This window comes from Butyrivibrio sp. WCD3002 (genome assembly GCF_000424265.1).
Classification (GTDB): domain Bacteria; phylum Bacillota; class Clostridia; order Lachnospirales; family Lachnospiraceae; genus Butyrivibrio.
This window is the reverse complement of the sequence record NZ_AUJO01000012.1, coordinates 1-115,343: the sequence shown is the minus strand read 5'-3', so window position 1 is coordinate 115,343 and position 115,343 is coordinate 1. Positions and strand designations below refer to the sequence as shown.

The window sequence follows — 115,343 nt, the reverse complement described above, 5'->3', positions numbered from 1 at the left end:
TCCGGTTTCATTGGTTAAATAGGTAAAAGTCTTTTTCCCTGATATGAGATACAAAAAGCCCAGCGTCACCACAGTTATAATAACAAATTCAATAAGCAGGCCCATATCGGTGCTGTCATCAAAAATTCTTCCGCAGCCAATCATAAGCCCTATCATTGTGGCAACAGATGCCAGCCAAATAATAACATTAAGCCATTTCAACTTTTCATTTTTTATCATGATCTTCCCCCCTCGCATATGGTCATAACGACGCACAAAAAACTGTATTGAAAGCAAAACTTTAAATCACAAGAGCAGACTATCATCTAATGTCCAACAAATGTCCACAATAGCAGTGATAGTTATTCAAAGGGATTACAATTGGGAGTATACGATTCATAAATGAATGGTATGCTTCTTTTTTGTTGGCTATAATAAGTAAAGTGAAAAAGTTCAAAACCAAGGTGGCTAAAATGGAATTCTTTGATATTACAGATGAAAATGGAACGCCTACGGGCGAAACAGTAAGCAGAAGTGAGGCCCATGATAAGGGAATTTTACACAGAACTGCTCATATTTGGGTTGTACGAAAAAAGGGAGATTCTTATCAGGTGCTGCTTCAGAAACGCAGTGCTGAAAAGGAATCATTTCCTTTAATGTATGATACATCTTCTGCCGGGCATATTCAGGCCGGGGATGAGCCGCTGGAATCAGCGCAGAGAGAGCTGTTTGAGGAGCTGGGAATTGACGCTAACGAAGAAGATCTCACATTTGCCGGCAAGTTCCACATAAACTATGCAATGGAATTCCATGGAAAGATGTTCAGGGACAACGAGGTTGCCTTCGTATATGCTTATGAAAAGCCGGTGGATGAGACTAAGCTTGTGCTCCAGACTGAGGAAGTGGAAGAAGTAAAATGGTTTGATATTGAGGATGTCCGTAAGGGATGTGAGCATCGTGATGGCACTTTCTGTGTACCGACTGAAGGACTTGAGATAATTACGAAATATCTGGGCAATAAAGAATGAGGAGAAAAGGCTAAAAAAGGAAAGCGATGATAACTATTTCTAAACAACAAGCCAGACAATTTATTCTTTCAAAGCAGGGACTGATTGGGGCATATCGTTTTAAGGGAAAAGACGGAGCCTATGATTATGTCAGGCAGGTCGGATGTATTCAGTACGATCCGGTGGATGTCTGCGGGAAAAATGCCGAGCTCACCTTGCAATCACGAGTGAAGGGCTTTAAAAAATTCATGCTTCAGGAACTTCTATACGAGGACAGAAAACTCATTGACTACCCGGATAAGGAGCTTTCCATATGGCCGGCAGAGGACTGGCCGTATTTTTCTTCCTACAGAGAAAGGAGTCTTGAGCTGGGCCGTACCTTCGATGGGCTAGAGGAACTCAAGGAACAGGCTATTTCATATATTGATGAAAACGGCCCGGTTTCAAGCGACATGCTTCCGATAGAGGGAGAAATATACTGGCATTCATCGATGCATTGGAGCGGTAACTGGGACAAAAAATCAGCTGCTGCAAGATCCGTTCTTGAACAGCTTTATACTGATGGAGAGCTTGTTATTCACCATAAAAATGGAAGCCGCAAGTTCTACGATCTGGCGAGAAAACATTTGCCGGAATCTATTTTGAATGCTGAGAATCCCTGCAAAGATGAGGAGAGCTTTTTATGCTGGCGAGTGCTTAGGAGAAACGGTGCGGTGGGCCTTCTTTGGGACAAGAATAGTACAGCTTTTCTTGGGCTAAACATTAATGCCGAGATGCGGAAAAAGATATTGGCAAGGCTTACGGATGAAGGCAAAATCCGTCCGGTTATGGTGGAAGGAATGAAAACCACATTCTATCATCTTTCTTCCGACGATGCCCTGATGAAAAAAATAATTGAAGGAAGTGCGGATCTAAAACCCAGGATGTCGTTTATAGCACCACTTGATCCTCTTATGTGGGACAAGTCACTAGTCCTTGCGTTGTGGGATTTTCAGTATTCCTGGGAAATATACACACCTGCAGTAAAACGTAAATATGGCTACTACACCTTGCCCATTCTTTTTGGTGAAAAGTTCGTGGGAAGGATAGAGGCTATTCCAGACAGGAAAAATAAGATCCTTTCCGTAAAAGGATTATGGTGGGAGCCGGGAATCCGGAAAACAAAAAAGATGGACGCAGCACTTTTAAGTACACTAAAAGCGTTTAGCAAGTTTAACGACTGTGTATTTGATAAAGGAGTATCATGAGAAAAGCAAGAACAGAAAAAGAAAATGCGATCAGAGAAAAGATAATCTCTGAACTATATGCAAATGAGTATAACAAGTTCATTGGATTTGAAGTGCTGGAGCTTAGCCCGACCTACAGTAAATCCAGGGTTAAGTGTGATGAGAGACTTCACAATACATACGGAAGCATTCATGGCGGCGCGCTGCTTTCTTTTGTTGATGTTATGGCGGGTGCTACAGGAAGCATGAGCGGTTACTATGTGACGACGGTTTCCGCTAATCTGAATTTCCTTTTGCCTGCAGTGAATACAGAGTATATCTATTGTGAATGCATGAAGCTGAAAACAGGAAAACATATCCTGGTATTTGATATCAGAGTGACTGATGATAACGGTAATCTTCTTGATAGTGGCGAGTTTTCATTCTTTGCCAGCAAGGTACAGGTACTTGGGGATAACTTAAAGTTTTAGGGATGATCTTTCCGGCGAAACTGAGATCGTATTTTTGAAAAATAAAAAGGCTTGAACCCGGAAGAATATAGTGTTTGTCTGATGTGATTGGTAGTATAATATTTTTATCGTTATTAAAACATCGTTGGAGGAGGAACAAAAATGGCAGACATAGCAGGAATTCTCAAACAGATTAATGGTAACAAAGAGTTAATGGCACAGATCGCCAAGGCTGATCCGGCTCAGGCCAAGGAGCTTTTCAAGAAAGCGAATATTGATATTGAGGAGTCAGATATCAAGAAGGTGCAGGCTGCAGTAGCAGATGGAAAACTCGATCTTAACGATATCAAGGATCTTGCGGGCGGATTATTTAAGAAATGATTATCATCGGAGCGGTACGAAAATGTACCGCTCTTATTTTTTAAACGAAAATTTTATTGAGTGAAAAAATAACTAAAAATTGTATTGTGGGAGGATTATTGGACTCAATTTCCTGTAACATGGAAAATGAGGGAAAAGCCAATGATCCTCCCTTTTTCTAGTTATCTTTTTTTACAAAAATTCTTATGAAATCGAGGGCAAAATTCTATGTTAATGGATTATATTCACAATTTCATGACCAGCTTCTTGGGGCAGTTCGGCATTAAGTGGGACTTTATTTATTTTATGCTTGTGTACATGAGTATTATGTCACTTTTGGATTATTTCTATGAATTCAGAAAAGAGATGGATGAAGCTGAGGAAGATACCTTTTTCCATAGGCACTAGTCAGAGGTACCGCTGCTCAATGTAAATAGTGGGCTTTATTTTGACGCGCCTAAATACTACAATTACTGATGGAGCAAAAACTTGGTGTTTGGATGGAAATAGGTAAATGAAGACAGTTTACGGAAAAAGTTTTTCAGAGATATACGAAGCTTTCGCAGTCTGGATTAATGAGAAGTAAAGGGAAAAAATATGAAGAAAAAGAAACTTCTGGTGGTATTCCCGGGAATTGGATATCACTGTGATAAGCCGCTTTTGTATTATGGCAGGAAAACAGCCGCTGAAGCCGGTTATGACGAGGTTATAAATATCAGCTACAGTTGCCCTGTTCAGAACATTCGCGGAGATAAGGAAAAAATGAGACAAGCCTTTGATGCGATGTATGCCCAGGCTAAGGAGAGTCTTAGCGGCGTAGCTTTTGATGAATACGCAGATGTTCTTTTTATGTCTAAGAGTATCGGAACTGTAATAGCGGCTGCATATGAAAAAGAGCGTGAGATAAAGGGTGTAAGACATGTGCTTTACACGCCGCTGGCAGAGACTATCGAGGTCCTTAATGGGGAAAAGGATATCGACGCGATAGCATTTATCGGCTCAGACGATCCCTGGAGCGATGTGCCAAAAGTTGTAGAAATGGCAAAGAAACAGGGGATTCCCATGCACCTTTATGAAGGTGTTAATCATTCTCTTGAAGGGAAGGACACTCTTGAAAATATCGAGATACTTGGGAAAGTCATGAAGAAGACAAAGCATTTTATAGAAAAATAATGGCAGGAAAATGATACTTGAGGTGCAAGTATCACAGAGAAATTTGTTGGTATAAAAAAGAAATGGTTATGGCAGGTGCTCATGAAAGGGAATGAGCACCTGCCAATATTTTTCAACAAATATTTTGCTAACGCATATTTTTAATATTCGTATAAAGCAGAATCATCGATGTCTGAAACCTTTGCAAAACCGGTGTTGCTCATGATGTATCGAAGCTCGTTTCCGATTTCCGTAAGGAAATTTGAGACTCCGGGAGCTCCGTCTTTTTCAAGGGATGGCATCATTGATCTTCCAACAGCCGCAGCGTCTGCTCCAAGAGCCAGAGTTTTGTAGACATCGGCGCCGCTTGCAATGCCGCAGTCTACAATGATTGTCATATCTTTATCTTTTAATGCTTCCTTGATGTCGGGCAGGATCATCATCGGAGGAACAGCATAAGGAAGTCGGCCGTGATGGTGACTTACTATAATTCCTTTTGCACCGATCTCTGCGCATTTTCCTTTTTTGATGTTCAATGAAATTTTGATTCATGCGTTAATGTTGAAAAAATATGAAAGATATAATTTGCAAAATACAGTATAATTATGCAGTAGACTAATATTTTTCTTGGAGGGTGAGGTATGAGGTTTCTAGGTAATTTGCTATGGATATTGTTTGGAGGATTTTTCAGTGCACTTGGCTGGTGGCTTGCCGGCATTTTTTGGTGCATTACTGTGATAGGAATTCCGATAGGTTTACAGTGCTTTAAGCTTTCAACGATTTCCCTTTGTCCATTTGGGAAAGAGATAGTTGACGAAGGTGGAGCAGGGTCATTTCTGCTGAATTTAGTGTGGATGCTCGTTTCAGGACTTGAGCTGGCACTTGGAAATGCTTTGATTGGTATTGTCTTATGTATTACGATCGTAGGAATTCCCTTTGGTAAGCAGTATTTCAAGATCGCGAGACTTGCACTGTTTCCCTTTGGCGCTAGAGTGGTGAAGAAGTAAAAATAAACGGTTAGTGATTTGAATGATTTCAGTCACTGACCGTTTTTAATATTATTCTTCTATTCTTCTAAAAATATTAGCTAGTAGTGCACCTGATATATTGTGCCACACTGAGAAGATAGCGCCGGGAACTGTGGCCATTGCAAGGTCAGGGAAGGCTGTGCCTGCAAGGGATGTTGCAAGGCCGGAATTCTGCATGCCGATCTCGATGGCGAGAGCTTTTTTCCTTGTCATGGGAAGACCAAGGATTTTTCCAAGGATAAAGCCAACAGCATAGCCAAGAAGGTTATGAAGGATGACCACAACAAACACGATAGCACCTGTTTCCAAAATTCGTTCTGAGTTATGAGAAACTACCGCAGCTACGATGAGAGTGATGGCTGTAACTGAAATCAGTGGCAGTACTTCGGATACTTTTTCTGTATATTTTCCCCAGAATTTGTTAATGATAAAACCCAGAGCTATGGGAACGATGACCACTTTGATGATTGAGACGAACATGCTTATCATGTCCACAGTTACAGTTGTTTTCAGCAGAAGATAAGTGATGAAAGGCGTAAGGAAAGGAGCAAGCAGCGTATTTACACTTGTCATTCCAACAGAGAGTGCCACATCACCTTTGCTAAGGTATGTCATGACGTTACTGGCTGTTCCGCCGGGACAAGTTCCAACCAGGATTACGCCGGCAAGGAGACCTGCCTCAAGTCCAAATATTTTTCCAAGTGCAAATGCCAAAAGAGGCATGATCGTAAACTGAGCAATGCAGCCGATGATGATGTCTTTTGGGCTTTTAAATACTATTGCGAAGTCTTCAAACTTTAGTGTAAGACCCATTCCAAACATTACTACCATCAGAAGGTAGTTGATCCATGATGTCTGTATCCATAGACATGATCCCGGCACAAATAGTGCAAGTGCAGCAACCACAAGAACAATCACTGCCATATACTTTCCAACAAATTCACTTACTTTTTTCATTTTGAATATCCCCCTAATCCGGCGCCGCTTCGGGAGCCATATTTTGTTTTCTGTAGTATACTGCTTCTTTTTTAAAAGTACAGGGCCCTTTTTTAAGAAATTAAAAAAAGGAAAAATGACTTGAACATCTCTTTGCGGTTTGATGTTATGATAATTGAGACAGATAGTTGATCATGTTTGAGTATATAAATATACGTTTTTTTATGAGGGAACTGAACATGAAGAAAACACTGCTTTTAATCGTGGGGGTCGTTATGGCTTTTGGACTATTTGGCTGCGGTATTAAAAATTTTGGTGGTGATGCCGGCGGGAAAAATGCTGAAGGCACATGCGGCGATAACATAACCTGGAAGTATGATAAAAAAGAAAAGACCATGACTATTTCGGGAACCGGTGAAATGGTGGTTCCTGAGAAATTCATGTGGTCTGATTATAAGATTGAAAAACTTGTGATCGGCGAGGGTATAACGTCGGTTGCAGCTCTCGCTTTTTATTCTAACAGCAGCCTCAAGGGCGAGCTGGTTTTGCCGGAAAGCCTTAAGTCTATAGGTGAGTTTGCTTTTTATGGATGCGATGGACTGACAGGTGAACTGAAGATTCCGGATGGAGTTGAAACTGTCGGGGACTATGCGTTTACAAGGTGTACCGGTTTCTCCGGGCTCAGTATTCCCAAATCATTGAAAAACATAGGCGTAGAGACCTTTGAAGGCATGAGTGGTTTGAACTGTGGTATTGTCTTTCCGGATGGCCTGGAAAGGATTGAGCGCTGCGCCTTCAACAGGTGCGAGAATCTGGTGGGAGATTTGGTAATTCCTGACTCAGTTACTTTTATTGGCGACTATGCTTTTGCTGAGTGCGGATTCGATGGAACCCTTACTCTTTCCAAAAATCTGACAGAAATTCAAACGGCTTCTTTTTCAAGCTGTAAGAATTTTAAGGGTGACCTTGTGATACCTGAGGGAGTGAAAACCATTGCCATGCATGCCTTTGTGGATGATGGTTTCGACGGGACACTGACACTTCCGGAAGGCCTTGAATATATCGGAATTTATGCTCTTACCTGTAAGAATTTAAAAGGTGATCTTGTAATCCCTGACTCCGTGACATTAATTGATTCGTCGGCATTCCAGAGCTGTGAGGGATTTACTTCACTTAAACTTCCGGATAGGCTCGAATATATTAACGACAATGCTTTTATGTATTGCAAAGGAATGACAGGGGAGTTGCATCTTCCATCAGCGCTTGTTGTAATCGGCGATGATGCTTTTACTGCCACAGGATTTACGGGAGAGCTGGTGCTTCCTGCAGGGCTTGAGTCTATCGGCCGCGGAAGCTTTGGAGACTGCAAAGGATTCACTTCTATAAGCGCGTTCCCTGAAAATCTCAAGCATATAAAAAGATATGCTTTCGGCGGCTGTTCTTCTATTGCAGGGGAGCTTGTTTTCCCTGAAAAAATGACCAGCGTAGGAGAGAATGCATTTTTGGACTGCCCTCTTATAACCAAGGTCACTTTCGGAAAAGATATGTGCAGCATAGGAGAAGGAGCATTTAAAAAATGCGAGGGTCTAAAGAATGCTGTATTCACCGGTGATATTCCGGATTATTACGGCCCGGAAGAAAAAGAACCAAGTTTCCCTGAAGGGTGCGTGGTTAGTGCTCCCGCTTCTGCTGTTAAGCTGTCGGACACCTGGACTAAGAAAGTGGCAGAAACTTCTTCAGGTAAAAAAACAGACAATAATCTTGGCGAAGAACGCGACGTGCCCTATTACTGGACCCAGTCCATAACAGGAGAATACTTTACAGGTGCGGGATATTTTGCAGATGTGACAATCCTACTTGATGATGAAATACTTCACGTGTCTGTGAACGGCAGAGAGCTTATGGATGTTCCCTATTATGCAGATCCTAACGCCGATGGTGAGGATCAGGTCGTGGAGACAGAAGGATTTTTCTGCAGAGATGGAATGATTAAGAATCTTAAATTTGAGCAGGGCTTTAATTCTGACAGGATGCTTATAGGAACGCTGACAAGGGACGATGGAACCACGGAGGAAGTGGTGTTCCACACTTTATCTGAAGAATGCCTGTATCTTAGCACGTGGTAAAAGGACAAAACAAAAATGGAAAACTTGAAGATTACTACACTTACGCCGGAATATGACCTGGCTCTTGCAGAGATAATAAGAGATAACTTGAAAAAGCATGCACAATAATCTGACGGTAGCTATTCATCTTTATGAAAAATGCGGCTACAACGAAATCGAGAAACCAGAGGAAGTGGTTCACGCCACAATGAATAGATTTTTCCTGAAAGAGCTTTATTAGAATAAAACAATTTAAAAATGGTTGCCATCCGGCGACCATTTTTCTCTTTACGAATAAAAACCTATGTAGTAGAATTTGCCTTATGGAAAACGTTTTCTTAATCAAATAATTACTACTTGGGAGGTCGAGGTGAAAAGAGCAAAAAGAGGTATCACTTTTGTCATGGCTTTTGTCATGGCAGCAATGCTTTTCCTGTCGGATTTAGGAGTATCCATGCAGGTAAGAGCGGATGAGGGGGTCACACTGAAACTGCATTATCATAGGGAGGATGGGGACTACGAACTATGGGATGTATGGCTTTGGCCTGATGGCGGCGAAGGAGCAGGTTATCCTCTTGAAGAAGAGGACGGAGAAATGGTTGCGACCATGACTGTACCTGCGGGAGCTACGAGAGTCGGTTTTATCGTCAGGACAGAGGACTGGACGAAAGACATCGAGCAGGATCAGTACATTGACATTTCAGAGGTTATATCAGGAACAGTACATGCCTACGTTGAATCAGGCGTAGAAGGCGCAGTTAAAGAATATGGAGATGATGTTGTGACGGGGACAAAATTAAAGAGTGCAAATTATGATGGAAAAAATACGGTTACAGTACTTTTTACAGGAGAGCTTGATGCCGATCAGGAGAAGTCTTTTTATGTGATAGGAAGACAGGGCGAGATTGAAGTTACTGAAGTTGCATTAAAAGAGAAGGCTTCCGAGAGTGAGTTTTACTATGATCTGACTATTTCGGAAGAACTGGATGTTAACAGGAATTATAGAGTTGGTTTTGAGGATGAGGAGTATCAGATCAACATGCCAATCGTTTATTCAACACCTGAGTTTGAGGAAAAGTTCACCTATGAAGGTGATGATCTTGGCGCTGTTTACAGTAAGGACAAGACTGCTTTCAGAGTTTGGGCACCTACAGCTGAGACAGTTTTCCTGAATCTGTATGAGTCCGGAGATCCCTGGGAGGATAATCTCACAGAGAAAATCGAGATGACTTCAGATGCTAATGGCACCTGGGTAGCCGAGGTTTCAGGAGATAAAGCAGGAACTTACTACACCTTTACTGCTGTTATCGATGGGCTTAATGTAGAGGCCTGCGACCCTTATGCAAGGACAACGGGCGTCAACGGCAAAAGAGCAATGGTTGTAGATCTTGAAGCCACAAATCCTGAAGGATGGGATAGCGATAAGAATCCCCACGCAGGAGAGAACATCACAGATGCAGTTATCTATGAGCTTCATGTAAGGGATTTTTCTGTTAACGAGGCCGGCGGAATCGGTGATGCGGGAAAATATACAGCTTTTTCCAAAACAGGAACAAAGACTGCAGGCGGCAGCAGCACAGGAATTGACTATATAAAGGACCTTGGCGTGACACATGTGCACATCCTTCCTTTTTATGATTTTGGTTCTGTTGATGAGAATTCACCTACTTCCGATCAGTTCAACTGGGGCTATGATCCTGTGAATTTCAACGTACCTGAGGGTTCTTATTCAACTGACCCTTATCACGGCGAGGTTCGCGTGGCAGAGGCAAAAGAGATGGTTAAGGCACTCCATGATAACGGCCTCTCCATAGTAATGGACGTTGTTTACAACCATGTTTACAGCGGAAAAGATTTCTGCGTGAACAGACTTGTTCCGGGATATTTTTCCAGAATAAATGATGACGGCACTTATTCAAATGGTTCAGGCTGTGGCAACGACACAGCTTCCGAGCGTTCCATGGTTAGAAAATATATTGTGGATTCTGTTCGCTACTGGGCAGATGAGTACCACATCGACGGCTTCCGATTTGACCTTGTGGGACTTCTTGATGTGGATACGATAAATGAGATCGTGACTGAGGTTCACAAGACACATCCCGATGTGATTTTCTACGGCGAAGGCTGGAGCATGAACACAGATGTAACCAAGGATGATGTGGTTCTTGCTACGCAGCAGGCTTCGGGAAGAACTCCGGGATTTGCATATTTTAATGACAATATTCGTGATGGCTTAAAGGGTAGCGTTTTCAATTCTGCTGAGACAGGCTGGGCTTCCGGTTCAAAGGGAAAAGAGCGCCAGATGACTACTTCCTTTATGGCTGCCGAGAGCTGGAGCAAAGAGCCTACGCAGATTGTGCAGTACACATCCTGCCACGACAACAACACTTTGTTTGACAGAATCGCCGTTGCAAGGAAGGATTTGGACAGAGCTTCATGGATTAAGATGAGCAATCTGGCAGCAGCTTTCTATATGACTGCGGAGGGAATTCCTTTCATGCAGGCAGGTGAAGAGATTCTCAGAACGAAAGTGAAAGAGGACGGAACCTTTGATGAAAACAGTTACAGCTCCGGAGATGAGATAAACTGCATCAAGTGGGAGACCTTGGACGATCCGGAATACAAGGCTAATCTTGATTTTTATAAGGGACTTATTGCCTTTAGAAAAGAGCATGGTCTTTTAAGACTCACAAGCGCTGACGAAGTTGCAAAGCGCGTTGTGCCTGTAGAGGGACTTGATAAAAATGTAGTCGCTTTCTCTATGGATAACGCTGATAAGGGTGTTACAGGTGAGAATGCAGAAGGCATCTTCCTTGTGTTTAATCCCAATCCTGAAGAGACCACAGTAGAGCTTCCCGAGGGTGAATGGGATGTTTGCGTAAAAGACATAAAAGCCGGCGTTGAGTCTCTTGGCAAAGTAAGCGGCAGTGTGAGCGTTGATGGCATTTCCGCCCTGGTGCTTGTTAAGGGAGACGACAGTATTGTTGCTGCTGATAATAGCGATGATAGCACTGTTACAGGTGATAAGGGCAACGACAAGGAGGAAGGAACTACTGCTGGTGAAGCAGGCAGCAGTTCTCAGAGTGATGCCGGTACTAAAGGCGCAGGTTGCCTTAGCGGCGGCGCAGTGGCCGGCATCATAGCAGGCACTGCAGCTCTCGTCGGCCTTGTGGCTTATCTGTTTGGTAAGAAGAAAAAGTGATAATCGTGCTACAATTTTAAAACGAAGTGGCGTTATGCTTATGGCTTCGAAGCATCAAGCTTTTCTACAAAATCTGATATGAGTTTGTTGATTTCATCAGGTGCATCAGTGTTGGAATTATGACCGGCTCCTTCTATCCATGTGATGGGGAGGCCGGTCTTTTTATGCCATGCCTTGTTGTATCTTTTGCAGTAACCTGCCTGGTCCTTGGTGCCGCAGATAAGCTGGGTGGGGCATTTTAGCTCATAGGGCAGATCTGCTGATATAGCCTCAGCCACAATTCTATAGCCCTGGCCCGCCAAAAGAGCATATCTTGGCTGGTCACCGTCATAAGTCATCATCATACTGCGCATTAAAGAGCGTCCGTAATCGGATGTCGCAACACCGTCTGATCCCTGCTTAAGCAGAAGCTTCCAGGGATATTTTAGATAAACTGGCTCCATTCGGAAAAGAACCCACAGTTCCCATGCTCTGTAGTAACCTTTTCCCAAGGGTGCTGAATCTATGGATATGAAGCCTTTCATTTTATCAGGGAAAAGCTGAGCATACGCCTGGCTGAGATATCCGCCCATGGATTGCCCGATGAAAACAGGTTCTTTGAAGTTTTCCAGTTCCAGAATTTCATCCAGCCATTTTGCTTTGTCCTCGAGGTTAAAGGTCATCTCGAAAGGATATGATGACGCATGTCCCGGCGCATCCCAAACAAATATCCGATACTTTCCGGCAAAATGCTCAAGCTGTTTTTCATAAAGCCTATGGTCAGCTGTAAGACCCGGAAGAAAAACCAGTTCAGGCTTGTCTTTTTCAGGTGTTTCGCAGGTCCAGTAATGGATTGTGCCTTTGTCGGTGATGTAAGTTTTTTCTGTCATGTTCATAGATGTCTTGTTCCTCCTGCGCTGTTTTCGAAAAATGTCTTATTTCTTTTACGAAATTATCGAAAAAAAACATGCTACCATCATATCACAAAGATAGTAATTATGCTGAAGAAGGCTCTTATTTTACCTAATTTATGAAAATATGATTATCGGAATTGCAACAACCGGCATGTAACTGAGCATGAAATCAAAATATACTTAAGACATAACAAAGAAAACGGTTTGCTACTGACGGAAAAAGGGCTATCATATATGATGGTTCTCACCGCTTGGGAGAAACCAAAAAGAGTTACATTGGAGGGAAAAGGTATGTTTATTCTTGTTGTTATGACTTTGTTTTTGAGTTTGCTTTGGGGAATGCTTGCAGGTTTTATCGCCAGCAAGATCATGGGCGAGAAGTCAGGAATGCTGAAAAACATGATTTTTGGTGTGATCGGAAGTATCGTAGGATATAACCTGTTTAAGCTTATTGGTTTTACTGCAACAGGCATCATCGGAAGCATGATCGTTCCTGTAGTTGGCGCATGCATCTGTATTTGGATCGGCAGAAAGCTATTTTGATTTAGGATGAGGATTAAATAATGAAATCGATTTTAATTAAGGACACCACAAAGGAAGAACGTGAGCAGATAGTTGCAGAGTCCATCGGAAACATAAGCGGCTCCTGCGATGGCTGCATGGGAGGCTTGGCGGAAATGTACCAGCCTTACATCGATGGACTTAAGGAAATCCGTGAGATAAACATGGAATTCAGGGCACACTACGAGTCCGGTGTTGATGGCCCTGAGAAATCAGAATGCGGATACAAAGCATACTAAAAACAACAATTTTTTGACAAATCAGTGTAAAGCAGGTCCTTATGAGTGTATCATAGGGCCTGTTTTTTCTTGCGTGTTATATATAGTATCAGAAACAGACAACAAACCACGTGGCACAATGAAAAACTTATGAAAGGGGGATCCATTATGAGATTTCACGACGTACAGGATTTGACAAAGATGACAAAGAGCGAACATAGAGATGCAACATATAACAAAATGCATGATGAGTTCCTCGAGAAGCTTTCACCTTTTTACAGTAACAGAAAAATAACTGTGTTCGGTGCAACTTTCACATACTAATAGAATCAGAAGTCGAATACTTGTATGAAGAGCGTCAGAATCTTTAATCGAAGGTTTTGGCGCTTTCATTTTGTTTCAAAATTTTGAATATAAATAGCATTGTGATTGAAGTGTACACGCTGTTTTTGATAAGATGGATAAATAGATTACAAAATAACGATAATAGTGAAAAAGAAAGGATCGGGGAAGTATGGGAGTATTTTCAAAGCTACACAGATTCAGAGAAGCCGGTGAGGCTGCAAATATCAACAATGTGGATCGTTTCGGCGAGCCTGCAAAATCACTTTTTACAACATCAAAGGTTTTTACACTTCATCACAAAATCGATATAACCGATGCCAGCGAAAATGTGGTATATCATTCCGAGACGAAATTTCCTTCTATTCACGATAAGACAGATATAACCGATGCGTCAGGAAATCAGGTTGCTCACATTGAAAGGAAATTCTTTACTCTCCACGAAAGACATTTTGTGACAATGGCAGATGGGACTTCTTTTCAGGTTTCAAACGAGTTCTTCCATATCATAAAGGACATAACGAATATTGAGGGACTTGGCTGGCAGCTCAAGGGCAACATCATCGGACTTAATTTTGAACTGTATGATCATAACGGTGATATCATTGCAGTAATATCTCAGAAGCTGCTTTCAATCCATGATAAGTACTGCATCGATATCTATAGACCTGAGCATGAAAAGATTGTAGTTGCCATTCTTATCACATTGCAGCACATGATCAAGGATAGGGAAAATGCAGCAAGCTCTTCTTCATCCTCATCATCTTCAGACTGATTCAAAAGCAATTGCCGGCGAAAAAGTCATAGAGGCAACAGTCAGAAAATAAAAGTTTAGGAGTTTACTAAATGGGACAGATATGGGAAATACTACATAAGCCTGAGACGGTGGTGTTCTTTGATATAGATGGGACGCTTACAAGCTACAATTATGGTGATCATCATGCTCACCACGAGCTTGACTTCACACCTGAATTCAGGGACGTCAATATCTACGCAGATTGCAAACGTCTTAAGCCGATATACGAATACATCAAGGGGCACGATGTAAGAAGGCTTTATTGTATTTCCAGGGAACCTCATGGCCATGAGGCATGGAAATCAGAGATGGTTGAGCGCCTTTACGGCATTCCTGCATCCCACTGCTTCTATACTTTGGATGCTTCTAAAAAGCCACAGATAGTCAAGGACAAGGTAAAAGAGCTGTTCCCGGACATCGATCCTATGTCTGTAGTTCTCATGGATGACAACGATGAAACCTTAGGACTATACATGAAGGAAACACCGTTTTGCACCGCACATCCCATGATTTTTATGGAGAATTTGTGAGCGGGATTTATCAGCGATTTTTGTGAGATGATGATATAATTAATCTAGATTAGTTTTGTTCGATGAGGTGCAAACATGTGTAAGGTAGTCAGTGTACAAATTGGTAACCGCAATATAAAAGTTGCAGATATAAAAAGAAAATACCTTGAGAATATCGTGGCTTCGGCAGAAGAATGCACTTTTATTGATAAGATTGTTTTATTTGGATCGAGTATAGAGGATAGATGTACAGCGGATTCAGATATAGATATTGCGGTATTTGGCGCACACCCCAAAGGAAAGGCTTTGACATCTAAACAGTTCAGGCGTTTTGCTGATAGATTGGCAGAATTTGATGATTTTTTACAGAGCTATGACATCCTATATTTCAAGACAGGTAAGAAAGATGATTCTGCAATCTTAGCGGAAATAGACAAGGGAGAGGTTTTGTATGTCAGGGAATAATTATCCTTTAAACATGGAACAGATAAAAGCTGATTTATTTGTCGCAAAGGCAACTATCGATGAGGCAAAGAGGCGAACACCTAAAGCAGCGAAGTATTTAAAAGGACAAGCGGGTTATCATCTTCAACAAGCAGCGGAAAAGTTAATAAAAATACAGATTTATTATTTGGAACAGCAGCCGGATCTTAAAAGGATGTATAAACATTCATTGAACGAGCTAATTCAATATGCTAAATCACTAGGAATAAGTATCGTTGTTCCGCAGTATATTGATGAGAAAAGTCTTCTGATTACTTCTTGGGAGGCAGAAGGCCGATATGATGTGCATATGATTGTAAAGATAACACAGCTTGAAAAAACTTTCTCAGAAATAGAGCAATGGTATGAAATCCTAAAAAAGAATGGATATAAGTGAACGTTGATTTTGATTTGAAGGGCTGATCAATATGATCAGCTCTTCATTTTTTAATAAATTAAGCGAGACATGGAAGTTACTACAAGAGTTCTTAATAAAATGACATCATTATATTGATGATAATGAATGGATGGACCAAAACTTGTCCATCCATTTGTTGTTCTACGAAACAAACATAAGCACTTATGGTGCAATGTTAATCTCTAATTTGTAAATCATCTTTTGAAAGGGCAGTACCTAGTTCTTCCTGCGGAATGCCAATGACAGGGCTCGATGTAAAATCTTTCCTGCGGAACGCCAATGGCAAGGGCGAAATGTGTGGTTCTGTGAGGTGGCTTTTGAGCGCGTCGTTACTTAGGCGCCGTATTTTGGCGTCTTAGTAACGTGACGACGCGAAACAGAGCGAAAGCGTCCGCCGAACAGAATTACACATTGAGCCCGTCCCCATGGCGTCCGCCGAACAGAACTACACATTGAGCCCGTCCCCATGGCGTCCGCAGGACAGAATTTCATGTTGAGCCCGTAGAGCAAAGTGGCTATAATAGTGAGCGGAACTTTGTTTAGAAGGAAGAGGAATATTAAGTAAATGGCGAATTCACCAAAGACAATAATAGTGATGCCGGTAGCGAATGAGGCGGATACCATGGCACAGGTAATAGATCAGATCATGGCCCTGCCCTATGACAACCTGTATTACTATCCGGTGATAGATGATTTTTCAAAGGACGATACCGAGAAAATTATCAGAGAAAAAGCAGAAAACAACGATAAGATAAAGCTTATATACTATAAGGAATCACGAGGCGTTATCAGCTGCTATCTTGAAGGCTACAGACAGGCCCTTGAAGATGGCGCTGACAGAATTATTGAGATGGATGGCGGACTTAGCCATGATCCAAAGCAGCTCCCCATGTTCATTGAAAAACTCGATGAAGGCTATGACTGCGTATGGGGCTCCAGATTCATGAAGGGTGGCGGAGTCAGCGACCTGCCGCTTTACAGAAGAATCTTAAGCGGCGGCGGAACCTTTCTTTCAAACCTCGTACTTGGCACTAAGCTAAAGGACATGACCAGCGGCTATGAGGCATTCCAGAGAAAAGTTTTAGAGAACATAAAGCTCGATCAGATAATGTCCACAGGCCACATGTATCAGACAGAAATGCGTTTTTATTGCAGAAATCTTAACACTGTAGAAGTGCCGATCCACTATGTGGGTTCATCCACGGGCCTTAAGGCCAGCACAGTAATGGAGGCACTTTCAATACTGTTCAAGTTAAAAGATCACGAGAAATACGTTTGGAAAAACATTATATGAAAAAATTAAAATACCTCATTCTGGGAGCGGGCCCCTCAGGCCTGACTCTTGGAAGGTGCCTTGCTGATAAAGGCGAAAATGACTTTCTTATTATAGAAAAAGAAGATGAAGCCGGCGGACTTTGCAGATCCAAGGATGTAGACGGTAAGCCCCTGGACATCGGTGGCGGCCATTTCCTTGATGTCAGAAGGCCTGCGGTCTGCGACTTTGTGTTCAGATTTCTTCCGGAAAATGAGTGGAACAGCTTTGATCGCGATTCGAGGATCCGCATTCACACAGCCGAGATAAATCATCCCTTTGAAGCGAATATCTGGCAGCTTTCCGAGGAATATCAGGAAAAATATCTTGAGTCTATAAAAAATGCAGGCTGCAACACAGGAAAAGAAAAGCCTGCAAAATTCAAGGAATGGATCAGATGGAAGCTGGGAGATGAGATCGCTGAAAACTACATGCTTCCTTATAATAACAAAATGTTTGGCGGCGCTTTGGACGAGCTTGGAACCTACTGGCTCGAGAAGCTTCCGAATGTAAGCTATGAAGAAACCTTAGAATCCTGCAAAATGCATCAGAGCTTTGGAACCCAGCCGGGACATGCTAAATTCTACTATCCAAAGGAATACGGCTACGGCGAAGCATTCCTTAGAATCGCAGACAGCATGCATGAAAACATAAGATGCGGCGTATCCGTAACAGAGCTTGACCTTGCTGCAAAAACAGTGAAATGCTCCGACGGTGAAGAATACTGCGCAGAGACTATAATCACCACAATTCCATGGAACAGCATGAAAATCACAGGTTGCTCCGAGCAGTTTACAAATGCTTTATCAGAGCTTAAGCATTCATCGGTTGAGATAAGATATGTGGCAGAAGACCCGGAGTCACCTGCTCACTGGGTATATGTTCCCGATGAAAACACGCCCTACCACAGGATTCTTTGCAGATGTAATTTCTGTCCTGACAGCGAAGGCTACTGGGTTGAAACAGTAGAAGGCAGAACAGGAGCCTATGAAAACAGCGACTGGAAGGACAACTACGCATACATGAACGAGTATGCTTATCCTTTAAATACAGTAAATAAGCCTGAAAAAATAAATCTCATCATGACAGAAGCAAGAGAAAATGGCATTATTCCTCTTGGCCGCTGGGGTGAGCACGAGCACTACAATTCAGACGTTGTTATGGAGAGAGCCATGAATTTGGCGAAAACATTATGAAAACAAAATCAAAGATAGCAAAGGCACTTCTGTGTGTGCTGATAATTCTTCTCACATGCGGAGTGCAGCTTGCACTTACAAAACAGACAGGAATTCAGAATAAGTCGGAGGACATGCGCCCTCCGCTTTTTGATACCCCTTCTTATGTGGAGATAAAAAACGGAGGCACTCTCACTGCGAAGCTTACAGCAGACAGAAGCTGCAATATCGGAAGCCTTTCCGTAGTTATGGTAAATACCGACTCTGAAGGAAAAGGCGAGATAGAATTTGTCCTTACAAACAATGAAGGCGGCGAAGAGTGGACAACTACAGTTCCGGAAGCATCCATAACCGTTGGAGAATGGTACGAGATAGGTAGCCCTGCTACCTACGTCGAAGAGGGAAAAGAGTACACGCTTGCAATCACGGCAAATAATTGCAATCCATACTTTATAAAGACACAGATTGATGCCACAAACAGATCCCTGCCCTTTGAAGAGCAGATTTTTGCGGCAGATGAAGCCTCCGGCGCCGATGGAAATGTTAATGCCGATAGTATCAGCCGGAATTCAGATAGTGGCGCACTACTTTCCACAGGCATATCCCTTGGAACCTCTGTGATTTCGGATAAGCCCCTGACCTACGGGGATGTATTTTATTATTCACATATAATTACGATTCTTATTGCGGCAGCAGCCATTCTTTTCATAATCTTTGGATATGAGAAGTGCACCAACGCCATAAAAACAATTCATGCATCAGACCTTATCATGAAGGCTGGAAATGATATCTTCCTTGTGGTTCTCTTTATCGTGCTGTGCCTCTCAATCTACATTAACGGATATCTTGAAGGCATCAACATAAGCGCCGATTCTGCAGGTTACCTGAGGGAAGCAGCCAACATGGCAGCAGGCTATGGCTTTAACTATGACGGCCTTGCAGGATACAAAGGTGCATGGTTTGCCAACTGGCCAATCCTTTATCCTGCAATGATAGCAGCGGTGATGAAAATCACAGGCCTTGAAGTCTACGCAGCATCCAAGATTCTTTCCATGATCTTTGTGGGGATTCTGATACTGATACTTCGCATAGCCTATAATAAAGAAGCCTGGTTCTATGCACTTTTCATGACGAACCTTGGACTTATGTACCTCTATTGGTATTCCTGGAGCGAGCTTCCATTCATTCTTTTCATGGTGCTGTTCGCCTTCAGTCTTGCGGATGTTCTTGCTGATGGGAAGAACTACATCCTCCTTGGCGCATCGGCATTTCTCTGCTTCCTTACAAGATACTTTGGAATGTTTACCTATTTTGTAATAGGCTTCTATATCCTGGCTCTTGCAATAACCGCCATCAGAGATGAAAAGACCATCAAGGCTATCTTCAATAAAAAAATAATTTCACTTGTCATAACCGCAGGTGTTTCCGGAATCCTCTGCGTAGCATACCTTTTTAATAACAAGCTTCAAAACGGTATGCCCTCAGGTGTCAGCAGATCCATGTGGTGGGACGATTATCAGAGTCTTACAAACGACCTTGTTAAATCACTCTTTGCGGAAGTATTTAACCTTTTCCACCTAGAGGTGCCCCAGTACATAATGAATCTTTCATATGGAAAAAGCGTCCTCATTCTTTTCCTTTTGGGAATTTTGATTGCTGCTTTCATAGCTAAGAATTGCAAACACTTTACCAGGGAATCGGTACTTATAACCACAGCTGTGATCTACTATGTTATGTTTACGGTGATAAGGTATTTTTCATCGATGGATACCTTCTACTACAGATTTTTCGCCCCTGCCACATTCCTGTTTACTTTAGGAATTGCGGGACTTTTGATAAAATATATCAGAGATACGAAAATATATATTTACCTGCTCTCAGCTATGATTCTGTACCTGCTGATTTTTGCGGCTTCTGATTACACGGAGCATGTTGCAAAAAATACGCTTCCCTACTACGACATCGTGAAAATGTCCTGGGATGAGGATTATGCGGAGATTCCTGAAAACAGCGTTGTGATCTTCAGCACGCTGGATTACAGATCGCTGTATTACAGAAGCGACGTGGTGGAGGGAACAATCGATCCTTCCGATACAATGGACTCTATTAAAAGTAGATACTACGGCAGCAGTCAGATGTGTATACTATCTTCAGATGCTGCGGCCATGAGAGAAGCGGACATTTATGATGACAGCATAAACGACGCCATAGATGAAAACCTTGATTTAACTAAAAAGTACCTCGTAATCAACTTCTGATTGGCTGATATAACCATTTACGAATTACTGTGTGATCAGTTTTTGAAACAATGAAAGGATGAGCCATGGAACTTAAAAGAATAGATACCAACTTCACTGTATGTAAAGTAGCTGATTTATCTCAGGTGAACATGGAGGATGAATTTGTTTTTGTAAGTAAAACAGATGAGGAGATATCTCTTGTATGCGCTACTTCCAAGACACCTTCAAACACCTCGGAGAGAAGCGATGGCTGGAAGGCTGTAAGGATTGAAGGAAAGCTGGATTTTTCACTCATAGGAATCCTTTCAAAAATCTCCACAGTCCTTGCAAAAAACAACATCGGAATCTTTGCAATTTCCACCTACAACACAGACTACATTCTGGTAAAAGAGGCGGACTTTGACTATGCCCTGAAGGTACTTGAAGAGAAAGGCTATCGAATAGTCTAAACCGAACCCGGGCCGCAAAATCAATTAAGCAATAACCTCATCATATATTTTCTCAAGCTTGTCGATATGTGCATCAAAGCTGTATTTTTCGTCCGCAATCTCCAAGCTCTTCCTGGCTGCTGCAGCATAAGCCTCATAATCTGAAAGATAATCCATTATTCCCTGTGCCATGCCGGATGCATTCTGGGGAGCGTAGAGCTTTCCGTTTACGTCCTTTGCTACGACCTGAGGAATGCCACCGACTTCTGTTGATACGATGGGAAGGGCATAGCCCATGGCTTCAAGGATGGACATGGGCATCGCCTCCATGTGGGAGGGCAGAAGGAAAATCGCGCTTTCTCTAAGAAGCTTTTCCTTTTCATCTCCTGTAATCCAGCCCGGAAGAATTACGGTATCCTGCAGACCAAGCCTCTCGATCTCGGAGATAACAGGTTCTGTTTCACCGGTTCCTCCAAGAACGAAACGCACATCACTGAATTTCTTTTTTACTATATCCGCGATAGCAGGGATGTCCACAACACCCTTCAAATTATCAAATCGTCCAAGGTACAGAATCTGCCTTTTTTCAAAGCGCTGCGACAGCGACTTATCATCAGCCATTTCGGGATAAAGCTTACAATAATTGGAAACCACGGTAATCCTGTCAGAGGGCACGATCACTGAGAGCTTCTCCTTCCATTCCTCGGAGAGCACCACAACCCTTGTGCAGTAGCCGTAGATTTTTCTGACAAGATATTTCTTAAAGCTTCCGGCATTGGTATAAAGCTCATCAAGGGCAGAACCGTGGATATGATTGATGATGGGAATCTTTTTGTTATGAGCCATTATAATTATGGGCATTTTTCTAAAAAAGCTGGGGCCAAAGGATGAATGAACATGAACCGCATCCGGCCTGTTTGTCCTTAATACATGCCTGAATTCCTTATAAGCTGAAAGTGCCTTAAAGAGCTTTTTCCATTTAGAACCGTCACAGTAGGATTCAACGTAAGTTATATCAAAATCCTTTTCAAGCCTGCTACCGTAGTAATTTTCAATAACTGCGGCAATTCCGCCCTTTACTGTGCGCTCCTGCACGATCATGCATATCTTTTTTCTGCTATTTTCAGTACCCACAAAACGACCTCACTGTCATAAATGATAGGCTAATCTTACCATCATAAAGAGCATTTGTAAAAATATGATACTTACACAAACAGTAGATTTTATATAGGAAACTAGCGTAAAATGGAATATATAAATTCTGAAAGTTGTTTTATGGAGACAGGGTATGAAATTAAATCTTAAGTGGATGCGGGATATTGAACAGCTCCGCAAGGAGAAGGAGAAAGCAGAGCTCGAGGCAGAGCGTAAAATGGAATATTTTGCCAATGTTGCCCACGAGATCAGAACGCCCATAAATGCCATCATGGGCTATGATGAGCTTATCCTCAGGGAGTACAACGATCCTGCACTTCGTCAGTACGCAAGCAGCATCAGGTCTGCGGCCAACACCCTTTTGTCCATAATAAATGATTCCCTTGATTACTCCAGAATAGAAGCCGGAAAAATGCGTCTTTTCCCGGAAGAATATGATCTTGGTGCCGTGATTGAAGAGCTGGCTGAGATGATAAGGCCAAGGGCTGCTACAAAAGGCCTTGAGCTTAAAAACTATGTCAACGAACAGACACCCAGATTTCTCTACGGCGACAGTGACAGACTTAAGCAGTGCATAATAAATCTTCTTACCAATGCCGTAAAGTATACGGAGGAGGGCGAGATCGCTTTTTCTGTGGATTATGAGCTTTTAGATGAAATCAGCGAAAGGGGTAACACAGAGATACTTTTGAAAATATCCGTAAGAGATACGGGTATCGGTATCAAGAAAGAGGATTTAAGCCGTCTCTACAGCCCCTTTGAGAGAATAGAGGAAGAGAAAAACAGATACGTTGAGGGTACAGGCCTCGGAATTTCCATAGTAAAGGAAATCCTTGGACTTATGGGCTCTAAGCTGGAGCTGGAAAGTGTTTACGGTGAGGGCAGTAACTTCCATTTTGAGGTAAAACAGGAAGTTATGAAAATGAATCCCATCGGTGATTTCGAGCAGCTGTATGCTGAAAACCTTGTAAGTAAGGATAAATTCTACACAAAGCTTCTCGCACCGGATGTGAAAATTCTGGTTGTTGACGACGCAGAGCTTAACCTTTCCGTTATGGAAGAGCTCCTAAAGGATACGAGAATGCAGGTGGATTCTGCCATGAGTTCCACCACCGGACTTGAGCTGGCATCCAAGAGAAAATATGACCTTATTTTCATAGATCTTCGAATGCCCGGCATGAACGGCGAAGAGATGGTGAGCCTTATAAGGGGCAGGGAAAACGACAGCAAGGGACTTAAGCTCAGCAGATGGAGAAGGAGCAGGCTGAATGACTCGGATGATGGCTATGATGACGAGCATCCCCATGTGAATAAAAATACGCCCTGTATCGCACTTTCTTCAGGAACTCTTCAGGAAATGCAGGGTAATCACGGCTTTGCCGACTATCTGCTAAAGCCTGTTGTTTACAAAGAGCTTGAGGAGGTGCTTCTAAAGTACCTTCCCAAAGAGAAGGTAAAGTCCATTGACAGTTCAAAGAAAGACAAGTCGGCAAGAGAAGCTGATTCAAGAGTCGAGAAGGCAGCAGAGATACTAAGGCGCAGGCAGAATAAGGAGCTGTAAGCGAGGGATTTAAATAAAAGATGAAGTATAACATTTTTCTGGAATTGTCATCGATACCCTTCGATGTCATTCTATGTATATTTTTCTGGTACAAATATAGAGATAAAACCAAGATAAACAGGGAGTTCCGTGCCCTCTCGTTGCTGGTACTTATAGGAACTATAGTGGACGTTATAGACGGTGTGTGCATCAGCTATGACGGCATGATTCATCCATGGATCATGTATGTTGTAAACACCATGGATTACGTTTTCGCGACCTGGGGATCCTATCAGTTTGTAAAATATGTGACGGCCTATGCCAGAAATGAATGGCGCAATACCGCTGGAGCAGTAATTAACAAAACTGCTTTTTTCATATATTTTGCACTCCTCATACAGAATTTCTTTACGGGAACCGTATATCGTTACAACGCAGCAGGACATTTTGTTCCGGGAGATTTTTTCAATATTGTTGTATATATCTATCCTCTTTATTTCATTGTTTTCGGAGGAATTTACATCCTTAGTCACAGTGAAAAGTACGCCTTTGGCATGAAAGTTTCGCTGTTTGTCACGTTTGTTTTTATGGTGGGTCTGTACGCCTATCAGATGCTTGTGGATAAGTATCTTCTGGTTACATTTTTTGCAGCATCGGCAGCGCTGTTTACCATGTTCCTCACATTGGAAACTCCTGACTATTCAAAGCTCATGAGGACCATGGAGGAACTGTCGATTTCAAAGAGAGAGCTGGAAGCATCCGGAATAAGAGCTGCGGAAATGAGCCGTGCAAAGAGCAGATTCCTTGCTCAGATGTCCAATGAAATAAGAACCCCTGTTAATGCAATAATGGGCTACAGCAATCTGATACTGGCAGACACCGGTGAGGACAGCACACGAGAGTACACCCAGAGAGTAAAGATCTCTGCAAAAAGACTGCTGCTTTTCTTTGAGAATGTCCTTAATTTCGTATCAGAGGAAGATAATAATTCCGCAAGACGCCTTCCGTCTATGGCTGAGCTTATAGAAAAAACAGATGAGCAGTCATTCCTTGATGATGTGGGAACCTCTGCCCACAAAGCCGTAAGCGGTGCATCCAAGATCAGAATCCTTGTAGTTGACGATGCAGAGATGAACATTGACCTTATGGTGAGAATGCTAAGACCCATGGGCTTTACCGTAGATACAGCCACTAACGGAAAACAGGCGATCCTTCAGATAAGGAAATTCCACTATGATCTTATTTTCATGGATCATCTTATGCCTGTTATGGACGGCGTTACAGCCCTTTCACAGCTTCGTGAGGAGAAGCTCTGCGAAGATACACCGGTCATCATGCTGACAGCAAATGCCATCACCGGTGAGGAGGAAAAATACCTGAAAAAAGGCTTTGCGGCCTATCTCACAAAGCCTTTTACCGAGAGCAGTATCAGGGATATTCTTAAGAGATTTCTGCCAATTCCCGAGAGTGGATGGAACGAGGAAGCAGACATCACTGAGTGGGAGGCTCTTCAGGAAAAACTTCCCACCGTCAGAGTTGCGGATGCGAGAAAACATCTGCTTCACGATATAGCACTTTACAGACAGCTCCTTTTTGCCTTTGCTGAAAATGATGTGAGCACGGAACTTTCCGCTGCCATCAGAAAAGGCGACTATGTAGTTTGCAAGGCGCTTATAAGGGAGCAGAGAGACTGTGCGGTTTTCCTTGGCGCGGAGAGTCTTGTAAAAAAGGCAGATAGGTTAGAAGCTCTTCTTAAAAAGAGCGAATTTGAACTTATGAGAGAGAGGATCGGATCCTTTGTTGCAGAGAAAAATCTACTGGCAGATCAGATCCGTATGATAGGTGAAGACGGTGAGTAAGAAAATCCTTGTGGTAGATGATTCTGCGGTAGAGACCATGTATTTTAAAGGTTTCGCCGGGAAAATAGATGATGTGACATTTGAATATGCAGGCAGCCACGAAGCTGCCATAAGGCTTTGCGGTCAGGAGAAATTTGATCTTATTCTGATAGATGAGTGTATGCCTGAAGGGGATGCCTTCGGACTTCTTGCGGCAATAAGGGAGATTGATGATTTAAATAAAAGTACTCCGGCTCTGGTCATGGGAAGCGCTGCCGATTTTTCGGAGGATGAATATCTGGAAAAAACCGGCTTTGTAAACTACCTTGAAAAACCCGTTGATTTTTATATGTTAAAAGCTGCCATATCTATGTATGCATAATATTTTTGGGGGGAAGCTATGATAATCGATCCAAGCTATGAGATTGCTGCGGTATTCTTTGACCTTGTAATATGCGCATTTGTAAATCTTATTTATACGGACTCATCAAGAACAACAAAAGCATTCAGAAAACTCGCTGTGTATCTTACGATCGCGACTATTATTGATGCCCTTACCTGCATTGCTATAGGCATGGGACCGCAGATTTCGGTATTTTCTCATTACCTTTTGCATTCCCTGAATATTTTGTCGTCCTCGCTGGCAGCAGCATCCTATGTTGAATATGTAATCGCCTGCGTGAATATTGACCCAAGCAAGGTTTCCTTTAATAAGATAAACCTGGCAATCTTCGTGGTTCTGGCATTTATGGTGCTTCAAAATGTCATGACGGGAAATGTCTTTTCCTATACAGTCGAAGGCGGATATGTTCACGGAATGTTTTTCTATGTAACATCTGCAATTATCCCACTCTACTATCTTGTTCTGGCATCCGGGTTTGTAGCGGTGAACAGGAAAAGCTATACAGTCATGCAGCTTGTCAGTATGGCTGTATCTACTACTGTGCTTGTAACCCTGTATATGCTGCAGATATTCATATTTAAGGAAGCTTCCCTTGCCTTTTTTGCAGCATCTTTGGCACTGCTTATGTTGTTCTTTACTCTGGAGACCCCGGATTTTCACAGACTTGAAAAGACCATCGATAAGCTTGAAAAGGCGGAAAAAGAGGCCAGTGAAGCAAGGAGAAGAGCTGAGGAAGCCAATGATGTTAAGAGTGAATTCCTGTCCCAGATGTCCCACGAGATAAGAACGCCTATCAATTCAATTCTCGGATTCAATAACTTTATTCTGGAAAATACAAAGGAAAGTCTCACATCAGAGTACGCATCCAAAATAAAGAGCGCAGGGGAAAATCTGTTGGCATTTTTCAATAATCTTCTGAGTCTTATATCAAGAAGCGGTGATGAGGAGATCGATATAAAAAGTCTTTTTGAATACACTTCTCTCATTGACAAGGATACCGACGAAGTGCTGGTACCTATCATGCCTAAGGCCTCCGTTCTGGTGGTTGATGATAATGCCATGAATGTGGATCTGCTTTTGAGGATTCTTAAAAAGACAGAGGTTATAACGGACACGGCAGCAGATGGACAGAAGGCTCTGATGAAGCTGAGAAAGCAAAGCTACGACCTTATCATAATGGACTATATGATGCCTGTTATGGACGGCGTAGAGACCCTCAGTATCATGAGAGAAGAAAGGCTCTGCCCCGGAGCACCTGTTGTAATGCTTACGGCAGGCGGACTTCGCGGTGATGAGGAGCGATTTAAGGAGCTGGGATTTGATGCCTATCTTACAAAGCCTGTGGTTGCAAATACTCTTTACGAGCTGCTTTCAGATATTATGCCGTTAGAGCTCATTAAGCAGAGAGTATCCTTAGAGCATCTTTTCTATATGGAAAAGAAGATAGAATCAGACGGAGCAGAGCCGCCAGTTAAAAAGAGGACTCTTTCCGAGATATTTGACTTTATAGATACCAAGGCTGGCCTTAACTACTGCATGGATGATGAGGAGTTTTATGTCTCGCAGCTTGAGATGTTTGTTGAAAGCAAAAAGGGAGATGAGCTTGAAGGCTTCTGCAATGATAAGGATTACGAGAACTACCTTATCTCTGTTCATTCCCTTAAGAGTACAGCGAAAACCATCGGTGCAGGCGAGCTTTCTGAGGAAGCGCTGACCCTTGAAAACGCCATAAAGGAAGGAAGAACCGAGGCTGTTACTAAGGAACATCCTCTGCTTAAGACCCATTATGATGAGCTTTCGGAAAAACTTAGAAAGGGCCTTGAAGAATATAACAGCATGGAGACAGCATCTGATCAGGCAGTAAACATGGGCGTTCCTGAAATTGCAATGTCCGCTAAAGACCAGGCTGAGCAGAAAAACTTATCACTTCAGATACTTCTTGCTCTGGCAAACACAGTGGATGCCAGAGAGGTAAGCGGAAACGGCCGATCCATGCGAGTTGCCAAGTACGCAACAGAGATAGCGAGGCGCTATGGCAAAAACGACGAGGAGCTGAAGGATATTTATTCCATGGCTCTTGTACACGATATAGGAAAGCTCATTATTCCTGAAAAAATCTTAAGAAAGCCCGACAGCTTAACGGAAGACGAAGCGGATATCGTAAGACAGCACCCTGTTATCGGCTACGAAATCCTAAGAAATGTGTCAGAGCTTCCGGGACTTGCAACAGGAGCAAGATGGCACCATGAGAGGTATGACGGATCAGGCTATCCGGACGGCCTTGTTGGAGATGAGATTCCAATTGAAGCCCGTATTATCGGAATAGCGGATGCTTACGATGCCATGACCAGTGAAAGACCCTATGCTCCCGTAATGCCTCCTACCCGCATAATAAAAGAGCTGGATCGAAACAAAGGAATTCAGTTCGACCCTGCTCTTGTAGATATTCTTATTCAGATGATCAATGAAAGCATGTGAGTATTAAAGGGATGCCATTGTGTATTCCGCCAGCATTCTTGCTGCTTCACGCATGCTTTCGCGGCGGATGTGAACCGTATCGCCGTCCTTCATTACAAACATTTGCAAATCCTTATCCACGCTCTTTACGTGGGCGATATTCACCAGAAAGCTCTTGTGACTTCTCATGAAGGTATCATCCGGAGTCTGAGCCTCGATGTCGTCCAGCTTACCGGTCAGCTGCAGTACTGCTCCGTTGGCCATGTGCAGGTAAAGAGTGTGGGTATTTTGTTCCACATAACAAATCTTTTCATAGGAAAAGTTCATGTCCTTACCGTTTATGCGCACGGTAACACCGCCCTGACCGCCCTTCATCTGTCCCGCCAGAGTCAGAACCTCTGAAATCTCCGTGGGATCAAAGGGCTTCATCAGATATCTTATTACTCTGTTTTTATAGCCCTCCATGGCGTAATCCTTGCTGGAGGTGGCAAATGCAATCGGTACGGAAGCGTCAATACTTCTGATCTTGGTGGTTGCATCGACTCCGCCCATTCCGGGCATCAATATATCCATGAAAATAAGATCGTAAACTCCGGGACGAAATGAATTAAGGAAATCTTCACCTGACTCATAAAGGTCTACCTGGGAACCCGGAAGGATTTTATCTATTAAAAATTGAAGTTGCCTTCTCTGCGCCTGTTCATCATCGCAGACAGCTATTTTTAATGTGCCTGAATCACTCATAAGAAAGTCTCTCTCCTTTAACAGATATATTATATTTCATGCAGTAAATTTGGGCAAGAGCACAAAAATCTGAATTGTCAAGTACGAAATATGAATAAAACTGTTCATTTTCCGTAAACAATCTGTTTTTAAGTCAGATTATAATATAAGAGCAGTATATATGTTTTTTATAGGTGATGGGGAGATGGATAAAAATAGTTTGAAGAACGCAATCACTACCCTTGCACGCATGATTATTACGGCATGTGTAGTTTTTGCGTTCTTCGAGCCAAGTGTAGGTTATACGATGACCGCAAGAGCTGCAGAGAAGCACACGGAGTTGGTCATCTTTACCGCACCGAGCGCAGAAAAATTATATGATGGAAAACCTCTTACAGAACAGATTGATGTGACAGCCCAGGGATTACCCGAGGGTTATACATATAAGGCAGTAGCTGAAGGAAGTGTTACATTTCCCGAAGATAATGCGGAAGATAACAATATAGTTACTGATTATATTATCTACGATCCTAATGGACTCAATGTTACAGATCAGTTCGTAAATGTGGTTACAAGACCGGGGACCCTGAGGGTCAGCTATACCAAGGAGAATGTTCTTGGGGCAAAGCGTGACAGGGATTCAGGCAAAGAAGTGGCGGTTAATACAGAAAGTAGTCAGGAGACAGTTATCGAGGATGAGGCCTCTCCACTGTCGGGTGGTATTGAGGAGACCGGTGTCAATACAACACAGCCGAATGCTTCCGCAGAGATTCTTATCTATGGAATTCTTTTTCTTATAATGATCATAGTTTTTGGATTATTCATAACAGACAGCAGTAAAATGAGGGTGAAATGAAATCTATTCAGCAAAAGATAATGCTGCTCACTACGGTGGCGATAATCATGGTCGCCATTGTTGTGGGTACGTCGGCAGTTTACAATCTGATACAGGTTGGTGAGTATGATTCTGCTCAGATTCTGAATCTGACCTGTGATAAAGAAGCTGCAGCTATAAACAGGAGTCTCTACGATGCTGAAGAAGCTGTAAGCATTCTTGCGGACTATGCCGAGGAGCGTCTTTTTTCAGTAGAAAAGCTGGCAGGAGATGAAGGCTATAGAGATAGCTACACTGTTCAGCTTGGAAATATCTTCGCGAATATCGCGGTCAATGTTCCCGGAACAATTGCATATTTTGTGGTTTACAATCCTGCTATCATCGAATCTGATGGCGGGCTATATTATGTGAGGGATGCTTCTGCCAGAACCTTTGGTTATCAGGAGCCTATTGATATAGCAAAGTATGAAAAGGAAGATAAGGATTTTATAGCCTGGTGGTACGAACCTCTTGAAACAGGGGAACCTACATGGATCGATCCGTTTTATGATCCTGTTTCCGAAAGAGAAATCATTTCCTTTATCATTCCATTGTATGCCGGAGATATTCTGATCGGTGAAGCAGGGGTGGATATTGATTTCTCGGAAATCATAGAGAATGTTAAGAGCGTAACGTGTTATGAAACTGGTTATGTCTGCCTTGCTGACAGTACCGGCAGAGTTTTCTACAATCCTCATTATGAAAAAAACACACCCATGAGTGAGATGGATGTAAGTGAAGGCTTGTCCTTTGAAGCCGAGTCCAACGGCGAAGAGCTTTCAACCTATTATCTTGGGAAAGTGCAGAAACAGATGGCTTATAAGACTCTCGCAAACGGAATGCGACTTATAATCACTGCTCCAACCAGAGAGATAAATGCCGTAAGTAATAACCTGGTAAGACAGGTTATCGTATCTACTATATTAGTTCTTTTCATTTTCTTCTTTGTAACCCTGATGGTATCTAGAAGAATTACGGAGCCTCTTAAGGAGCTTGCAGATGTAGCAAGGAAAATAAATGAAGGTGAGCTTGAGGTAACCTTCCCCAAGGAGACCAAGGATGAAGTCGGGGCTCTTACACATGTCCTTGAAAAGATGGTGCATCACCTAAAGCACCATATAGACGACCTTAACTCGCTGGCCTTCCATGACTCCCTTACCGGTGTCAAGAATAAGACAGCCTATGATGAAGCCATTGCTAAGCTTGATGAGATAGAGGGCGATAAAGAATACGGCATTGTGGTAATGGATGCCAATAACCTCAAGAAGATAAATGATACCTACGGCCATGAGAAAGGCAATATATATCTGAAGAATGCCTGTAAGCTTACCTGTAAGGTATTTAAAGGAAGTCCTGTATTCAGGATAGGCGGTGATGAGTTTGTTGTAATCCTTCAGGGGGCTGATTATGAGAATTGCTACAAGCTGATGCGCGATTTCGATGTGGAAGCAGAAAAACATAATAAAGCTACCGCAAATGATTGGGAAAAAATAAATATTGCCAAGGGTATGGTTAAGTATGATCCCGAAACGGATCAGAACGCAGAAGCGGTATTCAAGAGAGCAGATGCAAGAATGTATGTGGCAAAACAGAAAATGAAGCTGGCAGAAATACAGTAAATTGTGTGCCGGACAATAAAATTACATAGAAAAAATCATGATGGGCCTATCGAAATTAATGGAAATATTAGTTTGGTAGGCCTATTTTCATGGGCAAGCACATTAATGGAATGTTGTCAAGTACGAGTTTTGAATAAAAAAATTCATTTTCAGTACTCCAAATTGTAAATTTTTTTCATATAATATAAGAGTAACATGAGGTTGATAAACCCAATTTTTCTTTTAGAGGGGGAATATCTATGAGAAAGAACATTGCAAGAAAGTTTGCTCTGTTGCTGGCGTTTATGCTTCTTGTGACGACCTTTGGGTCTGATTACAACAGCATAGGTGTACGCGCTACATCCGATGGCGATGTAACGGCAGAGGAAACTGTGACAGAAGAACCAGATTACAGCTCAGTATTCACTGAGCCTATTGGTGCTGAACAGACACCTGGAGAGGAAGATATTCAGGAAGAAGAGCCTGCAGAAGAGCAGGAAGAACCTGAAGAACCTCAACAGGAAGAGATTCAGGAAGAACAGCCTGAAGAAACTCCTGCTCAGAACGAGGCACAGCCCGCAGATGAGCAGCCTGCAGCTGAAGAGGGAGAAACTCCTTCCGAGACACCTGCAGACGAGACACCTGCAGACGAAACACCTGCAGAGGAGACGCCTGCAGCTGAGACTCCGGCTGATGAGACTCCCGCAGAGGGAACACCTGCAGCTGAGACACCTGCAGCTGAAACTCCGGCTGCTGAAACACCTGCAAATTCAGTTACGATCACATACGTAGCTGGTGAAGGCGGAACTGTTTCGAAGGATACTGAGACTGTTGATATAAGCGTAGAAGGCGCTGTATTTGAAGGCGCTATCGCTAAGGCAGACGAAGGCTTCGAATTTGTAAACTGGACAGACGCAAATGGTAATCCTGTAGGCGAGGATGCTGAATTCGTTCCCGCGGACGACAAGATTATTGATGGCGCAGTTTATACAGCTAACTTCGAAGAGGTTAAGAAAGAAGCTGAACCCGAAGTGAATATGCCTGCAGTAGATTTTGAAGAACAGGCAGGAGAAACTACAGTAATAGTAAACGCTCCTGAAGGTGCATTCCCTGAGGGAACAAAGATGTTCGTAACAGAGGTTAAGGATTCAGAGATCATTAATGCTGTTAAGGACGCTGCTGACAGTGAGACAGATAACAGAAAGCAGAAAGCAGTAGCTGTTGATATTACATTTAAGGATGCAGATGGCTTGGATATCGAACCCAAGGCTCCCATCAGCGTTTCAATTAAGAATAAAATCATCGAAGAAGAGAATGCTACTCTTGTACACGTAGATGACAACAACCAGACGGAAGTAATCGATGATGCAAGCTTTGGCGAAGATAAAGCAGAGTTTGTTTCCGATGAGTTCTCTATTTATGCAGTAGTTGTAGGACCTGGCGATGACGCCCGTCTTAAGGTTATTTTCAAGAATGGCGATACAGAAATTGCATCCATGTTCGTTACTAAGAGAGATGTAGATGCAAATAAATTGGATCAGGTTCTCTATGATCCCGGCGTTGGTGAGAAACCGGAAGGTACAGTTTTCAAAGGCTGGACAGATTCAGATGATTATGCTGATGCTACAACCGGAATTACCATTAAGGAAATCAGACAGAAATTTGGTAGCAGTTATGATTGGGACGCTGTAATAGATGCTGAAAGCGAAGGCGGCACTATCATTACTTATCATGCAGTGTTTATCAAGGGCTATACCGTTTCTTACACAGATGGAAAGTCTATCATTGGTGAACATATAGTAGAGCTTCCTTCAGGTGCTACAGATCCTAAGATGTCCTATCAGGTAAATATGGGCTATACACCTGATGATGAAGAGCACAATTTCGAAGGATGGCTTGTTAGCTCAGGCGGCGAGCACATCGTAGGATATGACCCCACAGCTAATAAAAATGCCGGAACAATTTATCAGAATTACTCAACAATCACAATAACAGGTGATGTACTGTTTACAGTCAACTTACCTGAGGGACACTGGCTTATCTTCAGAGAGAATGGTAAGGGTGCGACTTACAATGCTCCTGTATTTGTATATAAAGAAGATAATACACAAGAGCCTACAGTACCTATGACCAGAAAAGGGTATACCTTTGCAAAAACCGAAACCAGCAGTGGATGGTATGAAGCTGTATTAGATTCTAATGGAAATCCTGTTACGGAAGATGGTGAAGTAAAGTTACAGGATACTGCCTTTGTTTTTGGTGCCAAGCTGGAAAAGAAGACTACACTTTATGCAAAGTGGATACCAAATGACGAGGCTGATTTTACCATCCTATTTTGGAGAGAAAAGCTTCCTGATAATGACAACGCAAATACCTCTACGGGTGAGGGCGATTCAACAACAGGAAATAATACTGACACAGGAAAATATGAATTTGCCGGTTCTTATAAAGGACATGGACCTGTAGGAGATAGCATTAAGATTACTGCTATGCCTGAAGGAATTAAAACAAAAGGTAATATGCAGTACATCACGATCAAAGAGGCTGGCAAACCCGACAAGGATTATGGCGGCATTGAGTTTGTAAAGAATGGAACAGATTCTGATCCATATACAGGATATACACTGAATAATATTGTAGATGCTAATATAACACCTGAGGGTGAAGCTGTAGCTAATGTTTACTTTGACCGTATGGAGTATAGTTTCAGGTTCTATTTGACAAGAACTGATTTGAACGGCACCGGATTCAAGGGAGCTACAAAACTTGGAAATGTATTTCAGGGTAACTGGAATACCGCTGATGCAGTTAATCTTGGCGGAGTTACTCAGATAGGAGGAACTGCACCCTCAACTTACGATACATTAGGCGATTATAGATATTACTATTATTCTATAACAGCTAAGTACGGAGACAAAATATCGGACAGATGGCCTCAATACACAGGTGATCTTCAGGTTACACCTGTTCTGAGACAAGGCACAAGTGCAACCTTTGTAAGCTGGCTCCTCATGTCTAATGCAAAAGCATATAGGGGCGATTCTCATGGTTTGGATACTATCAAGGGAGCAGTAGATATTCTTGATGAGCAGATACTCGGTAATCTTACATCTAAAAACGATAACTATTTAACTGCCAGATACGATAAAATCACACCGAATAATTGGACTTATTATATCTGGTTTGCGGATGAGAACGGAAAATATAAAAATGAAACTGACCAGAACGCAAAACCTGATCTGGAAATACAAGCCAAATCCAATCAGGCTGGTAACGGGTCTCAGTCAGACCCTCCGATTGAGGGATATGTTTGCGAAAAAGATAAAACACAATGGTTAGGTAATTGTCAAGTTAACTTCTATTACCAGCCAAAACGGTATTCCATAAACTACATGGATGGTCAGTATTTTGATGGTGATGGAAATCCGGAGAATAACCATAATAATGCCGGTTACCAGATTCATGTAGCGGAGGGCATACCTTATAAAGCAGATATCAGCAGTTATGGAGATTATAAGCCTGCTCCCTTGGAAGCTGGATATGTATTTGAAGGCTGGTATATGGATGAGGGCTGTACTAGCAAGTATGAGTTTGACAAACATACAATGCCTCTTGGCGGCGTAACAGTTTATGCTAAATGGAGGATAATACAGTATCGTGTATTCCTGCATCCTAATGCTACTGAAAATAATGTGAATGATCCAAGTCTTAAGTGGGCTGATACTCCTGAAGAAGAAGAAAAAGTCTCCATGTGCTTCAGAGTTGACTATGGCGAGCAGATCAGTACACCTAATGGTACCAGAGATGGTAAAAAGCTGATTGGATGGTACAGAGATCCTGAGTTTAAGCTTGTATATGACAAGGAGGCATTTGTACTTAATGAAACTAATGTAACCAAGGATTATGATACAACTCAGAGCACAGAGTTAGATAAGTATGGAAATCCTAAGAGTAATTCAAATTCAGATGTTACAAATGACCGTTGGTGGATTACTAAGGAATTCCATCTCTATGCCAAGTGGAAAGACGTTGTTGATGGCTCGGATGGAATAAAGGTTCAGTATAGTGTTGTAGATCCCGGTCAGAATGGAAAATACGACGATCCTGATGATCAGGATTATGATGATATGACAAGTACCGATACGGCACCTGTTGACACCAAGCTCCATGATGATAATAGTAAAGCGGCTGCAGCGGCTGCTGTAAAAGCAAAAGAGCCTGCTAAATATCAGTTCTCACATTGGGTACTGCAGCGCTGGGATCCCCAGGCAAATAATGGTCAGGGCGATTATGTAGACTTAGTAGGTGCAGAAAAAGATATCACTGTTCTTCCCGGAGCAACCTTTGATGTTCACGTAGCAAATGCTAAAAGGGTACCAACAGGGGAAAATGATGCAGAGGGCAACCCCAGGTATAATTACACAATTCAGCTTCGTGCAGCTTACAAGCTTGTAGAAGAGGCTACACCTACATTCATTCCATGGTTCAACAATGATGGTAACGCAGCATTCCATGTTGACAGATATAAGGATGCAAATAATACCATTCCTTTGAACATCAATGATGCAGTAGATATTCAGCCAAATCAGGGATTTGGAAATAGAGAATTTCTTGGCTGGGTAAGAGTGAATATGAGTAATGATCCGGATACATGGATGGGTAATTCCGACAATTATACCCAGAGTGCTTATATTCTCAAAGAAGATGATGCAGTTCCGGAATTATTCCTGTACTACAAGGATGGAAATTATTACACGGATGAAGCTTGTAGTTCTGATAAAAAGGTCTCAAAGGTTGCTGCTGATGAAGTAATGCCATATCAGGCTATCTTCGGTGTATGGAGAGAAACTACACTTGTTATTGAAATTGAAGGTAACCATGAAACCAAGAAGTACAATGGCCAGACGCAGACAGTAAGTGGCTATACAATTACATCCATTCTTCCTTCAGACCTTCCGGCATCGCAGATAAAAACAAAAGCAGATGATCTGGATGTAGCAAGTGGTAAAGAGGTAAACACTACCGAAAATCCTAAGTACGATATGGGTCTTCATGGCTCATTGAAGCCAGACGGTAATGCAGATCCTGATTGTAGCTTTGAATGCACAAGTACAAAATACACAAATGTAGTATTTGTAGTAACGGATGGCTGGCTGAAGATTACTCCTAATACGGATGAAGTAGTAGTTAAGATCAGCGGTAATACAGATACAAAGAAATATACCGGATCTGAGCAGTCAGTAACCGGATATGTAATTGATAAGACATCTTTGCCGAGTGGCCTTACAGAAGCTGACATCAGTTTGAAGTCAGGTAAGACAGCTGAGGCTAAAGGTACAGATGTAAATACTACCGAGAATCCTCAGTATGACATGGGACTCCATGGTTCCAAGAAGTCAGATGGCAATGCAGATCCTGATTGCAGTTTTGAATGCACAAATACAAATTATACCAATGTAACATTTGTAGTAACAGATGGATGGCTGAAGATCATACCTAATGATGAGGAGGTTGTTGTTGAGATATCCGGTGCGACAGGAACAAAGGCTTATACCGGAAAAGAGCAGTATGTAGAAGGCTGGTCGATTACATCTGAACTTCCGGATGGACTTGCAGAATCAGAGATAAGCCTGGCAGAGGGAAAAGTAGCTAAGGCTAAAGGTACAGATGTAAATACTACCGAGAATCCTCAGTATGACATGGGACTCCATGGTTCCAAACTGGAAAATGGCAATGCAGATCCTGATTGCAGCTTTGTATGTGCAAGTACAAATTACACAAATGTAACATTTGTTGTGACAGATGGCTGGCTGAAGATCACTCCTAACAATGACGAGATAGTTGTTAATATAGCAGGTAATACAGCTACTTATAAGTACAATGGTGCAGATCAGACAGTTTACGGTTGGAAGATAACATCAACATTGCCTGAGGGTCTTGGCGGTAAGGATGTTGATATCAAACTGGCTCAGGGTAAAAAAGCAGAGGCTACAGGAAGAGAGATAAACACTACCGAGAATCCTCAGTATGACATGGGACTCCATGGTTCCAAACTGGAAAATGGCAATGCAGATCCTGATTGCAGCTTCGTATGCACAAGTACAAATTATACGAATGTAATATTCGTAGTAGCAGATGGCTGGCTGAAGATTATTCCTAATGAGGAAGAGGTCGTAGTAACAATATCCGGTGCGACAGGAACAAAGTCTTATACCGGATCTGAGCAGTACGTAGAAGGTTACACGATAACATCGACCCTTCCAAACGGACTTGCACCTACGGATATTGGTTTGGCAGAGGGCAAGGAAGCTAAGGCAAAAGGTACGGAAGTAAATACTACAGAAAATCCTCAGTACGACATGGAACTCCATGGCTCTAAACTGGAAAATGGCAGTGCAGATACTGATTGCAGCTTTGTATGCACAAGTACAAAGTATACAAATGTAGTATTTGTAGTAACGGATGGCTGGCTTAAGATTACGCCTAATGATGATGAGGTTGTAATAACAATATCCGGTGCGACAGGAACAAAGTCTTATAACGGATCTGAGCAGTATGTAGAAGGCTGGACAATTACTTCTGAACTTCCTGATGGACTTGCAGAATCTATGATAAGCCTGGCAGAGGGTAAAGAAGCTAAGGCAAAAGGTACAGAGATCAACGATGCAAGTAATCCTCAGTATGACATGGGACTCCATGGTTCCAAACTGGAAAATGGCAATGCAGATCCTGAATGTAGCTTTGTATGCGCAAGCACAGATTATACGAATGTAACTTTCGTAGTAACGGATGGATGGCTTAAGATTACTCCTAATACCAATGAGGTTATTGTAACAATATCCGGTGCGACAGGAACAAAGTCATATACGGGAGAAGAGCAGTATGTAGAAGGCTGGTCAATCACATCTGAACTTCCTAAGGGACTTGCAGCAACTGAGATTAGTCTGGCTGAGGGCAAAGAAGCTAAGGCAAAAGGTACAGAGATCAACGATGCAAGTAATCCTCAGTATGACATGGGACTTCATGGTTCTAAACTGGAAAATGGCAATGCAGATCCTGATTGCAGCTTTGTATGCTCAAGTACAAAGTATACGAATGTAATATTCGTAGTAACAGATGGATGGCTTAAGATTACTCCTAATGAGGACGAGGTTGTAGTAACAATATCAGGTGCGACAGGAACAAAGCCTTATACGGGAGAAGAGCAGTATGTAGAAGGCTGGAAAATTACATCTGAACTTCCCAAGGGACTTGCAACATCTGAGATTGGCCTGATAGAAGGTAAAGAAGCTAAGGCAAAAGGTACAGAAGTAAATACTACAGAGAATCCTCAATATAACATGGGACTTCATGGCTCTAAACTGGATGAAGATACAGCAGATCCTGATTGCAGCTTCGAGTGCACAAGTACAAAGTATCAGAATGTTGTCTTTGTAGTAACAGATGGTTGGCTGAAGATAACGCCTAATACCGACGAAGTTGTTGTTTCCATAAAAGGTGCAACAGGTACAAAGCAATACACCGGAGCAGAGCAGTATGTAGAAGGCTATGAGATTAAATCTCAGCTTCCTAAGGGCCTTGCAGCAGCAGATATAGTACTTGCAGAAGGCAAAGAAGCTAAGGCGAAGGGTACAGAGGTAAATACTACTGAGAAACCAAGATATTATATGGAACTTAAGGGAACCCCTGGTGAGGATGATAATTTCGACTGCAGTTTCGAGTACACAGGAACTAATTACACTAACGTTAAGTTTGAAGTAATAGATGGCTGGATGATAATCACTCCTAACGAGGATGAAGTTACGATAAGTATCAGCGGTAATACAGATACAAAGACATATAACGGTTCTTATCAGTCAGTAACCGGATACTCGATTACATCCAAGCTACCTGTTGGTATCCAGGATACAGAAATATCACTGGTAGAAGGAGCGAAGGCAGAAGCAGGCGGTACAAATGCAAATACAAGTGCATATCCTAAGTATCCTATGAACCTTAAGGGAACCCCGGGTGTAAATGATAATTTCAGTAGCAGCTTCGAATACACAGGAACAAATTATTCTAACGTTAAGTTCGAAGTAACAGACGGATGGCTGATAATCACTCCCATCGAGGATGAAGTTGTCATAAATATCAGCGGTAATACAGGAACAAAGAATTACACCGGAGAAGAGCAGTATGTAGAAGGGTATGAGATTACTTCAAAGCTACCTGTTGGTATCCAGGAAAAAGAGATTTCACTTGCAAGCGGCGTAGAAGCTAAGGCAAAAGGTACTGAAGTAAATACAGCTGAGAAGCCTCAGTATGATATGGGTCTTAAGGGAACACCTGAAAGTGAGAAGGATCCAGCAAGCAGCTTCGAATACACAGGAATTAATTATTCTAACGTCAAGTTCGTAGTAGTGGACGGATGGATGAAGATCATTCCTAATACTGATGAAGTTGTTATCTCCATAGAAGGTGCAACAGGAACAAAGACCTATACAGGACAAGAGCAATATGTAGAAGGCTATGAGATTAAATCTCAGCTTCCTAAGGGTATTGCAGCAACAGATATTAAGCTTGCAGAAGGCAAAGAAGCTAAAGCAAAGGGTACAGATGCAAATACCACTGAGAAGCCTCAATATGATATGGGTCTTAAGGGAACACCTGCAAGTGAGAAGGATTCTGAATGCAGCTTTGAATATACGGGTGTAAATTACTCAAATGTAAAATTTGAAGTAACAGATGGCTGGCTTAAGATAACTCCTATCACTGATGAGGTTGTAATCAGCATTGAGGGTGCAACAGGTACAACGTATTATAATGGAAAGCCTCAGTCTATAGATGGCTACTCAATTACATCCAAGCTGCCTGTTGGAATTACAGAGGATCAGATAACCTATGCTAATGATGATATCAGTGCAGTTGCAAATGGTACGGATGCAAATGCTACCGATGATGAAAACTATGAAATGGGTCTTAAGGGAACCCCTGGAGAAAGTGATAACTTTGAATGCAGCTTCAAATATACTGGCGTAAACTATTCAAATGTTAAGTTTGAGGTTAAGGATGGATGGCTTCATATCTATCCTGCGTTCATCGAAGTAGTCATAGTAGGCCACAATAACGGCGAGGGTGTCCTTTATGACAACAATCCTCACACAGAGATGGGATTTGATATATCTGTAAAAGAAAACAGTGATTTCGCAGATGCAGTAAAGGCATACAATCCTGATGAAGATGTAACTTTTGATGAGGAGAAGGTTGGACAGGTCAAGGATACTAAGCCTGAAGTAACAAGAACTCTTTCCGGCACTACTTACATGGAACTTAACAGGGTGAACGAGAAGCAGGAATTCGAACGTTTCAAGAACACCAATCCTAACTTTGAAGTAACCTTCGAAATTACAGACGGTTATGTAAAAGTTAATCCTCGTGGTCCCGGACAGCAGTATCAGCTTAAGGCAACTACCATCGGCAGAACAGAAATCTTCAGTGGCAAGACCTGGACAGGTCCTGAATTCGACTACAAGATGGAAGGTATGGCACCTAAAGAAGTTCATATTCCTCAGATGGCAGCACTTAACAGCTTCTTTGATGGAGTACTTAACTTCTTCGGAATAAAGGCAGGTGCAACATCAGTGAATGAGCTCCATGCATTTGAAATCGATGGATCTACATATTATGCTAAGGGTCTTGAAGTAGATGTAACTGGAAGAGATGTTGCTACATATCCTCTTGATCTTGTTGGTAAGGTAGTCATCATGGATGGTAATGGTGAGGATGCAAATGATGTAACAGAGAACTTCGATGTAGAGAATATGGAGATAGTAAAGGGTAATCTGATAATTCAGCCTTTACCTATAACCTTCACATCAGGATCGGCCGAGAAGGTTTATGATGGAACACCTCTTAAGTTTGAGTCTGAGACACATACTCCCGAGATTCCTGAAGGCGATGCATTTACATTCACATTTACAAAGAGCCAGACTCTTGTTGGTGAATGTGACAACGAGTTCGATCTTGCACCTGCAAATGCCCAGACCAAGACAGGTAACTATCAGATTACCAAGGTTTATGGAAAACTTAAGGTAACAGATGTAACTGACACTGATGACGATGATGATGACGACGATGATGACGATGATGATAATCGCCGCCGCAATAACAACAACGTCGATAACGATGATGATGACGATGATGACGGAGAGGTTCTCGGAGCAAGGAGACCTACAGATAATCAGGGTGAAGTTCTCGGAGCAAAGAGAGAGCCCGAAGAAGAGCCTGGCGTACTTGGAGCAAGAAGAGGTGGTACAGATGATAACACCAATGCTTCCAGAGTAATCGTTCTTCTCATCGCAGCAGGAGCAGTAGCTACAATTCTTATCACAGGCAAGAGACGCAAGAGTGACGAAGATTAATTCATTCGTTAATCAAAAATAATTAAAAACAGAAAAGGGATCGGCACAATGTGCCGGTCCCTTTTTTATGTCCTAAATATACTATTCATGGTACAATACATATATATAAAATCACGGAGGTAAGCTATGAATAACCGAGTTTTTCATGTTGATCACCAAATTGCAAACAAAAGTGTTGAGGATTCTGTTACTGAGATCACCAGAGTAGTTCAGTATAATCAGATTAACGGATATGAGAGGATGTTTGGCGGCGAGCTCATGCGTTGGATTGATGAGGTTGCAGGTATGGTTGCTTTGAGGCACGCCGGAACTCCTGTTACTACAGCGGCAATTGACAATATGCAGTTTAAACAGCCGGTACTTCTTAATGACATTGTGGTTCTGATTGGCAGGATTACACATGTTGGTAAGACTTCCATGGAGGTAAGAGTGGACACCTATGTGGAGGATCTTCGCACAGGCATGAGACACGTTGTGAACAGAGCTTATCTCACAGAGGTGTGCGTCGATGAAGACGGCAGACCCACCACGGTTCCTTACGGTTTAAATGTCCGCACGGAAGCCGAGAGAGCTGAGTGGCAGGGCGCTGAGAAGAGGATTGAGCTTCGCGTCCAGAGAAGAAAAGAAGGATTTTAAGTTTTAAAGAGTTAGAAGAGGTTTCAGGTGATAGATTACGAGGAAAAATATCACAGAGAGAAAAAACTGGCTGATCAGTTGATGCACGCTTTGGCCAAGGTGGCCGATGAGAATGGACATTATACCCATGATCATTCAGAGCGTGTTGCGTTGTATTCCATGGAAATTGCAAAGCGCATGGGAAAAAGCAGGGCTGAGCAGTACGAGATATATCAGATGGGGCTTATGCATGATATAGGCAAAATCGGAATTCCTAACGAGATTATCAGCAAGGCTGAATGTCTCATAGATGAAGAATATACCCTTATGAAAAAGCACCCCATGTTTGGAGCAAAGATCCTGCAGGATATAAGCGAGATTCCGGGACTTGCAGTGGGAGCCAGATGGCACCATGAGAGGTACGACGGAAACGGATATCCGGATGGATTAAAGGGGGAAGCTATACCTGAAGAAGCCAGGATCATAGCCATAGCCGATGCCTATGATGCCATGAGCTCTGAGAGATGCTATCAGTGTGTCATGACGCAGAAAAAGGTCAGAAGCGAGATAGAGAAGGGCCGCGGTACACAGTTTGACCCTGTGATAGCAGATATTTTTCTGTCTATAATAGATGAAGATACCAAATATGTTTTAAATTCTGAGGTTCCTACGTATATTATCAAAGAATATTTTGGAAAGTTTGATGACTGATAAGCAAAATTGAAAAAGAAGACGCATCGTGGTAAAATTCATACGGTGTTTAAGTAATCGCCGGATATTTTTGTCCGGTGAGCTTCTTATTGATAAGATTCCAATTTTTATTTTTTATCCAGGAGGTATATATAATGAGTAAGAGTTTCGATGATATCCTTGCTAAGCTTAAGACAGCCAGCACAAAGAAGCTTGCTGTTGCATGTGCGCAGGATGAGCCTGTTCTTGAGGCTGTTAAACTTGCTAAGGAGCGTGGAATTGCTGATGCAATCCTTGTAGGTGATAAGGACGAGATTGAGAGAATTGCCGGCGAGATGGGCATGGATCTCTCACAGTTTGAGATCATTGATGTGAAGGATACAGTTGAAGCTGCTACCAAGGCTGTTTCACTTGTTCACGATGGCAAGGCTGATATCTACATGAAGGGTCAGCTTGATTCCAAGACCTTCCTTAAGTCAGTTCTCAACAAGGAAGTTGGTCTTCGTACAGGTCGTCCGTTATCTCATGTTTGCGTATTTGAGATTCCCGGCATCGATCGTCTTCTTTTCCTTACAGACGTTGCATTCATGCCTTATCCCACACTTGAAGATAAAAAGGTTATCATTGAATATACAGTAAACGTAGCAAGAGCATGCGGTGTTGAGTGCCCTAAGGTTGCTCCTCTTGCAGCAGTTGAAGTTGTAAACGATAAGATGCCTGTAACTGTTGAGGCAGCAGAGCTTACACGCCTTAACGAGGCAGGTGAGATCAAGAACTGCATCGTTGACGGACCTCTTTCCATGGACCTTGCAATTGACCCTTCAGCAGCAGAGCACAAGGCCGGCGCTAAGGATCGTAAGATTGTCGGTGATGCTGATATTCTTCTTTTCCCTGACATCCACGCAGGTAACCTCACATACAAGACAATCGTTCGTCTTGCAACAGTTAAGAACGGTAACATCTTAACAGGAACACAGGCTCCCGTTATTCTTACATCCCGTTCAGATTCTGTTGAGGTTAAGCTCAACTCAATCGCACTTGCAGCAGTTGTAGCAGAAGAGAAAAATTTATAATAATGAGGGAGAAGGAGACAATTATGATCAAAAGTTTAATCATCAATCCGGGTTCCACATCTACCAAACTTGGTATTTTCGAGGATGAGACTCTTACAATGGAGGAGACTCTCCGCCATCCCACAGAGGAGATTGCAAAGTACGATCACATCATCGATCAGCTTGGCTGGAGAAAAGAGCTTATTCTTAACTTCCTTAAGAGCGCTGATCAGGATGTGAAGTCCTTCAATGTAATCGTAGGCCGTGGCGGACTTGTTAAGCCTATTCCCGGTGGTACTTATGCAGTTAATGATGCACTTATTAAGGACCTTAAGGCAGGCGTTCAGGGTGAGCATGCAAGTAACCTTGGCGGACTTCTTGCTAAGGAAATCGCAGACGAGATCGGTGTTCCTTCATATATCGTAGATCCCGTTGTAGTTGATGAGCTTTGTGAAGAGGCAAGAGTTACAGGCCTTCCTCAGATCCCCAGAGTATCAATTTTCCACGCACTTAATCAGAAGGCTGTTGCAAGAAGATATGCTAAGGAGATCGGCAAAAAGTACGAGGATATAAATCTTGTAGTAGTTCACCTTGGCGGTGGTGTTTCCGTAGGTGCTCACAAGAATGGTCAGATCATCGACGTATTCAACGCTCTTGATGGTGACGGTGCTATGTCTCCTGAGCGTGCAGGCGGACTTCCTACAGGTGGTCTTATCCGTCTTTGCTTCTCAGGTGAGTATTCAGAGGCTGAGGTTCGCAAGATGGCAGTTGGTAAGGGCGGCTTCAATGCATGGCTTGGCACCAACGACATGAGAGAAGTTGTTAAGATGAGAGATGAAGGCGATGAGAAGGCTAAGCTTGTTATCGATGCATTCATCTTCCAGCTTGCTAAGAACATCGGATCAATGGCAGCAGTCCTTGACGGCAAGGTTGATCAGATCATCATTACAGGCGGTATCGCTTATAACGCACCTATCATGGAGAGATTATCAAATAAGGTTAAGTTTATCGCTCCTGTAACAGTTTATCCCGGCGAGGACGAGCTTCTTGCTCTTGCACAGGGTGCTATCCGTGTTATGAACGGTGAGGAACAGGCTAAGATTTACGAGTAATACTTAGTGTTCCGCTAATTTTACGTAAGGCAGAGCCCTTCCGGGTACTATTCCGGAGGGGCTTTTTGAAAATCACTAAAACTTCCCATACCGGAAAAGGAAAGAATCCCGGGCTCTCCGCGGCTATGAGTATGAAAGTTTCAGCTCCGGCTCATAGGGTCAGGCAGGCTTTTCACTTCCGTGCCTCAGGGCATTCCAAAATCTTCCACTGGTTATAGGCATGTGTGATTTTGCAAAACTCGTTTGTTTTCTTGCGATAGTACGGCCTGCATATAGCCCGGGATTCTTTTAATGCCTGGTATGGGAAGTTTTAGAAATTATAAAAGAGGAATGTATGAAGGTATTTTTGGTTGAAGACGAGTTTGTCGTGAGGGAAGGCATAAAAAACAATGTGGACTGGCAGGCCCATGGATATGAGTTTTGCGGAGAAGCGGGTGATGGGGAGCTTGCTTATTCCATGATCCAGAAGCTTAAGCCCGACATTGTCATAACTGATATTAAGATGCCCTTTATGGACGGACTGACTCTTAGTCGCATGATAAAGGAGGAATTTCCCTGGATAGAGATAATTCTTCTGACAGGCTATGAGGATTTTCAGTATGCCACGGAGGCAATAAGGATTGGCGTATCCTGCTATCTGTCCAAGCCCATCAGCGGCGAGAGTCTCCTAAAGGAGGTTGACTCTGTCGCAAGGAGAATAGAGGAGAGACAGGAAGAACTGGAAGCAAAAAAGCGTTATGAAGAGGACATGGAAGAGCGCATGGAGCTGGAAAAACAGGAATTTTTCAGCGATCTCATAACGGGAAGCAAGGAATTTTCAGAGCTTTTGGAAAACGCCAAGAAGCTTTCGATAGACATCACTGCTATCAGATATAACATTCTGATGCTGAGAGTATGGTCCGGAAAGCATGATGCGAGAGAATATTCAGGGAGCGTCGTTGAAATAGAGCAGGGAATCCGCAGGATTGCTGAAAAGAACGACGCCATCTACTTTAACTTAAATATAGAAGGAATCGCTTTGCTCTTTAAAGGCGATGATGAAGCTGCGTTATCCAGCAGTATTGAAAGGTGCATTCAGGAAATTAAAAGACTTTTGTTTGACTATAAGCATGTGCGCTATTTTGGCGGCGTTGGCAGAAGCGTTGACAGGATTACGGAGATTCCTTTCTGCTTTGGTTGGGCCAGCAGAGCCTTTGCTCACATGTATTTGACGGATGAGAGCGGATTTTTGTTTGGAACGGAAGAGGCTCTTAAAAGCGGCGGAGATAATGTAATCCTCTCCGAGATTGATCCAAGGCATATCGACAGGCGTCTTATAAAGGAGTTTTTAAGGCGCGGCGAGAGGTCTGAGACAGAGTTCTTTGTTGAAGAGTTTATAAACGGAATGGGAAGAAGTGCCATTAAGTCAACACTTATAAGGCAGTATGTGGCAATGGACTTCTATTTCTGCGTATCGGATTTCCTTGAAAACGAGCTTGGTATTTCGAGAAAGGATTTAAGCGAAGAGGTGGAGACGCCAACACCTGAGATTTTAGCTGATGAGGACAAGACCCAGAAATACATGGGAAGGATCATCAATCAGGTTCTGGCTGTGAGAGAAGCTGATTCAAGAGGACGCTACAGCGACGTTGTAAGTGAGGTCATCTCCTACATCGAGAAGAATTACACGGATGATGAGCTGTCGCTTAATACTCTGGCTGCTCACGTGAATTTTTCACCAAATCATTTAAGTGCAATTTTTAAGGCACAGACAGGACAGCCATTTATCAAGTACTTGACTGACTATCGCATGAATGCTGCAAAGGAGCTTCTTGTGACAACCTCCAAAAAGAGCAACGAGATAGGGCTTATGGTTGGTTATAAGGATCCTCACTATTTTTCATACACCTTCAAGAAGACCCAGGGCATGACCCCGACACAGTACAGGAGCGGAAGTTCTCCGGAGGTAAGCTGACATGGAGTTTCTGAAAAGAAGAAACAAATCAAAATCACACCTTGCGGACCAGATCAGACTTTCATATCTGATCCTGCTTTTGCCTAATATTGTGTTCATGTTTTATGCTTTCTTTAATCTGTGGACCATAAACGAGCGCTACAACGACATGCTGAATTCCGTGGTTGCAGCCAGCGAGTTCAGTTTGGACTTCAAGGAAAAATTCGACTACGAGACCTATCTTTTAATAGTAGGAAATGTATCTCCCGAGGAGTCTGTTATACCGCAGCTTATTTCGGATGCAAGGGGTGTTGTTCAAAGGCTTGAGGGTATGACGGATGCTGAGGACAATGTAAAGCGTCTTGAGAGTGCGGGGAAATACCTGGATAACCTTGAGGGGTATATTGCTCACATCGAAGATAACATGAACTACGAGGATAAGTACGATGACAACATGACTATCTGGGAGAACGACGTTCAGATAGTTACTTCACTTATCAAGGAGACCATCAACGAGTATATCTATTATGAAAATAAGCAGCTGCAGACAGCCCAGGAGGAGACCAGCGCCTTTTTCCTGAACACGGCCAAGGTGTCTATAGGTATCTTTATTTTCATAGTAGTAAGTATTGTTTTCGTATCTCTTGTGGGACCTGTCATCATCACAAGGCCCATCGAGGAGCAGGTAAAGGAGGAGCAGAAGCAGCTTAGAAAAGCTGAGTTCGAGCTTTTGCAGGCCCAGATAAATCCTCACTTTTTATATAACACTCTTGATGCCATAGTATGGTCTGCGGAAGCGGGAAACCAGAAGCAGGTAGTTAAGATGGTTGGCAGTCTTTCCGACTTTTTTAGGACTTCATTAAATAAGGGTAAGGAAATTGTCACAATCAAGGAGGAGCTGCAGCACGTAAGGAGCTACCTTGAGATTCAGCAGATAAGGTATCAGGATATTCTCACCTACGAGATTGAAGCAGAGGATGATATCGGTGGCTACAAGATTCCCAAGATCACTATTCAGCCCATAGTTGAGAATGCCCTTTATCATGGCATCAAGAATAAGCGCGGCGGCGGAAAAATCACGGTCAGCGGCAAGTCCGAGGGTGATGATATAGTAATAACGGTTCATGATGACGGACAGGGAATGGATTTTGACAGGCTTATGCAGGTGCAGAATAGCCTACTTTCCAATGACGAAAATGATAAGGCTATCTACGGCCTCTACAATGTAAATGAGAGAATACGTCTCGAGTTTGGCGAAGATTACGGCATAAAAATTGAGAGTACTCATGGCGTTGGAACCACTGTTACGGTTCGTCTTCCGAAAATCTTAACCTGAATCGTAAAAATTTCTACTTTTCATATCAATACGATAAAAATTCCAACTTAATAAAGTTTTTTATTCAATGGCTTTTTCCCTCGAAAAATCTAAAATATTAACTAACAGGGGCGAGTTCCCCACTAGTCAATCATATTTTTTGGAGGGAAAAAGTTATGAGAAGAAAGTTATTGTCAGTAATTATGGCATCCGCTATGACACTTAGCCTTGTTGCATGTGGCGGCGGCGCAGCAGAGAGCACAACTACAGAAGCTCCTGCAGCAACAGAGGAAGCACCTGCTGAAGAAGCAGCAGAGGAGCCCGCAGCAGAAGAGACAGCTGAAGAGCCTGCAGCTGAAGAAGCAGCAGAGGATACAGCAGCTTCAGGTGACCTTATCAAGGTTGGTATCATCAATAACGATCCTAACGAGTCTGGTTATCGTACAGCTAACGATGCTGACCTCAAGGCTACATTCACAAAAGAGAACGGCTATGATGCATCATTTGCATACAGCTTAAAGAACGATGAGCAGATTGCAGCAGCTCAGACATTTATTCAGGACGAAGTAGATTACCTTCTTCTTTCCGCAGCTGATACAGCAGGCTGGGATTCAGTTCTTCAGGATGCTCAGGCAGCAGGAATCAAGGTTATCCTTTTCGATCGTACAATCGATGCAGATCCAAGCCTCTATGAAGCTTCTATCGTTTCAGACATGGCTAAGGAAGGCGAGACAGCAGTTACATGGCTTGCAGGTCAGGGACTTGACGAGTACAACATAATCCACCTTCAGGGTGTTATGGGTTCAGCAGCTCAGCAGGGACGCAGCGGCGCTCTTGATGAGAAGGTTGCAGCAGAAGCTAACTGGAACATCGTTAACCAGCAGACAGCTGAGTGGAACGCAGAGAAGGCTCAGCAGATCGTTCAGTCAGTTATCGATTCCGGCGAGAAGTTTAACGTAATCTATGCAGAGAACGACGATATGGCTAAGGGTGCAGTTGCAGCTCTTGACGCAGCCGGTATCTCACACGGTGTTGGCAAAGACGTTATCGTAATGGGCTTTGACTGCAACAAGTGGGCACTTGAAGAGCTTCTTGCTCAGAACTGGAACTATGATGGACAGTGCAATCCTTTCCAGTCCAGCTACATCGACGAGATCATCAAGACTCTTGAGAGCGGCGGATCACTTTCAGAGAAGACCATCATCATGGACGAGAAGGGCTTCGATGCAAGCACAATCACTCAGGAAGATGTTGATAACTACGGTATCTAATAGTAGTGCTACAAAGTAGCTTGGATATCAATAATAGCTAAAATTTCAGCGCGGTGCGGAGAAGTGTCCGCACCGCGCATTTTTTAAGAAGCGAGGTAGAACCGGTGGAAGAAAACAGAGTGCTCGAAATGCGAGGCATAAATAAATCGTTTCCGGGCGTTAAGGCTTTGCAGAACGTGGATTTTAACCTGGGTAAGGGTGAGATTCATGCTCTCATGGGCGAAAACGGTGCCGGAAAATCCACACTGATCAAGGTACTTACCGGAGTGTATTCCAAGGATTCAGGAACCATCAGCCTTCAGGGGAAGGGCGAGGTTGCAATTCATTCGCCTCAGGATGCACAGAAGAACGGAATTAGTACAGTTTATCAGGAAATAACGCTCTGCCCCAACCTTACTGTTGCTGAGAACATGTTCATCGGCAGAACACAGGGAGCCATCACAAACTGGAAGAAGATAAATGAGGATGCTGACAAGCTCCTTCAGAATCTTGATATCCCGGCAAAAGCTACGCAGCAGCTTTCAAACTGCTCAATTGCCGTTCAGCAGATGGTTGCCATTGCAAGAGCCGTTGATATGGAGTGTGAGGTTCTGATACTGGATGAGCCCACATCATCTCTTGATGAGCAGGAGGTTGAAAAGCTCTTTAACCTGATGAGAAATCTTAAAGAGAGAGGTGTTGGTATTATTTTCGTAACCCACTTCCTTGATCAGGTATATGAGGTATGTGACAAGATCACCGTTTTAAGAGACGGTCAGCTTGTGGGAGAGTATGAAATTAAAGATCTGCCGAGAGTTCAGCTTGTTGCCAAGATGCTTGGTAAGGAGATGGATGATCTGTCAGACATAAAGGGTGAAAGCGGCGGATATGAAGGCGGCGACGCTAATGAGAAAATCTTTGAAGCAAGTGCCCTTCAGAGTGATGCCGGCATTAAGCCATTTGATTTTTATATTAAAAAAGGAGAAGTTAACGGCTTCACAGGACTTCTCGGATCAGGTCGAAGTGAGTGCGTCCGTGCTATTTTCGGTGCTGACAGAGTTTTAGGCGGTACAGTAAAGATGCATGGCAAGGAGGTTAAGATAAATAAACCCCTTGATGCCATGAAGAACGGAATTGCATATCTCCCCGAGGACAGAAAAGTTGATGGTATCATTGGGGATCTTTCAGTAAGAGATAACATCATTCTTGCACTTCAGGTACTTAAGGGATTTTTCAAGCCCTTCTCAAAAGCACAGGCTTATGCTTTTGCAGACGAATATATTAAGAAGTTAAACATTAAGACAGCTTCTGCGGACACACCTATTAAATCTCTTTCAGGTGGTAACCAGCAGAAGGTTATACTTGCAAGATGGCTTCTCATGCATCCTGAATATCTGATCCTTGATGAGCCCACAAGAGGTATCGACGTAGGAACCAAGGTTGATATCCAGAAGCTTGTTCTTGAGCTTGCAAAGGATGGAATGAGCGTAACCTTCATTTCATCAGAGACAGACGAGATGCTCAGAACCTGTTCAAGGCTTGTTGTCATGAGAGACCGCAAGGTAGTTGGCGAGCTGGCGGGTGGTGATCTTACCCAGAACAAGATTATGAGTACGATTGCAGGGGAGAGTAAGGTATGAGTAAGATAGAAAAAAATGAGCAGAGCTTTCTTAAAAGGCTCGTAAGTAATCAGCTCTTTATACCGGTTATAGCGCTTCTTTTGCTGTCGGTTATAAATCTGATAAATGATCCCGGATTTTTCAGAATAACACTGGGAACAAACAATGCAGGTAATCCTGTTCTTTCAGGATATCTGATCACCATCCTGGACTACGGTTCAGAGCTTGGTATTCTTGCAATCGGAATGACACTTGTAACTGCTGCTTCAGGCGGACAGGATATTTCAGTTGGTGCTACTATCGCAATCGCAGGTTCTGCAATGCTTAGAATCCTCTGCGGCGGTGTTTCAAGACCTACTGAGCTGGCAGCGCCTGTAATCGTAGCATTCCTTGTTGCATGTGTAGTAGGAATGCTCTGCGGAGCCTTTAACGGAATGCTGGTTGCGGTGTTCAAGATACAGCCCATGATCGCAACGCTGATACTTTTTACAGCCGGAAGATCAATCGCTGCATGGATAAACAACAACGAGCTGCCTATCGTTCCGGACCCGAAGTTTGGTTACTTTGGCGGATTTATTCCCGGAATTCCGATTCCGACTACGGTTTTCATAGTTATCGCTTGTATTATAGTTATCGCACTTGTTCTTAAGTTTACAAACCTTGGACTTTACACACAGGCAGTTGGTATCAACGAAAGTTCATCAAGACTTAACGGTATCAATCCTACCTTTATAAAGTTCCTGAGCTTTGTAATCCTTGGACTTTGCGTTGCAGTTGCTGCTCTTATCAAGGTCAGCAGACTTTCAACAATCAACTATTCCGTAATCGCAAAGGATATCGAGATGGACGCCATCCTTGCAGTTGCCCTCGGCGGTAACTCACTTTCAGGTGGTAAGTTCAATATGTGGGCTTCAATCCTCGGAGCTTATGTAATTCAGTTTTTGACAACTACTCTTTATAAGTTCAATGTATCCTCCGATGCTCTTGCAGCTTATAAGGCAGTTGTAGTTATCCTCCTTGTTGTTTTCTCTGCTCCCAAGGTAAGAGAGTATATGAGCGGTCTTGCAAAAAAGGCCACAGCTAAGAAGGGGGTGGCTTAAATGAATACATCTAAGGAAAAGAAGGGCTTTTTGTCCGGAATGAATGATACAAACCTCCTCCTTACGATCACTATTGTAATCTTCTTCCTTATGTATATAGGGGCAATAGTGTTCCAGGGAGGCGGCTTCACAAAGCCTCAGATGTTTTTTAACATCCTGAATTCCAATGCGGCTCTTATCATTACAGCCTGCGGAATGAGCGTTGTTATGATATCCGGCGGAATCGATATTTCCGTTGGCGGCGTGGTTGCACTTGTTTCCATGTGCTGCGCCGTGTACCTTGATTATCATGACGGAAGTATCTTCGGATCAATCCTTATCGCTCTTGGAATCGGTGTTGCTTACGGTATCGTGCAGGGCTTCCTGGTTGCTTACCTTGATATCCAGCCCTTCATCGTATCCCTTGCCGGAATGTTCTTTGCAAGAGGTATGACCACCATCGTAAACACAGCGCCCTTTAACGTAGCAGATGAGGAGTTCACAGCCTTAAAGCTTACAAGAATTTATGTGCCCGGAATGGGAACAGTTAATAAAAAAGGCATTTACGTACCTGCTTATGTAGAAATTGGTGTAATCGTAGCGCTGATAATTGTGGTATTATTGTTTGTAGTGCTCAGATGGACCAAGCTTGGAAGAAGCTTCTATGCAGTAGGCGGAAACAAGCAGAGTGCGCTTATGCTTGGAATTAACGTTCAGAGGACCAAATTTATATCACACATGATCTGCTCTGTTCTTGCAGGAATCGGCGGATATGTGTACTTCCTTCACGTTGGATCCGGTTCAGCTTCACATGCCATGGGTATGGAGATGAACGCAATAGCATCCTCCATTATCGGAGGTACGATGCTTACAGGTGGTGTCGGCAATATCGTAGGCACACTTTTCGGTGTTCTGTCACTTAGTACAATTCAGAATATCGTTGCGTCCGCAGGTCTTGATCAGGCTTGGTGGACCGGAATTACCATAGCAGCTATGCTCTGCGTATTCTTGCTGATCCAGAGTGTTGTTATGGCACAGAAAAAGAAGGCAGTTAAAAACTAATGAAAAAAGCCATTTATGTTACCACTATGCTGCTCCTTACGCTGGCACTTCTCGCCGGCTGCGGGAGCAGCAGTGCTAAGGAAGAAAATAAAAATGAGACGGAAGCAGCGCAGGTCAACAGGATTACTGTTGGCTTTTCGCAGCTTGGCGCAGAGTCCGACTGGAGAAATACCAATACGGAGTCAATGCAGAGCGCTTTTACAAAGGAAGCGGGCTACAACCTCATTTACAAAAACGGCCAGCAAAAACAAGCCAATCAGATAACGGACGTAAGAACCTTTATTCAGCAGGATGTTGATTACATTGTTCTTGCCCCTGCCACTGAGACCGGCTGGGATACGGTTTTATCTGAAGCAAAGGAAGCTAACATTCCGGTTATTCTGGTGGACAGAAGAGTTGATACAGCAGATAAAAGCCTTTATTCCTGCTGGGTAGGCTCTGATTTTGAGCTTGAAGCAAAGAAGCTCACGGCTTGGATCAAGAATTACACCATTAAGCGCGGCATAGCGCCGGGAGAGCTTCATATAGTTGATATTCAGGGTACAATGGGCTCAACGGCCCAGATAGGTCGTACCAGAGGACTTGCCAACGCGGCAAGAGAAAATCACTGGGAGATAATCTCAGAGACCAGCGGCGATTTCACGGAAGCCAAGGGCAGAGAGGTCATGGCCGCACTTTTAAAGAGATTTGATAACATCAATGTAGTTTATTGTGAAAACGACAATATGGCTATCGGCGCCATCGATGCTATTGAGAGCGCAGGCGGTCATGTTGGCGGAGATATTTTAAACGGAGACATAATGGTCGTATCCTTTGACGGTGTAAACAAGGAGTCTCTGGAATACTGTAAAGAGGGAAAAATATCCTGCATAGCTGAGTGTAATCCCCTTCACGGGCCAAGGGTTAAGGCGCTTATCGAAGCACTGGAGAGCGGTAACACCCCGGAGAAATTCAACTATGTGGATGAAAAGATATATAGTTCAATAGAAGACGTGATCAGTGTAGTTGTGGACGGCGAGAAATACGAGGTAGAGAAGCCGGAGTAAGCGTTTTTTACCATGGTTGATTAAGTTACTTAAATTTGATACAATGTCATTTGTGATTTTGTCTTTATAGAGCGGGGGCGAATCGGATTTATGTACTGCTTCCCGCTTTTCGTATGTACAAAATATACAGATGTAGAATTTTTATGGAGCGATAAGAAATGAGTATTATTGATAAGATTATCGGTACACACAGTGAGAGAGAGCTTAAGCGTATTCAGGGTACTGTGGATAAGATTGAGAGCCTGCAGCCTGAGATGAAGAAGCTCACTGACGATGAGCTTAGGGCTAAGACCGATGAATTCAAGAAGAGACTTGAAGGCGGCGAGACACTTGATGATATTTTGCCTGAGGCCTATGCAACAGTCCGCGAGGCAGCATGCAGAGTGCTCGGAATGGAACATTTCCGCGTTCAGCTTATTGGTGGTGTTATTCTCCACCAGGGTCGTATAGCCGAGATGCGTACCGGTGAAGGTAAGACACTTGTAGCGACACTTCCTTCATATCTTGATGCACTTGAGGGTAAGGGCGTACATGTAGTTACCGTCAATGATTACCTTGCAAAGCGTGACGCAGAGTGGATGGGTAAGGTTCACGAGTTCCTCGGACTTACCGTTGGTGTTGTTCTCAACAGCATGAACAGTGAGGAGAGACAGGCTGCTTATGGCTGCGATATCACTTATGTAACCAACAACGAGCTTGGTTTCGATTATCTTCGTGATAACATGGCTATCTACAAGGAGCAGTGCGTACTCAGAGGTTTGAACTACGCCATCATCGACGAGATAGACTCAATCCTTATCGATGAAGCCCGAACACCTCTTATCATTTCCGGTCAGAGTGATAAATCCACAAAGCTCTATGAGGCTTGCGATATTCTTGCAAAGCAGATGACTCGTGGTGAGGACCAGGAAGAATTCTCCAAGATGGATGCCATCATGGGTATTGAGCAGGAGGAGACCGGAGACTTCATAGTTAATGAGAAGGACAAGATCGTCAATCTTACAGCACAGGGTGTTGCAAAGGTTGAGAACTTCTTCCGTATAGATAACCTTGCAGATCCTGAGAACCTTGAGATCCAGCACAATATCATTTTGGCTCTCCGTGCTAACAACCTCATGTTTAAGGATCACGATTACATTGTTAAGGACGATGAGGTTCTCATCGTTGATGAGTTCACAGGACGTGTAATGCCCGGACGTCGTTATTCAGACGGTCTTCACCAGGCTATCGAAGCAAAAGAGCATGTTAAGGTTAAGCGTGAGTCCAAGACTCTTGCAACCATCACGTTCCAGAACTTCTTTAATAAATTCGAGAAAAAATGCGGTATGACAGGTACAGCTCTTACAGAGGAGCGTGAGTTCCGTGATATTTACGGTATGGACGTTATCGAGATCCCTACCAACAAGCCTGTTGTACGTATTGACCATCAGGATGCTGTTTACAAGACCAAGAAGGAGAAGCTCAATGCGGTAGCTGATGCTGTTCAGGCAGCTCACGAGAAGGGACAGCCCGTTCTTGTAGGTACTATCACAATCGAGTCTTCAGAGGAAGTAAGTAAGCTTCTTAAAAAGCGCGGCATCGCTCATAACGTATTGAATGCAAAGTTCCATGAGATGGAAGCTCAGATAGTTGCAGAGGCAGGAAAACACGGCGCCGTTACAATCGCAACCAACATGGCAGGTCGTGGTACCGATATTAAGCTTGACGACGAGGCAGTTGCAGCCGGCGGTCTTAAGATCATCGGTACAGAGAGACACGAGAGTAGACGTATTGATAACCAGCTCCGCGGACGTTCAGGACGTCAGGGAGATCCCGGTGAATCAAAGTTCTATCTTTCACTTGAGGATAACCTCCTTAGACTGTTCGGTTCTGAGAGACTTATTTCAATGTTCAACTCTCTTGGAATTCCGGAAGGCCAGGAGATCGAGCACAAGGCTCTTTCAAAGGCTATCGAATCAGCTCAGAAGAAGATCGAGGATAACAACTATGGTATCCGTAAGAACCTTCTTGAGTATGACCAGGTTAATAACGAGCAGCGTGAGATCATCTATGATGAGCGTAGAAGAGTTCTTGATGGCGACAGCATGCGTGATACTGTTTACAAGATGATCACAGATATTGTTGAAGAGTCAGTTGAGACTGTTGTAGGTGAAGTTACAGATGCAGATGAGTGGAATCTTAAAGAGCTCAACGAGCTTCTGCTTCCCACAATCCCGCTTAAAAAGATCAACCGCGGACGTATCACAAAGCTTACCAAGAACGGACTTAAGCAGCAACTTAAGGAAGAGGCAGTTAAGCTTTACGAGGAGAAGGAGGCTGAGTTCCCTGAGCCAGAGACTATCCGAGAGATAGAGCGTGTAATTCTCCTTAAGGTTATAGACAGAAAGTGGATGGACCACATCGACGATATGGATCAGCTCCGTCAGGGCATCGGCCTTCAGGCTTTTGCTCAGCGTGATCCCAAGCTTGAGTACAAGCTTGCCGGCTTCGAGATGTTCGATGAGATGACACGTAACATCAAGGAAGACACAGTACGACTTCTTTTCCACGTACACATCGAGGAGAAGGTAGAGCGTGAGCAGGTTGCCAAGGTAACCGGAACAAATAAGGACGACAGCGCAGTAAAGGAACCCAAGAAGCGTATGGAGGCAAAGGTTTATCCCAATGATCCCTGCCCCTGCGGAAGCGGAAAGAAATATAAGAACTGCCACGGAAGAGCACAGGGTTGACCAATTTAAATATAATTGGTAATATAAGTTGCTTTACTGATGACGATTACTTGAAATGCAGAGTGATGAGCTCTGCATTTCCCATGAGAATTGGAAGGAATAGATATGGTAATACTTGATCAGATGAAGGTTGAGCTCTCCAATCTTAGAGGAACACTTGATGAGATTACAGGCTCACTTGACCTTGATTCAAAGAAGAAAATGATTGAAGAGTTATCCCGTGAGATGGAAGAACCTAATTTCTGGGATGACGCAGAGAAGGCCAATAAGAAGACAAGAAATCTTAAGAACATGCAGGATCTTGTTGAGGAGATAGAGGGTCTTCACAAACAGTATGATGATATGATGGATCTCATCGACCTTCAGAACGAAGAGGGCGTCGATGATGATGACATGGCAGCAGAGATCAGATCAGAGCTTGATCAGTTTGAAGATACTCTTGAGAAGATCCGTATCAGTAATCTTTTGAACGGACCTTATGATAAATATGATGTAATCCTCAGACTTAATGCTGGTGCCGGCGGAACAGAGGCATGCGACTGGGCGTCAATGCTTTACAGAATGTATACCAGATGGGCAGAGAGAAAGGGCTTCTCAACAGAGGTTCTTGACTATCTCGATGGTGATGAAGCCGGAATCAAGTCAGTTACATTCCAGATTTCAGGAACCAATGCTTACGGACTTCTTAAGTCAGAGCACGGAGTTCACAGACTTGTTCGTATCAGTCCCTTCAATGCACAGGCTAAGAGACAGACTTCATTCGTTTCCTGTGATATCATGCCTGATATCGAGGAAGATATAGATATCGATATCAATCCTGATGACCTCAGAATTGATACATATCGTTCAAGTGGTGCCGGTGGACAGCACATCAATAAGACATCATCTGCTGTACGTATTACACATATTCCTACAGGTGTTGTAGTAGCCTGTCAGAATGAGCGCTCTCAGTTCCAGAACAAGGATAAGGCTATGCAGATGCTGAAGGCAAAGCTGTTTATTATGAAGCAGGAAGAGCAGGCAGCAAAGCTTGCAGGCATCCGTGGTGAGGTAATGGATAACGCATGGGGAAGTCAGATTCGCTCCTACGTTCTTCAGCCCTACACAATGGTTAACGACACTCGTACAGGCTTCAAGGCTTCTAACGCAGACGGCGTACTTGACGGAGATCTTGATCCCTTCATCAATGCATATCTTAAATGGCTGGCAACAGGCGGTAAGCCCGTTGGCGATACAGATGCAGAGTAATAGCAATATGGCATAGTGCCTGTTAATGCAGAATATTTAAAGCGACCACGACAGTGGCCGCTTTTTTATCTTCATCGGGGGGATTTGTGGTCGGCGCGAGTTGGGCTTTTTTGACACATTCACGCTTATTTGGTAACATATACTTATAATTTTATCGATATTTCGAGCAGTATAAGCTTTGTTGAATCTTAATGAGGGGCTATTTATGGTTACAGTAAGTTTATGCATGATCGTTAAGGATGAAGAGGATAAACTGGCTACATGTCTTGATTGTGTAAAGGACCTGGTTGATGAGATGATCATCGTGGATACCGGTTCTTCCGATAAGACTGTTGAGATAGCAGAGTCCTACGGCGCGAAGGTCTTCAAATTCGCGTGGACCGGCGATTTTTCTGATGCTAGAAATTTTTCCTTTAAACAGGCTACATGTGAATACATCTATGCCGCCGATGCGGATGAGACAATAGATGAGGAGAACAGAGAGCGCTTTAAGCAGCTGAAAGAGGATATCGACGATCTCGATATCGATGTGGTACAGATGTACTACTGCAATCAGCTGAGCCATAACACTGTTTACAACTATGACAGGGAGCTTAGACCTAAGCTTTTCAGAAGGGTTCGAAGCTTTATTTGGCAGGATCCTATCCATGAGACTATTCAGCTGGATCCCGTTGTCTGCAACAGCGAGGTGGAGATTCAGCACAATCCCACTGAAGACCATGGCCAGAGAGACCTGGCTGCTTTCAGACGTGCAGTAGATATGGGAAGCTATATCTCAAAGAGGCTTCATAATCTCTACGCAAGAGAGCTCTACATGGTTGGTGGGGATGAGGATTTCATTCTTGCGAAGAAGTTTTTCTCGGATTCCATAATCGATACAGGAAGAGACCTTGATCAGATAAAGGAAGCAAGCTGCGTGCTTACTCATATAGCAGTGCTGGAGGACGATGTTCTTGGCGTGCTCAAGTATTCGCTTAAGGATGTTACCACCATCGCATCAAGCGAGATGTGCTATGAGCTTGGAGAATTCTACAGAAAGCGCGGCGATATCGACGAAGCTATCGTATGGTATTTCAATGCAGCCTATGAGACCTCGCCCATTCTGGATATTCACCACGGAGGCGATCTGCCGATGCAGAAGCTTGCTGAGTGCTACAGAGAGCTTGGCAATCTTGAGCAGGCTGAGGACTACGAGAAGGAAGCTGCCCGCTGGGAACCTCCCAAGCCGGAGTGATAGAGCATTCCATTTTCTTATGGATTATTTTGCTATTAAGTCTATGGCGATCGGTAATAAAGATGATCTTATAACCCGCAGATGCTATGGCAACTGCGGGTTTTCTCTTGGGGTAAATATCCTTTAAGCTCTCATTTAGAGAATATCAGTCTCATAATACCGCGAAATGGCTTGAAAAGAAGAATTGCGCTGTATTCTCGTACTTTTCTAGCGCGACACTAATATTCTTGCCGGTTGAAAATCTTACATTTCTCCGATCCAAAACCTCACATTCCCACGACCTAAACCCGCACATTTCTCCGATTAGAGCAGCGACTATAAATGACAGAAGCAGAATACTAGTATATAATTACCATCAAGCAGACTTTGAAAGGACTTTAGTTAAAAGTGACCAGAAAAACTTTAGCTATAATACTTGGCGCCGTGGGAATAGTTATTGCAGGCGCACTGATCTATACATTCACAGGCAATAGACAAATTGAAGAGCAGGTGCAGGAAACACCGGTAGCCCAGTGGCATGCATCGGACGGATATATCAAGGAATCGGAAGATATTGAGAGTACAGAATCCGAACCTGTCGCAAACACAGAGTACTCCTTAAGCGTGCCCACATACATAGGGCAGATAGGCAGTGACTATTTCATAGCTGACTGTTACCACAACCAGATTATCTACAGTGATAGCCTTGGAAGTGACCTTCTTAGCTGGAAAGCCCTGGCAACTGACTTGAGTCAGCCCCATACCATGGCAGGAGATGGGCAGGTCATATTGATAGATGATACAGAGAAAAATGAAGTCCGAGTGTACGAGCCTTCAGAAAACGGCTATAAATATACACAGCGTTTTACCGGAATAGGCAACAGGCCTCACTACACGGTATATGATGAATCGGAAAAAGCCTTCTACACCTGGAGCTCCATGTCAGGAGAGATGTACGTTTTCAGGCACGAAGAGGGCAATACCAAAATGTACCTGACAGAGGTAAGAACGATAGAGACACTTAGCGGAACCTATATCAGGTCCTTTTATATAGAAGGAAATGATATTTATTTTGTATCCGGAATTCGAGGAGACGGCACATCATCAGGAATTATCAGATGTGATAAGAAGACGCTGGAAATAAAAGAAACCTACAACGTCCCTGATTCCCTTGCCGGAATGGCGGCCATGAGATATGATGCGCCATATTACTATATAACGGTATCTACGGATGTGGTGGGAAGTCAGGATGCAGCCACCATGATAAGGACAAAGGATCTTAAGGGACTTGCCGCAGGTGACTATGAAGATATCTATTCTGAATATTTTGTGGGTGGCGGAACACCCTATAATATGTTTAAAATAGGAGATAAGTGGTTTCTGACAGAGCACCGGATTCCCGGCCATGCCATCTGGAGCTACAGTATAGATGAAAACGGAGAAATAACTGATGTTGAAACAGTGTATTGATTATAAAAAGACCACAAGAGCGTCGGTAATAATGATACTTGTAATGGCTCTGATAACAGCCATTTTGCAGGGCAATTACTGGGTTTCGATTGCAGGAGGCCTGGCTGCGAGACAGCCTCAGATAATGATACTTTTTCTTGTGGGATTCTTGAGCCTTACAGCCATTTACTGCGAGGCTACAGGGAAAATCAGATTCAGACGCAAGTCTGAGGAGAAGGAAGGTACCATTTCAAAGACACTGAATCTCACTACAGAGAGAGGTATCCTTTGGACTATCTGGCTCGGAATGCTGATGCGTGTTGGATATGTTCTTTTCTTTGATATCACAACTCTCCAGAACGACGGCGGAACCTTCACCGGCTTTGGGACAGAGCAGATTAACAATGGACATATCGGATACATCGAGTACATCTATAAATTTTTCCATCTGCCAACCATGGATCCTTATGAGTACTTCGGATATTACCATCCGCCGCTTCATCATATAATCGAAGCGCTGTGGCTGACAATTCAGAGATTCCTTGGAGTTGCAGAGGAGCTTGCTTTTGAAAATCTGCAGATTCCCACACTTATCTATTCGGGACTTTGCATGGTTGTAATGCTGCAGATCCTTAAGGAAGCGGATATAAATGAAAAATTCGTCATTCCCGGAATGATGCTTTTTGCGTTTCATCCCAGAATGATGGTGCTTGCAGGCTCAGTAAATAACGACATCTTAGCGCTGCTCCTTCTTCTTTGCACCATCTGGCGCACTCTTGTATGGATCAGGGAAAAGAACATCAAAAACATCATTATGATTGCTCTTTCTCTGGGCTTTGGAATGATAAGCAAACTAAATACCGCAATCTGTGCATTTTCAATTGCAGTTATCTTCCTTATCGTACTTGTTAATGCATTTAAGGATGGAAACCTTTTAGTCAGGAAAAACATCATAACGCAGTTTGTGGTATTCGCAGTAATATGCGTGCCAATCGGACTGTCCTATATAGTACGTAATCTGGTGCTCTTTGGAGAAAAGCCGGGAATACCTTCACCTGCTATCATTCCAAATGAGTCGGTTATGTACACAGGCCCCTATTCCGTATGGTCGATTATCGGAATACCTGCTTTTTCAGACTGGAACGTGGCTTTCCCTTTCCATCCGATCAGCGCTGAGGCAAGCCATAATACCTGGGTAATTCTTTTCCAGACGGGACTTTTTGCTGAGGCTTATCCTGCAGGCATGAACGACTATCTGCTCTCTGTTGCGCAGATAGCTTATGTGGCATCCATTATCGTGGCGGTTGCTACTACGGTAGTTTTCCTGTGGGTTTATCTGAAAAAAATCATAAAGGAAACAAGAAAGATCAGATATTCTCTTCCTTATCCTACAGATGAGGAGCGATCAAAGGGCGTTATCAGTACAGAAGAAGCTTTTAATCACATGGAAAGAAGTATTTTCCTCTGGACAACCTACGTATTTATGCTGCTAAGCTTTTGCTTGTATGTGTTTAAATATCCATACACCTGCAGCAGCGACTTCAGATACATGACCGCATCCCTTGTTTTCACATCAATCGGATTTGTGGATGTACAGACAGTTTGCAAGAAGGGACCACGCAAAGCGGTTAAATTCATCGTAAATACAGCAATGGCGGCGTGCCTTATAGGTTCACTGCTTGTTTATATGTTCTGGGATATCGCGTAACGGTTTGGGAAATCGCCGCATAGATTACAGAAAAAGCGGCGATTTTAGGGAAAAGACCCGTTTTGATACACCGGGCATCACTTAAAGAGGAGATCATTATGAGTTATGAAAAGTTTGTCAGGACGGTAACACCATACGTTCCGGGAGAGCAGCCAAAGGACAGAAACATCATCAAGATCAATACAAATGAATGTCCCTATCCCCCGGCACCAAAAGTAACAGAGCTTATTGAAAACATGAAGTATGAGGATCTGCGTCTCTACCCCGATCCCGAGGCATCATCCCTTGTGGACGCCCTTTCAAAGTACTATAATGTTCCGGCAGACCAGATCTTTGTTGGCGTTGGATCCGATGACGTACTTTCAATGGCTTATCTTACATTTTTTAATTCAGATAAGCCCATACTTTTTCCTGATATAACCTATTCTTTCTATGATGTGTGGGCGGAGCTGTACAGGGTTCCTTATAAAAAGATCCCGCTTCGCGATGACTTCACCATAGATTTTGATGATTACATGCCGGAAAAGAATCCCAACAGCGGTATCATAATTGCAAATCCTAACGCACCTGTCGGAATCTTTGAGCCGGTATCTAAAATCGAGAAGGTAATTGCGGCTAACCCTGATTCTGTAGTAATCGTGGATGAGGCATATATTGATTTTGGCGGTGAGAGTGCACTTCCTCTTATTGAAAAATATGACAACCTTCTGGTGGTTCAGACCTTCTCAAAATCAAGAGCTATGGCAGGAATGCGCATAGGCTTTGCTTTTGGTTCAAAGAAACTCATCGGGTACCTGAGAGATGTAAAGTTCTCCTTCAACTCATACACAATGAATAGGCCCACATTAGAGCTTGGAGTGGCAGCAGTTGAGGATGATAAGTATTTTAAAGATACCTGCGCAAAGATCATAGCCACAAGAGAGCGTGTTAAAAAGCAACTCACAGAGCTGGGCTTCACATTCCCTGACTCCATGAGCAACTTTATCTTCGCAAAACATGGCACCATGTCCGGCAATGATATCTTCGAAGAGCTTAAAAAGAGAGGTATATTTGTCCGCCACTGGAATGCTGACAGAATAAACGATTACCTCAGAATCAGCATCGGCACCGATGAGGAGATGGATAAGCTTATCGAGGCACTGGGTGAAATTGTCAATTAATATGTAAATTCTAAAAAGCCTTGCTGATAAGCTTGCATTCTGTTAGAATTTAGCCTTGGAATGTTTAGACTATCCGGAAAAGAAAATCGGATTCTTGAATTATCAAGTAGACTATCCGGAAACAAAACCGGGTTTTGAATTAACAGAAAGGCTGTTTTGAAATGTTAAAGAAATATCTATACATATTTTTCCTGTCAATGGTTCCCCTTGTAGAGCTCAGAGGAGCTATTCCCGTGGCACACGGTATAAACGCTGCAGATCCAGCTTTTAATCTGCTGCTTGCTTATATAGTTATCGCAATCGGCAATATGATCCCTATGCCCTTTATATTCTTCTTCGCAAGAACCGTACTTGAGTGGGGCAAGGATAAGCCTGTAATCGGAAAGTTCTTCTCCTTCTGTCTCGAGAAGGGTGAAAAGGGCGGAGTTAAGCTTCAGGAGAAGGCAGGAAAGGGACTCTACTGGGCACTCCTTTTATTCGTAGGAATTCCTGTACCGGGAACAGGTGCATGGACAGGCACACTGGCTGCTTCCATCCTTGATATGGATTTTAAGAAGAGCGTTCTTGCAGTAATTGGCGGAATCGCTCTTGCAGGCACTATCATGGGTATCGTAAGCTTCCTTGGCGTAAGCGCCATCACAGGAATTGCCGGCTGATACGGATCACATAGGAGCTGATTATGGAAGCCTATACCGATTTTGCAAAAGTATATGATGAATTTATGGATGAGACCCCATATCACGACTGGGCTGTGTATATATCACAGCTCATTTCGCAATATGGGATTTCTGCGCCTTGTAAGAAAATACAGAAAAGCCAAAGTGAGTCAGAACAGATAAGCACAGACGAAACTAACGGCGTAAACGAATATCAGATTGAAGAGTCTGAAATCGCTGAGGGAGATATCCCCGCAACATACGAATATGAGCAGGAAGAGAATGACGCAGAAAACTCCGAAGAAGACCTCCTTCTTCAGGAGAAGAATCTGGTGGTGGAGCTTGGCTGCGGAACAGGAAGCTTTACCCAGGAGATGGCGAACCTCGGCTATGACATGATGGGCATAGACAACTCGGGGGACATGCTGGGCAAAGCCCGCAGGAAAATGGAAGAAGCAGGTCTTGATATCATGTACCTTGAACAGGACATGTGCGAGCTGGATCTTTTCTGCACCGCTGGCACCATCGTCAGCGTCTGCGACAGCATTAACTATCTAATAGAAGATGAACAGATAAGAAAAGCTTTCACCAAGGTTAACAACTACCTCTATCCAGGCGGACTTTTCCTCTTTGACTTCAACACACTTCACAAGTACAGGGACGTCATAGGCGATGTGACTATAGCCGAGAACCGCGAAGACTGCAGTTTTATCTGGGAAAACTTCTTCGACGTCGACACTAATATCAACGAATATGATCTCACCCTTTTTGTGAGAAAGCGGGCTGACGATATGACGGAATTATTTGAACGTTCAATCGAAACCCACCTTCAAAGAGGTTATACTCTTAATGAAATGAAGGGCTTCATAGAACAGTCAGGAATGGAGTTTATCACAGCCATAGACGCGGAAACTCACTCACAGCCTACGGATGAAAGCGAAAGAATTTACATTCTTGCCAGGGAACACGGGAAAGACATAATATAAAAAGCAGATTTAATTCAATCTTAAAAAAAAATAAAAATTTACACTTGAAATTGAAAAGTGGTTAATGTATACTTTGACTGCTAGGTGTGCATATGGGTAAAGCTAATTAACAGCAAGAGAGAACATGATTGATTTTCACACACATATACTGCCGGGGATTGATGATGGCAGTCGCAACCTTGATATGACAAAAGAATTGATACAGCGGGAGAGGCAACAAGGCATAGACAAAATAGTGTTTACGCCTCATTTTTACGCTCAGAATGAAAATGCGCAGCATTTTCTTGAAAAGCGCGATAAAGCGTACGAGAGCGTGAAGGAGAATTGTGCCGATCTTACAGACGGGCTTGAATTTAAGCTTGGCGCTGAAGTCTACTACTTTCCCGGAATGGGCAAGGCGGATATATTACCGCGTCTGTGTATGGAGGGTACGGACTACATACTGTTGGAGATGCCATTTGCTCAGTGGACAAGTTCCATTTACCGCGACGTGAAGGACATCATAGAGAAGCAGAAGCTCAGAGTCATACTTGCGCACATCGAGAGGTTTTATCAGTTTCAAAAAGATAAAGCTGTTTGGAGTGATATATTGGACCTTCCTGTTATCCCGCAGATCAATACCGGGAGCTTCCTGAGTTGGAAGAGCAGGAGATTTGATATCAGGTTTATCAAAGAGGGGCATGGGATTATACTTGGTACCGATTGTCACAATATCACTAGCAGGGTTCCAAACCTGACGGAAGGACGGGCTGTTATTGAGAAAAAGCTTGGTGCTTCAGTGCTAGAGAACATTGATAAACGTGGAAAGCTAATATGGGAAAATGAAGAGATTTGAGAAAGCAAAAGTTGTCCTTACTCTTATAGGTGCTGCTTTAGCGGTTGCGATTCTTTTCTTCGGAATATCGCTTGTGGAAAAGCGTATGGAGCAAAAAGCCTATGCGGAGCGAGCTGAGGCCGACGATGACTCGGATGATGAGTACGATGAGTATGAACTCGCCGAGGATGAATTGCTTATCGGAGATACAGTATACAGGTATAATACTGATGTTAAAAACTACCTTATAATAGGAACAGATGCAAGTGGCAACTCGGAAGATGACGGAAAATACAGAGGCCAGATGGCTGATTACCTTGTGTTGTTGGTTCTGAACAGACTTGATAATAATTATGCATTTCTTCAGATAGACAGAGACACAGTTACAGACGTTCCCATGATGAATGAGGACGGATCCGCTTACGCATCATCAGAGATGCAGATATGTACAGCTCACTGGTATGGCGGAAATAGCGAGCAGAGTAATGAGAATACAGTTAATACTGTATCGAGCCTCCTTGGAGGAGTTCCAATCGAGGGTTATTACGAGGTTAATATGGATCAGATACCCAGACTCAACCATATAGTTGATGGGGTTACGGTCACCATAGAGGACGACCTGACAGAAGCTGATCCTTCATTAATAAAGGGAGAGACCATCACACTTAGTGATGATCAGGCATACGCCTTTCTGAGAGCCAGAATGAGCGTGGCAGACGGATCAAATGAGAACCGTATGAACAGGCAGAAGCAATATATGGATGCCTATCTTCACAAGATAATTGAGAAGACCAAGGAAAATGCCAACTTTCCCAATACCGCCTATAAGGATATGAAAGAGTATGCAAATACTGACCTTACAGGCAACGATATCTCAAAAATCCTGAACAGAATAAGTCAGGGAGAGAATCTTGGGGTACAGAGATTTGAAGGTGCCCATAAGCTTGGTAAGCTCCTTGATGATAATATTGAACATCAGGAATTTTATATAGATTACAACTCTTTTCTGGAAATTATGACGAAGCTTTATGACATTGAAAAAGTAAAGACGCTTAGTTTGGAGGAAGAGAATGAGGAATAAAACAGAGCACGGGGATTACTATGGATAAGAAACAAACGGCGAAGCAGTTCACCGATACAATATTAAATGACGATCAGAACCAGAACGGTGAAATGGAGATTGATCTTGTAGATCTCTTTTTCTACCTGCAGGCAAAGCTTAGATGGATAGTATTATTCTTCATAGCAGGTGCTATTATATCAGGACTTATAACTGTATTTTTAATCACACCCAAGTATTCAGCATCAGCGAAGCTGTACATGGTATCAGCTTCAAGTGATACACTTGTAAATCTCACAGACCTTAACCTTGGTACCAGCCTGTCGGCGGACTACCAGGAGGTCGTTAAGATAAGACCTATATTCGAGGATGTAATCAAGGAACTGGATCTTCCTTATACTTACGAGCAGCTCCTTGGTATGACATCTATATCAGTAGTAAACAACACTCGTATTCTTACAATTAAGGTTACCAGCACCAGTCCGGAGGAAGCGGCAGAGATAGCCAATGCTCTCGCGAAGGACGCTGAATCACAGGTTCCAAAGCTTATGGATACATCAAAGCCTCATATCATTGAGCCTGCGATTGTGCCGATACACAGAAGTTCACCAAGCTATTCCAAGAACATAATTATTGGTGCGCTTGTGGGACTTGTGGTAATAGTTTCTATTCTTACAGCAATGTTTGTAATGGATGACACCTTCAATTCAGCTGAGGATGTGGAGAAGATGTTCGGAGTAATGCCTCTGACTACTATTCCGGAGAGTGATATAGGAATCCTTTCAGAGTTCTTGGAGCATGACCGTGACAATAAGAAAGGACTTGCTAAAATAATAGACAGAAAATCCAGGAAGAGGCATAAGAAAAAGAAATGAATAAGATCATAATAAAGAATAATCCAGATCTTCCCTATGCTGTTGAAGAGGCTTTTAACAGACTGAGAATTAACATCAGCTTCCTGGGGAAGGATGTTAGAAAAATAATGGTGGTGTCAACAACACCTAATGAAGGTAAAAGTTTTATTGCCATGCAGCTCTGGAGACAGATGGCTGAGACAGGTTATAAGAGTCTTCTGATAGACGTCGACCTCAGAAAATCAATCATGACAGAAAAATATGGCATGAGTTTAGAAAATGGTGGTAAAATTGAAGGAACTAGTTATGTTTTGGCTAACGATGTTCCTATAAAGGATTCAATATTCAATACCGATATAGAAGCTGGGGATATTCTTCCCAATGTGGATAATGTTATTAACCCCTCAATGCTTCTTGAGAATCAGAGATTCGAAGATCTGCTGGACTATGCCGGTGAGAATTACAGATATACCTTTATAGATGCTCCGCCGCTTGATCTGGTATCAGATGGTGAGAGAATTGGTTCACTGTGTGATGGAGCCATCCTTGTAGTTAGAGGTGGTGTTACATCCAAGGGCATGGTAAAGCATTCTGTTATGCAGCTTGAAAGAGCGGGTTGCCCGCTTCTTGGTATCATTCTAAACCGTGTAGAGGGCTCAAAGGGTGGCTACTACTACAAGAAGTACGGCGGAAGATACTATGGTCACTATGGAAAATATTATAGTAGTGATTCCTACTACTATGGTAAGAAAAGCTGATCCGCAGCTTAATTCATTTACGTGGGTTATCCGGAATTCTTCCGGTTACTCAGATATACTATAATGAGTATTGTTTCTTTCGGAGCGATACGAAGAAAGGAGGACACCTAAGATGTTCAAGTTCATGAGGAGAGCTCTTGCTACTGTTATTACAGCTTCTCTCGTTCTTGCAGCTCCTGTTTACGCAGCTGAGACAGCAAGCCCTACAACAGCTAATAAGCCTGTTGCTCAGGAATCTGCTGCAGCTACAACTGGTGAGACTGTTAAGACAACAACTGATGGAACAGCTACACTTACAAGCGTTGCTAAGTCCACAAAGAAGTCTGTAACTATCGCTGATACTGTTGAGGTTAACGGCGTTAAGTACACTGTAACAGAGCTTGGTACAGGGGCACTTAAGAACCTTACTAAGGCTACAACAGTTACTCTTCCTGCATCAATCACAAAGCTTTGCAAGAAGTCTGTAACAGCTAAGAAGCTTAAGACTCTTAAGGTTAATTCTAAGAAGGCTCTTACAGTTGAGAAGAACGCTTTCAAGGGTAAGAATACCAAGAAGATGGTAATCAAGTGCCCTAAGATGAGCAAAAAGGAGCGTAAAGCTTTCGCAAAGGCTCTTAAGAAAGCAGGATTCAAGGGCACAGTTAAGAAGTAATTCTAGCTTTGTCTAAGAACCAAAGATTATCTTAATTAGGACAATCTACCTAAGAATCGCAGGGGCAATTCTGCTCCTGCGATTTTTGAGGAAAAGGGATGAATGTAAAAAAGAAAGCAATGGAAGGAAAGTACTTATACAGAGCTGTGTGCTGCACTATTTTAACTATAATTGATGCAGCTCTTTTTGTGCGTGTATGGTACAACTTCGTTAAAATAAATAATACGACCGGACAGCTGACCGGCCTTGGTAACCTTGGAATGGCACTGGGAATTTACGTGGTGCTTACAATAGTTATGTTTAAGGGTGTGGGCGGCTATAAGATCGGAGTCAACAGGAAGACTAATATTTTGGCATCACAGGTTGTTGCCATTTTTAGCGTGAATTTCCTGGAGGTATTTATCTCCATGGCTATCACAGGACAATTCAGGTTTTTCTTTGACTTTTTACTTGTTTATCTGATGCTTGGCGGAATACAGAGTATAATAGTTTGCTTTGTTTCTGTTCCGATGATCAATTCCTACAGAACGCTTTTCCCACCTATGACACTTTTAGAAATCGGTGGTGAAAATGAGAATGATCTGCTGATGAAGATAGCAGGGAGACCTGATAAGTACGAGATTACCGGTAAGATTCACTATGATATAACAGAAGAAGAGCTTCGTAAAAAGCTTTCAAATTATGATGCTGTTCTTATAAATGATATTCCAAGTAAACCGAAAAACGACATAATAAAGATATGCTTTGATATGGATAAGAGAGTATATTTCACGCCCAAGCTCTCTGATATCATAGTTAAGTCGTCCGATGCGCTTAATCTTTTTGATACGCCACTTTATTTTTGCAGGAATATAGGTATGCCATTATGGCAGAGAATACTTAAGAGAGTGATGGATGTTTTGCTTTCAGCCATTGCACTTATAGTTGCTTCACCTGTAATGCTGGTAGTTGCGCTGCTTATTCACAAAGAGGACGGCGGTCCAGTATTTTTTAAGCAGGAGAGATGTACTCTTGGTGGTGAGAAGTTCATGATTCTAAAATTTAGAAGCATGATAGTCGATGCTGAGAAGGATGGAAAACCAAGACCTGCCGGTGAAGATGATGACCGTATTACAAAGGTTGGACATTTTATCAGAGCGACAAGAATTGATGAGCTTCCTCAGCTTATAAATATTCTTAAGGGAGAGATGTCCATAGTAGGACCAAGACCCGAGAGAGTAGAGCATGTGGAGAAATACTGCGAGGATATTCCTGAGTTTGCGTTCAGACAGAAGGTTAAGGGTGGCCTTACAGGATACGCTCAGGTTTACGGCAAGTATAATACATCAGCTCTTGATAAGCTGAAGCTCGATATGATCTATATAGTAAATTATTCTTTCCTTATGGATGTTCAGATCATATTTGAGACAATTAAGGTAATATTCAGGAAGGAAAGTACAGAAGGCTTTACACAGGAACAGCAAAATGAGATGAGGAGTGCTGTTTCAGGGAAAGAAATACGCTCCCCGGAGAGAATGTAAGTAAGCTTTATGATACAATAGGAGCGTCCGATAGGGTGCTCCTTTTTTGACACTAATAAAATAATCGGAAGACTGACGGTAATAGCAGAGGAGAAACGATGGTAAAAGATAATATACTTGAACTGATTGGCAGAACAGAGCCACTGTTCGATATGGACATTAAGAATAATGAGAAGGAACTTACAGAGATCATAAGCTCATCAAGATTTCTTGTAGTAGGTGGTGCGGGAACCATTGGTTCAGCTATCTGCAGAGAGCTTTTTGCCAGAAATCCCAAGGTTCTTCATGTAGTAGATATCAGTGAGAATAACATGGTTGAGCTTGTAAGAGACATCAGGTCCTCTGTTGGATATGGCACAGGTGAGTTTGCAACCTTTGCAATAGACTGTGGAAGTGAAATTTTCGAGGATTTTATTGAGGCTCAGAAAAAGCGTATCGGAGGCTATGATTATATTTTCAACACCTCTGCTCTTAAGCATGTGCGCTCAGAGAAGGATCCCTATACTCTTATGCGTATGGTCGATACAAATATATTTTATACTGAGAAGCTTATGCGCATGGCTCAGGAGATGGGAACTAAGAAGTATTTCTGTGTTTCAACTGACAAGGCAGCAAATCCGGTTAATATGATGGGAGCATCCAAGCGCATTATGGAGATGTTCTTAAACAGAAGCAGCGAGAATATGCCTCTTTCCATGGCGAGATTTGCCAATGTTGCATTCTCAGATGGAAGTCTTCTTTACGGCTTCAACAGAAGAATAGATAAAAATCAGCCCCTGTCAGCACCCTGTGATGTAAGACGATATTTTGTAACACCCAAGGAGTCAGGTGAGCTGTGTCTGTTGTCATGTCTTACAGGCGGTAACAGAGATATTTATTTTCCTAAGCTCAGCGAAGAGCTCAATCTTATTACCTTTAGCAGCATTGCAGAGAAATACCTGCATAATCTTGGCTATGAGCCTGTTTTGTGTGATACAGAGCAGGAGGCAAGAGACAGGGTAAATGAACTTAAGGCTGTGCACAAGTACCCTGTTTATTTCTTTAATTCTGATACTACAGGTGAGAAGGATTTTGAGGAGTTCTATACTGATAATGAAGTTCTTGATATGAACAGGTTTGAGTCTATTGGTATCATTAAAAATGAACCTGTTTATAACGGTGATAAGCTTGATGAATTCGTAAGAAGGGTTACTGCCATGAAAAAGGCAGGTGCTTGGGAGAGAGCAGATCTTATAGACTTATTTAACGACATGATTCCTAACTTTAATCACAAGGAAACAGGGAAATTCCTTGATGGAAGAATGTAATGGATAGAAGTCTGGACGGCTGGCTTTGGGATAAGGAGCAGGTTTTGTATGGGGAATTTCTATAAAGCGACAAAGCGATACTATGCGCTTGTGCTTTTAATCTTAATTGCTGATATTCTCAGTGTGGTGGTGTCTTATGTATTGGCACTGCTTGTTCGTTTTGATTTCAGATATTTTGATATACCACAGCTGTACAGGGATAATATTCTTATCCTTGTGCCCTGTGCTGCTGTGACAACTATAGCGGTCTATTATGTTTTCAGGCTGTATCACAGTATTTGGCGTTTTGCGTCACTGGCTGAGGTTTACCGCACCATGCTGGCGTATTTTGTGCTGTCACTTATGATGTTTGCAGAGATAAGGATAAGCTTTCTCAATATTCCCAGGAGCTGCCTTTTTATTGCAATTATCCTGAACATGATCTTTTGCCTTGGCATCCGCTTTTCTTACAGGGTGGTAAAGGGCAGTCCCATACATCTTTTTGAAAATAATGATGAAGAAGTAAATGAGCGTGACAATGTCATGATTATCGGTGCAGGGCATGCTGCCAGAGAGCTTTTGACGGATCTTAAGCTGGTTAAGTCATACAGGGTAAGGGTGCTGGTTGATGATAACAGGACCACCTGGGGCAGGTATCTTCAGGGAATAAAGATTGGCGGCGGAAGAGATGATATTGTAGCTCTTTGCAAAAAGTACGATATAGACAGAATCATCTATGCCATTCCATCTGCACCGGTAGAGGACAGACGTGAGATTTTGAATATATGTAAGGAGACTGGCTGTAAACTTCAGACTGTTCCCGGACTTTTACAGATAGTTTCAGGTGAAGTCAGTATATCCAAGCTTCGTGACGTAAATCTTGAGGACCTTCTTGAGAGAGACGAGGTAAAGGTTAACAACAGTGAGATTTTCTCTTCAATAAAGGATAAGGTGTGCATGGTTACAGGCGGTGGCGGATCCATCGGCTCTGAGCTTTGCAGGCAGATTGCGGCCGCAGATCCAAAGCAGCTTATTATATTTGATATTTATGAGAATAATGCCTATCAGATAGAGCAGGAGCTTAAGCGCGCATATCCTCAGTTGGATGTTCAGGCTCTGATCGGTTCTGTGCGAAATACCAGCAGGATCAGAGGCGTCCTTAAGGAATACAGACCGGACATTATTTTCCATGCAGCGGCTCATAAGCATGTACCTCTTATGGAGAAAAGCCCCAACGAGGCCGTGAAAAATAACGTAATGGGAACCTATAAGACAGCCCTTGCGGCAGCAAATTATGGGGTTAAACGCTTTGTTATGATATCTACAGATAAGGCGGTAAATCCTACATCACTTATGGGCGCCACAAAGCGTATCTGCGAGATGATCATTCAGATGATGGACAGAAAATATCCTGATACTGTTTTTTCTGCAGTCAGATTTGGAAATGTGCTTGGATCAAACGGCTCTGTTATTCCGCTTTTTAAGCAGCAGATAGCAGAGGGGGGGCCTGTCACTGTTACGGATAAAAATATGGTCAGATATTTCATGACGGTTCCTGAGGCTGTATCCCTGGTTTTACAGGCAAGCTACTATGCCAAGGGCGGTGAGATATTTGTTCTTGATATGGGTAAGCCTGTGAAGATTGATGATATGGCAAGAAATCTCATCAAGCTTTCAGGACTTAAGCCAGATGAGGATATTAAGATTGTTTATACCGGTCTTCGTCCCGGAGAAAAGATGTATGAAGAAATTCTTATGGACGAGGAGGGTAAGCAGAAAACAGCTAATAACATGATCTATATCGGAAGACCTATCGATATGAATGATGAGCTTTTTGCTGCTCAGCTTGACGAACTCGATGCTGCATCAAAGAAAAACGATGCCAATATAAAACAGCTTGTCGCGAAGGTAGTAGATACCTATCATCCGGAAAAAGAAAGTTCTCCGGCATAAAATATGCCATCTTGAATTTTTGATTCAAGATGGCATTTATTAATAAAAAAATGATAACAGTATTATTCATCCTCATCTTCTGTATCTGTTTCTTCATCGTCTTCGATATCGGCGTCTTCACCTGTAGGAGAAGTCATGATATCCCAGTCTGAAAGATATGCGGTTCCTTCTGTTATTTCATAGCCATAGGACATATAGTCTCCGGAGGGTGTGGATTCAAATTCTGTGGAGGACAGTGTCAGGTAAAGCACCATCTCTTCATCCTCTGACTTGAAGGTTGTGATGGGATAATAGGTCATATCAGTTTCTGAATCATAAGTGATTTCAAGGCCTTTGGAATCCTTTATTTTGGTTGATAAATAATCTGACAGAGTGTTTTTTGCACTGTCATAAGTATTTTTGTCTGAGAAATATATGTTGGCATAAGCTTCGTAGATACTGCCCTCGGAGCAGTAAATCTCAAAGGTGCTGTCATAGTCAAGGAATTTTACGGTGCCTTCACTGAAAATACCTTCATCCTCTTCCTTGTAGCTTATGTTGCTGGCTGAGAGTGCCTTTTTGATCTCGTCATTGGTGGAGTAATCAGCCACCAGAACATCAAGGATTGTTCCGTTTGATTCTATCTTTTTGTCAGTCGATATCTGTGAAAGAGTATCGTTTCGATTGCTGCCGCATGCGCTGATTAACATAGCGGACATAAGCATCATAGCTATTGTTGCTTTTCTTTTCATACTTATATTAGACCTTTCCTTTGATTTTCCTAATGATTATAATGCAACTTCCAGTATATTTAAATATTTATTATTTGTTAATGGTACCCGTTTTTTGGAAATAAAATTTCAAAGTAATATTTATGAAGAATATCTAAAAAAACACGTGACAAAAACTGTCAATGACAGAGCTTTGCTGCGTGTTTTTTTGCGCTTTCGCCGATGCTAGAATTGAAGTATGAAGTGTAGAAAGGGTGTGGGAGCCTGTTCCATTATGTGGTTAAAAAGGAGAGTGCTTATGAGGAGAAGAATTTTATCCATACTACTGATATTTGCAATTATGCTGGCTATGATGCCTGTTTCTGCAAGGGCTGCTGCTACAGATCAGGAGACTGCAAAAGAGACCACTACACATGATATGCTTGCGCAGTCCATTCCGGAATCAGAAGTAGCAGAGCCTATGTTTACCGATGGATTTGAAAAAGTTACGGACAACAAAGCCTATGTAAATGACGATGGCAAGCTTGTTGGAAAAAATATCTGGATTCAGGGAAAGGCCTTTTTTTATGAGGCAAACACCGGAAGCCTTATTGTAACCAATGATACAACTGCCTGGGTTGTAAACTGTGGCGATAAGCCCACAGAGAATTTTATGAAGCTGATGAACAGCATTGTAGATAAGGACATCAGAGTGTTTGGTAAGTTTACCGGATGGACCGATTATGATGCTCCCGGAATATCATTTTTGTATGCTGATGAGTACATGACAACTCCATACAGAATCGAGACCCTTGATAATAAGACCAGAATTTCCTACTGTGATTATGCATTTGAGACACCTAAGTACGATAAAGAGAGGAAGATCGGCAGTTATACATTTAAGGAATCATCAGCCTATGAAGTAGAGGAAGAGCAGCAGATGATCAGCTACAACCTGAGTAAGGATACTTTGGCTTATATGCTGATTCAATGCGAGGACTTAAGCGGTGATGAATACAAAGCTCTTAACCAGGATCAGCTCCATGAACTTTTCGTGGGAATCATGGAAGGAATGTATCCTAATATTGTGTATAAAGAAGATGTGGAGATAGCCGGAAGGAAGTTCCATATCAGTGAGATAACCATGGATGATAATGGCATTACAATAGCTATCTATAGCTATATGACTGTTATAGACGGATATTATTACTTTGTTGCAGTATCACAGCCGTTCTTTGCAACAGAGAGTTATAAAAAGCTTATACCAATGGCATTGGGAATCGATACAGTTAAATAGACCACACCGTTTCATAAACTACACGGTAAAGCGAAGGACCTGCTCTTATCTCCAAAGGGCAGGTCCTTCGAGCGTGCGTCGGAATTAAAAATTCATGTTTTCTTAATGGAATTTTGTCATGCTTTGTGCCAGAATATAAAATATCAAAGATATTTTTATATCTTAAGAGTCTTATGGGGGCAATTGAGTATGAATATTTCAGAAAAGCTTGATTTTCTCATGAATCTTACGAATACCAAGAATGTAGCTTTGGGGAAAGCACTTTCTTTTGATCCGTCGTATATCAGCAGAATCAGATCAGGAAGCCGCGGTACGCCGAAAAATCAGTCCTTTTCTAAGGAGGTTGCCGCTTATTTTTCCAGAAATATAAAAGATGTATACCAGATAGAAGCAGTATCTAAGATGATCTTTGGGGCGGATGCGCTTCCTATCGATAAGGATGAGCTGGAGAGCAGCCTCTATAAATGGCTTGAGCAGGGACCTGATGTAAGTACACAGGCGCCTGTTTTGAACCTTATTTCGGATATTACGAACATGCTTGATGGTGGCAGTATGCCCGGTGGCGACATTTCTTTTGATGAATCCGCAATCACTCCCGCTTCTGACGATAAGATAGTTCCTGTCTATGCGGCCTATGGTAATCAGGGAAAAAGGGAGAGCGTTAAGCGTTTTCTGATGACTCTTGTAATGAAAAAGAAGCCCTTTAAATTGTTCTTATATTCCGATGAGGATATGAGCTGGCTATATGAGAGCCCGGAGTTTTCAAGGCAGTGGGGAATGCTGCTTTTCCAGCTTTTGAAAAACGGATCCCGCATACAGATAGTCCACACCATCAGCAGAGATCTTGTAGAGATGATGGAGGCTATAAGAAAATGGATGCCTCTTTATTCCACAGGGGCAATTGAGCCATATTATTATCCAAAGCTTAGGGATGGTGTGTACAGGAGATCGCTTTTCATAGCCCAGGGTCATTCTGCCCTTGTGTCTACCTCTGTTGAGAATAAGACTGAGGATATGGTGAATCTCCTTATCAGAAATACAGAAGTGGTTTCTGCGTTGGAAAAGGAGTACAGCAACTATTTCGAGCTCTGCAGGCCGCTTATGAAGATGTTCTCGGTAAAGAACAGGGATGCATTTATGGACCTTCTTTTAAATGAAGATGTGTCCGGAGGCAAGTTCTATATGTCCAGTCCGTTGCCATCTATCTGGACCATGCCGGAAGCTCTGGTAAAAAAGCTTGCAGAAAAAGCAGGTGATCCATCTATTATCAAGGTGGCATCACAGATGCGAAAAAACATGATATCCCTTCTCGAAGGTGGCGGAAGAATTACAGAGATAATATCCGGCAGGATGGAGTCCTTAGACTTTAAGAGCGGCGCTGCGATGCCGCTTTCGGATATGATAGGATCGGCGGAGTATGTCTATTTTGCAGATGATTATATTGAGCATCTTAAGGAGACAGAGAGGCTGTGCGAAAAATATGCGGGCTACAGTGTCATCATATCTGACAGCATACCTGCTACCCTCCTTGTGATGTCGCATTCTGAGTCTGATACCATTATTGCGGGCGCAAGCGTGCCGACTGCAGCTTTTTGCATTGCCCACAGACAGTTTTCCTTTGCCTTCTATGAGTACATGGAGCGCATAGAAAAAGACAGCGAACGCCGAAAGGCCGGCAATACGCTGTCTGATTATCTTAAACGTCTCCTTCAAAAACGGTAGTGGCAGGACCTGTCATAAAGACTGTGTTCAGTTCGCGGTCCCATTTACAACGAATCTCACCGCCTCTGACGTGGATAGTAATATCGTCGCAGGTGTGATCATTTAATATGCAGGCCACCACTGTGGCACAGCATCCTGTGCCGCAGGCAAGGGTCTCGCCTGTTCCGCGCTCCCACACTCTCATGTGGACATTTTCTCTGTCATCTATAGTAACGAATTCTGTATTTATTCCCTTAGGGAAAAATGAATGATGTTCAAATCTGGGTCCTATCTTTTCAAGGTCTAGGGAATCTAAATCCATGCCTCTGTTAAGGAAGACAACTGCGTGAGGATTACCCATTGATACGCAGGTGATGTTATATTCCTTATCCATTACAGTGATGGGGTAGTTCACAATCTGACCTGAATTCATGGCCTTCTCATCGGGAAGAGCAAGAGGAATTTCAATAGGTGTCAGTATAGGTGCACCCATATTCACTTTCACGCTTGTAACGATGTTGTCCTCGGTTTTCAGGTCGAGGATTCTGACCCTTCCGCCGCTTACAATCTTAAGCTTTGTCTTATCGGTAAGCCCTTTGTCATAGACGAATTTTGCGACGCATCTGATGCCGTTTCCGCACATCTCTGAGTAGGAACCGTCAGCGTTATACATCTCCATCTCAAAGTCAGCCAGATCCGTCTCAAAGGGATTTATGAAAATAACGCCGTCGCCGCCTATACCAAAGTGTCTGTCGCTAAGGTATCTCACCAGCTCGGGCTTTTCCTCCTGAGAGATTTTCTCCTTGCCGCCGTCTATGTAAATATAATCGTTTCCGCAGCCGTGCATTTTCGTAAAGTGCATATTTTCACCTCTGTAAATGAAAGTTTGTGTCTGATTTAAGTCGCTTAAGAATAAAACTTATTGTGATTATACTCAGTTTTTTTGCGTCATGTCAAAGCTCTGTTAAAAACTTTGATAAAAAACTTTTTTGATTTAATTCATTAAAGTGCTTGCCAAGAAAAATGTTCTGTGATAATATCGTTCAAGGACGCACAAATGTCCGCGATACAAAAACACTCCAAAATTCAGTTTATGCGGGACGGACACGCAGCGCCAATCTTATTATTTCAGAGGAAGTAGTATGAGGGAAGAAACCGGATATTATGTTTTGAAAAAACAGGCGGTGCCGGAGGTTTTGCTGAAGGTTCTGGAGGCTAAAAAGCTTCTTGATACCGGAAAATGTAAGACTGTAAACGAAGCATCCGAGCGCCTTGGTATAAGTCGCAGTTCTTTTTACAAATATAAGGACGACATATATGAATTCCATGACAGCCTGCAGGGAACCACACTTACCCTGAACCTGCAGATGGATGATGAGCTTGGAGTTCTGTCGGATGTCCTTAGGATAATTTCTGAATGCGGCGCAAATATACTGACAATTCATCAGGCGATACCTTATAATGGAGTTGCGGCTCTCTCGGTAGGAATTCAGGTTTTACCTACTACCAGAGATATTGCAGAGCTTCTTATGAAGCTTGAGTCCGCGCCTCGTGTACACAGGGTACAGATTATCGGTAGAAACGCCGAAGTATAAAGCAGCAGACAAAAATTTATCTATACAGGCATAAAGAGGAGGAATTCGTAATGGCAAAGATCGCGGTTTTAGGATATGGCACTGTGGGGAGCGGTGTTGCATATGTTTTGGATACAAACGGTGCGCAGGTCGCAGACAGCGCAGGCGAAGATATTGAGCTTAAATACATCCTTGATCTTCGTGAGTTTCCCGGGGATAAGCATGAATCAATAGTCGTTCATGATATCGATGTGATCTTAAACGATCCTGAGGTAGAGGTTATCTGCGAGACTATGGGAGGAATCGAGCCTGCTTTTACTTTTGAAAAGAGAGCACTTGAAGCAGGTAAGAGCGTATGTACATCTAATAAAGAGCTGGTTGCCGCACACGGACCTGAGCTTGTGGAGCTTGCCAAGAAAAACAATGTAAGCTATCTGTTCGAAGCAAGTGTAGGCGGCGGAATTCCGGTACTTCGTTCCATGAATGATTCAATCAGACATGAGAGACTTGATTCCATAAGAGGTATCTTAAACGGAACAACAAACTACATCCTTACCAAGATGGATAAGGAAAAGGCAGATTTCGATTCTGTTCTCAAGGTTGCTCAGGAAAAGGGTTACGCTGAGAGAAATCCCGAGGCAGATATCGAGGGCCATGATGCCTGCAGAAAAACAGCGATCCTTGCTTCCATTATGAGCGGTCAGTTCGTAAAGCACGAGGATATCTATACAGAGGGTATCACCAAGATCTCTTCAGAGGATTTCGAATATGCAAGAAGTCTTGGAAGAGCCATCAAGCTCCTTGGAAGCTGCGAGAGGAAAAACGGCAAGTTCTTCGCAATGGTAGCACCTTTCATGGTTGGCGCTGACAATCCGCTTGCTACCGTTAACGGAGTTTTCAATGCGATAGATGTTCACGGAAATATGCTGGGCGATGTTATGTACTACGGAAAAGGCGCCGGCAAGGAAGCTACAGCTTCTGCTGTTGTAGCTGACGTGATCGACATAGTAAAGCACAGGGGCAAGCACATCGACTGGAACCTCAGAAATGTTCCGGCGCAGGTTGAGTCCAACGAGCATGCAGAGAGACAGTTCTTTGTAAGAGTGGACGCTGCGGCTAAGGATGCTGCTCTTGTCCAGTTCTCCGGCGCACAGGAGGTTACAGCTTCCGGCGTAAACGGTGAATTTGCATTTGTTACAGAGGTAATTACTGAAAAAGCTTTTGAAGAAAAAATAACAGTACTCGGCAATATCAAGGGCTATATCAGATTACTGTAAAAATGTATTATACCTTCCCGGATCAGGTTGGTTCGGGATGTTATATGATATGAGGATTTTGAGAGGAGATTATGAAAAGTGAGTAAGGTAGTAAAGTTCGGCGGAAGCTCCTGCGCTGATGCCAATCAGTTCAAGAAGGTAGCAGAGATCATTCACTCAGACAGCGAGAGAAAATTCGTAGTAGTATCTGCTCCCGGTAAGCGCAGCGACAGTGACACTAAGGTTACCGATATGTTGTATCAGACCTATGCACTTGCTGAAGAGGGTAAGGATTTTTCCAAGCAGCTCTCAGCAATCGAGGCAAGATATAACGAGATCATCAAGGGACTTAAGCTTAAGCTTTCCCTTAAGGATGAGTTTTCCGAAATCGAGAAACAGTTCAAGGCAAAAGCTGGAAAAGACTACGCTGCTTCAAGAGGTGAGTATCTTAACGGCGTTCTGATGGCAAATTATCTTGGCTTTGAGTTCGTTGATCCCAAGAACGTTGTTCTTTTTGATGATGACGACACATTCGATGCTGAGATCACAAACAGAAGAGTTGCAAAGAGACTCAAGGGCGTTGAGAACGCAGTAATCCCCGGATTTTACGGAGCCTACGAGGATGGAAGAATAAAGACCTTCTCAAGAGGCGGATCTGATATCACAGGTTCCATCATCGCAAGAGCAATTCACGCTGATGTTTATGAGAACTGGACTGATGTATCAGGCTTCCTTGTAGCTGATCCCAGAATCGTTGACAGACCTCAGCCCATTGAGACAATCACTTATACAGAGCTTCGAGAGCTTGCATACATGGGTGCTTCAGTTCTTCACGAGGACGCAATTTTCCCTGTAAGAAAAGAGGGCATTCCGATCAACATCAGAAATACCAACAGACCTGACGATCTGGGAACCTGGATCGTTGAGTCCACAGCAAAGAAATCAAAGTTTACAATCACCGGTATCGCCGGTAAGAAGGGCTTTTGCTGTGTGAATATCAACAAGGATATGATGAATTCAGAGGTTGGATTTGTAAGAAGAGTTCTTCAGGCCTTTGAAGATCAGAACATCTCCATCGAGCATGTTCCTTCTGGAATCGATACCATGACAGTGTTTGTTGCTCAGGAGGATTTCATTGATAAGGAGCAGGCAGTTGTTTCAGAGATTCACCGCCTTGCAAAGCCTGATCTTCTCGAGATCGAATCAGACCTTGCGCTTATCGCGGTAGTTGGCCGCGGAATGAAGAGACAGCGCGGTACTGCAGCAAGAATCTTCTCAGCCCTTGCTCATGTAAACGTAAACTGCCGCATGATCGATCAGGGTTCATCCGAGCTTAACATCATCATCGGTGTGGAGAGTAAGGATTTTGAAAAAGCAATCAAGGCTATTTACGATATCTTCGTAATGACACAGCTTTAATAGCATTAGAGAAAATAAAGAGCTTCGCGTATTCATTTTGGTGAACAGCGCGAAGCTCTTTTTAGTTATTGTGAAATCTATCTAATGTCTTTTATAAGATTTACTTTAAAAGAAAATCAATGAAGGCCTTTGATACTTCCGGGTGATCTGTACTTGCAACGATACCGGCGATTGGTGTAACTCCGATGTAGCATTCATTGTCTGTGAGCTTTTGATTGTCTGCAAGAATGATGCCAACGGGAACAGGCTGATCCATTTCGGAAGGATCTCTTCTTACAAATTCGTAGTTTCCTTCTTCTTCCTCAGTAACCATCTCTCCGCTTTCGAGAGCCTTTGCGGCTTCTTCTTTTGCCTTAAGTACTTCTGTGTAGTCCATGTAGTAGACCTTATCACCAAAAGCTGCAAGCTCATCCTCTGAGTAAACCTCTCTAAGATCAATGAACATCTCGCTTTGGGTGTATTTCTCAAAAAGCTGAGGGTCAGCTGCGAAAACATCAAGTTCTCTTGCAGCTATCATTGCATATATTCTCTCCATGGTGGTGTAATCCATCTGGCCGCCTGCTCCATCAGCTGAGAGAGAAGTTGTTGTGTCGATATATACTTCTTCTTCATCTGTATTAATACCCTGAGCCTCTGCGAACTCTGCTTCCAGGGTGTCAGAGCCGATGAAGGATGCAGCATTTACAAACATGGCATTCAGTGCATAGGGCTTGTTGGAGCTGATATCACGGACCAGCATAACCAGCATTACCACTGTAAAAATCGCTACAAAGGTGTGAATTTTATAATAATCCCAGAAATACTCAAGGTATGCCTTGAAGCCCATGCCCTTCAGCGCTTGCCACTGGTGTCTTTTTTCTTCATTTATATTCATGTTGAAACTCCTTTTTTCTATAATAACTTTATGATTATAAAACAATTTTGTGAATATTATAAGAAATCTTAGTTTTTATTATTAATTTTTTTCTTTTTTCTAGTTATAATTATTATTGCAAGTTATTGTATGTTAATATATCATATCCTTTAAAAAGTCAATCGGAAGGAAATCAATATGATGAACGACAACAGTTACGTAGAAGTTATGGTTGCCAGAAAAGCATCACCTCTAATGCAGATTCTTAAGTATGTGCTTTTCACGCTGGCAGCTCTCGCTTTTATTATGGGATTTTTGGGCGGCATGATCGTGCTCGTAATCGCATGTATTGTTTTTGGTGTAGCGGGTTACTTCGTATCACTCAATGCTTCTATTGAGTATGAGTATCAGTACTGTGAGAGAGAGATCACAGTAGACAAGATTCTAAACAAGAGCAGGAGAAAAAGGGTAGCGGTTTTTGAGACCGATAAAATGGAAGCCCTGGCTCCATCAAGGTCCTATCATCTGGACGATTATCGTAAGAACACAAATTACAGAACACTTGATTTTTCATCTGGAACAAATGAGCAGCCGGATCCTACATATACTATGTACTATGACGGCAGAGAAAAGGTTATTTTTGAACCAAACTCTCAGATGATTGAAGCAGTTAAAAACGTGGCACCACGTAAAGTATTTACAGATTAAGGAAGGAAAGAGGAGTAATAATGGGACAGATTATCGGCGAAGGAATTACATTTGACGACGTACTTTTGGTACCTGCTTATTCACAGGTTGTACCTAATGAGATTGACGTAAGCACACAGCTTACAAAGAAGCTTAGGCTTAATATCCCCATGATGAGTGCAGGTATGGATACAGTAACCGAGCACCGCATGGCTATCGCAATGGCAAGACAGGGTGGTATCGGTATCATCCATAAAAATATGTCAATTGAGGCACAGGCCGACGAAGTTGATAAGGTTAAAAGATCTGAGAATGGTGTTATTACAGATCCTTTTTCACTTTCTCCCGAGCATACACTTGCTGATGCTGATGCGCTTATGGCTAAGTTCAGAATTTCAGGTGTTCCGATCACTGAGGGCAAAAAGCTCGTTGGTATCATCACCAACCGTGATCTTAAATTCGAGAAGAACTTTGATCAGAAGATCAAGGATGTTATGACAAGTGAGAATCTTGTTACTGCTAAGGCAGGCATCACACTTGAGGAAGCTAAGCAGATTCTTGCAAAGTCCAAGAAGGAAAAGCTTCCCATCGTTGATGACGACTACAATCTTGTAGGACTTATTACAATTAAGGATATTGAAAAGACCATCAAGTATCCTCTTTCAGCTAAGGATGACCAGGGACGTCTTCTTTGCGGCGCAGGTGTTGGTATCAGTGCTAACTGCCTTGACCGTGTTGCAGCTCTTGTTGATGCAAAGGTTGACTGTGTTGTTCTTGATTCTGCTCACGGACATTCAGAGAACGTTCTCAGATGCCTCCGTATGATCAAGGAGAAATTCCCGGATCTTCAGGTTATCGCCGGTAACGTAGCTACAGCTGCTGCTACTAAGGCTCTTATCGAAGCAGGCGCTGATGCTGTTAAGGTTGGTATCGGACCCGGATCAATCTGTACAACCCGTGTTGTAGCAGGTATCGGTGTTCCTCAGATCACAGCAATCATGGACTGCTACTCAGTTGCAAAAGAGTATGGTATCCCGATCATCGCTGATGGCGGTATCAAGTACTCAGGAGATATCACAAAGGCAATCGCTGCAGGCGGAAATCTTGTAATGATGGGTTCAATGTTTGCAGGATGCGATGAGGCTCCCGGCGATTTCGAGCTTTTCCAGGGCAGAAAGTATAAGGTTTACCGTGGAATGGGATCAATTGCAGCCATGGAGAACGGTTCTAAGGACAGATACTTCCAGGAAGGTGCCAAGAAGCTGGTTCCCGAGGGTGTTGAAGGCCGTGTGGCATACAAGGGAACTGTAGAGGATACAGTATTCCAGCTTATCGGCGGACTCCGTTCAGGTATGGGCTATTGCGGATGTGATACAATAGATAAGTTAAAAGAAAATGGTCAGTTCATTAAGATGACGAGCGCAGCACTTAAAGAGAGTCATCCTCATGATATTCATATTACAAAAGAAGCGCCAAATTATAGTGTAGACGAATAATACATATTCAAGGAGGCGGGTTTTTTGGAACGAGAAGGCCATAAAAACTCAGCAAATTCAATAAAGGTGCGGGATAAAGAACTCCGGAGATGGCAGGATGCCTTTACATCCATAGCAGGAGTCTATTTATGCTGTTTGGATATGTCAGGAGAGAAGATCTCCGATTTTTCAGGAAGCCCTCTCGAGGTTTCCACAATCAAAAAAGCTGTTGATGATATTCATATCAGAAACATTTTTCAGAGAGTAACCGAAGGTGATTTAGAGGATCAGGCCGTAGAGCGGACGCTGATCCCCAATCTTCGGATTGCTGCTGTCGCTGCCAAGGTCGAAGGCAAGGCAAAGCTCGTATGGATAATATGCGGTGTCATTAAGGATATTGAGTATGAGCCGGATCTGTATGATGTAGAACCTATAACAGATTTTCCCCATATAATAACTGAAAAAGAATTTTATAACATTCTTGACTTTGTCAGGATTACTACTGTTGCCATGGTTCGGGCAAAAAAGACAGAGGATGATGCTGCAGCTTCCACTGCGGAGAACTTTAAGAGATCAGAGGATTTCAAGGTCTCCTTCCATCGCGCTGAGATAATGACGGAGATAGTATCGCTTCTTGACAGCGATGATGAGATTGAAGTCATTATGCTTCAGATTCTCCAGAAAATATGTGATTATCTGGGCATCAGCAATTCATTTATCACAAGGATGCATCAGGAAGACAATCTGATGGATGTGATAGTTCAGTGGAAGTGCGACGGAGCATACAACGTTTTCGAGGAAACAGAGGACCTTGAAAGGTGCTGGTTTATCGGAAGCTCTCAGATGGTTGCCGTATCCGGAAGTACCACTATGAATGCCGGTGAAAGGGAGCAGCTTGAGGACCTTGGAGTTTATGCAGTTGTTGCAGCACCTATCGTTATTGCGGATCAGATACCCTTCTATGCCTGCTTTGCAGAAACAAAAGAGAACCGCGAATGGATCGTCAATGATATAAAATTCATAAACGATTCCATCAAGATCCTTCAGAATATCATTACCAAGAGAATTCAGAGAAATTCCATTGCAAGCTCCTTCAATTCCTTAGAGGCAGTACTTGATAATGTAGGTAGTGCCATCTATGTAAGGTGCATGAAGACCGATGAGCTGCTTTTTGCAAACAGAAGTCTTAAGAAGCACTTTGCAAAGGAGCTTCAGAAGAATACTCTTAAGGATCTTTTTGAGGGAAATATTCCGCCAAGAAGTCACAGCGGAAACTATGAGATATACTACGAAGCAAAGGACAGATGGTTTGATCTGTATTACACCAGGATCAAGTGGGTTGACGGAAGACTTGTATCCCTCTGTGCAATCTATGAGATCACTGAGAAAAAGATATATCAAAAACGCATAGAGCAGCAGGCCTACACTGATTTCCTCACAGGTCTTTACAACAGACTGTGCTGTGAGAGAGATCTTGTGACCTACGTTGAGCAGGCTAAAAAGAACAATACCAAGGGTATGCTCATGTACCTGGATCTGGATGATTTCAAGAAGATCAACGACGGTTTGGGACATCAGTACGGCGACGTACTTTTGCAGGATATCTCTTCGGCCATCAAGTCAATAGACGGCGTACAGAATTCCTGTTACAGAATGGGCGGTGATGAGTTTGTAATTATTGTTCCGCCTGAAAGCTATGACAGAGTTGACAGTATTCTTGAGGAGATAAAGAGAGCCTTTGCGACACCCTGGTACTTGAAGGATGGCGATTACTACTGCACCATGAGTATGGGTATCGTTGAATTTCCTACGGCAGGAGATACGGTTGAGGAGCTTATCCGTAAATCCGATATCGCCATGTACGAGGCCAAGAAGTCAGGTAAAAACAGAATATCACAGTATTCCGAGAGTATAGATGCATCCACTATCCGAAGACTTGATATGGAAAAAGCCATGTACAAGGCTGTAGAGGACAGCTGCAATGAGTTTGAGGTTTACTATCAGCCTATTTTACAGATAGATGATAAGGATCAGCTTGTGGCAGCAGAGGCCTTTGTGAGATGGGACAGCAGGACGCTGGGCATTGTCAGCCCTGCAGAATTTTTGTCACTGGCTGAGTATCTCGGACTTATCAATCCTATCGGAGAGTATGTCCTTAGGAGAGCCACCAAGCAGTGCGGAAGGTGGAGCAAGAAGCTTAAGCGCAAGATGAAGGTTCATGTAAACATGTCTGTTGTACAGCTGATGCAGCCGGATATTTCAGCGAAGATAGGAGAAGCTCTTGAGGAAGCGGGAATAGGGCCCGATCAGCTGATCCTGGATGTGGGCGAAGCTCTTACCATGAACAACACAGAGCGAACAAAGGGTGCCATAGAGAAAATCAGTGAGATGGGCGTAATGCTTTCTCTTGATGATTTCGGAACGGGTTACAGTTCCTTAAGCGGACTGCGTGCATATCCTTTCGCTGTTGTTAAGATAGACAGGACCATAACAAGTGAGCTTGGAAAAGAAAACTATGCGGCATCTCTCGTTCAGTCCCTTATGGATCTCTCCGGCGCCATAAATGCCGAAGTCTGCGTTGAGGGTATCGAGAAAAAGCAGCAGCTTAACGTTTTGAAGGATTTAAATGTTCCTCTGGCGCAGGGCCAGTATTTCTCTGAGCCTCTTAATGCTGCGGATTTTGAAAAGAAATTCGTAAAGTAGCGTAAAACCGCGGTTTTTCCTATGAGATGCAAAGGGCTTGCATTGTGTGGTAGAATAATATAAGCGGTGAAGTCTCGCTTTGAGGCTTCACTGTCACGAATTAAAGTATATTAGATTGGAATTACAGAAAATGTCAGAAGAATCAAGGAATTTTATTGAGCAGGAAATCGACAAGGATTTAAAGGAAGGTGTTTACGACCACGTTGTAACAAGATTTCCTCCTGAGCCGAATGGATTTTTACATATCGGTCACGCTAAGAGCATACTTTTAAACTATGGTCTTGCAAAAGAATATAACGGCAAATTCAACATGAGATTTGACGATACCAACCCCACCAAAGAGAAGTCCGAGTTCATGGACGCTATCATCGAGGATGTGAACTGGCTTGGGGCTGATTATGAGGACAGACTTTTCCATGCATCCGATTATTTCGATAAGATGTATGAGAATGCGGTTAAGCTTATTAAGAAGGGTAAGGCTTATGTTTCAGAGCTCACTGCTGAAGAGATGCGTGAGTACAGAGGAACTCTTACAGAGCCCGGTAAAAACGACCCTAACAGAGACAGAAGCGTAGAAGAGAACCTTCGTCTTTTTGAAGAGATGAAAAACGGCAGCGTTGAAGACGGTGCAATGACTCTCAGAGCAAAGATCGATATGGCATCACCTAATATCAACATGCGTGATCCCATCATCTACAGAGTTGCTCATATGACACATGCCCGCACAGGCGATAAGTGGTGCATCTATCCTATGTATGATTTTGCACATCCTATCGAGGATGCTGAAGAGGGAATCACACATTCCATCTGTACACTGGAGTTTGAGGACCACAGACCGCTCTATGACTGGGTTAAGATCGAGTGCGAATATGAGAATCCGCCACGTCAGATTGAGTTTGCAAAGCTCTATCTCCAGAACGTGGTTACAGGAAAAAGATATATCAAGAAGCTGGTTGAGGACGGCATAGTTGACGGATGGGATGATCCCAGACTTGTATCAATAGCAGCCCTTAGACGTCGCGGCTTCACACCGGAGTCAATTCAGAAATTCGTTGAGCTCTGCGGTGTAAGTAAGGCTAATTCAACAGCTGATTATGCAATGCTTGAGTATTGCATAAGAGAGGATCTTAAGCCTAAGGCTAAGAGAATGATGGCTATCCTTGATCCGGTAAAGCTCATCATCGATAACTATCCCGAGGGACAGATTGAGATGCTTCCTATAGAGAACAACAAGGAAGCTCCCGAGCTTGGAAACAGAGAGATTCCTTTTGGAAAAGAGCTTTGGATTGAGCGTGAGGACTTCATGGAGGAGCCTCCGAAGAAGTACTTCAGACTTTTCCCCGGTAACGAGGTTCGTCTTATGAACGCTTATTTCGTTACCTGCACAGGCTGTGTGAAGGATGCTGATGGCAATGTTACAGAGATTCACTGCACATACGATCCTGAGACCAAGGGCGGTGACAGCCCCGATGGCAGAAAAGTAAAAGGAACAATTCACTGGGTATCAGCTGATAAGTGCGGCGAAGCCACAGTAAGACTTTACGAGAACATTATTGATGAGGAAAAGGGTGTCTATAACGAAGACGGTTCACTTAACTTAAACCCCAATTCCATCACAGTTATTGAGAATGCTAAGCTGGAGCCCGAGCTTATGGAAGCTAAGGCTTATGATAAATTCCAGTTTGTAAGAAATGGATTTTTCTGTGTAGACAGTAAGGACTCCAAGGATGGAGCACCTGTATTTAACCGCATCGTTTCACTTAAGAGTTCATTTGTTTTACCGAAGGCGTAAGTTAGATATCATAGAGGAGACAAAATGGGATTTTTAGACGGACTTAAGAAATTTGGACTTGGAGCACTTGAAGAGGAAGAACTCTACGAGGATCCTAAAAAGAAGGCAGCAAAAAAGGAAGAGCCTAAAAGGCAGGCTCTGCCTCTAAATGAGGAGACTCTTGTTTTTGACAAGAAATACACTTGCCCTATCTGTGACACTGCATTTGATTCTAAGACAGTAAGATCAGGAAAAGTGCGTGTTAAGAGCCAGGATGTGGATCTTCGAAACACATACAATGAGATTGACCCAAGCAAGTACGACATAGTTACCTGTCCTAACTGTGGATATTCCACTCTGGCAAAATACTATGGAAATCTGACCAAGTTCCAGATCGATGAGATCAAGAATAAGATTAGTGCCAACTATAAAAAGCATGAGTTCGGCAAGGTGACCTACACCTACGAAGAAGCCAGAATGAGATACGAACTGGCTATTGCTACAGCAATGGTTAAGAAATCCAAGAACTCAGAGAAGGCATACCTTTGCCTTAAGATGGCATGGCTTATCCGCGGCGAGAACGAGCACATGGACCCTGCGACAGAGGGCTATGAGGATAAGCAGAAGGCCAATAAGGCTGAGGAGCTTGAGCTTCTTAAAAAGGCTCTCGACGGATTTGTAATTGCTAGACAGAGTGAGACACCTCCTATTGCCGGAATGGATGAGCTTACTCTTGACTATCTCATGGCTGCCATCGGTCTCGAGGTTAAGGATTATGATCTTGCCAACAAGATGGTCGGAAATATCATCATGTCAAGAACAGCTAACTCACGTCTTAAGGAGAAGGCAAAAGACCTTAAGGAAAAGATTGCTGAGGATATGAAGAATAATCCTCCTGCACAGGCATAAAACATAGAAAAGACCGGGATTATATCATTAAGTTAACCTTGGCCCGGACAACAAAAAGAATCCAAGAGGATGTCGGAGATGTTACGATATCCTCTTTTTCTTTGCGATTCAGACATTAGTTTAATGCTGTAACCCCAGTCCTGGTAAGCAATAGAGACTTTACATTTTTTACTTTTTTTTAATTTTTATCAATGTAAAATAATGAGATAATTATAGTAGCAGTTGCCGATTTTACCGGTAAAGGGAATGCCATAGGGAGTTAGCAGTCGAGGGTATTTTATGAAGCGGATTTTGAAAAAATACATGAGCCTCAAATACCGCATACCATCTATCATTATATTGAGCCTTCTGATATTAGGCTCATCGATAATCGGTATTTCATATAAGAGATACGAAGAAATTAACGTGGAGAAGCACGTTAAGATGGCACAAGGCATAACTATGCTTATGGCTGAGAACTTTGATGCCCAGAAGATAGATTATTATATGGAGAATAATTATTCCTTAGACGAGTATAAAGATCTTACTGAGCATTATAAGCTCATTATGGATAGCTACCTTGATGTAAAACACATATACATATATAAGTTTTACAAGGATAAAGAAGATGGTCCGTTAAACGGTCGTGTGATCGTGGATATGATTGAGACAGGCGAGGACAGTACGCTCTATGGATCTATCGCCACGGTTGGAAATACTTATTTAGCAGACGAAGAGACCGCCGCTGTCTATGACCGAATGATTTCCGGTCAGGAATGTGTATTTGAAAAAAACCGGATAGGCGAGAGGGAAGTTACGTTCCTTGCGTATATCAAGCCGGTAATGGACAGCGAAGGTAATTATATGTGCAGTATGGGTGTTGATTTCTCTCTCAATGAGCTGTACGGAAAAGGAATCCAGTTTATTATTGAGCTGTTGGTGGTAATAACGGTTGTAATACTTGCTGTTATCATAGGTGTAAATATCCTGCTCTCTGTAATTCTGTTCAGACCCCTTGAAAAGATGACAAGCTGTATCCAGTCCTTTAAGTTTGATACAGACAAAGACAGGTTCGATAACCTAAACGGATTCGAATCACTGAACATTCATCTGAATAATGAGATAGATGAGCTGTATAACGCTTTGCTTCTTTCGCTTAAGGACAGTGCTTATTATGTGTCCAGCTTCAACAGGGCCAAGAATGAGATAGAAGAAATAAGCGAAACGGCCTACAAGGACGCCCTGACTTCCGTTGGCAGTAAAACGGCCTACAATGGCGCTATAGCTAAGTTGCAGGAAGATGTTGATGAGAAAAAGCTGTTTTGTTTTGGCTTCGTGATGATTGACGTGAATAATCTTAAGTATGTGAATGATACTTATGGCCACGAGCTGGGCGATGAATATATAAAGGGGTGTTGTAGTATTATATGCAACGCTTTCAAGAAATCGCCGGTATTTCGAATTGGCGGGGATGAATTTGTGGTCATTCTAAAGGATGCTGATTATGATACCAGGATGGAACTTGTAGATGATATGGAGAATGCTTTCACAGCGGCTTACAACAATATGGAAGTAGAACCGTACTACAGGTACTCGGCTTCTTATGGACATGCAATCTTTGATCCATTGCTTGACAAGTCAGTTGAGGAAGTACTAAAAAGAGCTGACCAGCGGATGTACGAATATAAGAAAGAGTTCAAAAGAGTTAACGGAAGTTACAGATGACTATAAAAAGACCCGCGGGATCAAGATAATCCTGCGGGCCATAAAAATCTCATATTTGGTAAATCAAAGTGCGCCGTCCATCTTCTTGAGATCATTTATATCATCGTCTTCATCATCGAAGAACTCTTCTGTTTTAACGGGCTCGCTATCTTCAGAATCATCATCTTCGTCTGCAAGATCCTCTTCAGCAGCTGAAGAATTGAGGCTTACATAGTGACGTCCGATGGAACTCTTAGGCTCCTCATCATCAAGATCCTCTTCATCAAATTCCTCAAAATCATCGAAGTCATCATCAAAATCTGAATCCTTCTGTGTAAGATAATAATAAACACCTGCAGCGGCAGCGCCTGCAGCAGCTGCAAAAAGAACTATTTTTCCAAAATGCTTAGACATATATTCTCCCTTCATAATGTAGCCCTGCTTGGATTTGTAAAAAATACAACAGAACATAAATTGATTTTAATACAAATTGTCAGATAAGAAAAGCACTTGAGATTAAATCGTTGAAAAAAATGCCAGAAAATGCTATATTTAAATGGACTAAGCCGGTCAATCACAGGAGATCCTTTTTCTATGAATGAGAAGTTTTTTGACTTAAAGAAAGAAAAGCAGGACCGAATAATCAATGCAGCGCTTAAGGCATTCGCACTTGGCGGTTATATGCATGCGAGCACTGATGATATAGTGAGAATGGCCGGAATTAGTAAGGGGTTAATTTTTCATTATTTCGAAACCAAGCTGGGGTTATATCAATTCGTCTACGATTACAGCACCCGTGTTATAAATATTGAGATCAACACGGGTATTTCCAAGGATGAGACAGACTTTTTTACAATTAGGGAGGAAGTTGAGAAGGTGCTTGCAACCTGTATGAAGCAGTATCCTTACATTCGTCTGTTTTTGTACAGTGCAGCCAGAGAAGATACTCCAGAAGCTGCAACTGCCATTCTTCCTGCGAGAGAAGCTTTCGAGGCGAACTTAAAGAGTATCCTGGACAGGGGCGATATAACAAGATTTAAACAGGATGCCAATTATGAGCTGGTTGAGAATATAGTGGAGATGACAAAGGAAGGAGTGCTGCAAGGCAGGTTTAGGGAGGGCGATTTCAGAGCTGATGATTATCTTGCTGAGGTCATCAGATATCTGGAGATGCTAAGAGTTTTGACATACGACTGATTACCGTGAAGTAAAATTGCCGGATTTTTCCGGAGAAATTAAGGAGGCACAAAATGGGTAAATTTGTGGTTGCTGGTATTACGCAGGTTGAAACGATTGTCAGAGTGGACAAGGTTCCGATAACCTATGCTCCCTTAACAACTCAGGTCAATTCGATCTACACCGGTCTTGGCGGGGATGCTTACAATGAATCTCTTGCGCTCAGATGGCTCGGAGATGAGGTTGAATTTATGTCTATAATCGGCCGTGACAGGTCTGTTGATGAGCTTAATCCGCCCGGAAACAAGATTCAGCTGTCCACTAATTATGTGGTTCAGATGATGGAAGAAACCCCGAACTGTGTCATCCTTTATGATAAGGACAGACAGAAGCAGATTTTTGAGGATATCAAGGACCTTCGAGATAAGGTATATGACATGTCCATGTTTGCACCTCTTGCAGGCTGGGCTGACATGATGGTTCTTGCAAATGCTAACTTCTGCAGACCTTTTGCAATAGCAGCTGCCGAGCATGGTAAAAAGCTTGCGGTAAATATCCGTAATTTCTGCAGAGAGAAGGAAAAATATAACAGAGATTTCCTGGATGCTGCATCAATCCTTTATTTCTCGGATGATCAGCTGGAAGAGGATCCCTATGATTTCATAAGGGGAATCAGTAAGACCTACGGAACAGAGATCATCATTATGGGTCGCGGTTCAAAGGGTGTAATCCTCTTTGATAAGAAGGGAGAGTTCATCGCAGATTATAAGACGGTTAAGACAAACGAGATCGTCAATACTGTCGGTGCAGGTAATGCGCTTTTTGCATGCTTCCTTCACTACTATCAGGAGACAGGCGATTCTGTTAATGCTATTAAGAATGCACTGCTGTTCTCATCCTACAAGATTGGTTATATGGGAACATCAAACGGATTCATGACCACAGAGCAGATGGATCAGTGGAGAAATCTTATCTGGGGTATTCGTGATAATGGGCTGTAAAAATTGATGCCTTTGGGTGGTTATCGCGTATTAATTTTAGGTAATACAAATTTTTACATATAAAGAAGGACAAATTGAAATGGCAAAGAAAGTAAAGAATCCAAGAAAATGCGGTGTGCTTATGCCCATTTTCAGCCTTCCGTCTAAATACGGAATCGGCACATTTTCCAAGGAGGCATACGAGTATGTAGATTTCCTTGCAGATGCTGGTCAGAGCTACTGGCAGCTTCTGCCTCTTGGACCCACAAGCTACGGAGACTCTCCGTATCAGTCATTCTCAACCTATGCAGGAAATCCCTATTTTGTGGATCTTGAGAAGCTTATCGAGGAAGGCTATCTTAAGGCTGCAGATCTTGAGAAGGTTAATTTTGGTTCAGATCCTGAGCATGTTGATTATGAGCGTCTTTTCAAGAACCGCTATGTGGTTTTGGAGACAGCTTATGTTAACAGCGGCCTTTCTGCAAATAGCAAGAAAAAGCCTAAGGCTGAGCTCAAGAAAGAATTCGATGCTTTTGTTAAGGAAAACGCAGATTGGGTAGAGGACTATGCTCTTTATATGTCTCTTAAGATGCGCTATGACGGTCTTAGCTGGGTTGAGTGGCCTGAGGGTCTTCGCCTCAGAAAGAAGAAGGATCTTGATGAAGCAAAGAAAAAATATGCTGATAAGATCGGTCTTCATAAGTTCATCCAGTTCCTTTTCATGAAGCAGTGGTTTGAGCTTAAGGCTTATGCTAACAGCAAGGGAATAGATATCATCGGTGATATTCCGATTTACGTGGCTTTCGATTCTGCGGATACATGGGCAAATCCGCAGCTTTTCCAGCTTGATAAGAAGAATCTTCCGATAGCTGTTGCGGGATGTCCGCCAGATGCTTTTTCAAGAACAGGACAGCTTTGGGGTAATCCGCTCTATAAGTGGGATTATCATGAAGAGACAGGCTTTAAGTGGTGGATCGCAAGAATCCGCGGCTGCTACAAGCTTTATGACGTTATCAGAATCGATCACTTCAGAGGTTTTGATGAGTATTATTCAATTCCTTACGGCGATCCCACAGCTGAGAACGGTAAATGGGTAAAGGGCCCCGGCTACAAGCTTTTTGATGTAATGAAGAAGGAGCTTGGCAATATCAGAGTCATCGCTGAGGATCTTGGATACCTCACACCTTCTGTAATTGCCCTTGTTAAAAAGACAGGGTTCCCCGGAATGAAGATTTTGCAGTTTGCATTCGATGCAAGAGAAGAGAGTGATTATCTGCCTCACAACTATGTGAAGAACAGTATCGTTTACACCGGAACCCACGATAACGATACAACCCTTGGATGGTTTAAGACCATTCCGAGAACCGATAAGGCTTTCGCTAAGAAGTATCTGAACCTTAAGTCCAATAAGAATGTGACCTGGGAGTTCATAAGGGCTACCTTCATGAGCGTATCGGATACAGCTATTATTCCTATGCAGGACTATCTGGAGCTTGGAAGCGAAGCCAGAATCAATACACCTTCAACACTTGGTAAGAACTGGACATGGCGTATGAAGAGTGATGCCATCACACCTGAGCTTGCCGAGAGAATGAAGGATATGGCAAAGACCTACGGAAGATGTGCTAATGTCTAAGATTACTATTGTTGATGTGGCAAGACTGTCCGGCGTTGGTGTCAGCACAGTCTCCCGCGTCATCAACGGACATTTGGACGTAAGCGCCAAAACCAGAGAAAAGGTTCTTTCTGTCATAAAGGAAACGGGGTATGTTCCAAATGACAGTGCAAGAAATTTAAAGCGCACCGATGCCAAGTGTATCGGTGTTGTTATAAAGGGAATCACCAATCCTTTTTTCACACCCATGATAGATATTCTGGAGAAGGAGATAGACAGGCAGAATTATGCCCTGGTCCTTCGCCATGCAGGTGCGGAGGAGGATGAAGCGGACGTTGCTCTTGAGCTTGAAAATGAAAAACGCTTAAGGGGAATTATTTTCCTCGGAGGAGGAACGGAGCAGTCAAGACAAAAGCTCCGTGAGCTTAAGATTCCGGCTGTTTTCTCAACTATAGGTGCCACTCTTCTTGATGAAAACACCACTGCGGAGTATTCCACAGTATCGGTTGACGATAGGATTGAAGCAAGACATATAACTCAATATCTTATGAATCTTGGGCACACCAATATAGCCATAATAACCGAGGCTATGGGAAGGCGCTCTGTCGGACACCTTCGTCTGGAAGGATATCGTGATGCTTTTGTCATGAGGAAGATTCCTGTTGATGAAGGGAATATTTTTTATGTAGATCAGACCATGGAGCATTTCTCAGTGGAGAATGGCTATAGAACCACCCAGAGAATTATTGAGTCGGGAAAAGATATATCAGCAATTTTCTGCGTGACAGATCTTTTGGCAATAGGTGCCATGAGAGCTATTGCCGATGCGGGCTTAAGGGTACCTGAGGATATCAGCGTATGCGGCTTTGACGGAATGGAGATTGGGAGATATTCAAATCCCAGACTTACTACAATCAGTCAGCCTTTAGATCAGATTTCAAGGGAAACGGTGAAGCTTCTTTTTGACATCATTGAGTCAAGAAGCAGTCACAGACATATTGTTTTTCCGGGAGAACTTATAATAGGCGAATCGACAATCAAGCATTTCGTAGAATAATGAGGCTTTTATGAGGGGAAGCTACATTAAGAAAATCATCAGTATTTTATTGGCGGCAGTACTTGTAGTGTCGTGCGTGGGCTGCGGCCTTTTTGGCGGCGAAGATACCTTCGATCCCAATGAAGCCAATACTAACTACATTACCTGCATGATCTGGGATCGGGGAGATTTGCCGGATGGCGTTGGCTTTGATGATAACGCTCTTGCCGTATGGATCAGAAATCAGGTGCAAAAAGAGACCGGAGTTGAGGTTCATTTTACTTCTGTAAAAAGAGAGAACACCAATGAAACCGTCCAGAAGATGATCGATGATGGAACTGCACCTGACATAGTTTTTTCTTACTCCAAATCTCTTTTTGGAAAACTGGCAGGCATGGGACAGATATCCGACCTGACAGAGGCTTATAAGAATTATGGCAAGGACATTTCGAAGAACATCGGTGAACTGCAGAAGATGGGACAGTACAATGACCTGCAGGCAGCCATCGTAAAGCACAGAGGCTTTGTGATGCCAAGGCATGTGGCATATGTCAGAAGAGACTGGTGTGAAGCTCTTGGAATGAATGAGCCTACTAATAAGGAAGAGCTTGAGAAATACCTCTACGCCGTGAAAGAAAAGAATCCCGGCGGAGTGGATGACGTTATACCCTGGGCTATGGGCGGTACGATCAACTCTGAGAAGGCCTACAACAGTTTTGTTGGATCATTTATCGAAGAGCTAAGCCCCAGGGACTCATATCTTTACTCGGAAAGATTTTTGGTTCTTACAGATGAAGCAAATATCGGACTTAAGGAGCTTAACAGATACTACAATGACGGACTTATAACGCTGGATTTTGCCGCAGACAAGGATAATACAAAATTTATGGAGGCCATAAAGAGCGGTAAGGTTGGATTTTTCGTGGATGATAACACTGCACCCTTCAGTCTTTTTGCTGAACTGAATAAGAATGAAGGTCATATCTGCTTTGATCCTGTTATGTGTTTTGATCTTCCGAATGGCGGATACAGGAATGTCTGTGAGCCTTCAACCGGACTTTATATCATGGTTCCAAACAGAAGTAAGGACAAGGTAGATGCGGTAATGAAGTACCTCAACTGGCTTGCGGTTACTGAGAACGCTGTGGATGTAGCATATACACCGGATCATAAGCTGACAGACAAGGGTGCGCCAAGGGATCTTACAAGCGATGAGCTTAAGGAAAATAAGTATCCCGGAACACCTCATGACTACTGCATTGTTAATAACCTGTTTTTCGAGAATGACAGAGAAAAGCAGATTTCAACATGGGCTTATGGATCTGACTGGGCAGATCAGGAGTGGTATGAGAAGTTCTATGATGTATGTACCACGGACAACTACTTTTTCTTAACAAGTAATGTATCTCTTGAGCCTGAGGCGAAATATCAGACGAAGCTTGATCAGATGGTGGTTGAATACGCATATAATCTTATTTGCTGTAATCCGGCAGATTTTAATGAGATAAGGCTCGATGAGGAAAACAGGCTTATGAAGAATGGTCTCGGAGAGATACTCGATGAAAGAGCTGCCTATTTTGACAGCGGTGCAATTAAATACTAAATACTTAATGCAATTGGGAGGATGAATTATGGCAAAAATAGCAATTTTTCTTGCAAACGGATTTGAAGAAATAGAGGCTCTTACTGTGGTTGATCTGTGCAGAAGAGCAGGTCTTACAATAGATATGGTGTCTGTAACGGATTCTCTTCAGGTTACAGGCTCCCATGGAATCGAGGTAAAGGCGGATAAGGTTATTGACGAGCTTGACTTTGATGCTATGGATATGCTGGTGCTTCCTGGCGGACTTCCGGGAACCACAAACCTTGAAAACACGGAGAAGCTCATGGATAACATCCGTGCCTTTGACAGCAAGGGTAAATTCATAAGTGCAATCTGCGCTGCCCCCGGAGTATTCGGAAGAGCAGGCCTTCTTCAGGGCAAAAAGGCATGTGTATTCCCGGGACTTGAGGGTGAGCTTAAGGGTGCAGATGTTCAGATGAGCGAGACCACAGTTGACGGACATATTCTTACAAGCAGAGGCATGGGAACAGCTATGGCCTTCGGACTTGCTATAGTAGAGCGCTTCTGCGGCAAGGAAACAGCAGATGAGCTTGGCAAAAAAGTTGTTTACAGGCTCTGATCCCGGAACGAGGATATGTGATGGGCGTTGAGATAGAAAGAAAATTCACGGTAAAAGAGCTTCCGCAAAACCTTGAGCAGTACCCGGTTCATATTATTGAGCAGGGGTACCTTTGCGTAGTTCCCGCCATCAGGGTTAGGCGCGAGGATGATACCTTTTATATGACCTACAAGAGCCATAAGGATTTTGGTAAGCAGGGCGTTTTCTCCGAGGCTGGGGATATTGGCAAGATAGAATACAATCTTCCTCTTGATAAGGATTCCTACGAGCATCTGGTAGTAAAAGCGGATGGGAATGTGATTTCAAAAAAGAGATATATTATTCCTATTAATAGTGATGCTTTTGATTCATCGGACGAAAAGAGTAGGGCTCTTATGGATTCACTAAAGATTGAGCTTGATGTTTTTGAAGGAAAATTCGACGGAAGAATCCTTGCAGAGGTGGAATTTCCGGATGAGGAGACGGCAGCAGCCTACAAGCCGGCATCGTGGTTTGATGAGGATGTGACGGGAGATGTGAGGTACAGCAATGCTCACATGAGTACCGAATAAAACGGGTATAAAATTAGTTGTGGAAATTGACAGCGACCTATGTTATAATCGTTAGGCGATTGTGCCTATAGATTTTGGCATAGGTCGCTTTACATAGATAAAAACAGCACAATATGTGTAATTATTTTTATGTTTTAGTTCAGATATGTATTAATAGGAGGAATTAAACTTAATGAGCGTATCAGTAGAAAAGCTCGAGAAGAGCATGGCTAAGCTTACAATCGAAGTTGCAGCAGATGACTTTGATAAAGCAATCGACAAGGTTTTCAACAAGCAGAAGTCTAAGATCCAGATTCCCGGTTTCCGTAAGGGTAAGGCTCCCCGTCATATGATCGAGCGTATGTACGGTAAGGAGATTTTCTTCGAGGATGCAGCTAACGAGCTGATCAATCAGGAATATCCCAAGGCAGTTGATGAGTGTGGCGAGGACGTAGTTTCCAATCCTGAGATCGATGTTACACAGATCGAGGCAGGCAAGCCTTTCATCTTCACTGCTACTGTAGCACTTAAGCCCGAGGTTAAGCTTGGTAAGTACAAGGGTGTATCTGTTGAGAAGGCAGACCTTGATGTTACCGAGGACGAGATCAATGCTGAGATCGACCAGGAGAGAAGCAGAAATGCAAGAACAGTAGAGGTTACAGATCGTAAGGTTCAGAACGACGATATCGTAACTCTTGATTTCGAGGGATTTGTTGACGGTGTTGCATTTGAAGGCGGTAAGGGCACAGATTATCCTCTTACAATCGGTTCAGGTTCATTCATCCCCGGCTTCGAGGAGCAGCTTGTTGGATTTGAAATCGGTCAGGAAGGCGACGTTAACGTTAAGTTCCCTGAGGACTATCATTCAGAGGATCTTGCAGGTAAGGACGCTACATTCAAGTGCACAGTTAAGGGCATCAAGGTAAGAGAGCTTCCTGAGCTTAATGATGAGTTTGCAAGCGATGTTTCAGAGTTTGAGACAGTTGCTGAATATAAGGAAGACGTTAAGAAGAAGCTTACAGAGCGTAAAGAGGCTGAGGCTAAGGCTAAGAAGGAAGATCAGGCTGTTAAGGCTGTAATCGAGGATTCCGAGATGGAGCTTCCTGAGAAGATGATCGAGACTCAGCAGCGTCAGATCGTTAATGATTTCGCTCAGAGACTTCAGTATCAGGGCATGGATATGAATCAGTATATGCAGTACACAGGCAATACTGTAGACCAGCTCCTTGAGCAGGTTAAGCCTCAGGCTGTAGAGCGCATTCAGTCAAGACTTGTTCTTGAGGCAGTTGCAGCAGCAGAGAAGCTTGAAGCTACTGAGGAAGAAGTTGATGAAGAGCTTAAGAAGATGGCTGATCAGTACAAGATGGAGATTGAGAAGCTTAAGGAGCTCATGGGCGAGCGTGAGATCAAGACTCTTAAGGATGATCTTGCAGTTCAGAAGGCAGCTAAGTTCCTTGTAGACAATGCTAAGGAGACAGCAGCTAAGAAGACAACAAAGAAGGCAGCAGCTAAGAAGGACGAGGATGCAGCTGAGGAGAAGCCGAAGCGCACACGTAAGACTGCAGCTAAGAAGGATGACGAGACAGCAGAGGAGAAGCCGAAGCGTACTCGTAAGACAGCAAAGAAGACAGAAGAGTAATTCTTCTTTATTGAGAATCCCGGTGCTAATCCACCGGGATTTTTTCATTATAATCGGGAAAAATTCCATAAAGTTGCGAAATGGATTCTTTGTGGGTATAATAATGTAGTATATTTATAAATAAAATTAAAAAGGGAGCAATGAATATGAGTTTAATACCTTATGTCATAGAACAGACGAGCCGCGGTGAGCGCTCATACGATATTTATTCAAGACTTTTAAAGGAGAGAATCGTTTTCCTTGGTGAGGAAGTTAATTCTGTTTCAGCAAGCGTTGTTGTAGCACAGCTTCTTTTCCTTGAGGCAGAGGATCCCAGTAAGGATATCCACATGTATATCAACAGCCCCGGTGGTGAGATCACATCCGGTATGGCTATCTACGATACAATGCATTATATCAAGTGCGACGTTAGCACAATCTGTATCGGTATGGCTGCAAGCATGGGGGCATTCCTTCTTGCAGGCGGTGCAAAGGGCAAGCGTATGGCACTTCCCAATGCAGAGATCATGATCCATCAGCCCCTTGGCGGAGCTCAGGGTCAGGCAACTGAGATTGAGATTGCTGCTAAGCATATCATCCGTACAAAAGAAAAATTGAATACATTACTTGCTGAGAACACAGGCAAGCCCTATGAGCAGATTGCTCAGGATACAGAGCGTGACAACTGGCTTTCAGCTCAGGAAGCGCTCGAATATGGTCTTATCGATTCAATCGTAGAGTCAAGACCTAAGGATAAGGAAGAGGATAAGTAATATGGCATCAAAGAACAATGGAGAAATTCGCTGCTCTTTTTGCAATAAGACACAGAATCAGGTAAAGAAGCTTATTGCAGGACCTGCAGGAGTTTATATCTGTGATGAGTGTGTAGATATCTGCGCAGACATCATAGAGGAGGAGTTTGAGGATGAGCCTATAGCTCATGATGATAGTGATATCAACCTGCTCAAACCCGTAGAGATTAAGAACTTTTTGGATGAATATGTAATCGGACAGGACGAAGCAAAGAAGGTTTTATCTGTATCCGTTTACAACCATTACAAGAGAGTACTTGCACCTAAGGCACACAATGTGGATGATGAGGTTGAACTTCAGAAGAGTAACATCATCATGGTAGGCCCCACAGGTTCAGGTAAAACATATCTGGCACAGACACTGGCTAAGATTATAAATGTTCCTTTTGCAATAGCTGATGCTACAACTCTTACAGAGGCCGGCTATGTAGGTGAGGACGTTGAGAATATTCTTCTTAAGCTTATCCAGGCTGCTGACTACGATGTAGAGAGAGCTCAGTACGGTATCGTTTATATCGATGAGATAGATAAGATAACCAAGAAGAGCGAGAACGTATCAATCACAAGAGATGTATCAGGTGAAGGCGTACAGCAGGCATTGCTTAAGATTATCGAGGGTACAACTGCAAGTGTTCCGCCTCAGGGTGGACGTAAGCATCCTCATCAGGAGCTTATTCAGATCGATACATCAAATATTCTTTTCATATGCGGCGGAGCCTTTGATGGTCTTGATAAGATCGTAGAGGCAAGACTTGACCGCAACTCAATCGGATTTAACGCTGAGATCGCTGATAAGAGCGAGCGCGAGATCGGTGAGGTTCTTAAGGAGGTAACACCTCAGGATCTTACCAAGTTTGGTCTTATCCCTGAGTTTGTAGGTCGTGTTCCGATTTGTGTGACACTTGAAGGTCTTAACAAGGAAGCTCTTGTAAGAATCCTCACTGAGCCCAAGAATGCGCTGGTTAAGCAGTATCAGAAGCTGTTTGATTTTGATAATGTAAGACTTACATTCGAAGGCGATGCGGTTGAGAAGATCGCTGAGCTTGCACATGAGAGAAAGACAGGAGCAAGAGGTCTTCGCTCCATCATGGAAAAGGCTATGATGGACGTAATGTATGAGATTCCTTCAGATGACAACATTTCAGAGTGTGTCGTAACAGAGGAATCTGTATCAGGAAATGCACAGCCTCTTATCGTCTATAAGGACGAGGTTAAGAGACTTAAGCCTGCAAAATGAATTTAAAGAACTAAAATTATAGGCAGAGGTGCATAGCATCCCTGCCTTAAGTAATTATTTACTGAGGTATATATGGTAATTAAGAAAGTAAATCTTGAAACAGTAATAGGAGTTACAAGTAAGCTTCCGCAAAATGATAAGCCTGAGTTCGCGTTTGCAGGCAAAAGTAATGTGGGTAAGTCATCACTTATCAATGGGCTGATGAATCGTAAGCATTATGCAAGAGTCAGCCAGGAACCCGGTAAGACTCAGACCATAAACTATTACAACATAAATGAGGAGTTTTATCTTGTGGATCTTCCGGGATATGGCTTTGCCAAGGTGCCGGAATCAGTTAAGAAGCAGTGGGGCAAAATGATAGAGAATTATCTTCATAAGTCCCGCATGCTTAAACAGATTTTCCTGCTTATTGATATACGACACGATCCTTCCGCCAATGATAAGATGATGTATGACTGGATTGTGGATTCAGGTCTTACACCTATCATTATTGCAACTAAATCCGACAAGCTTAAAAAGAGCCAGATAGAAACTCATATAAATGCCATAAAGAATGTACTTGGAATGCCTGAGGACGGACTGGTTCTTCCTTTCTCTGCACAGAGTAAAGCAGGCAGGGAAGAAATATATGAGGTTATGGAAAGCATCCTCGCAAAAGAGGCTGAGGAAGCCGAATAATAAACAGGGAGCAGGGGTATGGAATTTTTTGTAAAGCTTAAAACTAATTTTCTTGTTGATGCAATTGCACTTATAGTGCTTGGGGCAGTTCTTATTTTTCTTCCGGGAGCAAGTCTTACGCTCCTGACCAAGGTTATTGGCGGAGTTGTTACAACAGCGGGTGCACTTTCGATAATCGGAAGCCTTGTGTCAAAACAGCAGAACGTGTTAACCAAAAACAGTTCTATCGGTTTTGGCATAGTAATCGCTGTTGTTGGAATCTGGATTTTCATCAATCCTCACTTTTTCGAGGCAATCATTCCCGTAATCGCAGGCGTTATCATGTTATTCAGCGGACTTATGAATCTTGGTGAGTCCCTTAGTCTTGCGCGAAGCCACTACGGCAATTGGTGGTTTGCGCTTATTCTTGCAGTTCTGACTATTGGCGGCGGAGCATTTCTTTTATTTAATCCCTTAAAATCTATGGCATATATTGTGCAGATTATCGGCGCAGCTTTCCTCTACAACGGAGTTTCCAATCTGTGGATCGTATCAAGGGTCCACAAGGTGGATAAGGTAAACCGCAAGGAAATAGTGGATGTGGAGAGCAAAGAGGTTAATGCTGACAAAAGCAAAGAGGAAGAAAAGTAAGTTTTTGTAAGCAAGTTGACATGATAAAAAATGTGTGTTATACATGATATAGAACAAGTGAAACAAAGCGCTGTTCATGGCGCTTTTTTCTATATTGCCAAGAGGTGATAGTTATGAAGATGGACAGATTTACACAAAAATCAATAGAAGCAATCCAGAATATGGAGAAGGTGGCTCTTGATTACGGTAATCAGGAGATAGAGCAGGAGCATTTGCTATACAGTCTGATGACGATTGAGGACAGTATCATTCCCAAGCTCCTTGAGAAGATGGGAGTTGATAAGGATGTTTTCTTAAGCCGTGTGGATGATGCTCTCAAAAAGCGCACCAAGGTCCAGGGCGGAAGAACCTACGTGGGAGGAGATCTTAATAAGGTTCTTATTAAGAGCGAAGATGAGATGAAGGCTATGGGAGATGAGTATATCTCTGTAGAGCATATCTTTCTTACGATGATCAAGTATCCTAATCGCGAAGTAAAGGCTATCTTTCAGTCCTTTGGAATTGACAGGAACAGATTTCTTCAGGCTCTTTCAGAAGTTAGAGGAAACCAGAAGGTGGTTTCGGATAACCCGGAGGCAACCTATGACACTCTTGAGAAATACGGAACCGAGCTTGTTGCAAAGGCAAGAGATCAGAAGCTTGAGCCTGTAATTGGACGTGATTCCGAGATCAGGAATGTTGTAAGAATTCTTTCCAGAAAAACCAAGAATAACCCTGTTCTTATAGGTGAACCGGGTGTTGGTAAAACGGCGGTTGTAGAGGCCCTTGCACAGAGAATTGCTGCAGGAGATGTTCCACAGGCCCTTGTAGATAAAAAGATTTTTTCTCTTGATATGGGTGCTCTTGTTGCAGGCGCAAAGTACAGAGGTGAATTTGAGGAACGTCTTAAGGCTGTTTTGCAGGATGTAAAAGAGTCTGACGGTGAGATCATTCTTTTCATAGACGAGCTTCATACAATAGTGGGAGCAGGCAAAACTGATGGCGCGCTTGATGCCGGAAATATGCTTAAGCCCATGCTTGCAAGGGGCGAGCTTCACTGCATAGGTGCCACAACTCTCAATGAGTACAGACAGTATATCGAGAAGGATGCTGCCCTTGAGAGACGTTTCCAGCCTGTAATGGTATCAGAGCCTACGGTTGAGGATACAATCAGTATACTTAGAGGACTTAAGGAGAGATATGAGGTTTATCATGGCGTAAAGATCATGGACTCTGCCCTTGTAAGTGCTGCTACTCTCAGTAACAGGTATATTTCAGACAGATTCCTTCCCGATAAGGCAATCGACCTTGTGGATGAGGCATGTGCTCTTGTAAAGACTGAGATGGATTCCATGCCCACAGAGCTGGATGAGCTGAATAGAAAGATCATGCAGATGCAGATTGAGGAGAAGGCTCTTGAGAAGGAGGATGATTCTCTTAGTAAAGAGAGACTTGCGAATCTGCAAAAAGAACTGGCAGAGCTTAAGAGTGATTTCGATAATCAGAAGGCTCGCTGGATGAATGAAAAAGAGACTGTGGACAGACTTGCGGTTATTCGTGAAAAAATCGAGAGCGCTAACAACGAGCTGCAGATTGCAAACAGAAATAATGATTTTGATAAGGCAAGTGAGCTTCAGTACGGAACGATTCCTGCTTTGAAAAAAGAGCTTGAGCTGGAGGAGCAAAAGGCAACATCCAAAGAGCTGTCCCTTGTCCATGAGAATGTATCCGACGAGGAGATCGCAAGTATTATATCAAGGTGGACCGGCATCCCTGTAGCAAAGCTTACAGAGAGTGAAAGAAATAAGACTCTTCATCTTGAGGATGAGCTTCATAAGAGAGTAATAGGACAGGATGAAGCTGTTACCAAGGTTGCAGAAGCTATCATGAGATCCAAGGCAGGTATCAAGGATCCCGGTAAGCCAATTGGTTCCTTTATGTTCCTTGGTCCTACAGGTGTAGGTAAAACAGAGCTTGCAAAGAGCCTTGCTGCGGCACTTTTTGATGATGAAAATAACATTGTCAGAATCGATATGAGTGAGTACATGGAGAAATACAGCGTATCCAGACTGATCGGAGCACCGCCCGGATATGTTGGCTATGAGGAGGGCGGCCAGCTCACAGAGGCTGTTCGCAGAAAGCCTTATGCGGTAGTTTTATTTGATGAGGTTGAAAAGGCACATCCCGATGTTTTCAATGTGCTTCTTCAGATACTTGACGACGGACGTGTTACGGATTCTCAGGGCAGGACTGTTGACTTCAAGAATACAATCCTCATTATGACCTCAAATATCGGAGCCCAGTATCTGCTTGATGGTATAAATGAAGACGGGACTATCAGCGAGGAGGCTGAGAATGAAGTATTTGATGAGCTCCATGATCACTTCAGACCTGAGTTTTTGAATCGTCTTGATGAGATGATTCTGTTTAAGCCTCTTACAAGAGAGAATATTGGCGGAATAGTTAAGCTGATTGTGGCTGATCTTAACAGAAGACTTGAGGATAGGGAAATAGATATAACACTTACTCCCGAGGCTGAGGAGTTTGTTGCGGATAATGCCTATGATGCAAATTATGGTGCAAGACCTGTTAAGAGATTCGTTCAGAAGTATGTGGAGACCTTATCAGCAAAGCTGATTCTGGAAGACAGAGTTGAGCCTCATGATACTATTGAAATCTACGTGGAAGGAGGAAGTCTTGCGGCTCGTCCGGTTAAGGCAAAAGAACAGTGATGATACCTAAGGATCCTGTGATGTTGCTCAGTTACATAAATACTCAGCTAAGAGATAATTACGGAAGTCTTGAGGCTTTGGCTGAAGGTCTTGATATCGGCGAAAGCGGCCTTGAAGAAATAATAAAAAAGCTTGAAGCCATAGGCTATAGCTATGATTCTGAGAGAAATACTTTCAAATGATTTAGGTGAATTATTGCTGTTGATTAACAATTATTGCTATCATTTAAAATTTTCATACAATTAATCGTTTGCGGAAAGAATTTCATGGTATAATCTAATAGGTTAGTTCTAAAAAATATTACGTAAAACCGAAAGGAGATCATCAATGAAGGGGAAGAAACAATTAGGATTAATGCTTATGACTTTTGCTATTGCACTGGTTATGTGCTTTGGTGTAAAGCTGCAGGCAAAAGCTCAGCTCGACAAGGATGCTGAGTTCTACAACACAGGTATCGGCAACGGTGAGGCTGCACAGGCTGTTAAATACATTGTAACAAAGAAGTCATCAGCCAAAAGCTCGGAGGAGGCAGAAAATAAGATTGGTGAGTGCAAGGTTGTAGGTGTTAAGAATAGTGCAAGTACAATCATTATCCAGGCATATCCGAAGGATGAAGATGGCTATGTATACCACACAGTTGGTATTTGCAACGGCGCTTTCAGAGATAACAAGAAGCTTAAGTATGTTCAGATCAATGCAGGTATGGGAACAAAGGAAATCGCTGCTTATGCATTCAGCGGATGCTCAAATCTGAAGAAGGTTGTTATTCAGGATTCAGCAATCAATAAGATTGGTGAGAAGGCATTCTTCAACTGCAAGAAGCTTGCAACATTTGAAATCTATTCAAAGAAGCTCACAAAGAGCAGCGTTAAGGCTAATGCATTCAAGAATGTAAAGAAGGTTAAGGTTCTCGCTCCCAGCAGCAGCGTTGCAAAGAAGTATGCTACATACTTCAAAAAGCGCGGTGCTAAGACTGTAACCTATGGCTCATTAGACTGATAGTTTAGATCAGATTCATATAAGCTAAAGATAACAATCCCCGAAAGAGTCGGAAATCTAAGGATTTTCCTCTTCTTTCGGGGATTGCGTGCGTTTACAACATGATGTATACTAATTATGAGAAAGTACAATCTGTTGTGTTGGGGAGCTTTTTTCGTGGTACCATCAATTGATATACATTGTCATATAATGCCGGGGGTTGATGACGGATCTCCTGATATGGAGACCAGTCTTAAAATGCTTAAGACTGCGCTGTCTGAAGGTACTAAGGGCATGATACTAACGCCCCATTACAAGCCCATGCATCACAACGTAAGTCCTGAGCATCTTTCGGATTATACGGATGAACTTATGCAGGTGGCTCGTGACAATGGCATAAAGGTACAGCTTTTTCCGGGCAACGAGATTTATTTTAATGATAATGCAATAAGGGATCTTGAGAGAGGACGGGCATCCACCTTGGCGGGGTCTGATTATGCTCTCATAGAGTTCCATCCGACGGATATGTATAAGACTATCCGCAATGCATTATACAGCGTAAGATCAGAGGGATTTATTCCGATACTTGCGCATGTTGAGCGATATGCCGACATGGCAAAGCATATAGGATATGTTGATGAACTCCTTGATATAGGAGTTTATATACAGGTGAATGCTAACAGCGTCATGGGAAAATATGGGCTGGGTATAAGGCATTTCACAAGAGAATTATTAAAAAAGCATATGGTGCATTTTGTTGCGACGGATGCACATGATAGCGGATCCAGAGCACCACATCTTCTTGATTGCAGAGATTATGTGGAGGGGAAGCTTGGTGAAAAATATGCGCTTGAGATTTTTCATGATAACGCGATGAAGGTTCTCAGAAATGAGATCATTTAGAGAATAGTTTTTTCTGTTGAGGGGTGTATGGGAAAAGGCGACGTAATCGAAATTAATCTTGGCGAATTATTCGCAGTCTTACTGGGGAGAGCCTGGCTGATCATCAGCTCGGGAGTGTTCTTTGCGCTCCTGTGTCTTTTTATAAGTAAGTTTGTACTTACTCCTTTATATTCTTCCACCACTAAAATTTATATTTTGAATAAAGAAGAAGGCGCTACCGTAACCTATTCGGATGTGCAGATATCAACGCAGCTTACTCAGGATTATGCGCAGCTTATTAAGAGCCGCTATGTTCTTGAAGAGGTTATTCAGACGCTGCATCTTGATATGGATTATGACGAGTTCAGCGACTATGTTTCCATAGGAACACCGGAGGATACTCGTATCGTTGCCATTACTGTCAGGGACTCTGATCCGATGATGGCCATGAAGGAAGCGAACTGCGTAAGGGAGGTGGCCTCAAAGCACATTCAAAATGTTATGGATATTGATGCCATCAATATCGCTGAGCTTGCAAATATGCCTACGGAGAAATATAGTCCAAGCCCGAAGAAATGGGGAATAATGGGCGGGCTGGCAGCAGTTTTAATTGTGTCAGCGATCATTATATTGAATTTTCTTATGGATGATACTATCAAATCCAGTGATGATATTGAAAATTATTTGGGACTTTCAACTCTTGCTATGATACCTGCAATTACAGATGATCAAAACGGCAAGAAGAGAAAGAAGAGAAGCTGAGGGGACAGTTATGCAGCAGACCACATTGCATTTCAGCGAGGCTGAGAACAATTATCAGATAAAAGAAGCATATAAGACACTTAGAAGTAATGTGGAGTTCAGCGGTCAGGACGTGAGAGCTATTTCAGTCACCAGCTGTACTCCGGGAGAAGGTAAGTCCAGTGTGTCCATGGCCCTTGCAAGAGCCTTTGCGGAGGCAGGAAAAAAGACTGTTCTCGTAGATGCTGATATGAGAAAGTCTGTAATGGTTGGCAGATATAAGACGGGCTCTGTGAGACTTGGCTTAACTCACTGTCTTGTGGGACGCGAAAAGCTGTCTAACGTTATTTGCGAAACAGATACACCGAATCTTTATGTTGTTTTTTCAGGACCCATTCCGCCAAACCCAAGTGAGCTTTTGGGCGGTGAGATTTTCAGCAAGATCCTGGACAATATGAAAACTGTTTTTGACTATATCATCGTTGATACGCCGCCTCTTGGAAACGTTATTGATGCTGCCGTTATAGCAAAGCAGTGCGACGGAACCATCATGGTTGTTGAGGATAATGCCATAAGCTATCGCTTTGCGCAGAAGGTAAAAGGGCAGCTTGATAAGGCAGGCGCCAAGGTAATCGGAGCAGTACTTAATAAGGTGGATATGACCGGCGGTGTATATGGCCACTATGGCAAATATTACGGAAAATATTATGGGAAATACTACGGTAAATATTATGGAAAAGACAACGGGGAAGCGTCTGAAAAGGGCGGGAGCGCCAAGAAGGATAAGGCTCAAAGTGGCATGAACAGACCTATGCCCAGGAGAACTCCTGCTAATAATGATCTTGATGAACTTGATTATATAGAAGGTGTCATCAGAAAGGATTAAAGAGCGTTGAAGAGCAATATACTTGCATTCTTTTTGACAATAGGAAGTGTGGGACTGGCCGTACTTATTTTATGGTTTTATAACATGTCGGACAGAACTCCGCCGGAGATGCGTTTCGTGGCGATGGATCTAATTTATAATTCATCCACAAAGGAGTCTGATCTTTTAGGTGGTGTTATGGCCAGGGATGATGTGGATGGTGACCTCACAGAGCGAATAGTAATTGAGAAGACGATTCTTGATGAGGAGCAGGGGACTGCTGTTGTTTACTATGCTGTGAGCGATTTATCGGGTAATGTTACCAAGCAGTCAAGGGTTTTTCCTGCGGCAGTAGATAGGAATCAGACTACGGGGAATTAACTATGAAGGGGCGCTTAAATAAGTTTTTACTTATATGGGCCATACTGGTTACGGTCGTACTCTTTGGAGTGGGTATCTTCGAGGTGGTAAGGCTTTTTGGAAAGACTAATCTGTTTGCCAGGAAAACCAACACCATGCCTGCTGCAGTAAGTACCGAGGCTCCTACACAGGAAGAAGAAACGGCGCTGCAGTGGGAAGATGACTGGGTAAAGCATAAGGGCACCATATATGACTACAATGAAGATATAATGACCTTCCTCATCATGGGAATCGATAAGATGGACGATGAGGTTAAGGAGGTTTACGGTGAGATAAACGGTGGACAGGCAGATGCACTGTTCCTTTTGGTGTTTAATCCGCATGATAAGACCACCAGGGTTATCGGTATCAACAGAAACACCATGGCAGATGTGGATATTTATGATGCCTATGGCAATTATGTAACTACCTATCCTGCGCAGATTGCTGTTCAGCACGGCTTTGGAAACGGCCTTGAGGAGTCCTGCGAGCTTCAGAAAAGGGCAGTGAGCAACCTGTTTTATGAGCTGCCGATACATGGCTATGCTGCCATAAATATGAGTGCCATTACCACAATAAATGATGCTGTTGGCGGCGTTGATATTATCCCTGATGAGGATTTTGAAATAAAGGGTTATGAATTCAAAAAGGGCGAAACGGTCCATCTTGAGGGAGAACAGGCCTTCGCATTTTTACAGGGAAGAGACACCAAGCTGATGGGCTCTGCGGACAAAAGACTGGACAGACAAAAGAAGTATCTCACAGCTTTTATAAATAAGGTTATTGAGGCAACTGAGATCAATCCGACACTGGCTATTGATATTTATAAAGCCATCAGTAAGCAGATGGTAACGGATGTGTCTGTTGATGAGTTGTCATATATCGTTTCTACGGTATCAAAATACAGCTTTAATATGAAAAATTTTTATCTGTTATCGGGTAAGACTGTAATGGGTGAAAAGTTTGAGGAATTCTATCCTGATATGGATGCCATGTATGACATGTTTTTAGAAATTTTTTATGAAAAGGTGCAGTGAAAGGGTTAAGGTTTTAAGGATATGAGCCGATATCATTTACGGAAAGCCTGTAATATGCTTTCCTGCGGGGGACTATTTCTGATAGGTATGAGCATGGCGGTCATTCTGACGTCGTGTAAAGGTCAAATGGGAAAAACAGATTCTGAGCCGGTGGAGGTACTTGGCGAATCGGCAGCAGATGGTGTTGTGGAATTGCAGGATGTGATAGCGCAGAATCCGGATGTGTTTGGATGGATATATATTCCGGGGACTAATATCGATTATCCCGTTGCTCAGAATATGGATGGTGATGACAGTTACTACGAGAATCATGATCCATCCGGATTTAAGGAGAGCAGCAAGGGCGGAATTTATATAAGTGCTGCGAACCTGATGGATATGACGGATTTTAATACCGTTATTCATGGTAAGACCACAGATGATGGAGATATGTTTTCTCAGCTGTGGAGCTTTGAGGATGAGAAGTTTTTTAACGAGCATGACAGGTTTGCAATTTTTATAGACGGAAATGTTCTCGAGTACGAGGTTTGGACGGCATACGAAAGAGAGAATACGAACCTCTTGGAAAAATATGATTTTACTGAATATGATGGTTGCAAACAGTTTCTTACTGAGATGAAAAAAGACTGGACTACAGCCACAAACATCAGAGAAGGCTGGGAGCAGGGAGCCAGCCCTGAGAACTTTTTGGTGACGCTTACAACGGTAAATCCAAAGAATCCATCTAAGCAGCTTGTTGTGGTAGGATGCATGATCGGTGATGCCGCAGGTACCATAAACCGTGAAATGGAGCAGGATTATCAATAAAATGATTAAGTAAATAGCTTGTTTATGCATATTTTATTGTTTTTTAAGTAGTGAATTAATCGTATTTTTGATAAAATATTACTATAGTTATCTTATGAGTATTATGCGCGAAAGCGCAGAAAGGGGTCAGTGTTATGAAAAAGATATTAGCTTTAGTGTTGGTGGGAGCATTTACATTTTCTATGCCGGTGCTTGCTGCTAATTCACCTACAGCATCTGAGGTGACAAATTCTTATAACACGTACAACTATTACACCACTAATAATACGTATAATACTACTACGAACAATTACAATATTCGTATTACAGTTAAGGGAAACGCAAAGAAGACACCCAAGGTTACGATAAATAATTCTTCTTCAGGTACCAGCAGTTCGACAACAGTTGCTGAGCCGCCGTTTATAAACACAGTTATGAAGGCTCCCGGACTTTGTGATGTAATTCCTGTTGGACAGGGTGGTAAGCTGGTTATTTGCGGAGTTAAGACAAGGGCTACCTTCGTAATGAGAGAGACCACAAGTGCCAAGGTTTCATCAGCTAAGATCCTGGCTGCACAGATCGGCGGATCAGTAAAGAACGTGGTTGAGACCTATGCACCCGGTGTTCGTTTTTCAAAGGCTCAGGTAGACTTTAAGGTATACGGCGCTCATAACGGCGATGTTTACAAGGTTTATCAGCTTGGCGCTAATGGCACCTGGAACGAAGTACAGGTTGATGAGATCCGTGAAGGACACATCCTTGTGACTGTTAATAAGGCAGGAACCTTTGCATTCGTTAAAATGAACTGATAAATACTCACGGAAGAGTAGATTAGCTGGTTTTAAGTTTTGTAAGTTATACAATCTTTTTCTTTACAGAGAAAGGTGCCGGACCACCGGCAGATGAGGGGAACAATATGAACGATACCGCTTTAGTAAGGCAGGAGCAGGACATCATTGAGGCGTCCGGTAGAAAGATAATTAATCTTATCTATCAGGAGGTATATGATCACAAGGCAAACATTTACAAAGGGACTAAAAGAGTTTTCGATGTAGTAGCAAGTAGTTTTGCTTTGGTTGTTCTTTCTCCAATATTTCTGATAACTGCCATAGCAATTCTCTTAGAGGACGGAGGACCTGTGTTCTTCACTCAGGAGAGGGCAGGTAAGGATTTAAAACCATTCAAGATCTATAAATTCCGAAGTATGTATAAAAACGCTGAAGCACAGTTCCAGCGTATGCAGGCCAGGAATGAGCAGACAGGACATGCATTTAAGATTAAGGATGATCCAAGAATCACAAACGTAGGAAGGTTCATTCGAAAGTACTCAATAGACGAGCTGCCACAGCTCCTTAATATCATCAAGGGTGATATGAGTATCGTAGGTCCAAGGCCTATTCTGGTAAACCAGATGGAAGAGTGCAATGCTTATGAAAAGCAGCGACTGATTGTTAAGCCGGGTCTCACCTGTTACTGGCAGGTAGGCGGAAGAGCAAATATCAAATGGGACGAATGGGTTGAACTTGATCTTAAGTATATAAGCGATATGAGTATTGCAACCGATATAAAGCTGATCCTTAAAACAATACCTGTAGTATTTAAATCAGATGGTGCATATTAAAAGAGAGAAATAAATATCGGGCAGGAGATGTGATCTCCTGCCCGTATTATATGCTCATTATAAGCTGTAGTATGGTCAATACTGTGTTTAACTGATATGTAATGACCTCCTGTCAAGAGAAAACTTACAGGGAGTCACCACAAACTTATTTAATTGTTACTAAAGACATCCGGAAAGAGCCT

Annotated in this window: 98 protein-coding genes (1 of these 98 running past the window's edge); 88 read left to right on the top strand and 10 right to left on the bottom strand. The window is 42.9% G+C overall.

The genetic code is table 11. The features are described 5' to 3' along the window. Positions 1–219, bottom strand: partial view of a CPBP family intramembrane glutamic endopeptidase gene (locus tag G608_RS0111475; protein ID WP_026496149.1) — the beginning only. It extends 621 nt beyond the left edge of the window; only the first 219 of its 840 coding nucleotides appear in the window; the start codon lies at positions 217–219; the stop codon falls past the left edge of the window. 233 nt (positions 220–452) lie between these two features. Between G608_RS0111475 and G608_RS0111470 the strand changes: the two genes are divergently transcribed. The 6 genes from G608_RS0111470 to G608_RS0111445 all read left to right on the top strand — a co-directional run bounded on the left by G608_RS0111470 (position 453) and on the right by G608_RS0111445 (position 4,194). Then, on the top strand, positions 453–1,007 hold the full coding sequence (locus G608_RS0111470) for an NUDIX domain-containing protein (protein WP_026496148.1): 555 nt from the start codon (positions 453–455) through the stop codon (positions 1,005–1,007). A 26-nt stretch (positions 1,008–1,033) separates the two neighbouring features. Then, on the top strand, positions 1,034–2,233 hold the full coding sequence (locus G608_RS0111465) for a winged helix-turn-helix domain-containing protein (RefSeq protein WP_026496147.1): 1,200 nt from the start codon (positions 1,034–1,036) through the stop codon (positions 2,231–2,233). Beyond that, on the top strand, positions 2,230–2,682 hold the full coding sequence (locus G608_RS0111460) for a PaaI family thioesterase (protein WP_026496146.1): 453 nt from the start codon (positions 2,230–2,232) through the stop codon (positions 2,680–2,682). Before G608_RS0111465 ends, G608_RS0111460 begins: the two co-directional genes overlap by 4 nt. A gap of 141 nt (positions 2,683–2,823) precedes the next feature. Beyond that, positions 2,824–3,042: a hypothetical protein gene (locus G608_RS0111455; RefSeq protein WP_026496145.1), complete on the top strand. Its 219-nt coding sequence runs from the start codon at positions 2,824–2,826 to the stop codon at positions 3,040–3,042. Positions 3,043–3,249: 207 nt separating this feature from the next. Beyond that, positions 3,250–3,429: a hypothetical protein gene (locus G608_RS0111450; RefSeq protein ID WP_026496144.1), complete on the top strand. Its 180-nt coding sequence runs from the start codon at positions 3,250–3,252 to the stop codon at positions 3,427–3,429. Positions 3,430–3,618: 189 nt separating this feature from the next. After that, positions 3,619–4,194 carry a hypothetical protein gene (locus G608_RS0111445; RefSeq protein ID WP_026496143.1) on the top strand — a complete coding sequence of 192 codons (576 nt, stop codon included), beginning with the start codon at positions 3,619–3,621 and terminating at the stop codon, positions 4,192–4,194. 140 nt (positions 4,195–4,334) lie between these two features. On the opposite strand, the gene G608_RS20975 is transcribed toward G608_RS0111445, so the two are convergent. Further along, complete coding sequence (locus G608_RS20975; protein ID WP_051209233.1) at positions 4,335–4,709, bottom strand: alpha-hydroxy-acid oxidizing protein; 375 nt, start codon at positions 4,707–4,709, stop codon at positions 4,335–4,337. Positions 4,710–4,814: 105 nt separating this feature from the next. Between G608_RS20975 and G608_RS0111435 the strand changes: the two genes are divergently transcribed. Beyond that, complete coding sequence (locus G608_RS0111435) at positions 4,815–5,180, top strand: YccF domain-containing protein (RefSeq protein WP_026496142.1); 366 nt, start codon at positions 4,815–4,817, stop codon at positions 5,178–5,180. Positions 5,181–5,231: 51 nt separating this feature from the next. Here G608_RS0111435 and G608_RS0111430 read toward each other — a convergent pair whose 3' ends face one another. Next, complete coding sequence (locus tag G608_RS0111430) at positions 5,232–6,167, bottom strand: bile acid:sodium symporter family protein (RefSeq protein WP_026496141.1); 936 nt, start codon at positions 6,165–6,167, stop codon at positions 5,232–5,234. 209 nt (positions 6,168–6,376) lie between these two features. On the opposite strand from G608_RS0111430, the gene G608_RS0111425 reads away from it, so the two are divergent. After that, complete coding sequence (locus tag G608_RS0111425) at positions 6,377–8,263, top strand: leucine-rich repeat domain-containing protein (RefSeq protein ID WP_026496140.1); 1,887 nt, start codon at positions 6,377–6,379, stop codon at positions 8,261–8,263. Between the two features lie 349 nt (positions 8,264–8,612). Next, the gene (pulA, locus tag G608_RS0111415) at positions 8,613–11,444 is read left to right on the top strand and encodes a type I pullulanase (protein WP_026496139.1); all 2,832 of its coding nucleotides are present in this window, start codon (positions 8,613–8,615) and stop codon (positions 11,442–11,444) included. 38 nt (positions 11,445–11,482) lie between these two features. Here the strand turns inward: pulA and G608_RS0111410 are convergent, their stop codons facing one another. Beyond that, a complete protein-coding gene (locus tag G608_RS0111410; protein WP_330366988.1) occupies positions 11,483–12,319 on the bottom strand; it encodes an alpha/beta fold hydrolase in 837 nt (278 codons plus the stop codon). 309 nt (positions 12,320–12,628) lie between these two features. On the opposite strand from G608_RS0111410, the gene G608_RS0111405 reads away from it, so the two are divergent. From G608_RS0111405 to G608_RS0111355, 11 genes are all read left to right on the top strand, one after another. After that, positions 12,629–12,880: a GlsB/YeaQ/YmgE family stress response membrane protein gene (locus tag G608_RS0111405; protein WP_242829381.1), complete on the top strand. Its 252-nt coding sequence runs from the start codon at positions 12,629–12,631 to the stop codon at positions 12,878–12,880. A gap of 20 nt (positions 12,881–12,900) precedes the next feature. Then, positions 12,901–13,137 carry a hypothetical protein gene (locus tag G608_RS0111400; RefSeq protein WP_026496136.1) on the top strand — a complete coding sequence of 79 codons (237 nt, stop codon included), beginning with the start codon at positions 12,901–12,903 and terminating at the stop codon, positions 13,135–13,137. 147 nt (positions 13,138–13,284) lie between these two features. Beyond that, positions 13,285–13,440, top strand: coding sequence for a hypothetical protein (locus G608_RS23255; protein WP_155833275.1), 156 nt, complete (start codon positions 13,285–13,287; stop codon positions 13,438–13,440). Between the two features lie 190 nt (positions 13,441–13,630). Next, positions 13,631–14,233, top strand: a complete 603-nt coding sequence (locus G608_RS0111390; protein ID WP_026496135.1) for an LURP-one-related/scramblase family protein — start codon at positions 13,631–13,633, stop codon at positions 14,231–14,233. Positions 14,234–14,304: 71 nt separating this feature from the next. Then, the gene (locus G608_RS0111385) at positions 14,305–14,784 is read left to right on the top strand and encodes a hypothetical protein (protein ID WP_026496134.1); all 480 of its coding nucleotides are present in this window, start codon (positions 14,305–14,307) and stop codon (positions 14,782–14,784) included. A 75-nt stretch (positions 14,785–14,859) separates the two neighbouring features. Further along, on the top strand, positions 14,860–15,228 hold the full coding sequence (locus G608_RS0111380) for a nucleotidyltransferase domain-containing protein (protein WP_026496133.1): 369 nt from the start codon (positions 14,860–14,862) through the stop codon (positions 15,226–15,228). Then, positions 15,215–15,643, top strand: a complete 429-nt coding sequence (locus G608_RS0111375; RefSeq protein ID WP_026496132.1) for a hypothetical protein — start codon at positions 15,215–15,217, stop codon at positions 15,641–15,643. The genes G608_RS0111380 and G608_RS0111375 overlap by 14 nt, the downstream gene beginning before the upstream one ends. 586 nt (positions 15,644–16,229) lie before the next feature. After that, entirely contained in the window at positions 16,230–16,958 is a 729-nt protein-coding gene (locus tag G608_RS0111370; protein ID WP_026496131.1) for a glycosyltransferase, read from the top strand. Next, positions 16,955–18,172, top strand: a complete 1,218-nt coding sequence (locus G608_RS0111365; RefSeq protein ID WP_026496130.1) for an FAD-dependent oxidoreductase — start codon at positions 16,955–16,957, stop codon at positions 18,170–18,172. The genes G608_RS0111370 and G608_RS0111365 overlap by 4 nt, the downstream gene beginning before the upstream one ends. Beyond that, complete coding sequence (locus tag G608_RS0111360) at positions 18,169–20,409, top strand: ArnT family glycosyltransferase (protein WP_026496129.1); 2,241 nt, start codon at positions 18,169–18,171, stop codon at positions 20,407–20,409. Before G608_RS0111365 ends, G608_RS0111360 begins: the two co-directional genes overlap by 4 nt. Before the next feature lie 65 nt (positions 20,410–20,474). Beyond that, positions 20,475–20,840 carry an ACT domain-containing protein gene (locus G608_RS0111355; protein ID WP_026496128.1) on the top strand — a complete coding sequence of 122 codons (366 nt, stop codon included), beginning with the start codon at positions 20,475–20,477 and terminating at the stop codon, positions 20,838–20,840. A 24-nt stretch (positions 20,841–20,864) separates the two neighbouring features. Here the strand turns inward: G608_RS0111355 and G608_RS0111350 are convergent, their stop codons facing one another. Next, positions 20,865–21,953, bottom strand: coding sequence for a glycosyltransferase family 4 protein (locus G608_RS0111350; RefSeq protein ID WP_026496127.1), 1,089 nt, complete (start codon positions 21,951–21,953; stop codon positions 20,865–20,867). A 154-nt stretch (positions 21,954–22,107) separates the two neighbouring features. On the opposite strand from G608_RS0111350, the gene G608_RS0111345 reads away from it, so the two are divergent. From G608_RS0111345 to G608_RS22515, 4 genes are read left to right on the top strand one after another with little or no spacing between them, the layout of a single operon-like run. Continuing rightward, positions 22,108–23,535 (top strand): ATP-binding response regulator, encoded by a 1,428-nt coding sequence (locus G608_RS0111345; protein WP_026496126.1) that lies wholly within the window; start codon positions 22,108–22,110, stop codon positions 23,533–23,535. Positions 23,536–23,555: 20 nt separating this feature from the next. Beyond that, positions 23,556–25,373: a response regulator gene (locus tag G608_RS0111340; RefSeq protein ID WP_081677396.1), complete on the top strand. Its 1,818-nt coding sequence runs from the start codon at positions 23,556–23,558 to the stop codon at positions 25,371–25,373. After that, positions 25,366–25,734 (top strand): response regulator, encoded by a 369-nt coding sequence (locus G608_RS0111335; protein ID WP_026496124.1) that lies wholly within the window; start codon positions 25,366–25,368, stop codon positions 25,732–25,734. The genes G608_RS0111340 and G608_RS0111335 overlap by 8 nt, the downstream gene beginning before the upstream one ends. Before the next feature lie 18 nt (positions 25,735–25,752). Further along, on the top strand, positions 25,753–28,233 hold the full coding sequence (locus G608_RS22515; RefSeq protein WP_051209230.1) for an HD domain-containing phosphohydrolase: 2,481 nt from the start codon (positions 25,753–25,755) through the stop codon (positions 28,231–28,233). A 3-nt stretch (positions 28,234–28,236) separates the two neighbouring features. Here G608_RS22515 and G608_RS0111325 read toward each other — a convergent pair whose 3' ends face one another. After that, a complete protein-coding gene (locus G608_RS0111325; RefSeq protein WP_026496123.1) occupies positions 28,237–28,956 on the bottom strand; it encodes a LytR/AlgR family response regulator transcription factor in 720 nt (239 codons plus the stop codon). A gap of 199 nt (positions 28,957–29,155) precedes the next feature. Between G608_RS0111325 and G608_RS0111320 the strand changes: the two genes are divergently transcribed. From G608_RS0111320 to G608_RS0111175, 30 genes are all read left to right on the top strand, one after another. Next, positions 29,156–29,791, top strand: coding sequence for a hypothetical protein (locus G608_RS0111320; protein ID WP_196810188.1), 636 nt, complete (start codon positions 29,156–29,158; stop codon positions 29,789–29,791). Continuing rightward, the gene (locus tag G608_RS0111315; RefSeq protein ID WP_026496121.1) at positions 29,788–31,428 is read left to right on the top strand and encodes a diguanylate cyclase domain-containing protein; all 1,641 of its coding nucleotides are present in this window, start codon (positions 29,788–29,790) and stop codon (positions 31,426–31,428) included. The genes G608_RS0111320 and G608_RS0111315 overlap by 4 nt, the downstream gene beginning before the upstream one ends. A gap of 239 nt (positions 31,429–31,667) precedes the next feature. Then, positions 31,668–41,810: an InlB B-repeat-containing protein gene (locus tag G608_RS0111310; protein WP_026496120.1), complete on the top strand. Its 10,143-nt coding sequence runs from the start codon at positions 31,668–31,670 to the stop codon at positions 41,808–41,810. A gap of 126 nt (positions 41,811–41,936) precedes the next feature. Beyond that, entirely contained in the window at positions 41,937–42,446 is a 510-nt protein-coding gene (locus G608_RS0111305; RefSeq protein ID WP_051209225.1) for an acyl-CoA thioesterase, read from the top strand. A 27-nt stretch (positions 42,447–42,473) separates the two neighbouring features. Beyond that, positions 42,474–43,136 (top strand): HD-GYP domain-containing protein, encoded by a 663-nt coding sequence (locus G608_RS20965; protein ID WP_051209222.1) that lies wholly within the window; start codon positions 42,474–42,476, stop codon positions 43,134–43,136. A 134-nt stretch (positions 43,137–43,270) separates the two neighbouring features. After that, positions 43,271–44,188, top strand: a complete 918-nt coding sequence (gene ptb / locus G608_RS0111295) for a phosphate butyryltransferase (RefSeq protein ID WP_026496118.1) — start codon at positions 43,271–43,273, stop codon at positions 44,186–44,188. A gap of 23 nt (positions 44,189–44,211) precedes the next feature. After that, on the top strand, positions 44,212–45,279 hold the full coding sequence (gene buk, locus G608_RS0111290; protein WP_035795454.1) for a butyrate kinase: 1,068 nt from the start codon (positions 44,212–44,214) through the stop codon (positions 45,277–45,279). Positions 45,280–45,613: 334 nt separating this feature from the next. Beyond that, on the top strand, positions 45,614–47,233 hold the full coding sequence (locus G608_RS0111285) for a response regulator transcription factor (protein WP_035795419.1): 1,620 nt from the start codon (positions 45,614–45,616) through the stop codon (positions 47,231–47,233). A gap of 1 nt (position 47,234) precedes the next feature. Continuing rightward, positions 47,235–48,548, top strand: coding sequence for a sensor histidine kinase (locus G608_RS0111280; RefSeq protein ID WP_026496115.1), 1,314 nt, complete (start codon positions 47,235–47,237; stop codon positions 48,546–48,548). A gap of 155 nt (positions 48,549–48,703) precedes the next feature. After that, positions 48,704–49,798 (top strand): ABC transporter substrate-binding protein, encoded by a 1,095-nt coding sequence (locus G608_RS0111275; protein ID WP_026496114.1) that lies wholly within the window; start codon positions 48,704–48,706, stop codon positions 49,796–49,798. A gap of 104 nt (positions 49,799–49,902) precedes the next feature. Continuing rightward, positions 49,903–51,417 carry a sugar ABC transporter ATP-binding protein gene (locus tag G608_RS0111270; RefSeq protein WP_026496113.1) on the top strand — a complete coding sequence of 505 codons (1,515 nt, stop codon included), beginning with the start codon at positions 49,903–49,905 and terminating at the stop codon, positions 51,415–51,417. After that, positions 51,414–52,496 carry an ABC transporter permease gene (locus tag G608_RS0111265; RefSeq protein ID WP_026496112.1) on the top strand — a complete coding sequence of 361 codons (1,083 nt, stop codon included), beginning with the start codon at positions 51,414–51,416 and terminating at the stop codon, positions 52,494–52,496. The genes G608_RS0111270 and G608_RS0111265 overlap by 4 nt, the downstream gene beginning before the upstream one ends. Beyond that, positions 52,497–53,537 (top strand): ABC transporter permease subunit, encoded by a 1,041-nt coding sequence (locus G608_RS0111260; RefSeq protein ID WP_026496111.1) that lies wholly within the window; start codon positions 52,497–52,499, stop codon positions 53,535–53,537. It abuts the gene before it with no gap. Next, positions 53,537–54,583, top strand: a complete 1,047-nt coding sequence (locus G608_RS0111255; RefSeq protein WP_026496110.1) for an ABC transporter substrate-binding protein — start codon at positions 53,537–53,539, stop codon at positions 54,581–54,583. Before G608_RS0111260 ends, G608_RS0111255 begins: the two co-directional genes overlap by 1 nt. A 158-nt stretch (positions 54,584–54,741) precedes the next feature. After that, complete coding sequence (gene secA, locus G608_RS0111250) at positions 54,742–57,312, top strand: preprotein translocase subunit SecA (RefSeq protein WP_026496109.1); 2,571 nt, start codon at positions 54,742–54,744, stop codon at positions 57,310–57,312. 105 nt (positions 57,313–57,417) lie between these two features. Next, complete coding sequence (prfB, locus tag G608_RS0111245) at positions 57,418–58,560, top strand: peptide chain release factor 2 (RefSeq protein ID WP_026496108.1); 1,143 nt, start codon at positions 57,418–57,420, stop codon at positions 58,558–58,560. 205 nt (positions 58,561–58,765) lie between these two features. Further along, positions 58,766–59,794 (top strand): glycosyltransferase, encoded by a 1,029-nt coding sequence (locus G608_RS0111240; protein WP_026496107.1) that lies wholly within the window; start codon positions 58,766–58,768, stop codon positions 59,792–59,794. A 387-nt stretch (positions 59,795–60,181) separates the two neighbouring features. Further along, positions 60,182–61,243, top strand: coding sequence for a hypothetical protein (locus G608_RS20960; protein WP_051209219.1), 1,062 nt, complete (start codon positions 60,182–60,184; stop codon positions 61,241–61,243). Next, positions 61,224–62,930, top strand: a complete 1,707-nt coding sequence (locus G608_RS0111230) for a glycosyltransferase family 39 protein (RefSeq protein ID WP_026496106.1) — start codon at positions 61,224–61,226, stop codon at positions 62,928–62,930. The genes G608_RS20960 and G608_RS0111230 overlap by 20 nt, the downstream gene beginning before the upstream one ends. Before the next feature lie 98 nt (positions 62,931–63,028). Beyond that, positions 63,029–64,090 carry a histidinol-phosphate transaminase gene (gene hisC, locus G608_RS0111225; protein ID WP_026496105.1) on the top strand — a complete coding sequence of 354 codons (1,062 nt, stop codon included), beginning with the start codon at positions 63,029–63,031 and terminating at the stop codon, positions 64,088–64,090. A gap of 161 nt (positions 64,091–64,251) precedes the next feature. Then, positions 64,252–64,746, top strand: coding sequence for a COG2426 family protein (locus tag G608_RS0111220; RefSeq protein WP_026496104.1), 495 nt, complete (start codon positions 64,252–64,254; stop codon positions 64,744–64,746). 23 nt (positions 64,747–64,769) lie between these two features. Next, the gene (locus tag G608_RS20955) at positions 64,770–65,732 is read left to right on the top strand and encodes a class I SAM-dependent DNA methyltransferase (protein WP_026496103.1); all 963 of its coding nucleotides are present in this window, start codon (positions 64,770–64,772) and stop codon (positions 65,730–65,732) included. A 124-nt stretch (positions 65,733–65,856) separates the two neighbouring features. Then, positions 65,857–66,567 (top strand): CpsB/CapC family capsule biosynthesis tyrosine phosphatase, encoded by a 711-nt coding sequence (locus tag G608_RS0111210; protein WP_026496102.1) that lies wholly within the window; start codon positions 65,857–65,859, stop codon positions 66,565–66,567. Then, positions 66,554–67,627 carry an LCP family protein gene (locus G608_RS20950; RefSeq protein WP_035795415.1) on the top strand — a complete coding sequence of 358 codons (1,074 nt, stop codon included), beginning with the start codon at positions 66,554–66,556 and terminating at the stop codon, positions 67,625–67,627. The genes G608_RS0111210 and G608_RS20950 overlap by 14 nt, the downstream gene beginning before the upstream one ends. Positions 67,628–67,647: 20 nt before the next feature. Beyond that, positions 67,648–68,481 (top strand): YveK family protein, encoded by an 834-nt coding sequence (locus G608_RS0111200; RefSeq protein ID WP_051209216.1) that lies wholly within the window; start codon positions 67,648–67,650, stop codon positions 68,479–68,481. Beyond that, positions 68,478–69,218, top strand: coding sequence for a CpsD/CapB family tyrosine-protein kinase (locus G608_RS0111195; RefSeq protein WP_026496100.1), 741 nt, complete (start codon positions 68,478–68,480; stop codon positions 69,216–69,218). Before G608_RS0111200 ends, G608_RS0111195 begins: the two co-directional genes overlap by 4 nt. Before the next feature lie 112 nt (positions 69,219–69,330). Beyond that, positions 69,331–69,870 carry a hypothetical protein gene (locus tag G608_RS0111190; RefSeq protein ID WP_026496099.1) on the top strand — a complete coding sequence of 180 codons (540 nt, stop codon included), beginning with the start codon at positions 69,331–69,333 and terminating at the stop codon, positions 69,868–69,870. A 98-nt stretch (positions 69,871–69,968) separates the two neighbouring features. Then, positions 69,969–71,390: a sugar transferase gene (locus G608_RS20945; RefSeq protein WP_051209213.1), complete on the top strand. Its 1,422-nt coding sequence runs from the start codon at positions 69,969–69,971 to the stop codon at positions 71,388–71,390. A gap of 98 nt (positions 71,391–71,488) precedes the next feature. Further along, the gene (locus G608_RS0111180) at positions 71,489–72,697 is read left to right on the top strand and encodes a UDP-N-acetylglucosamine 4,6-dehydratase (RefSeq protein WP_026496098.1); all 1,209 of its coding nucleotides are present in this window, start codon (positions 71,489–71,491) and stop codon (positions 72,695–72,697) included. A gap of 48 nt (positions 72,698–72,745) precedes the next feature. Then, positions 72,746–74,629 carry a polysaccharide biosynthesis protein gene (locus tag G608_RS0111175; protein ID WP_026496097.1) on the top strand — a complete coding sequence of 628 codons (1,884 nt, stop codon included), beginning with the start codon at positions 72,746–72,748 and terminating at the stop codon, positions 74,627–74,629. A gap of 62 nt (positions 74,630–74,691) precedes the next feature. On the opposite strand, the gene G608_RS0111170 is transcribed toward G608_RS0111175, so the two are convergent. Beyond that, positions 74,692–75,360, bottom strand: coding sequence for a hypothetical protein (locus G608_RS0111170; protein WP_026496096.1), 669 nt, complete (start codon positions 75,358–75,360; stop codon positions 74,692–74,694). Positions 75,361–75,637: 277 nt separating this feature from the next. Here G608_RS0111170 and G608_RS0111165 point away from each other — a divergent pair, with 277 nt between their 5' ends. Both G608_RS0111165 and G608_RS0111160 read left to right on the top strand, forming a co-directional pair. Beyond that, positions 75,638–76,615, top strand: a complete 978-nt coding sequence (locus G608_RS0111165; RefSeq protein ID WP_026496095.1) for a hypothetical protein — start codon at positions 75,638–75,640, stop codon at positions 76,613–76,615. A gap of 189 nt (positions 76,616–76,804) precedes the next feature. Continuing rightward, positions 76,805–78,337 (top strand): hypothetical protein, encoded by a 1,533-nt coding sequence (locus G608_RS0111160; RefSeq protein WP_026496094.1) that lies wholly within the window; start codon positions 76,805–76,807, stop codon positions 78,335–78,337. Here the strand turns inward: G608_RS0111160 and dapF are convergent. After that, entirely contained in the window at positions 78,312–79,178 is an 867-nt protein-coding gene (gene dapF / locus G608_RS0111155; protein ID WP_026496093.1) for a diaminopimelate epimerase, read from the bottom strand. The two genes, G608_RS0111160 and dapF, sit on opposite strands and share 26 nt — an antisense overlap. Before the next feature lie 280 nt (positions 79,179–79,458). On the opposite strand from dapF, the gene G608_RS0111150 reads away from it, so the two are divergent. The 3 genes from G608_RS0111150 (at position 79,459) to G608_RS0111140 (ending at position 82,565) form a co-directional block, all read left to right on the top strand. Further along, positions 79,459–79,911, top strand: a complete 453-nt coding sequence (locus tag G608_RS0111150) for an ACT domain-containing protein (protein WP_026496092.1) — start codon at positions 79,459–79,461, stop codon at positions 79,909–79,911. 50 nt (positions 79,912–79,961) lie between these two features. Continuing rightward, the gene (locus tag G608_RS0111145) at positions 79,962–81,167 is read left to right on the top strand and encodes a homoserine dehydrogenase (RefSeq protein WP_026496091.1); all 1,206 of its coding nucleotides are present in this window, start codon (positions 79,962–79,964) and stop codon (positions 81,165–81,167) included. Positions 81,168–81,245: 78 nt separating this feature from the next. Beyond that, on the top strand, positions 81,246–82,565 hold the full coding sequence (locus G608_RS0111140; protein WP_026496090.1) for an aspartate kinase: 1,320 nt from the start codon (positions 81,246–81,248) through the stop codon (positions 82,563–82,565). 100 nt (positions 82,566–82,665) lie between these two features. On the opposite strand, the gene G608_RS0111135 is transcribed toward G608_RS0111140, so the two are convergent. Further along, positions 82,666–83,439 carry a hypothetical protein gene (locus tag G608_RS0111135; protein ID WP_026496089.1) on the bottom strand — a complete coding sequence of 258 codons (774 nt, stop codon included), beginning with the start codon at positions 83,437–83,439 and terminating at the stop codon, positions 82,666–82,668. Positions 83,440–83,616: 177 nt separating this feature from the next. Between G608_RS0111135 and G608_RS0111130 the strand changes: the two genes are divergently transcribed. The 6 genes from G608_RS0111130 (at position 83,617) to G608_RS0111105 (ending at position 92,667) form a co-directional block, all read left to right on the top strand. Continuing rightward, on the top strand, positions 83,617–84,126 hold the full coding sequence (locus G608_RS0111130; protein ID WP_242829380.1) for a DUF6106 family protein: 510 nt from the start codon (positions 83,617–83,619) through the stop codon (positions 84,124–84,126). Positions 84,127–84,146: 20 nt separating this feature from the next. Continuing rightward, positions 84,147–85,601, top strand: a complete 1,455-nt coding sequence (guaB, locus tag G608_RS0111125; protein WP_026496087.1) for an IMP dehydrogenase — start codon at positions 84,147–84,149, stop codon at positions 85,599–85,601. Positions 85,602–85,625: 24 nt separating this feature from the next. Next, entirely contained in the window at positions 85,626–88,283 is a 2,658-nt protein-coding gene (locus G608_RS0111120; protein ID WP_051209211.1) for a sensor domain-containing protein, read from the top strand. 130 nt (positions 88,284–88,413) lie between these two features. Next, positions 88,414–90,075, top strand: a complete 1,662-nt coding sequence (locus G608_RS0111115; RefSeq protein WP_026496085.1) for a glutamine--tRNA ligase/YqeY domain fusion protein — start codon at positions 88,414–88,416, stop codon at positions 90,073–90,075. A 24-nt stretch (positions 90,076–90,099) separates the two neighbouring features. Next, entirely contained in the window at positions 90,100–90,963 is an 864-nt protein-coding gene (locus tag G608_RS0111110; protein ID WP_026496084.1) for a DUF2225 domain-containing protein, read from the top strand. Between the two features lie 279 nt (positions 90,964–91,242). Beyond that, positions 91,243–92,667, top strand: coding sequence for a GGDEF domain-containing protein (locus tag G608_RS0111105; protein WP_081677395.1), 1,425 nt, complete (start codon positions 91,243–91,245; stop codon positions 92,665–92,667). Positions 92,668–92,730: 63 nt separating this feature from the next. On the opposite strand, the gene G608_RS22510 is transcribed toward G608_RS0111105, so the two are convergent. After that, complete coding sequence (locus G608_RS22510) at positions 92,731–93,075, bottom strand: hypothetical protein (protein ID WP_051197945.1); 345 nt, start codon at positions 93,073–93,075, stop codon at positions 92,731–92,733. Positions 93,076–93,240: 165 nt separating this feature from the next. Here G608_RS22510 and G608_RS22505 point away from each other — a divergent pair, with 165 nt between their 5' ends. The 23 genes from G608_RS22505 (at position 93,241) to G608_RS0110985 (ending at position 115,161) form a co-directional block, all read left to right on the top strand. Further along, positions 93,241–93,843: a TetR/AcrR family transcriptional regulator gene (locus tag G608_RS22505; RefSeq protein WP_051209208.1), complete on the top strand. Its 603-nt coding sequence runs from the start codon at positions 93,241–93,243 to the stop codon at positions 93,841–93,843. Positions 93,844–93,896: 53 nt separating this feature from the next. Then, positions 93,897–94,823 (top strand): carbohydrate kinase family protein, encoded by a 927-nt coding sequence (locus tag G608_RS0111090; RefSeq protein ID WP_026496082.1) that lies wholly within the window; start codon positions 93,897–93,899, stop codon positions 94,821–94,823. 49 nt (positions 94,824–94,872) lie between these two features. Then, positions 94,873–96,438 (top strand): 4-alpha-glucanotransferase, encoded by a 1,566-nt coding sequence (gene malQ / locus G608_RS0111085; protein ID WP_255345337.1) that lies wholly within the window; start codon positions 94,873–94,875, stop codon positions 96,436–96,438. After that, positions 96,431–97,474, top strand: coding sequence for a LacI family DNA-binding transcriptional regulator (locus G608_RS0111080; RefSeq protein ID WP_026496080.1), 1,044 nt, complete (start codon positions 96,431–96,433; stop codon positions 97,472–97,474). Before malQ ends, G608_RS0111080 begins: the two co-directional genes overlap by 8 nt. Before the next feature lie 10 nt (positions 97,475–97,484). Then, positions 97,485–99,056 carry an extracellular solute-binding protein gene (locus G608_RS0111075; RefSeq protein WP_026496079.1) on the top strand — a complete coding sequence of 524 codons (1,572 nt, stop codon included), beginning with the start codon at positions 97,485–97,487 and terminating at the stop codon, positions 99,054–99,056. Positions 99,057–99,084: 28 nt separating this feature from the next. Continuing rightward, the gene (locus tag G608_RS0111070; protein ID WP_026496078.1) at positions 99,085–99,636 is read left to right on the top strand and encodes a DJ-1 family glyoxalase III; all 552 of its coding nucleotides are present in this window, start codon (positions 99,085–99,087) and stop codon (positions 99,634–99,636) included. Positions 99,637–99,656: 20 nt separating this feature from the next. Continuing rightward, positions 99,657–100,187: a CYTH domain-containing protein gene (locus tag G608_RS0111065; protein WP_035795410.1), complete on the top strand. Its 531-nt coding sequence runs from the start codon at positions 99,657–99,659 to the stop codon at positions 100,185–100,187. Between the two features lie 172 nt (positions 100,188–100,359). Continuing rightward, on the top strand, positions 100,360–101,805 hold the full coding sequence (tig, locus tag G608_RS0111060) for a trigger factor (protein ID WP_026496076.1): 1,446 nt from the start codon (positions 100,360–100,362) through the stop codon (positions 101,803–101,805). A gap of 146 nt (positions 101,806–101,951) precedes the next feature. After that, complete coding sequence (clpP, locus tag G608_RS0111055; protein ID WP_026496075.1) at positions 101,952–102,557, top strand: ATP-dependent Clp endopeptidase proteolytic subunit ClpP; 606 nt, start codon at positions 101,952–101,954, stop codon at positions 102,555–102,557. 1 nt (position 102,558) lies between these two features. Next, a complete protein-coding gene (gene clpX, locus G608_RS0111050) occupies positions 102,559–103,833 on the top strand; it encodes an ATP-dependent Clp protease ATP-binding subunit ClpX (protein ID WP_026496074.1) in 1,275 nt (424 codons plus the stop codon). Positions 103,834–103,905: 72 nt separating this feature from the next. After that, positions 103,906–104,511, top strand: coding sequence for a ribosome biogenesis GTP-binding protein YihA/YsxC (gene yihA, locus G608_RS0111045; RefSeq protein ID WP_026496073.1), 606 nt, complete (start codon positions 103,906–103,908; stop codon positions 104,509–104,511). A gap of 18 nt (positions 104,512–104,529) precedes the next feature. Continuing rightward, positions 104,530–105,141 (top strand): HdeD family acid-resistance protein, encoded by a 612-nt coding sequence (locus G608_RS0111040; RefSeq protein ID WP_026496072.1) that lies wholly within the window; start codon positions 104,530–104,532, stop codon positions 105,139–105,141. A gap of 113 nt (positions 105,142–105,254) precedes the next feature. After that, positions 105,255–107,852: an ATP-dependent chaperone ClpB gene (gene clpB, locus G608_RS0111035; RefSeq protein WP_026496071.1), complete on the top strand. Its 2,598-nt coding sequence runs from the start codon at positions 105,255–105,257 to the stop codon at positions 107,850–107,852. Next, a complete protein-coding gene (locus G608_RS0111030; protein ID WP_026496070.1) occupies positions 107,852–108,034 on the top strand; it encodes a DUF4250 domain-containing protein in 183 nt (60 codons plus the stop codon). Before clpB ends, G608_RS0111030 begins: the two co-directional genes overlap by 1 nt. Before the next feature lie 145 nt (positions 108,035–108,179). After that, the gene (locus tag G608_RS0111025; RefSeq protein ID WP_026496069.1) at positions 108,180–108,851 is read left to right on the top strand and encodes a leucine-rich repeat protein; all 672 of its coding nucleotides are present in this window, start codon (positions 108,180–108,182) and stop codon (positions 108,849–108,851) included. 117 nt (positions 108,852–108,968) lie between these two features. Next, the gene (locus G608_RS0111020) at positions 108,969–109,733 is read left to right on the top strand and encodes a CpsB/CapC family capsule biosynthesis tyrosine phosphatase (RefSeq protein WP_255345335.1); all 765 of its coding nucleotides are present in this window, start codon (positions 108,969–108,971) and stop codon (positions 109,731–109,733) included. Positions 109,734–109,760: 27 nt separating this feature from the next. Further along, positions 109,761–110,474, top strand: a complete 714-nt coding sequence (locus tag G608_RS0111015) for a YveK family protein (protein WP_026496067.1) — start codon at positions 109,761–109,763, stop codon at positions 110,472–110,474. Continuing rightward, positions 110,437–111,339, top strand: coding sequence for a polysaccharide biosynthesis tyrosine autokinase (locus tag G608_RS0111010; RefSeq protein ID WP_330366982.1), 903 nt, complete (start codon positions 110,437–110,439; stop codon positions 111,337–111,339). Before G608_RS0111015 ends, G608_RS0111010 begins: the two co-directional genes overlap by 38 nt. A 6-nt stretch (positions 111,340–111,345) precedes the next feature. Further along, positions 111,346–111,699 (top strand): hypothetical protein, encoded by a 354-nt coding sequence (locus tag G608_RS0111005; protein ID WP_026496065.1) that lies wholly within the window; start codon positions 111,346–111,348, stop codon positions 111,697–111,699. A 2-nt stretch (positions 111,700–111,701) separates the two neighbouring features. Beyond that, a complete protein-coding gene (locus G608_RS0111000; protein WP_026496064.1) occupies positions 111,702–112,754 on the top strand; it encodes an LCP family protein in 1,053 nt (350 codons plus the stop codon). Between the two features lie 126 nt (positions 112,755–112,880). Continuing rightward, positions 112,881–113,561 (top strand): class B sortase, encoded by a 681-nt coding sequence (locus tag G608_RS22500; RefSeq protein WP_051209205.1) that lies wholly within the window; start codon positions 112,881–112,883, stop codon positions 113,559–113,561. Positions 113,562–113,695: 134 nt separating this feature from the next. Further along, positions 113,696–114,349 (top strand): hypothetical protein, encoded by a 654-nt coding sequence (locus tag G608_RS0110990; protein WP_026496063.1) that lies wholly within the window; start codon positions 113,696–113,698, stop codon positions 114,347–114,349. Positions 114,350–114,456: 107 nt separating this feature from the next. Then, complete coding sequence (locus G608_RS0110985) at positions 114,457–115,161, top strand: sugar transferase (protein WP_051209201.1); 705 nt, start codon at positions 114,457–114,459, stop codon at positions 115,159–115,161. Positions 115,162–115,343 lie beyond the last annotated feature (182 nt).

Coding starts and splice junctions, on each gene's coding strand:
- G608_RS22510 (WP_051197945.1), bottom strand. CDS start 93,075: ATGAAGGGAGAATATATGTCTAAGCATTTTGGAAAAATAGTTCTTTTT.
- clpB (WP_026496071.1), top strand. CDS start 105,255: ATGAAGATGGACAGATTTACACAAAAATCAATAGAAGCAATCCAGAAT.
- G608_RS0111380 (WP_026496133.1), top strand. CDS start 14,860: ATGTGTAAGGTAGTCAGTGTACAAATTGGTAACCGCAATATAAAAGTT.
- G608_RS0111165 (WP_026496095.1), top strand. CDS start 75,638: ATGAGGAGAAGAATTTTATCCATACTACTGATATTTGCAATTATGCTG.
- G608_RS0111000 (WP_026496064.1), top strand. CDS start 111,702: ATGAAGGGGCGCTTAAATAAGTTTTTACTTATATGGGCCATACTGGTT.
- G608_RS0111325 (WP_026496123.1), bottom strand. CDS start 28,956: ATGAGTGATTCAGGCACATTAAAAATAGCTGTCTGCGATGATGAACAG.
- G608_RS0111460 (WP_026496146.1), top strand. CDS start 2,230: ATGAGAAAAGCAAGAACAGAAAAAGAAAATGCGATCAGAGAAAAGATA.
- G608_RS0111040 (WP_026496072.1), top strand. CDS start 104,530: ATGGAATTTTTTGTAAAGCTTAAAACTAATTTTCTTGTTGATGCAATT.
- guaB (WP_026496087.1), top strand. CDS start 84,147: ATGGGACAGATTATCGGCGAAGGAATTACATTTGACGACGTACTTTTG.
- G608_RS0111340 (WP_081677396.1), top strand. CDS start 23,556: ATGAAGTATAACATTTTTCTGGAATTGTCATCGATACCCTTCGATGTC.
- G608_RS20955 (WP_026496103.1), top strand. CDS start 64,770: ATGGAAGCCTATACCGATTTTGCAAAAGTATATGATGAATTTATGGAT.
- G608_RS0111175 (WP_026496097.1), top strand. CDS start 72,746: ATGGGGAATTTCTATAAAGCGACAAAGCGATACTATGCGCTTGTGCTT.
- G608_RS0111190 (WP_026496099.1), top strand. CDS start 69,331: ATGTTCAAGTTCATGAGGAGAGCTCTTGCTACTGTTATTACAGCTTCT.
- G608_RS0111400 (WP_026496136.1), top strand. CDS start 12,901: ATGAAATCGATTTTAATTAAGGACACCACAAAGGAAGAACGTGAGCAG.
- G608_RS0111090 (WP_026496082.1), top strand. CDS start 93,897: ATGGGTAAATTTGTGGTTGCTGGTATTACGCAGGTTGAAACGATTGTC.
- G608_RS0111275 (WP_026496114.1), top strand. CDS start 48,704: ATGAGAAGAAAGTTATTGTCAGTAATTATGGCATCCGCTATGACACTT.
- G608_RS0111305 (WP_051209225.1), top strand. CDS start 41,937: ATGAATAACCGAGTTTTTCATGTTGATCACCAAATTGCAAACAAAAGT.
- G608_RS22515 (WP_051209230.1), top strand. CDS start 25,753: ATGATAATCGATCCAAGCTATGAGATTGCTGCGGTATTCTTTGACCTT.
- G608_RS0111180 (WP_026496098.1), top strand. CDS start 71,489: ATGGTAAAAGATAATATACTTGAACTGATTGGCAGAACAGAGCCACTG.
- G608_RS0111080 (WP_026496080.1), top strand. CDS start 96,431: ATGTCTAAGATTACTATTGTTGATGTGGCAAGACTGTCCGGCGTTGGT.
- G608_RS0111450 (WP_026496144.1), top strand. CDS start 3,250: ATGTTAATGGATTATATTCACAATTTCATGACCAGCTTCTTGGGGCAG.
- G608_RS0111030 (WP_026496070.1), top strand. CDS start 107,852: ATGATACCTAAGGATCCTGTGATGTTGCTCAGTTACATAAATACTCAG.
- dapF (WP_026496093.1), bottom strand. CDS start 79,178: ATGCACTTTACGAAAATGCACGGCTGCGGAAACGATTATATTTACATA.
- tig (WP_026496076.1), top strand. CDS start 100,360: ATGAGCGTATCAGTAGAAAAGCTCGAGAAGAGCATGGCTAAGCTTACA.
- G608_RS0111405 (WP_242829381.1), top strand. CDS start 12,629: ATGTTTATTCTTGTTGTTATGACTTTGTTTTTGAGTTTGCTTTGGGGA.
- G608_RS23255 (WP_155833275.1), top strand. CDS start 13,285: ATGAGATTTCACGACGTACAGGATTTGACAAAGATGACAAAGAGCGAA.
- G608_RS0111150 (WP_026496092.1), top strand. CDS start 79,459: ATGAGGGAAGAAACCGGATATTATGTTTTGAAAAAACAGGCGGTGCCG.
- G608_RS0111410 (WP_330366988.1), bottom strand. CDS start 12,319: ATGAACATGACAGAAAAAACTTACATCACCGACAAAGGCACAATCCAT.
- G608_RS0111285 (WP_035795419.1), top strand. CDS start 45,614: ATGAAGGTATTTTTGGTTGAAGACGAGTTTGTCGTGAGGGAAGGCATA.
- clpX (WP_026496074.1), top strand. CDS start 102,559: ATGGCATCAAAGAACAATGGAGAAATTCGCTGCTCTTTTTGCAATAAG.
- G608_RS0111020 (WP_255345335.1), top strand. CDS start 108,969: ATGAGAAAGTACAATCTGTTGTGTTGGGGAGCTTTTTTCGTGGTACCA.
- G608_RS0111025 (WP_026496069.1), top strand. CDS start 108,180: ATGAAGGGGAAGAAACAATTAGGATTAATGCTTATGACTTTTGCTATT.
- G608_RS0111260 (WP_026496111.1), top strand. CDS start 52,497: ATGAATACATCTAAGGAAAAGAAGGGCTTTTTGTCCGGAATGAATGAT.
- G608_RS0111070 (WP_026496078.1), top strand. CDS start 99,085: ATGGCAAAAATAGCAATTTTTCTTGCAAACGGATTTGAAGAAATAGAG.
- yihA (WP_026496073.1), top strand. CDS start 103,906: ATGGTAATTAAGAAAGTAAATCTTGAAACAGTAATAGGAGTTACAAGT.
- G608_RS0111065 (WP_035795410.1), top strand. CDS start 99,657: ATGGGCGTTGAGATAGAAAGAAAATTCACGGTAAAAGAGCTTCCGCAA.
- G608_RS22500 (WP_051209205.1), top strand. CDS start 112,881: ATGGGAAAAACAGATTCTGAGCCGGTGGAGGTACTTGGCGAATCGGCA.
- buk (WP_035795454.1), top strand. CDS start 44,212: ATGATCAAAAGTTTAATCATCAATCCGGGTTCCACATCTACCAAACTT.
- G608_RS0111075 (WP_026496079.1), top strand. CDS start 97,485: ATGAGGGGAAGCTACATTAAGAAAATCATCAGTATTTTATTGGCGGCA.
- G608_RS0111220 (WP_026496104.1), top strand. CDS start 64,252: ATGTTAAAGAAATATCTATACATATTTTTCCTGTCAATGGTTCCCCTT.
- G608_RS20950 (WP_035795415.1), top strand. CDS start 66,554: ATGAAGAGATTTGAGAAAGCAAAAGTTGTCCTTACTCTTATAGGTGCT.
- secA (WP_026496109.1), top strand. CDS start 54,742: ATGAGTATTATTGATAAGATTATCGGTACACACAGTGAGAGAGAGCTT.
- G608_RS0111390 (WP_026496135.1), top strand. CDS start 13,631: ATGGGAGTATTTTCAAAGCTACACAGATTCAGAGAAGCCGGTGAGGCT.
- G608_RS0111195 (WP_026496100.1), top strand. CDS start 68,478: ATGAATAAGATCATAATAAAGAATAATCCAGATCTTCCCTATGCTGTT.
- G608_RS0111360 (WP_026496129.1), top strand. CDS start 18,169: ATGAAAACAAAATCAAAGATAGCAAAGGCACTTCTGTGTGTGCTGATA.
- G608_RS0111145 (WP_026496091.1), top strand. CDS start 79,962: ATGGCAAAGATCGCGGTTTTAGGATATGGCACTGTGGGGAGCGGTGTT.
- G608_RS0111210 (WP_026496102.1), top strand. CDS start 65,857: ATGATTGATTTTCACACACATATACTGCCGGGGATTGATGATGGCAGT.
- G608_RS0111435 (WP_026496142.1), top strand. CDS start 4,815: ATGAGGTTTCTAGGTAATTTGCTATGGATATTGTTTGGAGGATTTTTC.
- G608_RS0111105 (WP_081677395.1), top strand. CDS start 91,243: ATGAAGCGGATTTTGAAAAAATACATGAGCCTCAAATACCGCATACCA.
- G608_RS0111230 (WP_026496106.1), top strand. CDS start 61,224: ATGTTGAAACAGTGTATTGATTATAAAAAGACCACAAGAGCGTCGGTA.
- G608_RS0111355 (WP_026496128.1), top strand. CDS start 20,475: ATGGAACTTAAAAGAATAGATACCAACTTCACTGTATGTAAAGTAGCT.
- G608_RS0111425 (WP_026496140.1), top strand. CDS start 6,377: ATGAAGAAAACACTGCTTTTAATCGTGGGGGTCGTTATGGCTTTTGGA.
- G608_RS0111160 (WP_026496094.1), top strand. CDS start 76,805: ATGAATATTTCAGAAAAGCTTGATTTTCTCATGAATCTTACGAATACC.
- G608_RS0111240 (WP_026496107.1), top strand. CDS start 58,766: ATGGTTACAGTAAGTTTATGCATGATCGTTAAGGATGAAGAGGATAAA.
- G608_RS0111310 (WP_026496120.1), top strand. CDS start 31,668: ATGAGAAAGAACATTGCAAGAAAGTTTGCTCTGTTGCTGGCGTTTATG.
- G608_RS20945 (WP_051209213.1), top strand. CDS start 69,969: ATGAATGTAAAAAAGAAAGCAATGGAAGGAAAGTACTTATACAGAGCT.
- G608_RS0111375 (WP_026496132.1), top strand. CDS start 15,215: ATGTCAGGGAATAATTATCCTTTAAACATGGAACAGATAAAAGCTGAT.
- G608_RS0111280 (WP_026496115.1), top strand. CDS start 47,235: ATGGAGTTTCTGAAAAGAAGAAACAAATCAAAATCACACCTTGCGGAC.
- G608_RS0111455 (WP_026496145.1), top strand. CDS start 2,824: ATGGCAGACATAGCAGGAATTCTCAAACAGATTAATGGTAACAAAGAG.
- G608_RS22505 (WP_051209208.1), top strand. CDS start 93,241: ATGAATGAGAAGTTTTTTGACTTAAAGAAAGAAAAGCAGGACCGAATA.
- G608_RS0110985 (WP_051209201.1), top strand. CDS start 114,457: ATGAACGATACCGCTTTAGTAAGGCAGGAGCAGGACATCATTGAGGCG.
- hisC (WP_026496105.1), top strand. CDS start 63,029: ATGAGTTATGAAAAGTTTGTCAGGACGGTAACACCATACGTTCCGGGA.
- G608_RS0111465 (WP_026496147.1), top strand. CDS start 1,034: ATGATAACTATTTCTAAACAACAAGCCAGACAATTTATTCTTTCAAAG.
- G608_RS0111255 (WP_026496110.1), top strand. CDS start 53,537: ATGAAAAAAGCCATTTATGTTACCACTATGCTGCTCCTTACGCTGGCA.
- G608_RS0111445 (WP_026496143.1), top strand. CDS start 3,619: ATGAAGAAAAAGAAACTTCTGGTGGTATTCCCGGGAATTGGATATCAC.
- G608_RS0111345 (WP_026496126.1), top strand. CDS start 22,108: ATGAAATTAAATCTTAAGTGGATGCGGGATATTGAACAGCTCCGCAAG.
- G608_RS0111385 (WP_026496134.1), top strand. CDS start 14,305: ATGGGACAGATATGGGAAATACTACATAAGCCTGAGACGGTGGTGTTC.
- G608_RS0111365 (WP_026496130.1), top strand. CDS start 16,955: ATGAAAAAATTAAAATACCTCATTCTGGGAGCGGGCCCCTCAGGCCTG.
- G608_RS0111470 (WP_026496148.1), top strand. CDS start 453: ATGGAATTCTTTGATATTACAGATGAAAATGGAACGCCTACGGGCGAA.
- G608_RS0110990 (WP_026496063.1), top strand. CDS start 113,696: ATGAAAAAGATATTAGCTTTAGTGTTGGTGGGAGCATTTACATTTTCT.
- G608_RS0111130 (WP_242829380.1), top strand. CDS start 83,617: ATGATGAACGACAACAGTTACGTAGAAGTTATGGTTGCCAGAAAAGCA.
- G608_RS0111370 (WP_026496131.1), top strand. CDS start 16,230: ATGGCGAATTCACCAAAGACAATAATAGTGATGCCGGTAGCGAATGAG.
- G608_RS0111110 (WP_026496084.1), top strand. CDS start 90,100: ATGGGATTTTTAGACGGACTTAAGAAATTTGGACTTGGAGCACTTGAA.
- prfB (WP_026496108.1), top strand. CDS start 57,418: ATGGTAATACTTGATCAGATGAAGGTTGAGCTCTCCAATCTTAGAGGA.
- G608_RS0111010 (WP_330366982.1), top strand. CDS start 110,437: ATGATCAAAACGGCAAGAAGAGAAAGAAGAGAAGCTGAGGGGACAGTT.
- G608_RS0111315 (WP_026496121.1), top strand. CDS start 29,788: ATGAAATCTATTCAGCAAAAGATAATGCTGCTCACTACGGTGGCGATA.
- clpP (WP_026496075.1), top strand. CDS start 101,952: ATGAGTTTAATACCTTATGTCATAGAACAGACGAGCCGCGGTGAGCGC.
- G608_RS0111200 (WP_051209216.1), top strand. CDS start 67,648: ATGGATAAGAAACAAACGGCGAAGCAGTTCACCGATACAATATTAAAT.
- ptb (WP_026496118.1), top strand. CDS start 43,271: ATGAGTAAGAGTTTCGATGATATCCTTGCTAAGCTTAAGACAGCCAGC.
- G608_RS0111265 (WP_026496112.1), top strand. CDS start 51,414: ATGAGTAAGATAGAAAAAAATGAGCAGAGCTTTCTTAAAAGGCTCGTA.
- G608_RS0111015 (WP_026496067.1), top strand. CDS start 109,761: ATGGGAAAAGGCGACGTAATCGAAATTAATCTTGGCGAATTATTCGCA.
- G608_RS0111115 (WP_026496085.1), top strand. CDS start 88,414: ATGTCAGAAGAATCAAGGAATTTTATTGAGCAGGAAATCGACAAGGAT.
- G608_RS0111170 (WP_026496096.1), bottom strand. CDS start 75,360: ATGAAAAGAAAAGCAACAATAGCTATGATGCTTATGTCCGCTATGTTA.
- G608_RS0111135 (WP_026496089.1), bottom strand. CDS start 83,439: ATGAATATAAATGAAGAAAAAAGACACCAGTGGCAAGCGCTGAAGGGC.